The sequence below is a fragment of the Brevibacillus choshinensis genome, assembly GCF_016811915.1.
Lineage (GTDB): Bacteria > Bacillota > Bacilli > Brevibacillales > Brevibacillaceae > Brevibacillus > Brevibacillus choshinensis_A.
Genome location: NZ_CP069127.1, coordinates 3754744 through 3870086 on the forward strand (window position 1 = coordinate 3754744; position 115343 = coordinate 3870086).

A 115343-nucleotide genomic window follows, 5' to 3' on the forward strand; every position below is an offset into this window, starting at 1 on the left:
GCGAAAAACAGCATGCAGGTCGTTGGCGAGCAAATCGAACAGGCACAAGCAGAGATTCAGTATCTGGATGGCTTACTCGTCCAGCTGTCCCATGCCACGTTGAAGGATGCCGAAGAAATTCGCGAGGAATTGGTGGAGCAAGGCTACGTCCGCGATCGCAAAAAGCGCGGGCCCCGCAAGAAAAAGGATGTCCGCCCGGAGCTTGAGGCCTATCGATCTACGGACGGCACTGATATTTTGGTAGGGAAAAACAACAAGCAAAATGAGTACTTGACCAACAAGCTGGCAGCCCCATATGAAACGTGGCTGCATACCAAAGACATTCCAGGTTCTCACGTCGTCATCCGCTCACGTGAGGTTTCGGAGCAAACGCTGCTCGAAGCTGCAAATCTGGCTGCGTATTACAGCCGCGCACAGCAAGGCAGCCAAGTGCCTGTTGATTTTACACTGATCAAGCATGTGAAAAAACCGAGTGGAGCCAAACCGGGATACGTGATCTACGAACAGCAGAGGACCTTGTATGTAACCCCTGACCCAGCACTGATCCAGCAGCTGAAAATGAACGCCACCCGGGGTGCATAGCAAATGGTGGTACGTTCATACTAAGAGCAAGAAAGGAGGTGTTCGTTCTTTGAACATCTTGATCAAGCTCTTGGTTAATGGAATCATCGGAATCCCAGGACTGATGTGGTCGGGAACGTCACTGACATTCGCCGTTTTGACCAGCATCGTTGTCAGCTTGATCAGCTATGCGGTAGGGGATTCCATGATCCTGCCACGAACGAACAATATCTTTGCGACAACTGCTGACTTTCTCATGGCTTTCGCCTTATTTTGGATAAGCAGCTATGTTTTTGGACAACCCTATTCGTTATCAGGCATTTTGTTGACGTCGTTCGTCATTGCCGTAGCTGAGTACTTTTACCATTCGTACTTGCAGCATCGCGGCGTCCATCATTCTAAGCATCCGGGCTGATGCCTCATCATACTTTTGGAAGGGGGATCGGGATGAACGTCATTGGCATCATCCAGACCGACTTAAATGAATTTAGCGTCTTGTTCGACCAACCGCAAGGCGGCGGACAAGGTGGAGGGAACCAGCAACAGTCGCAAGGGCAAGGGCAAGGACAGCAGCAACAAGATAACCAAGACAGCGATTCCATGTTTCTGAGCTTCCTGGATGAGCAGCCGAGCAGTCAGGAAGGTAATCATGGAGGCGGCGGTGGCAATGGCGGCGGCGGAGGTGGAGGTCAGCAACAGCAGCAGAACGGCCCCCAAGAAATGACCGTCCGGATCAAAGGCATCCCTGAAGGGCAAAAAGCGAACTTCCTGCAAATGTATCAAATACTGCAGGATGCTCAGGACTCCCAATCCTTGTCTCAATCATTGACGATCGTAAATCAGGGCGATCAACAAGACGGTCAAGGTCAGGGACAAGGGCAGCGCCAGCGACAAGGGGGCAGTGGACAAGATCAAAGCCACGGCTCCGGCAAGCAAAACAAGGCGACTCACTAGCCTTTGCTCTTCCCTTCCCGCTGCAGCGGGCTGGCTGCTTTCCAAACAAAAAACCACCTAGAACATCATCATGTTCCAAGTGGTTTTTTGTTTGGTCTTCTATTTTTCACTCCAAGAGCTCATTGATTACAGTCCAAGCCCCCGCTCTGCCGTTGACCTCATGTTTCTATAACCTGCGCTCACACAGGTGGGTGACCCTTCCGCACTTCTGCCTTCCCATGCATCCTAAAAGGAGGTGGGCCTGACTTCCATGACGAGATTCCGTCTCCCGAAAAACACGTATAAGGTTAGAAACATTTACGGCCTTACGTACATCGCAGGATCTTGATACGTCTACTCTACCACAGATTGCTTTATCGCTCAACGGATATTCTTCCCTAAGAAAGGATTTCCGGATCTGATCCCTTAGGCCTTTCTTTTTTTCGCCTGGATCAGGGCGAGAAAATCCGGGTGAGCAATCAAAGCAGGCTGCTGCTCCTTTTCCCAAGCCAATGCTTGCTCCAGATTCATTCCTTGGGCACCCGAAAGCCCTGCTTTGGTCACTGCGAATGCCTGCCTCGGCACCAGGCGCACCGCTGCGATCAATTTCTCCACCTCTTCTGGGAGGGCTGCTGCATCCACCGCTTTGTAGATGAGCCCCATGCGCTCGGCCTCGGTGCCGGACACTTTTTCGCCGAGGAGCGCCAATCGTTTCGCCTGGGCCATCCCCACCAGCCGAGGCAGCAAGTACGTCCCGCCAAAATCAGTGGTGAGCCCGATCTGCACAAAAGGCTCCTGAATGACGGCATTGTGCGCAGCTACCACAAAATCGGCATGAAGAGCCAGATTGAGTCCTGCTCCGACCGCAGCTCCCTCTAGCATCGCAATCACCGGCTTCGGCAGGTGGTGCAGCCGCGTCAAAAATTCGTTGATTACGGTAAGCGCATCGTCCGCTTGTCCCATCTCGCTCATAGCTCCGAGCACACTCAGGTCTGCTCCCGAGCAGAAGTTGCCCCCCGCTCCCTTCAACAGCACGACGTCTGCTTGGTCTTCCCTCGCGCCCTGCTCGATCGCCTCTCTCAGCATATAAAACATTTCAATGGTCATCGCATTGAGAACGTGCGGCCGATTCAGCGTGATTGTCCAGACACCATCGACACATTCAGCCCATACAGGCGGTTTTTGCCCTTGCTCCATAGTCAATTGATTCTCCTCTCTACGACGAACTGGCCGGAATGACACCGAGCTTTTGCAACCGACTCAGCTCAGCATCGCTCACATGCAGCTTCTTTCTCAGCAGATCATGGGTGTGGTCCGCATGCCACGCAGGCGATGATGGCATGGATGCAGGGGCTTCCTTTCGCTCCAGGTACGGCAAGGTGTAGGCGATTTCCCGGCTCGTCACGTACAGGCTCTCGGACCAATTTTCCAACTCCTCCACGGCAGTGAGGCAACAATCCACTTCTATACCCAGCTCACTCCACTCGAATTGGGTTCGGGACAGGAACAGCGCTTTCAATTCCTCATGCACTTGTGGCTGTTGCAAGGCAGTGGCATGATGAAGATTTTCCCAGTCGTGACGCCCGACCGCCCGGCAGAAATTGTGCCAAAACCTTTCCTCCAGCGCTGCCAGTGCGACATAGTGACCATCTGCGGTCTCGTACACCTCGTAAGCCAGCAAGCCCTTGCGCATCATACCGTAGTCCTTCGGTGCAGCTCTCTTGCTCAAAATCGCGTGCAACCCCACCCACGAAGACAATAGATCCCCGGAAGCGACATCCAGATACGCGCCGCGCCCCGTGCGAGAACGTTGAACCAGTGCCGCACAAACCTGCTCGCAGGCGTATAGTCCAACGGCGTAATCCGCCAGCGGTATGTCCGAGATCACCGGCTTTCCCTCCGCGTCTCGAAAAGCCGACAAGAATCCGCTCACGGCCTGATAATTCAGATCGTTTCCTCCGAGCTGAAACATCTCACCGCTCTGTCCATAGCCGGTAACGGAGCAATAGATGACGGACGGATGCACCTCCCACAGGCTGTCGTAATCTAATCCTAGATGGCGCAGCACACCTGGTCGAAAGCTCTCCACCACAACGTCCGCCTGCCTAGCCAGAGCAAACGCGAGCGCCTTTCCCTCATCCGTACGCAAATTCAGCGAAATGCTTTTATGATTGCGATGTGAACGCAGGTAAAATGCTCCCGTCTCCCTGATTTCCCGGCTGGCGGCATGAAAGCCGGCACTCCGTGGTCAGTGACAGGAAACGAAGTGATCTCCATGACTTCAGCCCCGAGGTCAGCCAATCTCATGGTGCAGATTGGTCCGGGAAGATGGCGCGAAAAATCGACTACCGTTACTCCTGTCAGCATGCCTGGACACCCCTTCCACCCGTATACACCTATTTCATTTCGCGATGGCCGACTCTCCTTCCTTTTCCAACTGAATGAAAATTCAAAATGATTCCAACAAAAAGAGCTGCCGATGTACAGCAGCTCTCGTCACATCTCATTTGATGAAGCGGAAGGTAAGCGGGTAACGGAAATCACCACCTTCATTCGCTTTGACTGCAGCCATAATCAAAAACACGGCCCAGAACAGGAACAGGGCGATCAGCAGGAGCGCACCGATAAAAACGATGAGCAGCAAATACGATATCGCCGCGTAAATCGTTACGGTGATGCTGAAGTTCAGCGCTTCCTTGCCATGCGTGTCGACGAACGAGCTGGTTTCCTTTTTGACCAGCCAAATAATCAACGGCCCCAGCACGTTTCCGAGTGGAATGATAAATCCGATCAGGGCGGACAGGTGGACAATCATGGCCCACATCCGCTCTTCTTTCGTGTACAGATGATTCATCATGACTCCCCCTAGTAATGGATATTTCTAGTGTACGACAAAAAAGGCGCAAAGTTGCGAAAATAGATAATTTTCCATGGTGCAAAACGAAAAAGCGCCCGAGGGCGCTTTTTCGTTATCGATTAATATTTGCCACCGCCGCCGTGGCTATAACCGGAAGAGGAACCGTAACCGTCGTAACCGCCATAACCGCCATAACCGCCATGATGCCCACAGCTACCATAGCTACTTCTGCACTCCGTTTTGTAAACAGGCTTATAGTAGCAGTGTTTTTTGTAGTATTTCTTTTTGCAGCATTTCCGAACATGGCACTTACAGTGAGAAGATCTTCTGCATCCGCAACCCATTACTCTCACCCCCTCTTGATCGGTACATCAACAAGGTATGTAGGTGATGAGCCATTGGCATGGACATCTGTCTATGGCGTTTACAAAATCAGCTATTGCCCTGCCTCGGTCAATCGTGCAGAAGGACTACTCAGCTTTGACGGCAGCCTGCATTTCCGCGGATTTCCGCCGCTCTGCCCAGACGACGCCAGCCAGTACGAACGATCCGCCCAAAACCGTCCGCCAGCTCATCTGCTCATTTAGCAAAAGGATTGCAGTCAGCACATTAAACAGCGGAATGGCATTCAAATAAATGCCTGCCTTCGAAGCTGCAATCGTCTCCAGCGCTTTGTTCCACAGCAGGTAAGCCAGCATGGTGCAGCAAAAGACCAGAAACAAAAAGCTTGCTAAAGATTTGCCCGAAACCGTCGGCAATCCGAAGCGCCCAATCTCCCAAAGGGCAAATGGCAGGAGCATGAGACTGCCGAGGAAAAAGGACAGTGCCGTAAACATCTCGCTGGAAATCTTTTCTTCCCCCCGCGGACGTTTCAGCTGCACGATGTACACTGTCCAAATCAGCTGGGATGCCAGGACGAGAAAATCTCCCCAAAATGAATGCTGTCCAGTCGCTTGAGGTTGGATGGTAATCAACAGGACTCCACCAATCCCCAATGCAAGCCCGATCCATTGCGTCAGCAGGATCTGTTCCTTGAGATAAAAAGCGGCCAATAGCAAGGTGAACAAGGGCAAGGTGGCGGAGATGATACTGGCATTCACTCCACTTGTCAGAGAGATCCCGTATGTATTCAACCAAAAATAACCCGATACTCCTGTAAGAGAAAGCATCGCGATGCGCAACCAAGGGATAGGAGCCGGCTGTATCGGCGATCTACGCCTACGTATAAAGGCAAAAGGAAGTAGAAAAATGCTCGCAAGCAATAAACGTAAAAACATTAAAGTAAAAGGCTGAATGGTTTCCAAAGTCCATTTCATGGGCACGACTGTCAGTCCCCATAAAAATACAGACCCGATCAACATCGCGTAGGCTCGATTCACAGTGACCCTTCTCCTTAGGCAACCGGTTAACTACAAAAAGAATAAAAAGAATGAGGACATCATTTACTGCGTGACAATCTTGCGCAATTCATTGATACCGTGGTGATCGGGAATTTCCTGATATTCCTTTACTTTTGGAAGGGTCAGCAAATGCGGCCGGGTCATGTAGCCTGGCTTGGAAATATAGACGACATCGCAATTCGCAATCAATTCAAATACATCCGGGTGATTCGCTTCGATGGTGCGCAGATCCAGATGGGTAATGCCTGCATTGTACAAATCGTTGATCATCCCTGCCGCCCCGCGAATCGTGGCGCAAATCAGTCCGACCTTGGTATGGCGCGGGTACGCTTCCATCGCCGGAATGACCGTCGTAGGGTCAGGAATGAAGTCGAGGCTGACCAGCGGAGGGGCTTCTCTCGGCAAGGTCTGCTTCATCATCCGCAGATTGACCGAAGGGTGTGTCACGATCGCCTTATACTGCTGCAGGAAGCTTGCATCCCGCTCGAGCCGTTCAATAAAATCTTCGAAGGTGCGCCCTTCCACCATCGCACTGGGCAAATGGTATTGAACGAGACGCAAATACTCAGCCAGCTCCAGCTCCGTGAACCGGAGAAACAAGACGGGAAACTGGTTGATTTCTTGCATGACGGAAGAGAGTACACGGTTGAACTCATCCATGGAATACCCCATTGCTTTTACTTTGTGCAAGGTCTCTTTGGCGAGCAGAGCCAAGTGTGCAGGATTCCGGGTCAGAAGCGGATCATTCACCACGTTGCTGACAATCGTCCCTCTCCCCTGCCTGGAGTCGACCATTCCTTCCTGCGTAAGCCGCAGGTACACGCTGCGCACGGTGTTGTAGTTGATTTTCAATTGTGCAGCCAGTTCTCGGACAGTTGGGAGCTGTTCATTCGGAGGGAGCTCTCCACTCCGAATCAGGGCAGCGATTTGCTGGTACAATTGTTCGTGGTAGGAAACATTGGAATCCTTCTGGAGTATCAATTTGATCATGAATTCACCTCTCCCAAGCTTCTGAAATCATCGTATATGAATTCTGAATGTATCGTCAATAGATCCACTCGGATGAAGGTACCGCGTGCGGAAATACTAAGCCCGATATCACAACCCGCTCGAAAGAAGGTGACCACATGGGAGAACACAGTCGTTTCCGCGAAGGTGAAAAATCACCGAAAAACGCTGTCTACATGGAAATCGGTGAATCGGGGGCCAGCGTCCAGGATCCGATGATCATTGAGCTGAGCCGCGGCGAGAAGTTTCCTGCCACCCGCAACAAAAACCGGGTATGGACCCAAAAGTAGCTTGAACAAAAAGAACCAACCCTTCCGTCAGGAGAGGTTGGTTCCTTGTTTTATTTACTGATCGTCATCCTCGTCTTCGTCTTCGTCCTCGTCATCCCCGCTTACGTAAATGATCGCGACACCGAGGCTTTCCAAGTGCTTCAAGACTTCTCGATTCAGCTCTTCATCCATGAGCAAGCCGAGGCTCTCCACCAGTTCCAATTCTTCCAGATCACCAGTCTGGGCGTCTTCAATCAGCTCTATAATGTCAGTCATCTTCTTTTTTTCCAAGACTGCCATCAATTCTTCTGTGGTCATGAAAAGTTCGCACCTCGTTTTCTACTCTCTTTCCTATATAATAGTACATAACCGAGCAGTTGAAAACCAAGCAGCGAGGTGGTTTCTTCATGTACCCGCAACCCTATCTAGACTATCTGGTTCAATTTCATGCTGAACGTGACTATTTCGAATGCCATGAAATATTGGAAGAGTATTGGAAAAGCTTCCCTTCCGAGCGGCGCAACCCTGTTTGGGTCGGACTCATCCAGATCGCAGTCGCCCTGTACCACCAGCGCCGTGGCAATCAAGGCGGTGCCGACAAGATGCTCACGAGCGCCATCCGACTGCTGAAGCAGCGGGAGCTAGACATCCAACAGCTCGGGCTGGACAGTGCAGCCTTGATTGATTTGCTCGAAAAGCGGTTGGAGGAGATCAAGGCAAAGGTCGCCTACCACAGTCTGACCCTGCCCATTCAAGATGAAGCCTTGCGAAAAGCGTACGAGCATGCCTGCGCGCAGCGAAAAGCACCCACGCACCGCGAGAGCGATATGAATGATCACTACCTTCTGAACAAGCATACGCTGCGTGATCGCAGCGAGGTTTTCGCCGAAAGGCAGCGTCAAATCGACCTCAGGAAAGAACGCCGGGAGCAGCGGGATCACTAATCCTCACATCGGCTCCAGGTACGCAGGCGAGATTGCATCTGAGAAGTAATAGGGATCATCCCGCGAGTAAGGAGTGCATGTCTGGTAAAAGCGTACTCCAGACCGATAGGCTTCCTCTGCTCTGACAGCGACCAGAGACAGGGTATCATGCGGGAGCCCGATTGCTTCTACACGGTGTGAAAGCTGAACATACTCGCTGGCGATCGGAAGCAAGCCGCCTGCCATCACCTGCCGAAGCAGCTTCCGGTGAGTCCCGTAATACAAAGTATCAGGGGGCGCGACTTCAGCGAGCCTCCCTTTTGTCTTTACGGGCAGAAAGCCATGGGTGGCACGGATCAAGGCACCTTGGTCCCATTCAAAGTAATGTCCCTGATCGCTTTCCACGACTTCCCGCAAATCGGATCGAGTAGTCGTCTCGCAGCCTTTTAGCGTGCGTAAATAGGCAAGCAACGGCTCGACCGGCGTATAGCCGTATGTATCGTAGTACAGTTGGACATACTCGCTGTTTTGCCTCAAAATACTGAGCAAGCGCTTGCGCAGACGGACCTGTTCATGACTCGCCAGCATACTCTCTCCTCACTCTCCTATCATCCAGCTCCATAAATCCACAAAAGGATGGGAATGACCAGTCCCAGATCCGCCAGCAAATGGCTGAACCAGGTCGGATAAACGGAAGGAAACTTCCCCTTCATCCATCCCCACACCATCCCGACAAGAAACACCAAGAGCGTAATCCAGCATCCCCACTTCAATCCAAACAGCACCGACGACACGACGAGATGGTACAAGGAGTAAAAGAAGCTCGTCAAAATGACTGCGACGGTCCGAGAAAGGGTGTGTAAGAATCGCTGCAGGACAAAGCCACGCCAGAACAGCTCTTCCAATAACGAATTCACAACAACAAGATAAAGGGAAAACCACCAGACCCAGCGACTGTTCAGACCCCACAGCTCCAGAATCCTGCGTATCGTATCGGCTCTCCCCTCGGTTTGCAGGAGGATCCAAAACCCACCGGTTGCAGCCGCTAAAAGCAGGACCCCAAACGCTAATCCAAAGATCGTCCCTCTACGCTCAATCTTTCCCCAAGCCCGAAGCCAGCTTTGGCGAAGAGTCCCATCCCACCATCCGTGAAGCAAGGGAATGCAGAGGCACACGATGACGTGGAAGCCGACAAACGTGACAAATAGACTTTGCTTTTCCACCAAGCCGTAAAAAATGGACAAGGAAGCGCCAAATCCATATCCGACCAGCAAAAGCAACGAGCGTTTATACGTCATGAGGACAAGCTCCTTTTGCCCCGTGCCATCCATTCTTCCAGCCGGGTTGATCGTAACCTGTCATCCATAATTGGCTTAGGTTGCCCGTTATGACCAGTGAGCATACCCACAATCGCAATAAATATACAAATGATTCCGCAAATGCTATACTGTGGGATACCTATCAGCAAAAAAAATTTGATTTGGAGTGGCATTTATGTTGTGGCGCAACCGAACTTTTCTCTTGTTAATGACGGGTGAGGTAGTCGCTGGTGCGGGGATGTGGATATCCATCATTGCCAATCTTCAGTTCATGCAGAGACTGATCCCTTCGGATACGATCAAGGCTCTCATCCTGATGAGCGGACTCGTTGTCAGCATACTGCTCTCCCCCAAAGCTGGCGTGATCATCGACATGTACGACAAGCGGAAGATCATGATGCTTGCCAGCCTAATCCGTTGCCTCAGCCCCGTCTTCATGTTTCCGGCACTCGCGAACGATTCCATTCCGTGGATGATCGTCTCCCTCATCGTCATGCAGTGCTCCGCTGCCTTTTATTTTCCTACCGTGCAAGCATCTTTGCCTGCCATCTTGTCCAGAGACGAATTGCTTAAGGCCAACAGTGTGTACCTGAACATTTCTACCCTTTCCCGCATCGGCGGTACGGCCATCGGGGGTGTATTGGTCGTCTCCATGGATCTGTCCATGCTCTACGTCTGCTCCATCGTCGCTTATGCGATACTCGCGGTTGTGACCTTGTTCTTGCGCATCCCGCACATCACGACTCGGAGCATGAAGGAGAAAGTGGAGTTTCGAGAAGTGCTCACCATTGCCAAAAAAGACCCGATCCTGTTCGTCGGTTTGGTCAATAACGGCCTGATCACACTCTTTCTCGGCGGTGTCAACCTGATGATTCTGAACTTCAGCGAGATTCAGAATGAGCCACAGTTGATGGGCTGGATCTACATGGCAGAGGGATTGAGTATTTTAGTCGGAGGTCTTTTGGCCAAGCGCTGGATAGGAGGTCGAAATCTGGTTGCCTCCTCGACTTTCATGCTCGTGTTCTTCGGGATTTCGCAATACGGGATGTCCTTTGCGACCAACAAAATCATGGTTCTCGCTTCTTTCGCCGTATTCGGCTTTATCGTTGCTTTCTTTTTCCCGGTAACGGCCACTATCTTCCAAAAACGGCTTCCCGAGCATCAGCAAGGACGATTCTTCTCGTTTAAAAGCATGCTGGATCGCAGCTTTTTCCTGATCGCTCTCGGTGTCACCGGCGTCTGCCTCGACCTTCTGGGGGTAACCGGGTATCTGCTCTGCATCGGCACCGTCACCATGCTGTTCGGGATCGCGACATACCTGTACAGCAAAAAGCATAAGCTGGACGTCCGTGCGCAGGATGAAGCGGCAGCCTAAAACAGGGGAATCCTTGCCAGAACCTTTACCTACATTCCGACAATAGTGTATGATAAATATGATTGAGCGTAAAACTATTGGAGGGATTCTTCCATGCAAATACTTTCATCAACGGCACTCGGCATACTCGTACCTCTGGTTATGGCTACACTGGTGATCTTCGTACGGATGCGCAGGCAGAAAAAACCCGTGTCCGCCAGAAGCATCATTTTGCCTCCGTTTTTCATGGCGACCGGCTTTGCGATGTTCTTTTTCCCAGAAGCGGCTACACCGCCGATGTACGACTTTACGGCTTTTCTCGTCGGGATCGTCTTTTCGATTCCGTTGATCCTGACCTCCCGCTTTGAAATCGTCGGCCAGGATGTGTACCTGAAAAGGTCCAAAGCCTTTTTCATCATCCTGATGGGGCTTCTGGTCATTCGCCTGATTATTAAACTTATCATCAATGATTCGTTCACACCGATTCAGACAGGCGGCTTGTTCTTCCTCCTCGCATTCGGAATGCTGGTACCGTGGCGGATTGCCATGCTGTACATGTACCGCCAATTGACCAAGAAAGCAGCTAGAACCTAAGGCGAGGCTGGTCTAGAAGGAAAAACAAAAAGCGAGGGACTCCTCTATGAAGGAGTAACCTCGCTTTTTCTTGTAGTCTTTGACGATCCCGTTGTTTTTCTTACACCTTCTACAAAAGATAGGTCGCCCCAAAAACGCTGTCCTCGGCTTTCGCATTTCCTCCGCTCGCTTGCACGAAAAACGGCCGCTCCCCTCTTTTTTGCAGCGCTTCCTGTGTCTTGCCTTCCTTTCGCGGTTGGCAAAGTACGATGTCACCGCCAGGCACCTCAAACCTTAGGCAAATGGCCCCCAGTTGATCATCTGCATACGGTTCGCTTCTTTTCCAGTCAAACCAGCTCTCCCATTGCTTGGCAGCCGCTTCCAAGTCAGACACGGCATAGCCTACTGCCTGGATCGCCTCTGCGCCGTTTGGATGTGCTGCGATGACTCCGCGATTTTTCAGATCCACTCTCCGCTCGTCCTCTGACTCTTGCCATTCGATGAGAAACGGAGGCAGCATCCCTTTGCGCGGATCCTCCAGGAAGAGCATTCTCCAGCGAATGACCGTGCCGTCATCACGCGTTCGGCTTCCCGCGACTGGCCCCGTTACTTTCAGTCCGGCATGTTGAAGCTTTTCTGCCCACCAATCCATCTGTTGCGTCCGCAAGGCGATCTGTCCCAGCCCCTCGCCTCTGCTTTGTTCCCCGACAAGCTGGCGAATGAGGGGATTGTCTGATTGCTTGGCGAGCTCTTCTTGCTCCACTGCCAAAAACTCTACATAAGAGAGACCAAAGTAGCTCAGGCTATTCCAGGTGCCCCACATGGCATGCCTGCCCCCTGCTACGGCATGATATCCTTTTTGTCTAAAATGATCTGTTGCCTCTGCCGGAGTTCGGTGCAAAAAATGAACAACATGGTCTAATCGAAGCTCCATTGCCTTCCTCCCCTTTTCTTCACCCGACACTCGATCGTCGGGCAAATCAACTGCAAAAACATTTTGTCCATTGTACTTCTTCTGCCATGAAAAGGAAAGACTCTCCCGAACATGCTATAATGGACAAATATTTGGAGAAAGCCGACATTTTTCGTAAGGAGGAACCATGAGCCGAACGAATCAAACCAGAACAAGTCGCTACCGTGCGAAAAACAAATGGAATCGAGTGGGTAGGCGAACGATCCTCTTCAGTCTGATTGCCGTTCTCTTTGCGGGGATGTACGCTTTGGTCGACCGAATGTCCAGTACACAGGGGGAACCCTCACTGCCCGATACAGCTCCGGTACATGATCAGGTCGAGCAAGCGAAAGAGCCCACCCTCTCTTTAAGCTTTGCCGGGGATGTCATGATGTCGGGGAACGTGGAGAAAATCTTGCTCGAAAAGGGCTACGATTATCCTTTTCAGCATGTCAGCGAGCTGTTTTTGGCCGATGATTACACGATTGCCAATTTGGAGACGCCGATCACGGAGCGCGGTACTCCAGCTGACAACAAAGCCTTTGTCTACAAATCCTCTCCCTCAGCCGTACCTGCCATGAAGGGTGCAGGCATTGACGCCGTGAATTTGGCCAACAATCATTCCATGGATCAAGGAGCGGACGGCTTGCTCGACACGCTGCAATCCCTTGAGGACCACCAGGTGGAATACGTCGGAGCCGGCCGGAATCAGGCCCGCGCATACACTCCTGTCACGATCGAAAAAAATGGCATACGAATGGCCATCTTCGGCTTTAGTCGAGTCATTCCCGAATACAGCTGGTACGCAGGGGTGGACAAGCCCGGTCTTGCTGCTGTATACGACCCTACGCTTGCCGTGCAAGCCATCCAAAAAGCGCGGACGGATGCCGATCTTGTCGTCGTCATCGCGCATTGGGGCAAAGAAAAGGTAGACTACCCTGTGGATCATCAGACGACGCTCGCGCACGCCTTTATCGATGCTGGCGCAGATCTGGTCGTCGGCGGGCATCCGCACGTCCTGCAAGGCTTTGAAAAGTATAAGGACAAATGGATTGCCTACAGCCTCGGCAATTTCATCTTCACCCGCGCTGTCGAACCCAAAACATGGGAAAGCATGGTGCTCCAAGCCAGCTGTACGAAGAGTGGAGATTGCGAGCTCACGATGCTCCCTTATCATGCGGAGCTGGGACAAGCTGTTCCCATGAGCGGGGCTGACGGGGTAAGCCTGATTGACAGAATCGAGTCCATTTCCCAGCAGGTGCACATTTACCCGAATGGCCGAATCGAGTGAAACCTCGCATGCTCTCAAACGTATTCCTAAATAGAGAGACATACGGAAGGAGAGTGTGTCACATGACCGGAGTGATCATTGCTGTGGCAGCAGTCGGCGTATTTTTACTCTCAGGATACTTCCTGACGAAATGGGAAAAAGCCGTGTTCCCGAATAACCAGCAAAATGGAAAACCCGATAAGCAGGAAAAGAAATAGCAAGCAGACCCAACCAAAAAAGAACGTGAAGCCGCACGCACATGGGCCACGTTCTTTTTTTACTCAGGAATAGCTGTTGATGATTTTCCCCAGCTTGGCGGCGTCTACATTGCTGCCACTCACGATGTTCAGGACTTTCTTCCCTTTCAGCTGCGGGAGATGACCGTGCAGCAATGCCGCGATGCCCACAGCTCCCGAGCCTTCGACCATGTAATGATGCTCCTTGGCCATCCAGTACATCGCATGGGCCACCTGCTCTTCTTCCACAAGCACGAACTGATCGACAATCTGCAAGGCCATATCCAAATTCCCTTGGGAGATGCCCCCATGCAAGCCGTCCGCGAGGGAATCACTGTATGTCACATCCGCCAGCCTGCGCTCCTTGAATGAATAGTACCAAGGCGGCGAAGCATGTGTCTGGATGCCGATGACTTCTATCGAAGGATGAAGGGCTTTGGCAGCCACGGCAATCCCGCAAATCAGCCCGCCGCCTCCAGCCGGTACCACGATGGCATCGAAATCAGGCTGTTCCAGCAGCGCTTCGAGAGCAACGGTTCCCTGTCCAGCGATTATCTCGTTATCTTCAAAGGCATGCACAAACGTCCGCCCTGTCTCTTCCGCCAACCGATACGCGTGAGCCTCTGCTTCATCGTAATTTTCTCCGTAGACGACCAGCTCCGCACCGTATCGCTGAATGCCGGCACGCTTTGTTTCAGGAGCCGTCTTTGGCACGACGATGAGGGCCGAGACGCCAGTGAGCGACGCCGCATACGCGACACCCTGCGCGTGATTGCCCGCTGAAGCCGTGATGACTCCACGCGCAAGCTCGGACGCAGACAGAGAGGATAGCTTGTTCAGCGCTCCTCGCAGCTTGAAGGACCCTGTCTTCTGCAGGTTCTCCAGCTTCAGCCACACCTCTGACCCGACGTGCTGCGATAGGCTGTTCGACAGAATCAACGGGGTTTTCACAATTTCATGTGCAATCCTCTTATTGGCTTGCAATACGTTTTGCATGGTTACGTTCAACATCTTTTCTAACCTCCCATTTCCGCTTGTCAGTCATACCTTTGGACAAGCTCGATAAACAGTTCAATGGCCTGTGGAATAACCTCTTCGTCAATATCAAATCTCGGATGATGATGAGGGTACGCACTGGACTCCCCACCCATGCCGACAAAAATAAAGGCGCCCGGGCACCGCTGCAAATAGTAGGCGAAATCTTCCGCCGCCATCGTCGGTTCCAGATCATCCGCGTAGACAGATTGTCCAAATCTCTCACGGATGACCTTCTCCGCATAGCGACTCTTGGCCCGGTCATTTACCAACGCGGGCGGCCCCCAGCTGTACTCCATTCGGCCTGCAGCGCCATAGCTCGCCGAGATCCCCTCTACCATTCGCTGCAAGTGCGAGTAGATCCTTTGTCTCGTTTCCTCTGTCAGGCTGCGGGCAGTGCCGAGCATCACGGCTTCATTCGGGATGATATTGAAGGTGCTTCCACCCTCGATTCTCCCTACCGTCACGACAGCAGGTTGAAGCGGATTGATGGAGCGGCTGACCACCGACTGGATTCCCCCAATGATCTGACTGGCGATGTAGATCGGATCGATGGTCTCCTGCGGCATGGCACCGTGACCGCCTTTTCCCTCGATAGTGACGGTAAACTCGTCACATGCCGCCATCATCGAGCCATGGCAAACGCCGATCTTTCCTTTCTGCAAAGGCTGCCACAGGTGAATGCCGAAAATCGCATCCACCCGATCGAGCACTCCTTGATTGAGTAAAGCCACAGCGCCACTGGGATCTCGCTCCTCGGAGGATTGAAAGATCAACAGGACGTTCGGCTTCACCTCCAGCCGATGCTCCGCTAGCCATTTGGCCACCGCTAGCAAGACAGCTGTGTGTCCGTCATGCCCACAGGCGTGCGAGATGCCGGGTACTTTGGATCGATAGGGCTTGTTCCCCTCTTCCATCACAGGGAGCGCATCGATGTCGGCACGAAGCGCGATTGTCTTGCTCCCGTCCGTCCCTTGCACAAATCCTACGACACTCGGCTCCTCGTACGCTAGAAGGGGAATCCCCAGCTCCTCCAGCTGCCCTTTGATGTATCGGCACGTCTGAAGCTCCTGCCCCGACAGCTCGGGATACTGATGCAAATGACGGCGATGCCGCACTGCCCATTCACCGAGCTCTTTTTCTACCAATGCTTGCATGGCCAAAGCCCCCCGTCAAAAAGGTCCGTAACCGATGAGCTGTGCTACCACGACCGCCACCAAACCGATCGCGTACTGGGTCAAAATGAGCGGCAAGATCCATTTCGCCCAGCGCACCCATGGAATCCCGGCGATCGCAAGGCCAGCCATGAAATAGCCCGAGGTAGGGAAAATGATGTTTCCGATTCCGTCTGCCATCGAAAAACTGAGAACGGCCGTCTGGCGCGTAACCCCCACCAGATCAGCGAGCGGTGCCATAATCGGCATAGTCAGGGCAGCCTGTCCGCTTCCAGAAGGCACGATCAAGTGAATGATAGCCTGCAGCAGATACATTCCCACCACACTCAGGGCGGACGGCAAATGATGGATCGCCGAGGACGCATGGTACAAGATCGTATCGATGACATGTCCGTCTGTCAAAATCACCACGATGGCACGAGCCACTCCAATGATGAGCGCACCGGAAATCAGCCCGGCTGCCCCTTTCATAAAGGCATTGACCGCCTCGCCCGGTGAGAGTCTCCCAACAAAGGCAATGATGATGCCCAGTACCGTAAACAGTCCGGAAATCTCGGTGATGAACCATTCGAATTTCACGACCCCATAAGCCAGAAGCACGAAGTTAAACAGGAAACAGCCAAGGACAATCTTGTGCTTCGTCTCCAGCTTCTGATCCTGCGCTCCGATTGCATCGTATTTTCCGTCTGCAAAAAAGCCGTACCCACGATCCCGCTTCACTTTCATTGCGTAACGGTAGACAAAAAAAACGGAGACGGCGTACATGATCACGAATAAGAGGATCCGGTAGCCCATCCCCGAAAATGGCGGGAGTTCGGCAATGCTCTGCGCGATTCCCACGGTAAACGGATTCATGACCGCGGTCGTAAATCCGATCGATGCACCTACCAGAACAATGGCTGTCCCTGTGATGACGTCAAAGCCTAAGGCAATGGCGAGAGGAATCATGATCCCGATGTACGCCAATGTTTCTTCCGCCATTCCCATCAGGGCTCCACCCATCGCAAAAAACAGCATCATGATCGGTATCAGCCATTTTTCCTGATTGGCCAGCTTTCGAGAAAGAGTAGAGATAAGTGCTTCGATCGTACCTGTCGCTGTTAAAATGCCAAAAGTGCCGCCGATAATGAGGACGAAGAAAATGATGGATGACGCTTCTACCATCCCGGTGTGAATCGAACCAATGATGCCCATCAAGCTGACGGGAGTGGATTCGATTCCTTTGTAGGTATCGGGCACGACGACGCTTCGCCCATTGACCTCTGTCCGGGTAAACTCTCCAGCCGGCAGAATATACGTGGCTATCGAAGCGACGAGCAGTACCAGCAGGAGCAGCACAAACACGTTGATTTCCTTGGGCTTCTTATTCAGTGGCGTGTTCACGGAAACAGCAGGCTGTGACATGACAATATTCGACCCCCTTTTTCAAAATATTTCGTCTCCAAAATCGTAACACACTCGATTCAAGCCATCTAATTAAGAATGCCTATGGTAACTATTGACCCTTTCAATCATTTCGTTTTTTTCAAACAATAAAAAAGGCAGATTCCTCTGCAAAGGATCTGCCTCTACCCGACACTTCTATTTTTCTAACTGACCAAGTCCCGCCTCCGGCCACCCTTGAATAACCAGCTCCGCAAAGGAACGGATCGTCGTCTCATCCGAGCGGTCCTTCAGAAAGATGAGGTTGGTATCCAATCGCTGCTCCAGCTGATGCAGCGGGACGAGGGCTCCGGAATCCAGCTCATCCTTGATCAAATTGGCACTGATGAGGGCTACTCCCGTATGATTTAAAGCAGCAATCTTGATCGCTTCCTCACTGCTGCTCTCGATTGCTGCCGCAGGATGATAATTCAGTTCCGTGATGGACTGGCTGTGGAGACCATCGAGATTGTAGCTCTCTTTATAGATAAACGGGTAATGCTCCATGATGTAATCACGCTCATGCTTTTCGTAAATCTCCCGCGACGTAACCACCAGCAATTTTTCCTTTTCCAGCAGCCTGCTCTCGATTTCCTGTTTTCCGCTATCCCCAGCGATAATCCCGATGTCTGCTTCATTTGCCGTAATCATATTCACTGCATCGGCGCTGTTGCAAGAAACGAGCTTCAGCTTGACCTGCGGATGATGATGAACGTACATGCGGATCAGCTGGGACAAACAATGTGTCCAGTAGTACTCCGGTGCAGCGACCACCAGCGTACCATAAGGCCCGTCCAAGAGCTTGATCGCTTTGTCCATCTGAGAGACCACGGCAAACAGCTTGTCCACATGCTCCTTCATCATTTTGCCCGCAGGGGTGAGAAACGTCTTTTTCCCGACCCGATTAAACAAAGCATGGCCAATTTCTTTTTCCAGCGTCTGTATTTGCAGCGTGATCGTAGGCTGTGTATATCCGAGCAGTTCGGCAGCTTTGGTTAAATTGAGCTGGTCTGCCACTACCTGAAATGTTTTTAACGTACGAAGCTCCATCCCGCTCCCCCCAAGCACGTAAGTTCTCTAAGAATTCAATGGTTACTATTGAATACGCTAATTTCATTATTATTTTATTCTATGCTAAAGTCAAAGCCAGATCATGTAGACCAGATAGAGAGAGGGGAATTTAGCATGTTTCCATTCAGAGTGATCGACCAGGAAAGCGTAAAGAAGCTGCTCGATATGAAGCACGTGATCGAGCTGGTAGAACGCGCTTATACGTTGAAGGAACAAAAAGAGGCTTCATTGTTTCCCATGGTGTTTCATGAATTTGCTCCTGGGAAAGCGGATATGGACATCAAGTCCGGTCATTTGACGGGGGCTCATATTTTCGGTTTGAAGCTGGTTTCGTGGTTTGGGGACAATCCTGCGAAAGATCTTCCGGCTCTCGTCGGCTTTGTCTTGGTGCTGGACAGCCAAACAGGGGTACCCAAAGGCATGATGAGTGGCGAGCCTGTGACACTGATGCGCACAGGTGCTGCGGGGGGAATCGGGGCGAAATATTTCGCCAGACCGGAATCGGAGCATCTCCTTTTGGTAGGCTGCGGGCATTTGGCTGCCTACGAAATCATGGCGACTCTCATCACCATGAAGAACATCAAAAAAGTAACGGTCTACAATGCGAACTCCTATGAAAAAGCCGCAAACTTTTGTGCCACGGCAAAAGAAAGGCTCCATGAGATGTTTCTTACGCACTATCGGGATGACCGGGAGCTCTACCAGACCTTGCTGGATCGTATCGAGATTGAGTACGCGGCGACAGACGACATACGAGGGGCGACTGGGGAAGCAGACATCATCATCACTGCCACCCCATCGCACAAGCCGCTCATCATGAAAGAATGGGTCAAACCCGGCACTCATTTCTCCTGCATCGGCGCGGATATGGCAGGAAAACAGGAAATTGATGAGAATCTGTTTACAACCGCTCGCGTCTTCGTGGATGACGTAACGCAGGCCATCAACGTCGGTGAAACCAAAGTAGCCGTCCAAAAAGGTCTGATCTCCAAAGAGGATATTGTCGCTGAAATCGGAAGTGTCATTCTGGGCCGAACGCCAGGCCGCCTGTCCGATCAAGACATCACTATCTACGACAGTACGGGAATCGCCCTGCAGGATCTGATCACTGCAGACTACATTCTCAAAAAAGCGGAAGAAAAAGGCATAGGTACGGTCGCCCAGCTGTAAGCCCATTTCGGGTCATGAAAAAGGAGGAAGCATGATGGATATTAAGCTGTTTGCAGTAGAAGACTGGATGAACAAGTACGAAATGAGTGCAACCTACAACATTGCAGAGACGTGCGTGGATTCATTGACCATAGAAGAGCTCATCTCCATCGACGGTACCAATCCCGCTGACTTTTTCCGTTCCCTCTATGATAAAAAGCTGACGTACGGCCATATCGAAGGCTCTCCCGAGTTCCGTACTCTCGTCTCCGAGCTGTATGAAACCATCGATTCGAAGCAAGTGCTCGTCATGAACGGAGGCATCGCCGCCAACTTCCTCGTTTTCTATTCGCTCGTGAAGCCCGGCGACCATGTCATTTCCGTCCACCCTACCTATCAGCAAATATATGATGTACCGAAATCTTTCGGAGCTTCCGTTGATTTGCTCCATTTGAAGCCGGAAAACGGCTACTTGCCTGACCTGGACGAGCTGCGCTCCCTCGTTCGGGAAAACACGAAGCTGATCTGCATCAACAATCCGAACAATCCTTCCGGTGCAATCATCGAACGCGAGCTTCTGGAGGGAATCGTGGAAATCGCACGTTCCTGCGGGGCTTACCTGCTGTGCGACGAGGTGTATCGCAATCTTTTGCAGGAGGATGACCTCATCGTCCCATCCGTCGCCGATCTGTACGAAAAAGGGATCAGCACTTCTAGCATGTCAAAAGCCCTCTCGCTGGCTGGACTTCGCCTCGGGTGGATCGCGGCCCCACAGGATGTGATCGAGGAATGCATCAAGCACCGCGACTATACGACGATCAGTGTGGGGATGCTCGATGATATTTTGGCGGTACACGCCATGAAAAACTACGATCGGATTCTTGGACGCAATCGCAAAATCATCAAGGATAACCTAGCCATTCTGGATGCGTGGGTGGCCGGGGAGCCTTCCGTCACATACGTAAAACCGCGTGCAGGTACGACCGCGATGCTGAAAGTGGATCTTCCGGTTACATCCGTAGACTTTTGCAAGGGTCTGCTAAAGGAAACCGGCGCCTTCCTGACTCCTGGCAGCTGCTTTGATTTGGAAGGCTGGGTACGGATTGGCTATGCTTGCGAAACAGAAATGCTTCGCCAAGGACTGCAGAAAGTATCCGAGTACATCCGTTCCATTCGTTAACGAAACAAGGCTGTGGAGATATATTTCTCCGCAGCCTTTTGCATTCTGTAGGACGTGCTTCACTCAACGCTTCCTAGCAAGGGGAAGCATCGGACCTGCAAGCCAAAATCCGACTGTAACAATTCCTCGTGCTCTGCACGCATGCCGCTGGTGATCAATCCGGCACGCAGAACTCCTCCTAGGTCGAACTGTACCTTGAGCTTGTGTACGTCCACTCCCGCGTGACGCAAAAAGTGCAAAACGCGATCGGGCGTCGCCGCAGGTGCGGAGCCTTCCAGGTAACAGAGGGAATGGTCCCCGTTTTGCTGGGTTACCGAACCTGTCGCCGCCTCCGTTTCCTTCCACTCCGGATGCGGAGTGAACGGCTGTGTCAGCAGGTAAGCCAGGTCCTCCACGACTGCACTCGCAGTCGGCAATTCCCCTGCTCCTCTGCCTGTAAACAGAAGATCTCCCACAATATTCCCCGACAACTGCACAGCATTGAACGCGTCCTGGATTTGGGCCAGCGGATGGTTCGTCGGCAGCATGGTCGGCTCTACCGATAAGCGAATGCCTTCCGGAGCCTGCTGGGCCTGGGCGATCAGCTTGATCCGATACCCGAGCTCACTCGCGATGCGGATCTGCCCGGAGGTTAGGTCTGCAATGCCCCTCCTCTTCACCTCGGCGAGCGGCAGCGACTCTCCGTAGACGAGCTGAGCTAAAATGTACAATTTGTACATCGCATCAAAGCCTTCCACGTCCGAGCGAGGGTCCGCTTCGGCATAACCCAGCTCCTGCGCCTGTCTGAGAACCTCCTGGTACGGCAGCTGCTCGGTCTCCATTTTCGTCAAAATGAAGTTGGTCGTGCCGTTCAGGATACCGCGCACGCCGTTGATGTCATTGGTGCGGAGGAATTGGCGCAGAACGCTGAGGATGGGAATCCCGCCCGCTACACTCGCTTCATAAGCCAAATGGACCTGATGACGATTGGCCAGATCCACGAGCTCGGTTCCTCTTTTCGCTAGCAGCTCCTTGTTGGCTGTGACCACATGACATCCCTTTTCAATCAAAGCGCGGACATAATCATACGTCGGCTCGACTCCACCCATGACCTCCACCACAATGTCCACATCACTCTTGAGCACTTCTTCAAAGTCAGTGGTCAGCACAGATCTGTCAAGCTCCACGGCTCTTTCCTTTTCCGAATCGCGCACCAGCGCTTTGACGATCTCGATCCGTTTTCCCAAGCGTGAGGAAAGCTTCTCCTGTTGGGAGCGGATGGTTTTGATCACACCGCCACCTACCGTTCCCAATCCCAACAGCCCTACCTTAACAACTCCAGCACTCATCTCATTCACCCCATCAGCAGTCTGTCAAACAAAACAAACAAAAAACCTTCTTCGATAAGAAGAAGGTTGGTTGGCATCGCTGCATTCCCTCTCCTTATCTCCCAGGACGCAAGCATCCTGCAGGAATTGGCACCTTGTCACCTACTACGTGACGGTTGCCGGGCTTCATCGGGCCAGTCCCTCCACCTCTCTGGATAAGAAAGTATGTAGTTTTGAAGAAATCAAAAAAACCTTCTTCGATAAGAAGAAGGTTCTCATTCACGTATACGAGTGACCCGCTTCTTATCTTTCGAGACGTACAGTCTCGCAGGAATTGGCACCTTGTCACAAACTTCATGACGGTTGCCGGGCTTCATAGGGCCAGACCCTCCACCTCTCTGGATAAGAACTAGTATGCTGTTGAAGTTTATTCTAAGAAATTCCATCCGATCCGTCAACACAAAATTCACGCTATTTCGGAACGAATGCACCCAAGCCGCCCTGAATGATTGAAGCGAAACTGGCGGAGCTATTTCTAGAGATGATATCTTTCCGAAAGAAGCTTGCGGTGATGGAGCTCATGGCCCGCGATGATGTAGGCCAATGCCCTCGCCGAGAGTTCGCTGTTATTGGCAAGCCCCCTGCGCGTCCAGGCTTCCTCGGGCACCCCATTTATGAGGGCAAGCGTGGATCCGCGCACCGCCCGGAACTCCTCCAGCAGCGCTGACATCGGACGCGAGTCAAAGGAGCCCTGAAGCACATAAGCCTCATCTTCATATCCGGCCAAAGGAGTCTCGTCTCCTCTGGCAATCCTCAGCAAACGATAGCTCATGATTCTCTCCGTGTCGATGAGATGTCCGAGCACTTCTTTTACCGACCATTTTCCAGGAGCGTAACGGAAAATCTCCTGCTCATTTGTAAGACCAGAGAGCATCATTGCGGTTTCCTCCAGCTGACGGGATAACCATTCTGGCAAACTCCCATCTGGAACCAGAGCAATGTATTTCCCATAGTAAGCGGCGTATTCGTCACTTGTCGGCCGATTCATCATCTTATCTTCCTCCTTTTGATTGGTTGCGATCAACCCGTACTGGCAGCCGGCGCCTCCTCTTCAAAGTCATACAGCGGGAGTGATATGGTAAAACGAGTCCCCGCTCTCGGCTCGCTTTGAACAGCTACAGAGCCCCCGATAGCGCGAATCACCTGAAAAGAGTAGGTCAATCCGAGGCCAGTGCCGCTTGATTTCGTAGAATAATAAATAGACCCGAGTCGACTGATCTGGTCAGCACTCATTCCCACTCCGTTGTCCTTGATGATCAAAAGTACGCTTCGGTCAGCCAGATTCAGACTGATTGACACCTTGGCATGCGGAATTTCCACGCAAGCTTCGATCGCATTTTTTATAAAATTCATGAGTACCTGTTTGACCTCATCCCCATTTGCGATGATCCATACAGGGACCACCGGCTTATGCTCCAGCTCGATCTCAACATTGCTCATGATGGCATAAGACGACATGACGTCCATGATCACCTGCACATGCTGCGATAGATTGGTTTTTCCTGTTTGCTTGCCCGGAGGCTTGGAGATGGATAGATATTCGGATAGCACCGTTTCGGTTCGATCGATTTCCATGAGACTGATGTCGATGTATTGTTCCATCTTTCCGTGCTCCAACGAGCCGTACCGTATCAACTGCAGAAAGCCTTTGACAGCGGTGAGCGGATTCCGGACCTCATGAGCGAGAGAGGCAGCTACATGGCTGATCGCCTCGAACTTTTCATTTTGTGAATAGGTGATAAAAATGGCTTTATCGGCAATCGCCTTGTGAAACAACGTCGTCAAGAGCCAGATGCCAACCATATATTGAAGGGGAAAAACCACTAGATGTTCCAAGAGGTAATTCTGTACCAGGTCTGGATGGTTCACGTACAAAATAAAAGTAGGATGGATGGATAAGACGATCCCAGCCATACAGGTGACGAGCGATGTCCGTCGCGTGTTTTTATAAACCTGGTTAAACAGTAAGGACAAGAAAAACGTGCACAAAAAAATGCTGGAGCCCACCCAAATGCCTTCTCCTCCCATGTACAATCGATAGAGAAAAAATTCCACCAGGAGAATGCAACCCGTTTGCAAACCGCCAAATACCACTCCAAAGTACATGATGATGTGGCGGACATCAAAATAAAAACCAGAACCCATGCTGCACGAGAAGGTCATGGCCAATAACAGGGAAAGAGAGCTCGTCGCGATGATAAATTTTTTGCTGTAATTTTGAAGTTTGTCCCGGTAGTAAACGTTAAACAGGATAAAAGGTAAAAGAGCGAAGAAGAGCTGCAGCATTACGTGCTTCATAATCATGACCGGGATCGCCTCTTCGTCTTCATTTTACTAGCCACTATTACCTTCTAAAATGGCATGAGTTCGATATGTTCTTGATTCGATACTTTTTTTAGGATTCCTTCAAATGGAAAAGGTGGAACATATGCATATTTTTGCTTTATAGAAGGTAACGCTGCGCTAGAGGTGTCTACGTGGTCGTGACGCCTTCCAAAAGCAAGACTCTAGCAGGCGCAGCATCTGTCCCGACCAGCTTTAGAGGGGCGGCCACCATGAAGTAATCCCCTTGGGGTACTTCCTTCAAACGCAAGCCTTCGATAATAATGACGTTGGCTGCAAACAATGTTTTGTGCGTGGGGTGACCTTCCTGACTGCGCTCGATTCCGAGGGCATCTGTTCCCAACCCTCGCACTCCCAAGCTCGCCAAGTATTCGGCTCCATCCATGGCCAAATACACGAATTCAAATGAAAACGCCTCATCCCATGAGTTCTTCGTTTTGAACAGGAGGAAATCGTCCGTGCCAATGGAAAACGGCTCCAGGTCTGCACGGGTAATTTTGTCCTCTACATGGGTGAGATCCAACACTTTGCAGGATCCCACCAATTTCTCCAACGCAATCGTTTCAAAGGTTTCTCCATCCGTTACCATGTGAAGCGGCGCATCCACATGCGTGCCCGTATGGACGTCCAATTCAATTCGGGACTCCGTCACGTAGCCATTGGTGACAGGCTTGATTCTCGGTTGTTTCTCCGGTTTGTTTTTGTACACCGTCATTCCTTCATAAATCGCGCCTGTTACATCGTACATCTTCATCGCATTCGCCCCCCAATTCATTCTCACCATGACTGCATAACAGCTTTTTCACCATCTATTCCCTGAAGATTCGGAAAGCAGCGACTCCTAACCTTACGTCCGCTTCTCGTTGCCATTGTTCCAACAGATACTAGTCTGCATTCGATCGGTCCGCAGGGTATGCAAGTCCGACCTGTTTTCTCACCTCATCCATAATTTCCATGGCGATCAGTGTATTCTCATGGGAATTCGTAGGCGACTCCAGCAATCCCTTTTGGACCAGCTCCATAAACTCCCGGATCTCGTAATGCATCAGCTGGGATGTCTGAGGTCTCGTGACATCCTCCACCCTTCCATCTCGGTAACGGATTTCGATCTTCTTCAAATGATTGATTTTGTCGATGACCATCGTGGCGTCCTCCCCCTGAATTTCAGCAGGCAGAAACGAATCCGAGATTTTCGAGTAGATCACCACTGCTTCTTTGTCCTCATATTTCATCAGGATGCTTCCTTCACCGTCGACACCTGAATCGAGCATGATGGCCTCCCCTTTCACTGAGGAGGGCTTCCCGAACAGGACGACCATCGGGTACAGACAGTAGATCCCGATATCCATCATCGCCCCGTTTGAAAAGGCCGGATCAAACGCGTTGAGGACGGTTCCTTGTTTATAAGCATCGTAGCGAGACGAATATTGGCAGTTCCCTGCAAAATACCGGCGGTTTTTCCCCAGCTTGGGAAGGTTGTCCTGAATCGCCCGGAAATTCGGTGCGAGCGTCGATTTCACCGCTTCCATGAGCAGTACGCCGCTTTCCCTCGCAGCAGCAACCATCGCTCGTGCTTCGTTTGCATTGGACGCTAACGGCTTTTCGCACAGCACGTGCAGCCCCTGCTTCATGCACTGGATCGCTTGCCTGGCGTGAAAAGAATTGGGACTGGCGATGTACACGGCATCGATCTCCTTGCTAGCAGCCATCGACTCAACGTCCGTGAAAATCAAGGGGGCACCGTGCGTCTGCGCGAAAGATCTGGCTCGTTCTTCTGTACGAGAATAAACTGCCGCCAGGGAAAACCCCTCTATCTCTTTCCCTGAACGAATAAACTCTTCCGTGATCCAATTGGTTCCAATTACGCCAAATCTCATCACAGTCGCTCTCCTCTAGTTTTTTTCCGCCTTTTCCACCGCATGTCCGCCAAACTCGTTACGCAAAGCCGCTACGACTTTCCCTGTAAACGTATCCGTCTCCAAGGAGCGATACCGCATCAACAGGGACATCGCGATGACCGGTGTGGCGGCTTGCAGATCCAGCGCTGTTTCAACCGTCCATTTTCCTTCTCCGGACGAGTGCATGACCCCTTTCAGCTCATCCAGCTTGGCGTCTTTGGAAAAGGCGCGCTCTGTCAGCTCCATGAGCCATGAACGAATGACGGAGCCGTTGTTCCATACCCGCGCTACTTGCTCAAAGTCATAAGAGAAACCGCTTTTTTCCAGCACCTCAAACCCTTCGCCAATCGCAGCCATCATGCCGTATTCGATGCCATTATGCACCATTTTCAAGAAATGACCACTGCCGGCTTCCCCCGCGTACAAATAGCCGTTTGCTACCGCTGTGTCGCGAAAGACCGGCTCGACCACTGCCCATGCTTCCGGATCTCCGCCTACCATGTAGCAGGCTCCGTGGCGTGCCCCTTCCATTCCGCCAGACGTCCCTGCGTCCATATAATGTACGCCCGCCTCTTTCATTTGATGGTAGCGGCGTATGGTTTCTTTATAGTGTGAATTACCTGCTTCGATCACGATATCCCCTGGTTGCAGCAGCGGAGTCAATTCTTCCAATACAGAATCGACGATCGCATGGGGAACCATGATCCAGAGCACTCGGGGTGCCTCTAGTAGTGAGACGAGCTCTCCCAAGCTATTGGCACCGCTCGCCCCGTACCCTTTCATCGCTTCTACTGCTTCCGCATTTACGTCGAAGGCCACCACTTCATGCTGATGATCGAGCAAATTTTGTCCTAAGTTCAGGCCCATTTTTCCTAACCCGATAAGTCCGATCCTCATTTTCGTTCCCTCCTGTCGTTATGAATGGCTCGCGACGGGCTCTCGCCTCGGGGCTTGGTCCAGCCACCACTGGAAGCCGTCAGCCGTAAGCAATTTCTCCGCAGCGTCTGGACCGTACGAGCCCGCCGGGTAAAAGTGCAGCGGCACGAGATTTTCCCGAAAAGCCGCAAGAATAGGCTCCACCCACTTCCAGGACAGCTCCACTTCCTTCCAGTGGGCGAAGTACGTCGAATCTCCTCTCAAAGCATCAAACAGAAGCAATTCATAGGCTTCCGGCACACCCGCAGTCCCTGCGGAAAAGTCCACGGTCACAGGCTCAATCTTGCCGCTATTGGACGGATTCTTACTATTCACTTGCAGGGCGATACCCTCATTTGGATGCACGCTGATGATGAGCAAATTCGGCGCAGGCTTGTCCTGATGATGATGGTACAGACCTTCCAAAGGATTTTTGAATTCAATCACGATTCTCGTTGATTTTTCCTTCATCCGCTTGCCTGTCCGTATGTAGAACGGGACACCTTTCCAAAACGGATCATCAATCCAGACACGGGCAGCGATAAACGTATCCGTCATCGAGTCAGGGCGAACGCCTGGCTCTCCCCGGTAATCGACGGCAGGCTTGTCCGAAATTTCTCCAGCCGCGTATTGGCCACGCACCACATGCTGGGCCACTTCTTCCTTTTGCAGGGGGCGTACGGCTTCCATCACCTGGCGTTTCTGCGCCCTGATGTCATTGGCGGAGATCCGTTTGGGGACATGCATGGCCGTCATCATCAGCATTTGCAGCAGATGATTTTGCACCATGTCGCGAATCGCTCCAGCCTGATCGTAATAGCCAGCCCGTTCTTCTACCCCAACTGTTTCACCTGCCGTGATTTGCACATTGGCGATATATTGATTGTTCCAAAGCGCCTGAAAAACTGGATTGGCAAATTCCAAAGCCTCCAGATTTTGCACCATCGGCTTGCCAAGATAATGATCGATCCGGTAAATTTCCTCTTCCGCAAAGGCGGCACCGAGCTTTTCGTTCAATTGCTGCGCTGATTTCAGATCATGGCCAAATGGCTTTTCGATAATCAATCTCTTCCAGCCCTTCGTCGTTCCGAGGCCGCTTGTCTTGATGCTGGAGCTGATCACATCGAAAAATTCCGGGGCTACCGACAAGTAAAACATGCGATTTTCCGCTATCTGCAGCTCCGCTTCACGTTGTGCCACCAGCGATTGCAAAGGCTTGAATGCTTCCGGATCCGTCACGTCGACAGCACAGTACCGGAACGCTTGGACAAACTCGTCCATTTCCTCCATCTCGGCTCGGCGCGAAAAGGTTTGAACAGACTTTCTGACACTCGCTTGAAACTCCTCGTCTGACCAGTCCCGTCTGCCTACTCCGATGATGGAAAAAGGGGACGGCATTTTTTGGTCGAGATATAAATTGTACAAGGCAGGGTAAATTTTACGCTTTGCCAAGTCTCCTGTAGCACCAAACAACACAAAGCTCATCGATTCCAAGTGCGATCCCGCCCCTTTCCTCCATTTTTTTCCGCAGTGCTGCTACTAGTTCACATCGTTATTATTAGAGAAAACATGCAGGTAATCAAGTACTCACTTTGCTCAAGCTTTGGATGGGAGAGGTATTATTTCACGTTTGGCATCCCGTCCGCTTGTTTATTCTGGCCTGTATCCACGTAGTTTCTCCCCCACTGATCCATCAAATCCCCTTCATAAAGCCGATCTTTTCTTCAACCTGCCGCATGGGACTTACGGGGCTTCACATATACATGTACCAGTGGGGATCTCTCACAACAGAAATCCAAGTGAGAGCCCCGCACGAAAGGAGGAGGATTCCCATGCGAATGAGGCTTCGACCCAGAGAGCCCATCGACAGTGCAGCAGACGTGCAGGTACACCCTGCAACCATTGACTTGTATTTGCAAAAATGGCTGTTTCGAATGCGAAGATAGTGGATTCCAAATTAGGAGGAGGACTCAATGAGAGTCGCAATCTTAGGTGTCGGTGGTGTGGGACAAGTAAGTGCGTGCGAGCTGATTAAATCGTCACATGTGAGAAAGCTGGTCTTGGCGGATATCTCGATTGGTCCTGCGGAGGAGCTGGCTGTAGAGCTTCGCCGGGAGACCGATATTGAAATTGTCGTGAAACGTGTGGACGCCCGCGACGTTTCCAGTGTGCAAGCCATCTTGGATGACATTGACGTGCTTTTGCATATCGGTTTGCCTGAAAACAATTTTGATGTCATGAAGGCGTGCTTGAATACCCGAACGCATTATATCGATACGGCATCGGCCGGCCCGCAGTGGCTGCGCAAGCAACTCGCATGGAATGATCAGTTTCGGGCGGCAGGCATACTCGGCATCATGGGCCTTGGGTGCGATCCCGGCTTTTCCAACATCGCTGCCCGCTACGCCGTCGACCAGCTGGATGAGGTAGATGCGATTCTCATTCGTGACGGCGACAATTCGATTGTGGATTACGACGGTTTTTGCTCGTATTTCAGTCCGCAGACCGCCATTCAGGAATGTCTGGCCAAACCGAATTACTGGACGGCCGCGAAGGGGGAACAGTATTTGCCTACTCCCTTTGCCAACAAAGAAGAATTTGAATTTCCGGAGCCGATCGGCTGGCTCGATTGCTATCATGTGGAGCACGAAGAGGCGACCACACTCGGCGAGACCATCGGCCGGGCCAAGGGGTGCAAATACGTGGATTTCAAATACGCCCTGCATCCTGATTTTGTCAATACCTTGCAGGTACTGCGTTACTTGGGCTTGGATAGTGACGAGGAAATTGAAGTAAAAGGCGTGAAGGTGGCCCCGCGTGATGTCGTCGTGACTTCGATGCCCAAGCCAGCAGATTTGGCTGGGAAAATCCATGGCTATTCCAGTGTGGGAGCGCTCGTCAAAGGAAAAAAGGATAACAAGCGAAAAGAAGTTTACGTCTACACGATCGCCAATCATGACGAGGTGTTCTACAAAACCGAATTCCAGGCAACCATCTGGCAAACCGGCATTCCTCCCGTCGTTGCCGTGGACATGATTGCGGAGGGCCTGCTCACGACCACCGGCTGCATCCCCCCCGAATTGATAGACCCGATTCCGTTTCTCGAAAAATTGAGAGCACGCGGCATGGTCTGGGATGTCATCGAGAAGACCTCCCCCCTTTTGCAGATCACGTAGTACGTAAGTTGACATACAAAAAAACCGTTTGCGCAGCGATGGGGCGCCAACGGTTTTTTCATTCGCTTTATTTGATCGTCCGCAAAACGGCCCTTACCGGACTTCCATCCGCCTCCACCAATGGGAGTGGCAACGCTATGAGCTCGTAGTCGCCAGGCTCTACATGATCAAGCAAAAGACCCTCCAGTATATGTATATCGTGTTGATGAAGCCCATGATGCGCATGAAGCTCCTTGCTGTCCAATGGATCAACGGAAGGCACATCCACTCCGATCAGCCGAATTCCTTTTTCTGCGAGAAAGGAGGGCAGATCAGCACGAAGGTGGCAGATCTCCTCCGGAAAGCGGGTCGGATCAGTCCACGAGCCAGTGCGCAGCAATAGTCGAGTCACGCCAGTCAGATCAAGCTGAAGCAGATCCTCAGCACCAATGCTCGATTTTCCCGAGACATCGATCACTCTAGCTACCCCTATGTATAGCTCCACATCCAAATCCATCATCTTTCTGCCATCGTCATCAAAATGAAACGGTGCATCGACATGGGTACCCGTGTGGATGCTCATAGCCAATTTGCCCACATTTACGGAGCCACTCTCTGCTTTCGGCCAATTTACCACATACGTGAACGGAGTATCCCCCGGCCAAGTCGGAACTCCCGTGAGAAGCGGACGAGATATATCAAACACCTGCATGCGGACTCCCCCTAATGGACGCTGTTTATACAAAGCGTACCGAATAGTCGACATCGTGTCAATATTCGTTTCATCCGAGTCAAATTCGGTTGTTTGCTGCCAAAAAGCGTTCCACTCCGTCATACTGCCCTTTATCATTCGCGTATTTGACATAATGCTTCGCTGTGCGCAGCCATTCAATCGTGGTCGGCCTCGTTGCCGCGATCGACTCGCGCAGATCACTCATTTTGATTGGACGTTCGATGCCAGCAGATAACAAATCATGCAAGACTTGCTCATGGGCAAGCTCCACGACATACTCGATATCCGCCCCCGAATAAAGGTCCGTCCAGCCCGCCAACTCTGCATAGTCTATAGGCTCAGCCGCTCTGCCCTGCAGCTTGAGCCGAAAGATGACTTCGCGCGCCTGTACATCTGGCGGTCCCACAAATATCAGCTGGTCAAAGCAGCCGGGCCGATGAAAGCCGGGGTCCACGTCCCACGGCATGTTGGTCGCCCCCATGAACAAAAGCTTGTCTGTCCGGGTAAGCGCTCCCTCGATTTCCATCTGGAGATAATCGGCAACTCCCTTTATCCACACAGAAGAGAGCTTCTCCTGTGAATAGCCGAGGGCATCTATCTCATCGAAAAACAAGACGGCTGGCTTTTGAGTGCGTGCTGCCTGAAACAAGGAACGTATATGATGCTCGCTCGCCCCTGCTCGCGAGTCGAGGAGATCTGCTGTATGGACGTGAAGAAATGCCGCCCTGCATTCTCCCGCGGTTGCCTTTGCCAAAAATGTTTTCCCGCACCCTGGAGGCCCATACAGCAAAACTCCGGTCCCCCTCCTATGGCGCAATCGCTCATGAGTGGCCGTAGCAAGAAACGGCTGGACCATTTTCATCCATACGGCCTCTTTCACCTCCTGAAGTCCCCCGACCTGTGCAAAGCTGAAGGATTTATCAAGCGTGGCGATTCGCCTATCTATCTTTTGATTTCTCTGATTTTTCCCCCCCTCGATCAGATGCAGTTTGACGGGAAGGTTCGCATACTCAGGCGCTTTCCCGCCATCTCGCCGCTGATTCGGCCAGCTTAGCTTATTCAGCTCGTCCACAATGTTGTCCTTCAGCTTTTCATCACCATAGGCCAGCGCTTGCGTAAAAGCTGCGAGCGCTTCTCCCCGGTCCCCAATCTCTGCATATTCCAGACCCAGAAGAAACCATGCCGACGCATTTTTTTGATCGATGGTAACCATGGTTTTCAAGACTTCTATCTTCATCATGTGCTTCATCCTCTATGAACCATTTTGCATGATCGATTGTAGGAAGCTGCCCGGAACCCGATTCGCTGTCATTCCATCTGCGAATGATCGGGCCTTCGTCGTCACTATCTGTCTTTTTTCAACAACCCTTTCATTATAATTCATTCGCATGATAAGAAGAATATGGAAATGAAAAAGAAGCGGCCACAGCCGCTTCCACTCGCAATCAGGCCTAGATCCGAACTCGGCCAACATGGCCATCCAGCTCGATGATCGTCCCGTAAGGTTCACTTAATGTTTGGAGATGCTCCAAAATCTTTTGCCGCTTCGACAGTACCGGCCACCCTCTCCGATAGCGAGGGGTGCCAAAGCCCAGCTCAATCGGGTAGAGCAACAGGTCTGTCAGCTCCCCTTCTTCCATTCGCCAGTATGGAACGACGGATTCCCATACATACGGATTGACACCCAGCCCCTTCTGGTTGTGATGGGTCCTCGTATCAAATGCGTCTGCGACGGTCGATTCGTGACCGAGGTTGTATTTCTCGTAGAAGTCCGCGGGCAGACGGCTGACGGTCTCGTTTTGAAAGATGAAATTCCCCAAGCTGTAGAAGATGGGACGATTGCGGTAGATCTCGATCCCCCGCAAAATATGGGGTCCATGACCTAGCACGGCGTCAGCCCCCCCGTCGATGCACGCCCGGGCCATCTGCTCGAAAAAGGCTGCAGGGCTTGCCTTGTTTTCCCCTTCCATCTCGTGCGAATGGATGCTCACGACGACATAATCGGCCTGTCGCCTGGCTTCAGAAATGGATTTTAGAATCCTCTTCTTATCTGCCAATGCAGGTACCGTCTCGCATGCTGGCTCCGCTCCAACGGCAAATCGATTTCCGCCAAAACGGATCGAGGTGCCATCTCCTGCAACCGCAAACCCTTCTTTGACATCCAGGTTGAAGGCTGCATTGATGGGGATCGATCGACTGATTCGCTCCAGGTGCGCGAACTCTTCCTGCGGCAGGATATACGTGGTCTCATAGCGCAGCGGATTGACTCCCGGCCTTCCCGGCATGTCTGGTCTCTGCTCGCCCGCGATCCATGATTCGTGAAAGGTGGATGTAGCGGCAATCAGCGCGACTCGGCCGGATGGACAATCCAGATAAACGGGCTGACTGGCCTCCGCCAGATTCGCTCCCACCCCGGCATGAGCGATGCCGTACTGCTCCAAATATTTTTTCGTCGCTGTAAGCCCGCCGTAGGCATAATCCATGGTGTGATTATTGGCCCAAGCCATGATGTTAAAGCCGTACGCCTGCAGATCCAACAAAACCTCCGGCTGGGCCATCGCCCACGTCCCGCCGCTGAAAGCAAAGGGAAACCCTTCCTGACGATGGGTCGTCACTTCCAAATTCGTGAAGCGAAATTCTGCTTGTCCAATCAGGTTGGACAACGAACGAAACGATTCTGACGATGCGTTCGGCAAACGTCGGGTAATAAAGCTGTCACCTGTCGCGACGAAAGTCATCGTGTTCCCCATTCGCAGACCCTCCTGCCTCTCTTCTCCTCGACACCTCTGTCTATGTCAATCGGATTCCCTGTTCCTTGATAAACTGCGTAACGTGCGCCCTTCGCGGTTTGTTTACGTAATCGGCCATCTGCTTGGTCCAGCCTTCTGTGCGCTTGCCATTGCTTCGCTCGCTGTAGTATTCGGAGGAAATCCGTTCGTACTCTTCCAGCGCCTCTGGAATCAGCTCCGTTTGATAGCGTTCTTCATGAATCACGGCGCGCTCCGGCAAGCGAGGCTTCTGATGAACATCCTGTGCAGGATACCCGAGGCACATGCCCATGATGGGAATGGTAAGCGCAGGAAGGCCGAGCACATTGGCAACATCTCTGGGATTGTTCCGAATCCCCCCGATCATGACGCCTCCTAGGCCGTGCGAACGCGCTGCGAGCAAGACGTTTTCAGCGGCGAGCGCGGTGTCGACTGCTCCTACCAGCAAGCTCTCCACTTCATCGGCAGCCAGGATCTGTCCATGCATCTCGCATGCCTTCTGGAGCTTGTAGTAATCCGCACAAAAGACGAGAAACACCGGGCACTCCACGACCCATTTCTGATTGCCGCACAGGGCAGAGAGCTTTTCCTTCGTCTCCTGTGAGCGCACGACGATGACACTGTAAGCTTGCACATTGTGCGAGGAAGGTGCCCACTGTGCGCAGCTGACGATTTCATGGAGCAGCTCCTCTGTGATTGGCTGATCCGTATATTTGCGGATCGAGCGGTGAGATTGTATCAATTGCGTGACTTCTGTTGGCATGTCGCGCCTCCTTCATCGTGGTTGTTCCCTCTCAGCATGCCCTGTTCTTCACCTATTCTTGACTGGCGTGATCCACTCTCCGGCTGGTCCGCTCACGATCTTGCCGTCTTTCATGATGGTTTGGCCTCTCACGATCGTCGCGACTGGGCTACCCACGCCGTTCCATCCGTCATAAGCCGTTACCTTGCTCTTGCTGTGCAGCTGCTCACGCTTGATGACAAACGGCCTTGCCATGTCTACGATTGTCAAATCGGCGTCAGTGCCCACTTGCAGTGATCCCTTTTGCGGATAGATCCCGAATTGCTTGGCAGGGTTTTCGGATAAGACTGCCGCTACCTGCTGCAGCGTCAATTTGTTTTGGGAGACAGCATTCAGCATGAGAGGAGCCAACGTTTCCACCCCGCACATCCCGGCCGGAATCGACCAGAGATCGCCATCCTTTTCTTGCTCCGTATGCGGCGCATGATCAGAGCAGACGATCGAAACGACGCCCTCTGCAATCCCCTTCCACAGACGCTCCTGGTCCTTCTTGTATTTCACAGGCGGATAGACCTTCATCGCCGGGCCTACCGTTGCGAAATCTTCGTTGCTCAGGAACAGATAGTGCGGGCAGGTCTCGGCCGTAATCGGATAGCCCTCCGCCTGGGCCTGCTGAATCAGGTCCACCGCTTCCCCTGTGCTGACGTGCAGGATGTGCAGGCGAGCTCCTGTCTCCTTGGCAAACGCGATTCCTGTCTGAACGGTCACGATCTCGGCCAAATTCGGTCTGCCTTCGAGCAAAGCCTCATAGTCCCGGCGTCCGCTTTCCTCTACTTTTTTGGTCAGATGCTGAATCAGATCATTGCTCTCTGCGTGGATCGCAAACACTTGCCCCGTTTTTGCCACCTCGCGGAACATATCGAGCACTTCGCCGTCTTTGAACGGAGGGATGACATTCTCCTCTCCCTCTTTGTAGTTGTACATCAGCTGAAACGTTTGACTATGTACCGCATACCCCCAGAAGAACTTAAAGCCGATCACACCTGCCTCATGCAGGGAGGATACGTCCGCCACATTCAAATTTCCCAAGCAAATGGCCCAGATTCCAAAATCCACATGGGCTTTCTCCGAAAGATTTTGCACTTGCTTTTGCAGGTTTTCCACGTTGTTGATCGGTGGGTTCGTGTTTGGCATTTCAAAGATGGACGTGATACCGCCTGCAGCCGCTGCCATGCTGGAATGGGCAAAATCCTCTTTATACGTAGCTCCAGGGTCTCGTGAATGCACGTGCACATCAATCAGTCCCGGAAGAACGTGGCAGCCGGCTGCATCCGTTTCTTCCCGCGTCTCCCCTGGCAGTGGTTCCTTGGAGATGGCTGCGATTTTTCCATCCCGGATGTAGATATCCGCTTCATATGTTTCTTTTGGCGAAACGATTTGCCCATTTCGTATGACGTGATCCCAAATCATTTTAGCACCCCTCCAAGTTGTGTTTGCCCACAGCGACTTGCCCGACAAGCGACTGAATATCTGTAATGCCGTATTGAACCATATACTGCTTGATTTCTTCCAAAATATCGAGCATCGCCGTCGGTTGCACGAAGCTTGCAGTCCCTATCTGTACGGCACTCGCGCCAGCAAGGATCATCTCAATGGCATCTTCCCCGTTCATCACACCGCCGCAGCCGATGATTGGCAGGGAGCTCACCTGATGGACCTGATAAATCATCCGCACAATGATTGGCTTGACAGCGGGTCCCGACAAGCCACCGAGAATGTTGCCGATCCGCGGCTTGCGGGTATGAACGTCGATCGCCATCGCCAGAATGGTGTTGGCAACATTCAGACCATCCGCTCCTCCCTCTTCCGCTGCCAGCGCGATCTCCTGAATGCTGGTGACGTTAGGTGTCAGCTTGGCGATGAGCGGTTTGTCAGTCACTTGCCTCACCTCTCTGATCAGCTCTCGAGTGAGCTGGGCATCCATCCCAAATGCTGCCCCATTTCCTTTCAGATTCGGGCAGGAGATGTTCAACTCCAGAGCGGCGACTCCCTCAGTCCCTGCTATGATCGCCGTCATCTCCACGAACTCCTCGATGGAATCAGCAGAGATGCTGGAGATCAAAGGTGTCTGATAGCGCCGATAGTACGGGATGACGTGCTCCAGGTAGTAATGAATCCCTTTGCTCTGAATGCCGATCGAATTCATCATGCCTGCCGCCGTTTCGCAAACCCTGGGAGTCGCATTCCCTTTTCGCGGATGCTTGGTAATGCTTTTCGGAACGACTGCTCCCAGCAGATTGAAGTCGATGACCGCTTCCATATCCTCACCGAATGCTCCGGAGGCAGGCATGACGGGATTGGCTAAGGTGAGGCTGCCGATTTTCACTTGCAAATCCAGCTCCGTCATCAGAGCACCACCTTTTCCAATGGGAATACAGGTCCTTCTTTGCATACCCGTACTGTCTTCAGGTGATCTCCTTCTTTTACGTCACAGACACAGGCAAAGCAGACACCCATCGCGCAGCCCATGTGCTCTTCCAGTGCGATTTGGGCGGGAATCGCGTGCTTGCGGGTAACATCCTGCAATAACCGGGACAGACGCTTGGAGCCGCAGGTAAACGCAGCATCGATCCGATTTTGCTGCAGCAAGCTGTCCAGCAAGCCGCGCACCTGCTCTACTCCGCTTGTCTGCTCTTCATCCGTGACATGAAGCACCTGCGCACCGAATCCTTGCAGCGTTTCGGCTGCGAGCAGGTCATTGCGGGAACGAGCACTGAGGATCGCGACTGCCTGCACACCTTTTTCAGCTGCATCCTGTGCGAGTGCAGCGAGTGTGGCAATACCTACCCCACGGGCTAGCAGCAGGATCGTTTCCCAGTCGTCCTGCAAAACAAAAGGCGTACCCAATGGGCCGAATACATCCACGTACTCCCCAGCCTGCATGAGCGTCAGCCGCTGCGTCCCTGCTCCTTTGACAAGGTACAAAAACTCCAGCGTTCTTTCCATCCGGTTGATCCGGTAAATGCTGAACGGGCGTCTCAGGAGAGGATGGATATCATGGCCGCAGCGCAGCTGAAAAAACTGGCCAGGCTGGACGTCGGCATTCAGCTCGCTCGCATCGACCTTCATGTGCCAATACCGATCGCTCACTTGTTGATTGGAGCAAATTCTCATCTGAATGGCTTTCATGCACTCTCCCCCATTTGATCGGGCTCATTTCGCTCTTTTTCGTTTGTCGTCGGCTGTCCGTTGGCTTCCAAAACGACGGCCCATTTCTTGATTTCAGCCTCCAGCAAGGCGGCTCCCACTCCAATCTGCTCCCAGGACGTATACTCTTCCCGGTGGTGACTGACCCCATCTCTGGATGGGACGAAAATCAACCCAGTCGGCCAGCGTCTTGCCATGTTCATCGCGTCGTGACCGGCGCCACTCGCCATTTTCAAATAGGAGATCCCCAGCTCCCGACAGCTTTCCTCAAGTGAATCCGTTACCTCCTCGCTCAACAGGACGGGCTGCTCGTCACTGAGCATCGTCCATTCGACTTTCACGCCGCGTTTCGCTTCAACATGCCGGAAGCCCGCATACAATTTGTTCAGGACCGTAGTCTTGGATGTCACGTTTGTACCGCGAATATCGATTTTCAGTTCGGCGGTATCCGGCACGACGTTCATCGCTCCCGGTTTGACGACACAGACCCCCACCGTTCCTACCGTGCCATGTTCTTTTTCCGCCAGTGCCGCCGCCTCCAGGATCAAGCCGATCTCGGCAGCCGCCAGAAATGCATCTTGTCGCTGATCCATCGGGGTCGTCCCTGTGTGGGATGCCTTTCCCTGGAGGCGTACCTGCAAACGCGTCGGCGCAGCAATACCGTGGACAATCCCGACCTGTATGCCCGCTTTCTCCAGTACGGGGCCCTGTTCAATGTGCATTTCCAAAAACACCTTCAGATCCTCAGCTGCTCGAGCAGCTTCCGTCAGCGGCCAGCCATTCAACGAACATTCCGACAACGCATCCCGAAAGGTCTTTCCGTCGCGATCCTGAAGACCAGATACGCCGTCGATATCCAGCTCCCCGATCATGGCTTTGCTCCCCACGGTCGAAACGCCGAAGCGGGAGGACTCCTCGCAAGCAAAACAAATGATCTCGATCGGGTGCTTCGTCACAATTCCTTGATCATCCAGGGAGCAGATGGCTTCAAATGCGGCCACTACCCCGATGATGCCGTCGTAAGAACCGCCTTCGAAAACAGCATCCAGATGAGAGCCGCTTGCTACAGCCGGCAGGTGGGGCTGCTGCCCTTCCCTTCTCGCAATCAGGTTCCCGCTGGCATCCATTCGCACACTCATCCCTCGCGCCTCGCACATGCTTGCCAGCCTTCTTACCGCTTGCCGCTCTTGGGCTGTGTAGGCGAGCCTCATGACTCCTTTGTCCGAGTAGCCAATCTGATTCAATTCACGCCATGTCTGTTCCAATCGCTCGAGATTCATCGCAACCCCCACACTTCCTACATTCACTTAAGATGTAGTATGAGGATTCTTGGATCATGAGTGGAAAACCTTTGTTGGGTCAGACAAAAAAAGAGGCGGTATATTATCGATTCCGATAATCATCGCCCATGAGATCCGCCAGTTTCAGCCCGATATGCAGCATCAATTTCCCTTCGGATTGCTGCAAGCTGTATCCTGTCAGCTTTTCGATTCGCCGCAACCGATACTTCAGAGTATTCACATGCAAAAATAGGGCGGCAGATGTCTCCGTCAGCTTTTCATCGTGCTGAAAGTAGAGCCGCAGCGTTTTGACCAGCTGCAAATCACTTTGTTTGTCATAAGCAAACAGCTTTCCTACGGTCTCCTCGAAAAAGCTGTCTCGCTCCGCCGCATCCGTACATTGTGCCAGTAATCGATAGATGCCCAAATCGCCGTATAGGGTGACCGTTCTGCGCTTGTGCATGACACTGCCCAGCAAAATGGCTTGCTGCGCTTCCCGAAAGCTCTCGCGAAGCCCGCCGATCCCTTCACCGTGATTGCGGCCAATCCCGATCCGCAGACCGCCTTTCAAGGCCATTTGTTTTTTCAGCCTATCTGCCAGCTGCTCCGCCCTCTGCCTGATTTCGTCATCCGTGTCACCGCTCGTCGCGGGATACAGGCAAACCACGACTTGCCGGAAGAACCCTGTGATGACTCGTGGAGACGATCTGCGCAGCAGCTGCTCTGTTCGATCCGCCAGATCCAGCGGATTTACCCGTTTTTCCTCGCCCTCTGTCTGAACGACCATGCACCGGTACGGCTCGTCCAGGGATAATCCATAGGGAAGACCTCTCTCCCGCACGTCCTCGAGATTGAGCCCCTCATTCACAAACAGATCTCGTAAAAACTCATTTTTGTACTGCTGCTCGGTATCAAAGCGAACCTTCAATCGGAGAAATTCCAATGCCAGCAAGGTGGATGCTTTCTCCAAGATCGCCAAGTCCATTTCCAAATGATCGATCTCAAACGCCCAGCAGGTGATGTTGCCGAACACTTTCCCGTCGAGAAGAATGGGTGCCACGATACATTCGATCTCTCCTCGTTCACACGGCCGGGTCAAACGAATCGGGCGCTTGATGATCGCGAGCTCGTGGATCTGCTCGGTCGAAAGCGGTTCGCAGGCAAATGGCAACGGGGGAACCTCGACGTAGGAAAGCAGGCTTTCCACCGTGATGGTGTTCTTTGTCAGCAACCCCAGCGTCGTGATCAAGGACTCCATCCCTTGCTCATTCAGCGAAATCTCATTGAGCACTTTATTCGCTTGCTCCAGGTCCTCCTGCAGGACGACTTTCCGGTCAAATATGGCGTGGCTTACAGGCGGAAGAATCTCCAAATAACTGATTTCTTCCGGAATTTCGATGACGGGAAAATCATACGCATCCGCTTCGTCGAGCAATGACTGCGGGATCTCATCAATAAACCGATGAGGCTTGATCGCCAGAGCGGCAGTACCCCGTTCGTGCAGCTGGCGGATCAAATGCTTTTGCGCCTCGTGGTCGTCCTTGATCGGAAACAGGCTGGAGAGGATCAGCTCGTCCCCCTTCAACCACTTAACGATGTCGGGCACCTCCATGATGGTGACATATTTCACCAGCCGCGCAAGGCCGTTATGACCCGCCACGACCCGACAGTCTCGCAGTCCCCCTACCCGCATGAGCTGACGGACAGAAATTGGCAACGTTCTCCCCTTCTTTCTCTAGCTGTGTATTATCGTCATTGTACAGGTTTGGGAACTGGCTCACCACCTTGTTTTTGCATGCGAAGGCTTCGATCTCGCATCTGTACAAAAAAGGCCGCGGATAGATTCCGCAGCCTCAAGTTCTGTTGGATTACTCCAATTCTACGTCTTTCGTTTCGGGTACCATCGTCATCATGACCAGCAGACCGATCGGGTAGACGAGGAAGACCAGTGACATCGCACCCATGATATTTCCACCGACACTGAGCAGCCCGATGATCGCCGGACCAAAGCCGGCAAGTCCACGCCCCGTACCGAAAATGAAATTTTCAGCGGTAGAGCGCGCTTCGGATGGATAGTTTTCTGCCAGCACGGCACCAAAGCCACCCATCATGCCGTTTACAAAGAAGCCAAGCATCGCGCTTCCCCACAGAAGAACCGTCTGATCGGTGAAGACGAAGAAATACAGGATACACGCGATTGTACCGCCGATGTAGTAGATCGCAAACGTCTTTTTGCGTCCGATGCGGTCCGCTAAAATACCGAACAGCATGATGCCGATCAGCATACCGACTGTGGAGATCAGCATCCATCCGCTAGCTTTCGCCAGGCTGTAGCCGTACTTTTCCGAGAGGACGGTAGGCATCCAGGAGAAAATGCCGTAGTAGCCGAAGTTTTGAATAAAAGACATGATCGTCAGACCGATGGTGGCGATCGTCAGCTTTTTCGTTGCGAACAGCTTGCGCAATGGGAAGCCTGTCATTTGCCTCAACGCTCTATGCTCGTCCTCGGTCAGCGTTCCTTGTTTTTCTTTTTCTTGCAAATGCTTTTTATACGCGTTCTTGCTTTTCCAGATTTCCGGTTCTTTCAGGCCAAAGCGGACATAGGCAGCGAGCAGGGCAGGGAGTAATCCGAAGAGAAATACCGTGCGCCAGCCCATCGTCGGAACGACCACTGCTGCCAGCACAGAAGCGCTCAGTACACCCAGCTGCCAGCCGAGAGCTACGCCAGACGTCGCCTTCGCTCGTTTCTGCTTTGACCAAGTCTCAGTCACGACAGCCATCCCGATCCCGAACTCTCCCCCTACACCCAAACCTACGATGAAGCGCAGAATCGCCAAATGAGAATAATCCGATGCAAAATAAATGAGAGCAGTACCTACGGAGTAAAGCAAGATCGTGAGGGTAAAAATTTTGATGCGACCATACATGTCCGCCAGGAATCCGAACAGATAAGACCCGATCAAGGTCCCGATGGTAGTGACGAGCGTCAGATTTCCAGCTTCAGCGGGAGAAAGACCAAATTCTTTGATGATAAAGACGAGAACGAACGACAGGAGCAGCATGTCGAGCCCGTCTGCCGCGTACCCCAGAATCGAGCCGACAAGTGTTTTGACCTGCGTAGATTTGCTTTCTTCGACTTTTCCATGTGGCGTCACTGTTTGTTGCACGAAAGCATTCCCCCTTGTTTTATTCCAGAAAATTTGGATGATTTCATATAAAGAGATTTATGTGAATGTTGGGCGAATACCTTTGTCCTGCCAGACCATTATGATCGTCAAGATTTGTTTCTACCGACAAGAATCGCATCAAATCGCCTCTATTCAGGCTTCTTTTTGATCAAAAACCAATCATTTCATGTAAGAATTTCTTACATCGCATAAGAGGAGTGAACGCAATCTGCACGTTCACTCCATTGTTGTTTCACAAGCTGTTATTCAAAGAATGTCCGAGGAGCCTTGCGCCAGTCGCTTAGGAATTTTTCTTGGTCAGCGGTGATCACGCCTCTTTCCGTAGCCGCTTCCAGCAACGCGGTGTACTGGGATAGAGTCGTGCATGGAATACCTGCTTCCGCAAATAGAGCTTCCGCGTCCGGGAACTGGTAGCTGAAGATGGCTACAACGCCGAGCACTTCTCCGCCTTCCGCCGCAACGGCCTGAGCGGCTTTGAGGGAGCTGCCTCCTGTGGAAATCAGGTCCTCGATCACGACTACTTTTTGTCCGGCAGAGAGTGATCCCTCGATCTGATTTTGGCGGCCATGCCCTTTTGCCTTGTCACGCACGTAGATCATGGGCAAATCCAGCACTTCCGCTACCCATGCCGCATGCGGGATTCCGGCTGTCGCCGTCCCAGCTACGACCTGCGCATCCGGAAATTGCGCCCGAATGGTCTCGGCAAAGCTGCGTGCGATCTGCCGGCGGACGTTTGGATGAGACATGGTGATCCGGTTGTCGCAATAAATCGGGGACTTGATCCCGGAAGTCCACGTAAAAGGCTGTTCAGGTCGCAAGTGAACCGCACCAATTTCCAACAAGCTTGCAGCAATTTCTTTGGCAGTTGTCATCGTCATCATTTCCAATTCCTCCAGATTCGTATATTACAGGCGGTCGGCTTCCACAGCAGAAACGATGCTTTCCCAGGTTGCAGCCGGATCTTTTGCCGCTGTGATGGCACGCCCGATCACGAGGTAATCGCTTCCCAGTCTAATTGCCTGCTCTGGTGTGGTAATGCGTGTTTGGTCTCCTTTATCCGATCCTAGAGGACGAATCCCTGGCGTTACCGTCAGGAAGGATTCGCCCGCCGCCTTCTTGATCATAGGAACCTCGAGCGGAGAAGCGACCACTCCATCCAGTCCCGCTTGCTTCGTCATCATTGCGTAGTGTACGACCACGTCTTCAACGGTGCCTGGAAGCGCAATCTGTTCGTTCATCGTCTTCAAGCTCGTGGAGGTGAGCATGGTCACTCCGATCAGAATCGGGCGGGGAGAGCCTGCCGCTGTCCCCTGCTCCAATCCTTCTCTCGCGGCTTCCATCATTGCCACTCCGCCAGCCGCGTGGACATTCACCATATCGGCCCCCAGTCTCGCAAGGCTCTTCATGGCTCCTCTTGCCGTATTCGGGATATCGTGCACCTTCAGGTCGAGAAACACCTTCAGGCCTCTCTCCTTCAGATAATGGACGATCGCCGGCCCTTCTGCGTAGGACAGCTCCATGCCTACTTTCACATAGCGGATGCGCCCTTCCAAGGGCTCCAGGCACTGCTTGATTTCTTCCAGTGTGGAAAAGTCGAGCGCAACGATCATGCGCTCTCTTACATCAATGGATTGTGGTTGCACACTACTCTCCTCTTTCTATCCCGATCTGTTTTGTTTGAACGTTAGACGGTTACAGCCACTTTCGCACCGGCGCGCTGCGCTGGCATCGCTTCTGTCGAGAAGGTGATGGTTTCCAGCACGTGCAGCAGGGCAGATGCCGTATCCAGGGAAGTCAGGCATACAGCGCCGTTTTCCACTGCTTCACGGCGAATGCGGAAGCCGTCACGCTGTGGTGTTTTGCCTTTTGTCAGGGTATTGAGCACGATGTTGGCTTCGCCTTTGTGGATCATGTCCAGCAGATTTGGAGTGCCTTCGGACAGCTTGTTGACACGTGTCACCGGCAAGCCTGCCTGCTCCAGATAATCAGCGGTGCCAGCTGTCGCCAGTAGCTTGAAGCCTAGGTGACGGAAGCGTTTGACGATGCCGAGTGCCTCTTCCTTGTCTTTGTCTGCCACTGTTACGAGCAGGGCTCCCTTCGTCGGGATGTTCATGCCCGCAGCGACGAGACCTTTGTAAAGAGCTTTTGCCAGCGTGCTCTCGCGTCCCATCACTTCTCCGGTCGATTTCATTTCCGGTCCGAGTGTGATGTCTACGCGGCGCAGCTTCGCAAAGGAGAACACCGGCACTTTGACAGAGACCATTTCTTCCTCCGGATGATAGCCAGGCGTGAAGCCTTGATCGATGATCGAGTGTCCGAGAATCGCTTTGGTCGCGATGTTCGCCATAGGGATGCCCGTTACTTTGGAGAGGAACGGCACGGTTCGGGACGAACGCGGGTTGACTTCGATCACGTACGGACGGTCCTGGTAGATCACGAACTGGATGTTCAAAAGACCCTTGATTTGCAGCGCGCGAGCCAGCTTCGTCGTCATCTCGATCAGTTCATCCTTGATCGCCTGAGAGAGCGATTGCGGCGGGTACACCGCGATCGAGTCGCCGGAGTGGACCCCTGCGCGTTCGATATGCTCCATGATGCCTGGGATCAGGACGTTTTCTCCATCGCAGATGGCATCGACTTCCGCCTCGACACCCACCATATAGCGGTCGACGAGAACCGGGTGATCCGGGTTTACTTTTACTGCCTTTTCCATGTACTCCAAAAGCTCAGGCTGGTTGTAGACGATCTCCATCGCACGTCCGCCCAGGACATAAGACGGGCGTACCAGTACCGGGAAGCCCAGTCCTTCTGCCGCTACTACCGCTTGTTCAACGGAGGTTACTGTTTTTCCAGGTGGCTGCGCGATTTCCAGACCACGCAGCAGAGCTTCGAACTTCTCGCGGTTTTCTGCCGCATCGATGTTTTCCAGGCTCGTACCGAGGATCTTGATGCCGCGCGCCGCCAGTTTGTCAGCCAGATTGATCGCGGTCTGTCCGCCGAACTGCACGATGACGCCCTCCGGTTTTTCTGCATCCAGAATGTTCATCACGTCTTCGATGTACAGCGGCTCGAAGTACAGTCGGTCAGAGGTGTTGAAGTCGGTCGAAACGGTTTCCGGATTGTTGTTGATGATGACCGCTTCGTAGCCCGCTTCTTTCAGAGCCCATACTGCGTGAACGGTTGCGTAGTCGAATTCGATCCCTTGGCCGATCCGGATTGGACCGGAGCCCAGCACGACTACCCGCTTTTTGCCTGTCTCGATGCGCTCATTCTCGGTTTCGTAGCTGGAATAGTAGTATGGCGTCTGCGCTTCGAACTCCGCCGCGCATGTATCTACCATTTTGTATACAGGGATGAATCCGTTCTTTCTGCGCTCTTCGCGAACTGCTTCTTCTGTTTGGCCGGAGAGCTCCGCAATTTTGCGATCCGTAAAGCCCATGCGTTTTGCTTCGTACAGCTTTTCCGTCGTCAAGCCTTTTGCCAGCTCTGCTTCAAAGGCAACCATCTTGTGGAACTTGTGCAGGAAGAAAAGGTCGATCTTGGTCAGATCGTGCAGCTCATCGATCGTCCAGCCGCGACGCAGTGCCTCTGCCAGCAGGAACAGGCGCTCGTCGTCTGCTGCTACCAGGCGTGCTTTCAGCTCATCCGCACCGATCTCGGATGCGCCTTTGATCTCCATATGGTACGAACCGATTTCCAGAGAGCGGATTGCTTTCATGATCGACTCTTCAAAGGTACGTCCGATTGCCATGACTTCACCGGTTGCCTTCATTTGTGTGCCCAGCTTGCGGTTCGCCGACTGGAATTTGTCAAATGGCCAGCGCGGGATCTTGCTTACCACGTAGTCGAGGGTTGGCTCGAAGCACGCGTACGTCTGTCCGGTTACCGGGTTCTTCAGTTCATCCAATGTGTAGCCGATGGCGATTTTGGCTGCCATTTTCGCGATCGGGTAGCCCGTCGCTTTGGATGCCAGGGCCGAGGAACGGCTCACACGCGGGTTCACTTCAATCACGTAGTATTGGAAGCTGTGCGGGTCGAGTGCGTATTGCACGTTGCAGCCGCCCTCGATGCCCAGCGCGCGGATGATGTTCAGCGCGGAGGAGCGCAGCATTTGGTATTCGCGGTCCGAGAGTGTTTGGCTTGGCGCCACTACGATGGAGTCACCTGTATGCACGCCTACCGGATCGATGTTTTCCATGTTGCATACCACGATGCAGTTGTCGTTCGCATCGCGCATGACTTCGTATTCGATCTCTTTCATGCCCGCGATGCTTTTCTCGATCAGGCATTGGGTGATCGGAGAATATTTCAATCCGCTCGCTACGATCTCGCGGAGACTTTCTTCGTCGTCGCAAATTCCGCCGCCTGTACCGCCCAATGTGTAGGCAGGGCGCACGATGATTGGGTAGCCGATCTCATTTGCGAAATCAACCGCTTCTTCTACGGTGCTGACGATCACGGATTCCGGTACCGGCTCGCCCAATTCGTTCATCAGGGAGCGGAACAGCTCGCGGTCTTCCGCTTGCTTGATCGATTCCAGCTTGGTTCCGAGCAGTTTTACGTTTTCTTGCTCCAGCACGCCTTGCTCTGCCAGGGCAACCGCCATGTTCAAGCCTGTCTGACCACCGAGCGTCGGCAGCAGACCATCCGGTTTTTCCTGGCGGATGACGCGGGCTACGAATTCAGGTGTGATCGGCTCGATGTACACTTTGTCCGCCATGTTGGTGTCGGTCATGATCGTCGCCGGGTTGGAGTTGATCAGGACGACTTCCATGCCCTCTTCTTTCAATGCTTCGCAAGCTTGGGTTCCTGCGTAGTCAAACTCAGCAGCTTGCCCGATCACAATCGGACCGGAACCGATGACGAGGATTTTTTTGAGGTTATCGTGTTTTGGCATAGTTTTTCTCCTCCTTGGCGGTTTCGAGCATCGCTAGAAATTGGTCGAACAAGTATCCGGAGTCGTAAGGGCCTGGAGCCGCTTCCGGGTGATACTGCACGGAGAACGCTCTCTTTGCCGCGTTGCGCAGCCCTTCTACCGTGCCGTCATTCAAAGCGATGTGGGTGATTTCCAGCTCCGTGCCGTTCAGCGATTCTTCTTTTACGGCATAGCTGTGATTCTGTGAAGTAATGTATGTGCGTCCAGTCGGCAGCTCTTTCACTGGGTGATTTCCGCCGCGGTGGCCAAATTTCATCTTCATGGTGTCCGCACCAGATGCCAGTGCGAACAGCTGGTGACCCAGGCAGATTCCGAAGAGCGGATACTCTCCGAGGATGCCTTTGATCATTTCGATGGCTTGCGGGACGTCTTTCGGATCCCCAGGGCCGTTGGACAACAGGATGCCGTCCGGTTGAATCCGGCGAATCTCTTCTGCTGTCACATTGTACGGAACGACTACCACGTCACAATTTCGTTTGGTCAGCTCGCGCAAAATGCCGTGCTTGGAGCCGAAGTCGACCAGCGCCACGCGATGTCCGGTACCCGGGCAGGAAAATATGCTTTTGGTGGATACGCGCGGTACTTGATCGGTCATGAGGGTCGTAGATTGGAGTGCTGCCACCAGTTCTGCAAGCGGTGCAGCGCTCGTGGTGATCATGCCCTTCATCGTGCCGTGGTAACGGATCTTTCTCGTCAGCATCCGCGTGTCCACGCCGCTGATTCCCGGGATATCGTACGTTTTCAGCAGTTCATCGAGTGTATTGGTATTGCGCCAGTTGCTTGGCATATCGCAATGTTCGCGTACCACGAAGCCGTGGATGTACGGTCTGACCGCTTCAAAGTCATCACGGTTGATTCCGTAGTTCCCGATCAGCGGGTATGTCATGGTCACGATCTGACCGCAGTAGGATGGGTCAGACAGCACCTCTTGATAACCTGTCAGTCCGGTATTGAACACCACTTCTCCGTACGTCTCTTTCGCAGCGCCAAACGCTTCTCCGATAAACTCTGTTCCGTCTTCCAAGATCAGTCTTGCTCGCATCTATGTTCCTCCTTCATTATCCGCGCACGATACCTCTGAGCAGCCTTTTTTGCCCGGCTCTTACACGTCTTGATGTACGATTTTGCCTTCTACCATGGTCATGACCGGCCAACCTTTGCAATCCCATCCAGCAAACGGTGTATTCGTTCCCTTGCTTGCAAACGTGGCTGGGTCTATTTTCTTCTCCGTCTCCAGATCGATGACAGTCAGGTCTGCTACAGCGCCAACTTCCAATCGTCCGTAAGGCAGTCCGAATGCGGCTGCTGGCTTGATGGTCAAGAGGTCGACCAGTTCTTTCAGCGTGAGCTCGCCTGTTTGGACAAAGTGGGTGTAGAGCAGCGGGAACGCCGTTTCAGAGCCCACGATTCCGAATGGAGCGCGTGCCATTCCGTTCGCTTTCTCTTCCGCTGTGTGCGGCGCGTGGTCTGTCGCGATCATATCGATCGTGCCGTCTTTCAGACCTGCGATCAGTGCCGCACGGTCTTCGCGGGAGCGCAGCGGCGGGTTCATCTTCCAATTGGTGTCCAGGTTCTCTGGAATATCTTCATCGCACAAGAGTAGGTGGTGCGGGGTTACCTCGCAGGTCACGTTGACTCCTGCGCGTTTGCCGTCGCGAACCAATCTGACGGATTCCTTTGCGCTGATGTGGCAGACGTGGTAGTGAACCCCTGTCTGCTCAGCCAGCAGAATGTCGCGTCCTACATGGATGGACTCGGACTCAGATGGAATGCCCGGAAGTCCGTGGCGTTTGGCCACTTCTCCGTCGTGCAGGGCAGCGCCCGGGATCAAGAGGTCGTCATCCTCGCAGTGAGCGACAATGGAGATGCCCAGCTCTTTTGCTGCTTGCATCGCCTTTTTCATCATCGCCGTGGATTGGACTCCCACCCCATCGTCCGTCAGTGCGAAGATGCCTGCTTCCTTCAATCCCGTGAAGTCGGTCAGCTCTTTGCCCAGCTGTCTTACCGTGATCGCACCGTACGGAATGACGCGTGCCATGCCTGCTTCACGTGCTTTGTCGAGGATGTAGGTGACTGTCTCGACGCTATCAATGGAAGGACGAGTGTTTGGCATGCAGCAGATCGTTGTGAAGCCGCCGCGTGCCGCTGCCTTCGCACCTGTTTCGATCGTTTCTTTATGTTCAAAGCCCGGCTCCCGCAAATGCACGTGCACATCGATGAGACCGGCACTGATTAAACCGCCTTTGCAATCTACCCACTCATGGGCGCCCTGTGGAATGGATTCTCCCATCGCCACGATTCGCCCGTCTTCCACCAATATTTCTACCGGGATCAATTCCCCCGCATGATTTAGTAGTTTGCCGTTACCAAGGATGGTTCCCATTTCAATTCGCTCCCTTTCAGTAGAGTTTCTAGCACAGCCATTCTCGCTGCGACTCCGTTGGTTACTTGTTTTTGGATCAGTGAAGTGCTGGATTCAACCAGATCCGTATGAATTTCTACTCCTCGGTTGACTGGAGCAGGGTGCATGATGACCGCATTCGGCTTCATCGCTTTTGCTCTCTCCAGGGTCAAGCCGTGCGCCTGATGATATTCTTCCTTGGAGATGTACAGGGATTCGCTATGGCGCTCCAGCTGCACCCGCAGCATCATGACGACATCCGCGGTCTGGATCGCTTCATCGATACCCACGACCTTGACGCCATTCGGGATTTGCGCCGGCTGCGGCATCATGCTCGCAGGTCCGGAGAGAAGCAGATTCATACCCAGCTTCGGCATCGCATGCAGATGTGAGCCGAGCACTCGGCTGTGGCGCAGGTCGCCGATGATCGCGACTGTCAGCCCTTCCAGGCGTCCAAACTGCTGCTTCATGGTCAAGAGGTCGAGCAAGCATTGGGTGGGATGCTCATTGGTTCCATCACCCGCATTGATCAGCCTGAGGTCCACGCTTCCAGCCAGCTCTTGCAGCAATCCTTCTTTTTTCGTGCGGATCACCGCTGCTTCCACGCCCATCGCTTCCAGCGTTCGGATCGTGTCGTAGACGGTCTCACCCTTCACTGCTGAGGAGGTTTCAGGAATGAAGTTTAACACGTGTGCCCCCAGACGCTTTTGAGCGACCTCAAAGGAAAAGCGCGTCCGAGTGCTGGCCTCGAAGAACAGATTGGCGACAAACCGTCCCCTCAGGACCTCAGCCTGCTCAGCAGGGCGATTCGCCCAGTAGGCGGAGCGGTCCAGCAGCCGTACAATCTGTTCTTTTGTCATGTCTTTCAAGCCAATCAGGTGACCCGTGTTGTTCATCGTGAATCCCTCCGTTTTATCTGATGTGATGAAAGAAAAAGCTTCTTGCCTTCGCGTAGCCGTCGTGGCTGGCGAGACAAGAAGCTGCTGGATGTCCTCCCCCGTTTTTTGCGCAGGGGAAACAGCGTTCTTTGCCTTGCCAGCCTCTCAGGACTGGATTTAAAGGAATGGGAACGTCACTTTCTTTTACGATTGTTCATTGTGCACTTCGCCCATCGCGGATTCCTTGCCTGGCAATATCACGTGCAGGATGATTCCGAGGAAGGTAGCGAATGCGATATTGTCGATGGTCAAGTCATTCAGGAAAGGAATGCCTGTACCTGCAAAGCTGATTTTGTAGCCGCCGATACCGGTTACCAGGATCGCTGCTGCCAGCACCATGTTGCGCTTGTTGGCGAAGTCCACTTTGTTCTCCACGTACATCCGCAGGCCTTGTGCCGCGATGATCCCGAACAGGATGATGGATACGCCGCCCAAAACCGGGGTCGGGATGCTCATCAAGAGCGTGCTGATTTTGCCGATGAAGGCGAACAGGATGGCCAGGACTGCTGCGAGGCCGATTACCATTTTACTGAATACGCGAGTAATTGCGAGGACCCCGATGTTTTCGCCGTACGTCGTCGCTGGAGGCCCACCGATGAAAGCTGCGAGCGAGGTAGCGATACCGTCACCCAGCAAGCTGCGGTGCAAGCCAGGATCTTTCATCAGATCGCGGTCCATTACTTTGCTCGTTACCAGAAGGTGTCCCAAATGCTCGGCCAGCGTCACGAACGCGACCGGTGCGATCACCAGCGCCGCAATCCATGCGGTTGGATTCCCCATCGCTGCTGTTACCTCGCCGAACTTGAAGTGTGTCGTAAACATTTCTCCAATACCGACAATCCATGGTGCGTCCGCTACTTTTTTCAAGTCGATCAAATCCGGGTGACGCAAAAGCGTGTAAACATAGCCTACGATGATACCGATCAGAATCGGGATCAGACCCAGGAAACCGCGGAGCATGACTGCAGCCAGGATGGTGACGATCATGGTGACCAAGGAAATCTCGATGGAAGTCAGGGACAGTTGCGATTGTCCATCTACCGTTACCTTTGTTGCCATGTCTACGGCTACACCCGCAAGGCTCAAACCGATGACTACGATGACAGAAGCGATCACGACTGGCGGCAGTACTTTATCAATCCATTTCACACCGGCCTTTTTCACGATGGCTGCCACGATGATGTAGACCAGACCGGAGAGGAAACATCCGAGCAAGGCGGTCCCGACTCCATGTGATGCTGTGACTGCGATGATCGGTCCGATGAAAGCAAAGGAGGAGCCCAGGTAGTTGGGGAGCTTCCCTTTCGTGATCCACAGGAACAGGAGCGTGCCGAGCCCGCTCGTAAACAGCGCTGTAGCTGGATCCAGCCCGGTCAGGATCGGTACGAGAACCGTCGAGCCGAACATGGCGAATAAGTGTTGGATGGATAATGGCAATAATTTTTTCAGTTCGGGCGTTTCGTTTACATCGATGAAATTTTTCTGGCTCATCTATAGGTTCCCCCTGTGTTTCTTTGATTCTGCCACATTCAAACAAAAAGCCTCTTTGCGCAGGCACAAAGAGGCTACCTTCTCCATGGACATGGGAAGTGTACTGCCTCTTGCCGACCTCACGGGATCGTTTTTAAAGAGGTGTCATTCAGTTATCTTTAGAGGAGCTGCCTGATGGAGACGATGTCCATCATATCTACCTCAGCGAGCTGCACATCGACAATCTCCGTTCGTGCAGTCGGTACGTTTTTACCCACAAAGTCTGGTCGGATCGGCAGTTCACGATGTCCGCGATCAACCAGTACGGCCAGCTGAATCATGCGTGGTCGTCCGTTATCGATCAGTGCGTCCAGTGCCGCTCGTACCGTGCGTCCTGTGTAGAGCACATCGTCTACCAGAATGACCGTTTTGCCTGTAATCTGATCGGGAAGCTGAGAGCCCTGCAGGACTGCATCTTCTGACTTGTGCTGCAGGTCATCCCGATAGAACGTAATGTCCAGCTCACCGACCGGCACCTTTACATTCTCGATCAGTTCGATCCGCTCCACCAGACGCTGCGCGAGGTAAATCCCTCTCGTCTTGATTCCTACGATGATGCAATCTTCCACACCCTTGTTCCGCTCGATGATTTCGTGAGCGATTCGTGTGAGTGCGCGGCGGATAGCCGCTTCGTCCATGATGACACTTTTGCTAATCATCTGATTACCCCCCTCGACGGGAACTGTGGACTCAAGAAAAAAGGCTTCTTGTCAGGAGACAAGAAGCCACTGGACATGACAGCATCAGCGCAGGAAAGCTTGCCCGCTTTTTAGCTGTCGTGTCGATTCCGTGCCCTTGCCAGCCTCACTGGACTGGATTTAAAGGTTCCATTCGTCATGTAGGATTATGTCACGAATCGGGGCGGCTGTCAACGGAAAACGGGACAATTTTTATAAAGAATTTTATTCAAACCCATCTCCGCGTTTACTTACACTAAAAATAAAGCGTCTTTGGCAGCTCCATTTCCCTATTTGTTCAGAGAGCGTATGGACAAGCAAAAGGAAAAGTTGGTGGTCTCGCCTTTCCCTCATTCGAATCCATTAAATTGGTCATGATTTATCTGTAGACTGCAAGCATTTGCTTTCCGTACCAATAAGTATAGTCCATTTTCGAGCAATCAATGACTTGCAAAGTGTCTAGATGAAAATGATTGATTGCATAAGGAAAGTCCTCGTAATCGAAACGATAAACATGTTCTTTTGATAACGGGTGCTCTTGAAATGGCACTAACACGATCAATACTTGACGTGTATGTTTCGCCATTTCCTCCATGACCTTATGCGGATCAGAAAAATGCTCAAGAATGTTGGAAGTATACACAACGTCAAACATTACTTCTTCATCAAGCTGAAAAATGTCACGTTCTAAAAATTGAATGCGAGGATATTGCGTGGATGCCTTTTCTATGGCGATTGGCGAGAGATCAATCCCTGTCAATCGATTGTTTTGAAAAGCGTAGGAGAGTAATTCCAGACCATCACCTTCCGCACATCCGATATCTGCTATCGTGTAACGATGAAGACGGATATCTTGCAGCAAGGCGGGAGGGAGGTTCTGTATGGTTATTTGAGCAAAGAATCTGGTTTGTTTCTTTCCATGCAGGAGTTCCCAGTCTGTCTGAAATCGGTTATTCCAATACGCTTTACTGTTCATTGCATTTGCTTCTTCACGAGAATCGCTGCCTTTCTCCTCAACGATTAGTCGAGAAATGGTCTGCACGGCCGTTTTCGCCCGATTCTCCCATGAATGCTGCCTAAGAAAAAGGGCTATCTCCTCTTCCATATAGGGAGCCTCCAATAGTTGTTCGATCTTCTTAATCCATTCAGAAGCGGACAAAGCCGTTTCGACAAATGGGCATTGGACTGCTTCGCGAATCGCTGTTGAAATAACAGGAATTCCAGCAGCCAAATATTCATACATCTTTATCGGCGAACTGCTATGCGTCATATCCTTAACAGTGAACGGTATCATTCCAATGGAAAAATGGCCAACATAGCGAGGAAGTTCTTGATATGATTTTCGGCCTAGAAAATAAATGTTTTGAATGGTCCGCAGCTCCGATTCTAACCCAATATAATCAGGCCCTACCATGACGAATGACCATTCGGGACGAAGTTTTGCCATCTCCTGCAGCAAGTTTACGTCCAGCCACTGAGCAATCGACCCCATGAAACCGATAATGGGTGGATTGATCGCCTGCATGTCATCCGGGATTGATAACAACTTCGATTTACCGAAATGATCTAATTCTGCTGCATTCGGCAGCAAGAGAACAGGTTTCTCCGGGTATAGCTTTGAGACAATCTGCAATAATCGCCTGCTCACAACTGTAATTAAATCAGCTTTTTGCATCGCGTCATACAAATCACTATTATTCCATACAGCAAACTCATCCGTTGCTTCGTCGATGTAATCAAATACCAAGAAATCAGCGCGATACGTTTCTTTTAATCGATAATGAGGAGCATGTGTCACCCATAGCACCGTAAAATCATCAGTCGGATCTAGGTTTGCTTCAGCTTCCGTAATGTGAACTTGATCTTGGTAATACGTTCCCCCTGAATTTCGACCATACTCTTGAAAAATGGCTCTGTGGCCAAGAGAGGCGAATGCCCTCATTAATTGCTGGGGCCTCTGAAATACAAGCCATCCTTCCCAGTGAATCGTCGGTGGGTATATGATCCTCACGCAGGAGATCCCTCCCTTTCTTCTTCAACCCATGGAACGAGGTTTGGACAATCGTCGAGTATAGACAAGTATTGTTCGCGCCACCCGAATTTTGCCTCTGGATCCAGGCTTAAAAAGCGCTCATATTTCTCCAATCGATCTTCCCATTTTGCCCAACCGTAATGTTTCAATCGTATTGGGGAAATCGTATTGGGAAGTTGAAAGATATTCTCCGGAAACCGTCCACAATGTTGGGGGGCTACTTTCCAGCGGTATTCAAAGTGCGGACGATAGCGAAGAAGGAAGGGGCGGTATGTAAAGTGAGCGCACCAATACGAGTCTTCACGGTAATGGGTCTCATTCCAGAAATCAAAAAGGCGAAAATTATACAGATCAATGTCCTTTCGAGAAATCAAGTCGTTTACTTCTGTTTTGAATCTCTCCTCAAAAAGTTCGTCTGCATCCAAATTTAATATCCACTCTGGATTGGTTTTGATCGTTTCTTCCCATTGTTGTCTTCTCAATTCGATTTCATTGGTGAACTTCGATACTTCATTTCTGATTATGCGAAGGGGAATGCCTTTGAGGAGTTCCCGGCAGACCTCGACTGTGTCATCCCTACTCCCGTCGTCTATGATTACGGCGTTATCGATGTAAGCTCGGTGCTGAATCAGTGCTTTTTTCAGATATCGATTCGCTTCATTTTTTACAACCATCGATAACGTTATTTGGGGTCGCTTCGGAATGTAAGCGCCCCACGGGAAACCCAGAACTTCTCGTGCCTGAATTGGGCGATTATGCTGGTTTTTACGAAAATCTTGCATGAACTGTTCAGCTTTAGCCAAATCTGATTTTCGATATATGTGAAATGCAGGATATTCCGTATCCACAAATAGAGAAAATCCAAAGGCAGCTGCGCGTATGCAAAAATGACGGTCTTCACCCCAAAAGGATAAATTCTTTATTTGAGAAAAATGGACGCCAGCTAATAGTACCTTTCGGCTGATGAGTGTACAGGCCCCTAAACCACCAACTTCATAGATCCCAGGTTTTTTCAATTGCGAGAGAAATGCTGTATACCTTGCTTCTTTTTCTGCTTCGGTAACATTCTCACCACGTTCTTGCTCGTATTGCGTGTAAACATCCTTTAACCAAACTTGCGGCTGAGGAGTGGCTTCAGGCTGCCACCGTGTCCAAAAAATCTCTGCAACGATATCCTTCTGTTTTTTTACCAAATGCTCGATTGTTTGTGGGTGTACGAGCACATCTGAGTCGATTAGAAACAAATAATCATAGCTGCCGTTCAATGCACGTCGAATGATTTCGTTTTTAAATTCAGCCACTTTCCAAATCAATGATTCACTCCAGTAGTGCGTCGCTTCGTCCCGTATATAGAGATCACCGGAATTCGCTTCGATAATCTCGACGTGCAGGTTGTTCTCCCTAAAGGATCGCAGCATCTCGCTTGAGTTGCTTTTTTCATTATCATCAATAAATAGGAAATGCAGCTCTACGCTCTCCTTATTCAAAGCAAGCAAGCTCTCCAAAAAAAGACGCAAGATCTCCGGTTCTTGGTGCACTGGGCTTCCGATGAGTATGCGCCTTCTGTTCATCCTCTTTTTTCCTCCGTCGAAATTTCTCCATCGTTCGTGATGGATAACTTAGACTCCAGGTACTTTTTATTATGTAAGATTTTTTCATCATCGGGCCTGTATTCCCGCGCCTTCTCATTGTGTTCATACGCACGCTCGTATTCTCCCAACCGGTCGTAACAAACACATAATTGCAAGTGAGGAAGCCATGTCGAACAAGCATGATTCGCTATTCCCCAGGAATAATCGTTACGACTCGCAATGGCTGTCTCATACCAATAACTCGCAGCCTTGTATTGGCCCTTCTCGAGAAAATAATAGCCCAGTCTGCAGCACTGTTGAGCACGTGGCCGATCAAATAAGAAGGAACGAAGGATCCACGCAATCTCCTGTTCATAATCCCGAATTTCATGGTAGCAATCAGCAAGGCGGTCACATGCCGAAACGTTATCTTCCAACCATCCCTTCCCTGATTGCAGAAATTTTTCATAGTAATAAATCGCCCGATCGTATATTTTGTGGTCTTTCAGTTCATTTGCATAATAGAAAATGTCACGAGGTGTAAAGATCTCCCCTGCAGCCAATCGTTTTTCGTAAATCCGTAAATTGCGATCACAGAAATGGGGACGGGGGTTGTGGATAATAGCTATATCACTTTCAAAAATGTTCCCCCGACTTCCAGATACTCGTGAATGGGGCCCACCCATCTGAAGCCATTTTGACGTTTTACCAACCGGTTTCGTCGGAGGCTCGAAACTACATTACCGTATTCATCAAACGCGAGTTGATACTCCATGGATATCGAATCATAGGAGTGATCGAGCGTGTTTTTTAACATACGGAGCTTCAGCTGGTCTTCAGGCTTTAGGATGTCATCAGCATCAAGCCAAAAAATGTAATCCATGCTTGCCAAACTGAAGGAATAATTACGAGCTGCCGCGAAGTCGTCCATCCATTCAAAATCATATAATTTCGTCGTGTATTGCGTGCATATTTGCTTCGTACGATCTGTTGAACCCGTGTCGACGATGATAATTTCTTCCATCATATCTTGAACGGAGGACAAACATCGTGCGATGCAGTCCTCCTCGTTTTTCACAATCATGCATAGGCTTATGCTCATCAAAATAGGCCCCTCCATCTTGTGAAATCCATGTTGCTTTACATCCATATGCTCTGGACAAACGTTGATATGAAAGGGTAAATCATGGGACATTGTCGAGTTGCTTATGGATGTTAAGGGCTCACTTTAACAAGCCTGATCGAAGCATTAACGATGGTTTGGCCATCCAGCGTAGTAACCAGGATATCAGGAGTTGCACCCACATTTCGTAAAGTAAGCGTAGCTGCCGCTGGGAGAGTGAGAATAGCCGAACCAACAAGGGTTAGGGCTATTTCGTTTCCAACGCTTTGCTGTCCGAAAATGGTAGAGGCCTGCACGACTCCATTTACAACCACTCCATAAGCGATAGAATCCGTGCTGGGCTGCATACCGGTTGTAACTTCAAATAAAACCAAATAATCGCCTGCAACTGCCACAGTAACTGGAGCCGTTCCAGCAACATGTGTGACCCCTCCCGAACTTGGGCCATTCGTACTGAAACTAACATCTGTGCCTGCGTTGACAGTCTGTGCTCCTCTATTAAAGAAATACCCATATGCAGTAGTGACAGTCGGACCAGTCGGACCAGTGCTACCTGTGGTGCCAGTGGTTCCAGTCGTGCCAGTCGTGCCAGTGGTTCCCGTTGCTCCCGTTGCTCCCGTGGTTCCCGTCGCTCCTGTTGCTCCTGTTGCTCCTGTTGATCCTGTTGCTCCCGTGGTTCCTGTTGATCCGGTGGTTCCTGTCGCGCCTGTGGAGCCCGTTGCTCCCGTTGCTCCCGTGGTTCCTGTTGGTCCCGTCGCTCCGGTGGCTCCGGTGGCTCCTGTCGCGCCTGTTGCTCCTGTTGCTCCGGTAGTTCCTGTCGCGCCTGTCGCGCCTGTGGAGCCCGTTGCTCCCGTTGCTCCCGTCGCTCCCGTGGTTCCTGTTGGTCCCGTCGCTCCCGTGGTTCCTGATGGTCCGGTGGCTCCGGTGGCTCCCGTCGATCCGGTGGCTCCTGTCGCGCCTGTTGCTCCTGTTGCTCCGGTGGTTCCTGTCGCGCCTGTCGCGCCTGTTGCTCCCGTCGCTCCAGTGGTTCCTGTTGGTCCGGTGGCTCCCGTGGTCCCCGTCGATCCGGTGGCTCCTGTCGCGCCTGTCGCGCCTGTTGCGCTTGTTGCTCCCGTTGTTCCTGTTGGTCCTGTCGCGCCTGTCGGTCCTGTTGCGCCTGTTGGTCCGGTCGCTCCGGTGGCTCCTGAGGTTCCCGTCGATCCGGTGGTTCCTGTCGCGCCTGTGGCGCCTGTGGCGCCTGTTGCTCCCGTTGCTCCCGTTGCTCCCGTGGTTCCTGTTGATCCGGTGGCTCCTGTCGATCCAGTGGTTCCTGTTGATCCGGTGGCTCCGGTTGTTCCCGTCGGTCCCGTCTCTCCCGTTGCTCCAGTTGATCCGGTAGCTCCGGTTGGTCCGGTGGCTCCTGTCGATCCGGTGGCTCCCGTTGATCCGGTGGCTCCCGTTGACCCAGTTGTTCCGGTGGCTCCTGTTGACCCAGTTGTTCCGGTGGCTCCTGTCGATCCGGTGGCTCCCGTTGATCCGGTGGCTCCCGTTGACCCAGTTGTTCCGGTGGCTCCTGTTGACCCAGTTGTTCCGGTGGCTCCTGTCGATCCGGTGGCTCCCGTTGATCCAGTTGGTCCGGTTGGTCCGGTTGGTCCGGTTGGTCCGGTTGGTCCGGTTGGTCCGGTTGGTCCGGTTGGTCCGGTGGTTCCCGTTGATCCCGTCGTTCCCGTTGCCCCAGTGGCTCCGGTTGGTCCGGTGGCTCCCGTCTCTCCCGTCTCTCCAGTGACTCCGGTTATTCCGGTGGTTCCGGTGGTTCCGGTGGTTCCGGTGGCTCCCGTTGCCCCAGTAGTTCCTGTCGCTCCGGTGGCTCCCGTCTCTCCCGTTGTTCCCGTTGCCCCAGTGGCTCCGGTTGGTCCGGTGGCTCCCGTCTCTCCCGTGGCTCCAGTGGCTCCGGTTGGTCCGGTGGCTCCCGTGGCTCCAGTGACTCCGGTTGGTCCGGTGGCTCCCGTCGCTCCAGTGACTCCGGTTATTCCGGTGGTTCCGGTGGTTCCGGTGGTTCCCGTCTCTCCGGTGGCTCCAGTGGCTCCGGTTGTTCCGGTGGCTCCCGTCTCTCCAGTTGTTCCAGTTGCCCCAGTGGCTCCCGTTGTTCCGGTGGCTCCCGTCTCTCCCGTTACTCCCGTTGCCCCAGTGGCTCCCGTCTCTCCCGTTACTCCCGTTGCCCCGGTGGCTCCCGTCTCTCCCGTTGTTCCCGTTGCCCCAGTGGCTCCGGTTGGTCCGGTGGCTCCCGTCTCTCCCGTTGTTCCCGTTGCCCCAGTGGCTCCTGTGGCTCCTGTGGTTCCCGTCTCTCCGGTGGCTCCCGTGGTTCCTGATGCTCCTGCTGCTCCCGTGGTTCCTGTGGTACCTGTGGCTCCAGTTACTCCGGTGGCCCCTGTGGCTCCCGCTGCTCCCGTTGCTCCAGTTGCTCCGGTGGCCCCTGTGGCTCCCGTCGGGCAAGGATGGCAAGGAGATACAGTTGGTATCGGTCCGGGGAAAATCATGGGACACCCCGGAGGAGGGAAATTGAGCAGCAAACCATTTTTATGAAAGACGTGGGCCCAACTTCTTAGCACACTTCCTCCTCCTTCCCTTGCCTCAATCTATCTTTATCTTGAATGACTCATCAACGATCGTTTCGAAGATGATGTCCTTTAATTGAGATTCGTTTACTGCGAATTTATTTATATTCAATTCGTAGTCATAAGTTGATTCCAATACGGTAAAAGTCAAACCACGTTGACTGTTGTTTTACTCCGTTTTCATTGAGGTATCTGCCCAAGGGATGATAAAGCAATTGATTCACTCCAGTAAGAACAAAAAAAGCGACAGCCTTGGAGGGGATAATCCCCACTTGGCTGTCGCAATAGCAAAACGTCCTCTCCGTTAACTTAGCGTCTACTGCCTGTCTATCACTTTATGAACCTGCCTCGTCCTTTTTTATCTTTGCTCATTACTTCGACAAGCTCGCAGCTGTTGGTTCACTGACCCAATACACGCTGATCCAAGGCGGAAGATAGCTGCCATAATACCCGATATCGCCGATCACATCGCTGAGTATTTCGGTTTCTTTCCCCTGCGCCGCCAAGATTAGGGAACCCTTCTGCGCCCGATCGGCCCGCACAAAGAGGAGCTGCTTCCCGTCAGGCGATGGTGATGGGAAATAGTCGGCTGTCTGCACCGTGCCTTGTGTCACCTGCTTGGCTGGCGCTCCTGCTTCCTGCCGCCAGATCCGTTGACCGGGTACCATCACTTTTTGTGGATCATAGTGATATTCCGTTCCTTTCCCTCGAGTGAAGAACAGAGAATACGGGGCTGCAGTCGTCCACGTGGGCATCGTGTCCACGCTGTCCTGCGGGCTAGCCGATACGACCTTGCCGCTCGGATCAGCCAGCTTCAAGTGCTTGTTATAGGTCGCCATGCGATCAGTCCCATCGATAAATGCAAGCTGTTTGCCATCCGGCGACCAGCGGAGCCATTGGGGATGGATCAGTCCCGTCCCCAGCTCTACCGGTTTCTTGTCAGGATGACTCATGTCAAACAGCCCAATGGGAACCCCATCCGCTGACAAGGAAGCAGAGTTGTACTGCAAATAGTACCCGACGTGAGCGCCGTCCGGGGAGATGGCCATCGCTCGCGCTGCCCACGCGTAGATGCCTTCCTCTACATTTGGCGGCGCGGCAATGGGATACGTCGAGACCGTTTTCCCTGTCAAATCACGCACAACCAAAGTCATGGCGCGATCTTTCGCCGCTGCTGTCGATACGAGAAGCTGCTTTCCATCCGGCATCCAGGAAAAATCAACGAAATCGACTTCCTTTGCCGTATGTACCACATCCGCCTGATTGTGCTTGATTTCCTTGATCACAAAGGAGGACTTGGGATCTTCTGTACTCCCGGTCTGCACGAAATAAGCGATCTTCAGGTCCGCAGGTGACCATTTGGGCTGATCCATGATAGGACGGTCATCTACCTGAAAGGCCCCGCTTCCATCTGCCTTGACTGCCCATAAGAAGCCCGGTGCCGAATACGTATCGCTCCCTTTGTACTTCATGAACAGCAGCCATTCCCCATTTGCTGACCACCCTACGATTTGCGCCAGGCCATCCTTCTCGACTTGCTGCGGCTTCGCACCCGGGAGCCGAGCATCCAGCAGCCACAGATTATTCTCACGGGTAAAGGCTATCTTGGCAGGAATGCCGCTTCTACTTACTCGTGCAGGCTGATCGGACTGTTCCTTCGCACACACCTGCCCTCCCCCTGCAGCAAGCATGACTACGATGCTCATGACATTCGTCCATGCTCTCCATCTTTTACGCATAAGCTTCTCCTCCTCATCATGGAAATGGATATGAGAAAACCTCCATGACGCCTTTTTCCCGATGTTCGTGTGCAGCAGGTTTCTATCGTCATGAGGCAAAGAAAAAACGCCAAGGATGATGTGAATCGATCTTCCCTAGCGTTTTCCATTCCTTCGTCGTTTATGTAGCTACGAGAAGGATACAGTCTGCAGCAGCAAATATTGATTTCCGTAAAGATCCGTAAAAACCGCCTCGGTCCCGTACATGACGTCCCGAGGCTCCCCCAAGAATGTCACGCCATTTTGACGAAATTGCTCATAAGTCGAATAAAAGTCGTCCGTCTGCCACACCCACATCGGGTTTTTCCCCACGAGTGCGAGCATCTGCTGAGCTACATCTTCGCTGTGCCAGTCAGTAGGATCGTGCAGCACGATTTCGAGCTCCTGCTCTGGCAGCCCAATGGTGAGCCAGCGAGAGCCGTCATCCATTCGAGAGTCCATGCGTTTTTCGAAACCGAGCTTATCTGTATAAAACTGCAGTGCCTCTTCGCAGTCACGCACATACAGCGTCACATGCGCCAGCTTCTTCAACATTCGGATCCCCGCCCCTACGCTTGTTTGAGGAAGTTGATGATGTCTGCCAGATCCCCTGGCATCGGAGCTTCGAATTCCAGCTGCTCCCCTGTCCGAGGATGCGTGAAGCCAAGCGTCTTGGCGTGCAGCGCCTGTCCGTCAAGCTCCAGCGTGTTCTTCGGACCATATTTCGGATCGCCTGCGAGCGGGTAACCGATATACTTCATATGGACGCGGATCTGATGCGTCCGGTCAGTTTCTAGCTTCAGCTCCACCAGCGTATACTCCTTGTAGCGCTCGAGCACGATAAAATGCGTCACTGCTGGTTTACTGTTCTCGAAAACAACCGCCATCTGCTGGCGATTCTTTGGATCGCGTCCGATAGGAGCATCGATCGTCCCCATCTCGTGCGGGATCACGCCGTGAACGATTGCTACGTACTTGCGATTGACCGTATGCTCCTTCAGCTGTTCGGCGAGCCCCATATGCGCTTTGTCATTTTTGGCGACCATCAAAAGCCCTGAGGTGTCCTTGTCAATCCGGTGGACAATGCCTGGGCGCAGTACGCCATTGATTCCCGACAAATCCTTGCAGTGCGCGAGAAGTCCGTTTACCAGCGTACCGCTGTAATGTCCGGGCGCAGGATGCACCACGAGACCCCGCGGCTTGTTGACGACAACCACGTCCGAGTCCTCGTACACAATGTCCAGTGACATCGATTCCGGCTGAATGGCCATCTCTTTCGGCGGTGGAACTCGCAGCGTGATTTCATCGTCTTCCTGCAGCTTGTAGTTGTTTTTTACGGGTTCTCCGTTTACTGTGACACGCCCTTCCTTGATCCAGGCTTGCACCTGCGAGCGTGACCAATCCTCGTTTTGCGTGGTGATATATTTGTCGATCCGCTCGTTGTGGTCAGTCGAATCTACCGTCCAATCATATCGTTCAAACAATTGCGTGTCGTTCATGTAAGTCTCCTCATCAAATTACTGTCCAAACTATCGCTAGTATCATCGAAAATGCGTCAATCCATTACCGCGCTTTCTTCTTTCCTTCGAGCAGGACATCGAGCAAGAGCAGCGCCACACCAATGGTAATGGCCATGTCAGCTACGTTGAAAATCGGGAAGTTGATCAGCGTAAAGTCCAGAAAATCTACGACCTGCCCTGTTGTCGCGCGGTCGATGAAATTGCCGACTGCGCCGCCCAGGACCAGCGACAGAGCGAGCGATACACGCGGCTGCTTTTTGCCGATCCGGATGAGGGAGTAAATGATCCCGATCACGACCGCAAGTGTGATTACGATAAACAACCAGCGTTGGTTTTGCAAAATCCCGAAAGCGGCGCCCATATTGCGATGGGACGTCAGATGAAATACGTCTGCAAGGAGAGGAATGGATTCTCCTCTTTCCATATGTTTGACAACCAGCGACTTGGTCCACTGATCAAGCGCGATAATGACTGCAGCAATGAGATAATACAATGGGATGTCCTCCTTCGTCTGTCTCGACCAGCCTATCAATGTCAAATGTACATTTTACCACAGCAGTGTTACTTGAACAAGCGCTTCCCTTTTTTATACCAGCGGTAGCCTTTTCGAATGGCGTCCAGCACCCAAAGCGGGAACTTCCACCCGCGATCTTTCAAAAACGGAAGGTAAATCCGGTAATACGCCTTGCGCAAATCTTTCCATTTACTGTCCGGAATATTTTTATAATAATCCGAGACGTCGATCAAATATCCCCGCCCTTGATCCATCAGCACGTTTTTTCCGTGAACATCATGGGGGAACAGCCCCTTTTTCCTCGCCTCTTTCAAAGCTTCCTCTACATCCTCGATCACTTGCGGCAAGATGGGGATGCCATAGCGAATGCAATCGAACAAGGAAATGCCATTGATCCGTTTGAGTATCAGGTAACCTTCTTCCGCATGATAGCAGATCGGAAAGGACTGGGTCTCTCCCAGCTTGCGATACACCTCTACTTCTTGTTCCCAGCCTGGTCGGCCAGGTGCATACAGCTTGATCACGAGGCTCGGATAATCCGGATGGGCAAACACCGCGGCATAGTTTCCTGTGCCTACCAGCTCCCAGGGGTAGGGTGTATGCAAGACAACGACAGGATCATCAGGCGATTGGCTCTCGACCTTGACCTCCTGCAAAAAGCTTTGCAAAACGTGTTGATCAATACGCATAGGACCTCATCTCTTCATCAGCGACTTCTACTCTTCGATTCTAGCAAAACACCATTTTAAATAAAAGAAAGAACCTCGCAGTTTCGGCGGGTTCTCTTTGACAATCTTATACATTCACTTCCAAAAACCAGTCACGGATAGATTCTTTCAGCTTTTCGAGAGCTGTCGCGCTCGTCGCCTCGCAATAAATGCGCACGAGCGGCTCTGTGCCGGATGGCCGAATCAGCACCCAGTGTCCTTCGTCGAGCATCAGCTTGATCCCGTCTACGCGGTTGACTTCCCGCACTCGAAACGGTCCGACCTGCTTCGGCGGGAAAGACACCATCTCGTGAATCCAGCGGTCTTTTTCCGGCAGCTGGATATCCAGACGCGTGTGGAACAGCTCCCCAAACAAATCGTACACGTCCCGTAAAATCTGATCGATCCCTTTTTCCTCTACCGCGCACATCTCGGCCAGGAGCAGGTTGATCAAGACGCCGTCCTTTTCCGGAATATGCCCGAGAATGCTCGCACCCCCGCTCTCTTCGCCCCCGATCAGGACGTCACCCTGGAGCATTTGCTCGCCGATGTACTTGAAACCGACAGGCGTCTCAACCAGTTCAAGCCCATACGCCGCTGCCATTCGATCCAGCAGATGGGTCGTTGCAACGGTGCGCACGATCCTGCCCGACAGCTTGCGGTTTTTGACCAGATGGTAGGTAAGCAGTGCGAGTACATCGTTTGGCGGTACGTACTGCCCGAAGCGGTCCACGACCCCGAAGCGATCGGCATCGCCATCATTGGCGAGACCAAGCGATGCTCCTCGGCTCACGACTTCTTTTTTCAGCAGGGCGAGATGCTTGTCATTCGGCTCAGGCAGATCCCCACCGAAAGCGGCATCCACTGTTTCGCGAATGCCCACGTTTTTGACTCCTGCCTCCGAGAGCAGCCCGCTGACATACCCCATGCCTGCTCCATGCATGGCGTCTACGACGACTTCCAGAGAAGAGTTTCGCAGAACATCCGTGTTGACCAGTCTGCGCAAATGGGCCTCGTAATGCGGGCGCAGCACGATGATCTGCAGCATTTTGCGGGACTTGGCTTCCTCCAGCGTCATGGTCCGAACATCGCCCGTTTCCTGGATTCTGGCAATCCATTCTTCCAACCGTTTGGTAATGACTGGCGTGGCGGGACCCGCGTAATGCGGAATGTATTTCATTCCATTGTATTCCGGCGGGTTATGACTGGCAGTGATCATCACGGCACCGCTAGCTGCAAAATGCTTGACACCAAAGGCAACAGCCGGGGTTGGCGCCGCTTCATTCACCAGGTAGGTACGGATTTGATTGGCGGTCAAAACACGAACGACTTCCTCTGCGAACCTCCGCCCCAGGAATCGGGTATCGTGGCCGACGAGGATCGCTTGCTCCTGCAGCCCCATTTCTTTCGTGTACGAGGCAATCGCCTGTGCGACGACTCGAACGTTCTCCATCGTAAATTCGTCAGCCACGATTGCGCGCCAACCATCCGTGCCGAAACGGATCGCTCCCATTATCCTCTCTCCCCTCTCGTTACTGCAGCTCTTTCACCTTCTCCAAATAACGCAATACGGTAGCGACATACGTTGCATGTGACCAAGTCAGCGGAGCGACGGAAACAGGCGCTCCCGTGAAAGGATCGAGCTGCTCGGATAAGACACCGCTCTGCAGCGCGTGGCGGACGACCCAGGACAGCCTGCTCTTTGGCTCCTGCAGTTCGTCCAGCGACTTGGCTTTGGCTATCTCCCAATCTGCCACCCAGAGCGTGCAAATGATCCACGGGTTGCCTGGCACCCTGGCCGTATCATGCGATTTCTTGAAATAATAGTCTCCCTGGTAGCGTGCAAATCCACCGATCTCCGTGTCCACTCGCAAGCTTCTCTTCACAGCCTCCATCGTGCTGGTCACGCGAGGATCGTCCACGGGCAGAACGCCAAATGCAAAAATCGAGAACAAGCTGCTTTCCACCGTAAAATCTTTTTCCACATGACCGTCCTGGCGGATGTAGATTCCGCGCAAAAACCGGCCGATCTCGGGATCGTACAAATGGGAGAGCATCGCTTCCCGGATCCGCTCCGCCCCTTCGTCATAGCGCTTATAACGGCGGTCGTCCCCGAACAGCTGAGCAAACCTGGCAGCAGCCTTCAAACCGGCAAACACCGTCGCGCTCGTAAAGGTGAAGATGCCCCTGCGCTCCTCCCACAAGTCGTAGCTCGGTCGGGGAAGCTGATAGGCGGGCTCGATATACTGGAGTAAGAAGCGTGCAGCGGGACGCACGAGTGTCGGATACAGCGCCTGACAATCCTCGAGCTGCTTTCCGCTTTTGTATTGCTCCCACAGAGCGTGCAGGACCAGCGCCGTTTCATCCTCCTGAATCGGCAGCTGCATTTCTCCATCAACGATATACGGATGCCAGCTCGAACCGACCGAGCCATCCGGGTTGTACTTGTGCAGCAAATAGCCATCATCGTTTAAGGCATCCGCGCAAAAGTGGAAGAAGGGCGCAACGGTAGCGGTGTAGCCCGCCTTTGCCATGGCGCAAGCAATCAGCGCTCCATCGCGCGGCCACATATAGCTGTAATGATCCCGATTGAATTGGAGAATGTCAGAATCATTGGCCGCCAAGATCGCGCCGTTCTGGTCAATCTGGGTGCGCACCAGCAGCAGGCTGGTTTTGTAAAGTTCGACGACCTCGGGAGACAAATCGGCAAAATCCCGCTCTTCCTTGTTCACCCACCGCTGCCAATACACGCCCACTCGATTCAGCAGCCGCTGCGGGTCGCTTTCCAGAACATATTGATTCAACGACTTTACCGCATCGTAGGAATCGCCGATGCACAACCAGTACTCGAGGGATTTCTCCTCTTGCGGCCCCAGCATTAACCGAAAGGAAATGGTGCTGTCTACGGAGCCTTGGGCGATCGGATTGCCGGAGAGAATCCCGTCCTCCGCATCCCGCCACGTCCCTTCCGCATAATTGAATCGCTTGATTCCCACGCTGTACTGATCGATTCCACCTTCTGGCGTTCGGCCGTTGACCATGATGTAGACATTTCGCTTGTAATGATAGACCGCGTTCAGCATGGGATCGAAGACGGCCGTATCGCCTACCTCTGTCTCATTGATGCTGAGATCGTGATTGAAAAACACCCGCACTTCCCGATGTTCACTCGTGAGGTTGCGCACCCTGATTTGCTTCAGGTATATCGGGTCCCGCTGGTGAACACCATCTGCTATCCGCAGGGAGAGACCGAGCCCCTCATGCTGGGCATAGACGTCCGTCACCAGCGATTCTTTGCTGTAACCAAGGGTTCGTTTCCATCCTTCTTCATCCAGCCAGGAAAAGCGACCGGATGCCCATATCCCCAGCTTGCTGAAGTGCCCCCCCACATGATTGAGCTGCCCCACATAAGGATAGTAGAGATCGCGCATGTGAAGCCTGTCGTCAAAGTTGATCAGCAGTCTTCCATTTCCGACCACGAGCGGTCTCGGCATGCCTTCACGTCCTTTATTGGTATTCAGCGATGCGCTTCGCATAGGAGGAAGCGAGCGTCGCCGCAGTCTCAGCTGTCGCTCCTTGGGAAATGACCTTCACGTGAGAATCTTCCGTATCTGGCAGAATCAACACCCAGCCATTGGCATCGTACACCTTGATTCCGTCGACCAGCTCCAGCAGCTTTCCTTTGTTCTCCTCGAGCATTTTCCGCATCACTTTCCCCTTGGATCCCCACGGGCAAAAAACAATCTTCTTCTCCATATGGCAGGCAGGCAGAAGCGCCAGCAGAACACTGAGCGGCTTTTCTTCCTTGGCCAGGTAGGAAAGGAGGCGCAAGAGGCTGTACACTGCATCAAACATCGGGTGGAATCGCTCTTCGGACGCTACCTCCATCATCGCGCGCGGCGCTACCTTGGTCCGGACTACTTCCAGCTGCAGCAGCTGGGCGAGGTGCTCCAGCTCCATCGGTGCGCTGACGGGAAGACCGATTTTGTTGTGGATCCCACTGCAAGCCAGCAATTGAAGAGCCAGCACTTGTTCAGGTGAGAGTTTTTCTCCATGCTCGGAGAACAAAGCGAATTGCTCGCCATTTTTGTCCAGGCGAATGCCGAGATCTGCCCCATGCTTGCAGACCCCTTCCTGGATGGCTCCGTATTGAACGCTTACCCCCAACGAATGGAACAGGGGAGCCAAAAAAGCCGGCATGAAGCGAGGCTCGCATTCGATCAGCAGGCGGAAGCGCTGACGCTGGATGCTGGCCACATCGACCCGCTCCGTGAGGGCGCGCAAATACGCCTCCTGCACCTGATGCTCCACATGCAGCTCGCCCAGGTGATGCAAGGAGCGCACATACGTCTCCTGCCAATACGCATTTTCAATCTTTCTCTCCATATCCCGCGAAACGGGCAGCCCCTCGTGATCGACGAACTGGATGACGATCTCTTTTTCTTCTGCCGGCTCTGCCATGTAGACATGGATGCCTCCTACGCATTGCAGACTGCGCACCCCGTATCGCATCAATGGCGAATTCCCGATGCCAAAGTCGACCGTATCGATACCGGATGAGCACAGACTCGTCATGATGCTGTGCTTGAGCAGCTGGGCAAACGGGTGCGAGCACGCAGAGAGAGCAATCCGGCTGCCTGCCCGCAGCAGATAGGCATACGATGCTGCCAGCCGCGTGACAAATTCAGGTGTGACTTCCACATTTCCGATACCTTTGATCCCATTGGTACCAAACAGACTTTTCGACTGCTTGGTCCCGTAGATCAACGAAGTCGTAACGGTTGCACTCTCGCCGATTTCCTTGTCCGGCCAGATCTTCACGCCCGCTTTTACCACTGACTTCGAGGAGAGCCTGCAATTGTCACCGATGACGGCTCCCTCCCCCAGCAAGACGGATTCGCCGACCTGGACATTTCGGCAGAGAGTCGTCCCAGCGATTTCGGTCTTTTTGCCCACCATCGTATTTTCCCAGACGATGGCTTGGGAGAGCTTGGTGCCTGAGGATACGACTGTGTTGGAGCCGAGAATCGAGTAGGCACCGACGGCGACTCCAGCCTGAAGATGCACGTTTTCCCCGATGTATACCGGCCCTTCCAGCCGCACGGAAGAGTCAATGCGCACATGGCTTTCCAGGAAGATGCGCGGCGCGATCTCCTGTGCTTTGATCTGTAATTGAACTTTGCCGTCCAGCAAATCGAATTGTGCCTGGCGATAGATTTCCAGCGATCCGATGTCAGACCAATATCCCTCGGCTGCATAACCGTACATCGGTTTGCCTTCACCGAGGAAGTACGGGAACACTTCTTTACTGAAATCTACCTCGCGATCATTATCTATATAAGAGAGCACTTCCGGCTCGAACACGTACATCCCCGTGTTGACCATGTCGCTGAATACCTCAGCCCAAGTCGGCTTTTCCAAAAAACGATTGATGAGTCCGTTTTCGTCCGTCATCACGACGCCGAATTCAAGCGGTGTCTCTACTTGAGTCAAAATCAGCGTCGCAAGAGCCTCTTTTTCTTCGTGAAAGCGTACGGCTGCGGACAGGTCGATGTCCGTCAACGTGTCCCCACTGATGACGATAAACCGTTCATCGAGGAAGTCTGCGCAATTCTTCACACTTCCTGCCGTTCCCAGAGGAGTCGTTTCCTCAAAATAGACGAGAGACACGCCATACCGCGAGCCATCCCCGAATTCATTGCGAATGGCTTCCGGCAAATACTGCAAGGTCACGGCAATTTCCGTGATGCCATGCTTTTTCAGAAGATCGATGGTGTACTCCATGCAAGGCCGGTTCAGCAAAGGCACCATTGGTTTTGGAGTGTGGGAAGTCAAAGGTCGCAGACGGGTTCCCTTACCGCCAGCCATGATCACTGCCTTCATCAATACTTCCTCCCTCTGGGGTGTTTTTTCATGTGGCAGCCCACATCGTAGCGGTATTCAGCAAACGATAGTCTTCAGCCGTCTGCCGGGCAAGATGAGCCCAGTCATAACGTTGACGTACATCCTCCAGTGCCTGCTGTGCCAGCTGCTGTCGGATCATCGGATTTTGAAGCAGCCAACGCAATTGATTGACCAATGATTCCACATCACCGGTATACATCATCGCTCCGTTCTCCCCATGTCTGACGATTTCGCGAAGCCCGCCCGTGTCCGCGACCAAAAGCGGCGTTCCGTGCGCCATCGCTTCCAGAGCAACGATCCCGAACGGCTCATACAGACTCGGAAAAACGGCTACATCGGCAAGGCGAAACAGCTCATTGCGTTTTTCATCCTCGACAAATCCGAGGAAGCGTACCTGATCAGCTATCCACAGGCGCCCTGCCAAGTCTTTCAGCTCATCCGCCTCTGGCCCCTTTCCTGCCACAACCAACCGCAGATCAGGAAACTCCCTGCCAAGACGGGACACCGCCTCCAGCAACAAATGCACCCCTTTTTCCCGCACGAGTCTTCCGACAAAAAAAAGAATTGGGCCATCTCCCAAGGAGAGTTCCTGACGAAGGTCCGCACGCGGCCCGCTCGAACCCTCTGGCACTTCGACTCCATTGAAAATCACGCTGACTTTTTCACGCGGAATCCCGAACAATCGAACGACTTCCTCCCCCATGTAATGACTGCACACAATTACCCGGTCGGAGGCGGCTGTCAGCATGCGCTCGCTATCGTGAATCCTTTGCTGCAGCGGCGTATGAATGCCTTGATTTCGACCGTGCTCGAGCGCATGGATCGTCGTAATCAACGGGATGGACATTCGCTCCTTGATCTCCATAGCGGCCCATCCAACGAGCCAGTCATGGGCGTGAATGATGTCTACCTGCATGCCGTTTCGCCGCAAGTCTTCCACTGCATCCACCATCGCGAGGTTCAGTTGAAATACCCATTGGAAAAAGTCTCCTTGCCCCATCCGGGCATAGCTGCTCAACCGATGCACATGAATCCCGTCGATGAGCTCTTGTCTCGCTGGTGAGTCACCTGCTCCTGTGAGGACATGCACTTCCTTCCCTTGCGAGGCGAGCTGTCGCGCCAATTCATACACGGCTCGACCCAGTCCGCCGACGACATGAGGAGGGAATTCCCAGCTGAGCATCAGGACTCTGGGCTGTGAATGCTCGGATTTGCTTGCCGCAACGAGTTGATGCGCTACGTTCACTCTATGCGAACGAAATGGCAAATAGTACGACTCATCCATGGCAGGGAATAGCGGGTAAGCAGTCTCCATTTCTTGCACGCGCGACAGGTCGATCTGACCCGTCTCGATCATGGCCAGGAGTTCACGGAAGCGCACCAAGTGATCATGAAATCTGCGCACTGCATATTCCACGACCGTCTGACCATCCAGGATGAAGGCCCAATCACTGCTCTGCGCCAGCATCAGCTCACGTGCTGCCTGCTTCAGGCACCGGCTGACCGACTCGTCCTTGCCGGGCTCTTGCCCTTTTGCCAGCTCGCTATGCTGGACGGCCTCGATCAGCTCTCGTTCGGCCTGATGCAGATGCCGGTACATCCAGCCGTTATTCTCGTTTAGCCAAACTTCCCCGTAGCCATTTCTTCCCCACGTGGACATCGGCAGACGAGCCCGATCCTGAATCGGATACTGCGCCAAATATTCCGAGGGGGTGATCAATTCGACGCTCTTGGAATCGCACACGGTTTTCCGCATCAAATAATCCAGGAACTGCGGCCCCTCGTACCACCAGTGTCCGAAGAGCTCGGCATCATAGGTAGCGACTACAAGCGGCTTGCGATCCAGCCAGCCTGAGGCTTCCTCGATCTGCTTTTCCCTGTGGGAGAGAAAGTGACCCGCATGGGAAGCTGCTTTTTCCTTTGCCCACTCCGGTACATACCAGTCTTTCTGTCCCTCTTTTCCCGTGATTCGGTAATACTTCAATCCCGTATTGACGCGAATGCCCTCCGGATGAATATAAGGCGCAATGTAGTCCATTTCACGGTCAAAGCCAATGTCTCGATAGTATTCACGATAATCGTAATCGCCTGGATATCCGTCGAATGAGCTCCACACCTGCCTGGAAGCTTGATCATCCCGCGCAAAAGCAGCTACATCATGCGGCGTATGCAGCGGGGCATACATGCCGCGCATGGACGTGGGTGTCGCGTGCTGGATCGTATGGCTGTCGACGAAGAAGTAATCAATCCCCGCCTCTTTCAGCAAACGATCCAGTCCTGGCGTATACCCGCACTCGGGAAGCCAGATCCCTTTTGGGCGAGACCCGAGGATGCGCTCATGTGTATCGATACCGACCTGCAGCTGGGCGCGAATGGCCTCTTCTGTCTCCACGAATGGGAGAAACGAATGCGTGGCTGCGCACGTAATCAGCTCGACGCATCCACTCTCCTGCACCCGTTTCAAGCCGGAGATGAGCTGAAAGTCGTGCTTGCGGCAGTATGTAGCGATGGCCCGGAAGCGCTCGAGATACATCTTCGCGACACGATGCTCCCGCGGTTCCAGCACCGTCCGCTTCACCTCTTTTCCAGCCAGCTCGACTGTCTTTGCGAGATGTTTCTGAAAACGGGACAAAATGAGTTCATCTTCCAGCATGGATAACAACGTTGGGGAAACAGCAAGGGTCATGCGAAATGCAATGCCATCTGAAAGAAGCTTGTCGAAGACCATAAGCAGGGGAAGATAGGATTCCAGCATAGCCTCGTAAACCCAACGCTCTTCAAGACAATCGTCCCGATCCCCGTGCCGCACGTAAGGCAGATGGGCGTGGAGCACGAGAGAGAGGTAACCGTTCTGCACCAAATGACACCTCACTTATTGATTCGTTTTCGAGTAGAGGGAATACGAGGAAAAATTCTCAAACCACGCGGGGGTCGCCGGATCTTTGGCAGGCTCGATCAGTGGCTCTCCCCATGCGGCCTTTGTATTTCGCGGTGTTTCCACCGGTTCTGAACGAAGAATCGGACAAAATCTTCCTTGCTCAAACAGACCAAAATCAACCAAATACGTGCGTCCAGGTTGAATGTCCCGTACATACCAGCTGCTCGCATCTTCGTTCACGAACACATCCTGTACGCGATGCGCATTGTGACCGTCAAAGATCCGATCCGTCACATCGTAAATCCGTAGTCCCTTCTGAATATGCCGGTAATCCGATTGCAGATAGGAGGCTACCATCCTCATGCGCGGCCACGTGATTTCCCAGTACACAAACAGGACAGTCGGCCCCTGTGCCATGACCTTCAGCAGATCGCGTCCATAAAACGCTGGCAGCCGCCAATCGCTCTCCTGTCGCCTTTTTGGCTGTTGCAGGGCGGAGGTGTGGTCATGGTCATTTGCCACCCGGGCTCTGTCCTTTTGCAGCTGGTACTTGACCTGACCGATGGTTAACCCGCACTCTTTTGCGATTTGTGCGATGGACTTCGATTGCGACCGTAGTTCGAGTATTTTTTCCAGCATTGTTGAACGCTCCTTCCCGACATGTTCCCGCTTTCTTTTGACAGCGGGTAATTCATTTTTGAATCAACACAATGACATCATAGCCAATGCCTAGAACAAAGACTGTCGAATGCTGGATGCACTTCCCTTCTTCTTTTGTCGATAAAGTATCATGTTTTCGTCATTGAAAAACAATTCTCGAGGCCATACGAATGGAAATCGCTTTCACAAGTCGAACAACCGTCTATTTTTCATCTTACAAACGTGGCCTGAATGAAATTCATTCCTTTATGAAATACACGTCGCCCATTTTCAAAAGCTGGATGAATGCAAGCGCTATCCTGATTCGAGCGACAAAAAGCCGATGCCCGTTTGTCCGGCATCGGCTCGTTCACCCTACTTCCTGTTTCCAGCATTTTTCTCAATTCACCATTCTGCCCTTTTCCTCCCAAAATGGCTGTCGCAGCTCTACCTTGCGTATCTTGCCGGACGCCGTTTTGGGCAGCTCGCTCACAAAGGTAAAGCCTTTCGGGCACTTGAATGCAGCCATTTTTCCCCGGCAAAAGCTCTCCAGCACAGCTTCCGTCAGTTCAGCTCCGGGACGGGGGACTACAATGGCGTGCGGTACCTCGCCCCACTTTTCATGTGGAACCGAAATGACGGCGGCCTCCAGGACTTCAGGGTGCTCATACAAAAGTCCCTCTACTTCAATCGAGGAAATATTTTCTCCACCGCTGATGATGATATCCTTCTTGCGGTCGACGATGTCGATGTACCCTTCGGCATCGATTGTCGCCATATCTCCTGTATGGTACCAGCCATTCACGATTGCGGCTGCGGTCGCTTCAGGCTGCTTCCAGTACCCTTCCATGACCATGTTGCCGCGCGCGATGACTTCCCCGATGCTATGGCCGTCCTTCGGCACATCGTTGTCTTCATCATCGACGACGCGTATTTCCACATTGTGCATGGGAATGCCCGCCTTCGCCTTCAAGCGGAATCTGCCCTCCTCGCTCTCCTGTGCCAAATGATGCTTGATCGGGGATACCGTAATCAGCGGGGCACATTCCGTCATCCCGTACACCTGCAAAAACTCCCAGCCTAATTGCTGTTCCACCGTCCGGACAAACGCTGTCGGCGGCGCAGATCCGGCGATGACCACACGCATCGGCCCTGTCGTTTTCTCCTCCCGAAACCGCGGCTCATTGATCAGCATATTCAGCACCGTCGGGGCCATGCAGGCTACCGTGACTCCTTCCCTCTGCATCAAGGAATGAATCAGCGCAGGATCAATCTTGCGCAGCATGATGTGCTTGGCTCCCACTCCCGTAAAGGAAAACGGTGTTCCCCAACCATTCACATGAAAAATCGGAAGCGTATGCAGCAGGACGTCACTGTCGGCAGCCCGCAGATGGAACATCGTATTTTGCATGTTGAAATACAGTGTCCGGTGCGAGTGCATGACTCCTTTCGGCTTGCCTGTCGTACCGCTCGTGTAGAGGATGGTGGCCAGATCCGTCTCTTCAATCTCATGAATGCACGGCTCCGTGCTCTCTTTGGCCAGTAAGTCCGGATAGGCAACCCAGCCTTCGCGCTCGCTCACCAGACCATCCACTGGCATAGAAACAAGCTGTGTCACCGTCGTGAAAGACGGAATGACCGACTCTACCAAAGGAATAAGTTCGTCGTCTGCAAAAAACAGCTTGGCTTCCGCGTGCTCGATGATATACAAATAGTCATGCGCCAGAAGTCTCGTATTTAACGGAACCACTACCGCCCCTAGCTGAAAGCAGGCGTAGAACAATTGCAGCATTGCGGCGGTATTCGGGGATAGGACGGCTACCCGATCGCCTTTCTCCACGCCCAATCTCTTCATGGCATGCGCCAATTGATGCACTTCATCCTGAAACTTTCGATACGTCCAGCGACGTTCACCTTCCACGATAGATTCTACGTCCGGATAAAGCAAAACGGCTCGACGCAAGGTATCATCCATCCGCAAAGCTACATGCATAGGTATCGTTCCCTTCAATTGGTACTTTACCCATAGACTAGCAAGTTGCCTGCATGCAGTCAATTTACTTTTCTGAATTCACAGATTATTCATCTGTCTGACGTCTCAAAAAATGGAGGCTGTGTGCTTGGCTTATTAGAGCCATTCCACGAGGATCGCATAGCCGATTCACCGCTCATTTTGACAAACCGGGTGCGGTAAAAAATGAGTAAAGCTGCCTGAATCAACGCCAGCACGAAAAAGATATTGCTGTACATGGCTCCGTCCACGTATCCATTCGCCAGATTTAGTTTGGCCACTCCCCCAAGATCCAATAGGCTGCTGTACACTGCGGATGCGACTGCGAACATGATGAAATTGGTCATCTGCAGGATCCCGATGCCGATCCCGACCTGCTCCTTTGGCAGCGTGGACGATATGGCATTCGACATGGCGATGACCATGCACATTTGACCGACATTCCCAAAGATCAAAAAGGCGGCAATGAACATCGGAGAAGCACCGATGAAGGTAGACAGCAAGGCGAAACTGAACAAGAGCAGCCCAGATGCAATCGTAAAGACGTACGCATTCCCTCGTCGGTCCGCCAGTTTTCCAGCCCTCCTCCCGAAAATAGCCTGGGCAGCAGCTGCCGGAACCATCGCCAGACCAACCCAGCCGGGTGAGAGGTGCTGAACTTGAGTGAGCAGCAAAGGGCAAAGAAAGCTGAGGGACGTCACGCTTCCGCTAATGAACAGCATCATGATGATCCCGAACGTATAGCTCTTGCTGCGAAACAGCCGAGGCTGGATGAAAGGGTTCTCCACCGTACGGATACATTTGATAAACACCCCTAGCGCGACCATTCCTGCCGCCAGCATCCAACCGCTACGATTCGTCAGACTGAGAACGAGCAGCACCACAGTCGCGCTGAGCATGCCTCCTCCCGTCCAGTCCACTTTTGCCGGACTGCTCGCTTCCTCTCCCAGATAGCGTCGATAGAGGGGCAGCAGTATCAAGACAAACAGCGGAATGCTGAACAAGTAGCGCCAGTGGGTGAAATGGAGAACAAGCGCTGAAATCACAGGCCCAAGCACTCCCCCCAGCGCAAGACCGACCATGGCGGTACCGATCGCTGCGCCTCTTCGTTCAGGTGACATGTAACGTACGGGAATCAGTCCAGCAGTGGCGGGGATGGCTGCAGCTCCCATAGCCTGCAAACATCTTCCCGCGAGCACCATCCAGAACGTTTGTGAAAAAATCCCCACCAGCGAACCTCCCGCAAACAGCAGCAGACCGAATGTCACCAGCGATTTGAGTTTGATGCTGTCTGCCAGCTTTCCGTAAATGACGGTCCCGATTGCGTAAATGACCATGTACAGGGAAGACACCCAGCTGGTTTGAGCCAGCGTGAGTCCAAATTGCTCCCGTATTGCCGGCAGAGCCAAATTGAACATCATGGCGCTCATCGAAGAAATCGTCATCGTAAACATCAGGACCAAGATCAGTTGTTGGCCATTCGCGTGGCTTCGTTCATTTGTCGTTGCCATCTTCAAACGCCCTCCTCAGACTAAATTATCAACTGCTATGGGAATTCTACCTTTCCTTGCTCATAAATAAAAATATATCTATTTGAATCTATCCATACATTCAAGTGTATGAGCGATACAGTTTTGACAGTCAGTACTGACTGTCTTCTGACAGATAAAAAAACTAGGGGGTTAGTGCCCTAGCAAAAATGCGCACGCTTTCTTCCAAAACCTCCTCCAGCGCAATGCCCGGAAAGTTTCCATCCGCTTCCAGATTGTTCATGAAGATCCCGAAATTCAGCATCAGAAATGAAAAAGCCTGAATCTGTGGGTTGGTCTTAAGCAGCTTTCCCTTGTCAGACATGACGGTGAAATAACTGGTCAGGATCTCCATCAGCTGCTGTGGATGCTTCTGTGTTCGGATGCGCAAGCCCGGCAGGTTCCCCTCTTCCTTGATGCTGATCATGATCATCTTCCGGTTTTTGTTCATGATGGCATGATACATCCGGCTGAGGAGGGTAAGGTCCGTTTCGAGATCCCAGACCAGCTTCTCATTGAACAGCTTTTGCATTTCTTCTGTGTAATGAAACCGGTCGAACGCTGATTCGAGTAGGTTTTGCTTGCTGCCAAAATGTCGAAACAGCGTCTTTTCGCTTAGTCCGGCAGCCGCAGCAATTTCCTGGGTAGTCACTCCGTTATATCCTCGATCCGAGATGAGATCGATTGCTGCCAGCAGGAGCCTGTCGCTGCTGCTTACCTTGTCGCTGCTGCTCATGATCTCCCTCCTTCTCTTGTACTTGACTGTCAGTACTTACTGACATTGATCGTACGCCAATCCCTTCCTTTTGTCAATTCCCATTTGAAAGAGCTTGTTTACTTTATGCATCCATTGATTCTGAATCGTTTTTTCCCTTTCCGCTCAGACCGGAACTTTTTATGATAGAGGTAATGAAGGAGGAGGATGATGTGCATGTGCATGTCAACGCAATCCCCACAAGTCCGGGTGCAGCAATGGCTGGATGAATGGTCGGCCAGCCATGATTACTGCGGCATTCAAGTGGCTGCCTACTTCCACGGAAAGCAAATCATCAACGCCTGCTCCGGGATGGCCGATCCCTTGACCCAAACCCCTGTCACAACCGACACCCTGTTTCTCGCGCAATCCTGTTCCAAAGGGGTGGCATCTACGGTCGTTCATCTGCTCGTGCAACAAGGCAAGCTCTCCTACGATGACAAAGTGGCAAAGTACTGGCCGGAATTTGCAGCAAATGGCAAAGAAAAGATTACGATACGGCAAGTGCTCTGCCATACTGCCGGGATTCCACTCATGCCTGATCATACCGACATGGATCTGATCTGCGACTGGGATGCAATGATTCGGGAAATGGAAGAGCTGTCACCAATCTGGGAGCCGGGAAGCAAGCCGGGCTATCACGGTCTCACGTATGGCTGGATACTGGGAGAGACGGCAGCCAGGGCAGATGGACGCCCTTTTCCCCGGATCGTCCAGGAAGAGCTCTGCAGGCCGTTGGGGATCGAAAACGAGCTTCATTTTGGTGCTCCGCCGGAAGCAGAATCGAGGATAGCAAAGATCAGCGGAGAAGAACTGCCGATCGCCCTTTTGCCGGATGATCATCTGATGAAAAAAGTGCTGCCTGTGCGCGTCGTACCGATTCGCAACCCGGAATGGAATGAGCCGCTCTTTCATCAAGCAGCTGTCCCCGCTGTCAATGGCCTGATGACTGCAAATGCCCTTGCCCGGATGTACGCATCGTTATTCGAGAATGGTGCAGACGGTGTAAGATTGCTGAGCCCCGTTCACCTGGAGGAGGCAACCCGCCTGCAAGTGGATCGAATCGATGAGATCATGCAGGTCAAGACGCGCCTCGCTCTCGGGTACGCCCTCGGCAGCGCTGAACTAGCCGATGCGTTTGGCGGACCGCATTCTTTCGGTTATGCCGGCATCGGGGGCATGATCGGTTTTGCTGATCCTGTCCATTCATTCTCTTTCGCCATCCTGACCAACCGCATGACTAGTGCACGCGACGCGGTGGCTGCCGATACATGGTTTGCCAGCCGGGTCAGACAGCTGCTCGAGCTTCGGTAATCCCAGGTGAAACAAAAAATAGACACCGCCTTGAGTGCGGTGTCTATTTTCTTTGCCTTATCTTCGTTTCGTAATTCGGCCAAATCCACCCGTCTTCGTGCGCGGGGGTGAATTGCTCTTTGGCGAGGAAAAGATCGAGGAGCGCTTCGGTGTCACTGAGCCGCTTGAGCTGGATGAACTGCTGCTGGAATTGCGAATGATCTTTCCTGAGCTGCTCCCTGCCGGCTCTACCTGCTTTTTAAAGATGCTGCCGTCAGAGCCCACTGAGCTGTCCGCATTTTTCGAGTTGCTGCCTCGTTTGACGATGCTGCCTTTGCCCGATGTCGTAATCGGCGGTGCCGCCTTCTTTTCTTCAGCGGTCGGCACATGATACGTTCCTGTCGGCTTGTAGATATCCTTGCTCGAGTAGCCGCGGTAGCTGCCCTTTTTATGACCATCGAACAAATCGTCCAGAACACTGGCCAGGATGTACCCTTGCAAAAACGAGGAATCGTAGTTATTGCGCACATATTCCTTGGAGTCTACTTCGATGAGTGAATCCGTCGGCTTTGCCGCATCCTGCTGGATATGGTAGATCTCATCCGGATAGATGAGAAACATGTGCTGATCGTCTTCCTTGGACATCTCATCCGGCTGGTTCTGATCCGCGAGCTCTTTCGCTACTACCGGCACTGTTTTGTTTTCTGCCCGATAGATCCGGGAGGTCTGGCCCCTATCCTTCGAAGAGACCGATTCCAGTGGGTAAGTCTCCCCTAGAGACGGACTTCCGCATCCTGCAAGCGTCAGCAGGAACAAGGCGGGAACCAGCAAGAGCTTAATCGATTGGAACCACTTGTATGGCATTCCCCATCCTCCTTACGTCCCGCGTAAGACCTGCACGTCCGCTGGAAGAACGGTCTCTCCCTCGTACAGCATGAACCGTCCATCCTGCCATTCAATCCGCAATAGCTGCCGCTGGTCGGATTGGAAATGCCAGATGTATTGCTCACCGGAAGCTTGGAAAGGTGTTTTTCCCAGAACGTTCACAACTCCTGAATACTGTTCTTCCAAATGGTACGCGATGTCTTCCATTTCGATGGTACTCGGCACTTCATCCACCGATTCCAAGCGACCGTCGATGGCACTGTACAGATGATAGACCGTCCGCTCCCGCTCTTCGATATAGAAGTAACGAATGGTGTTTCCGTCCTGAAGCGTGAGCATCGTTGCGTTGCGGCTGCGGTTCACAGCTTTTCCCATCACCTGATACGTTACGAGGGATACTTCGACAAAGTCGCCAGGTCCTACTGTCAGGATGCTTTTTTCCTTTGCGGGTGGTTCAGGTTTGGCAAATATATTTTGAATCCTTTTGAACAAACTCATGGGTGAACTCCTCCTGCCTTCCTCTACAGGCATGCAGCCAGAATCAGGGCGCCAACGATGTGGAAGGACCCTGCCAGTAATGCATGTGCGACTTTTCCTTGCTTGACCCCTTCCTCCAGATCGAATCCAGCCATGGAACGAAACACGATCTCCACGATTCTCTCCAGAATGAACAAAATGATAAATGATACCACGGATGCCAGCAAAGCCGTCCACAAATCATTGGAATTCAGAATCGATTGGGATAAGATGTACCCTTGAGCGAAGAGCTTCATCACAAAACGGGTGGTGACCGCCATATTCCCGTTCTTCATTTCGGTCATATCCTTGTACTTGGTAAACAAGGAATCGATCCACATCAGTACAAACAGCAAGATCGCTCCTGCTCCTGTCCATACCAGCATGGCTGCTACCTCTACCCATGTCACTTTTTCATTCCCCCTACCTGTCCGTACATTTCAACATTTTCATGCTTTTCACCCACATACTTGTGGGAGTAAAAAAGGGGAACCGCTTGATAGCGGTTTACCCCTCGTATTTTTTCATCAATGCAGCCAGTTCGTCCTCGACCTGCTGATCTTTCCCCAGCTTGGCGATTTCTTCGTCCAGCGATTTTTCCTTTTTGTAGACTTCGCCGCTCGCTTCCGCCTCTGCCTCGAGCTGGAGCGCTTTGTCTTCCATTCGTTTCAAGCCTGCCATAGCGGAGTTGGAGTCGAAACCGGCCATCGCTTGATTGATCGTTTTTTGAGCTTTCGCTGCGTTCACGCGGGCAACCAATGTCTCGCGTTTGTTTTTCAGCTCGGTCACCTGTTTTTTCATCTCGGCCAGCTTGTCGCGCAGTCCGTCTGCAGCCGCTTTGTTTTTCTCGAAAGCGTCCTTGTACTCGTTCATTTTTTGCTCAGCCGCTTTTTTCTCTTCCAAAGCGCGGCGTGCCAGGTCGATATTTTTCGCCTGTGCGGCTACGTGCGCTTGCTCTTCCCGCTTCTTCACCAATGCTTCCTGCTCTTCATACAGGACTTTGAATTTCTTTTCCAGAGCGATTTGGGCAGCGACTGCCTTTTCCGCTTCCTCCAGATCCTCTTGCATATCGCGCAGGTATTGGTCGGTCATTTTAATAGGATCCTCTGCCTTTTCGATGAGGGCATACAGATTGGACATCGTCAAATCACGCAGTCTTTTAAAAATGGACATGGATTTTCCTCCTTGAACACTTTGGCTGGAGGAGCGGCTAATTTCTGCAGCCGAACCTCTCTATACATGTATCTACGTTCATTAATCAAGTAAGTTTCAAAGTTATCATCCTGATTTTGAAAAAAACCTTGGAAGCGTACCCACAGCTTGTCAGTCCCGGTGCACCTTTGCCTTTTTCTCCTGCTCATCCCAAAGAAGATAGGCGTCAAATTTTTCTTTGCCCTTCTGGAAGCCCTTGATCAGATTGCTCTTTCCGGTTTCCATCACTTTCTTGACCATCGCGGCTGAGATTTTCTTGCCCAAAATCGTTTTCGAGACAGTCACACTGCACTGGCTCTTTTTGTAGTTGGCACAGCCGTAAAAGTCGCCCTTGTCGACCACATCCCCGCCACAGGCCCTGCAGGACGCTACTTTGGAGCCAAGCGTGAACTTGGAGGCCTGCTTCGGCATCGAGGTAACATCATAGCTCTCCAGCTTCCACTCGCGAGACTGCTCCACCGCGTCCTCGACGATTTTGTGGGACAGCTTGCGCACCTGCTCCATGAACGCTTGGGCAGATGCCTCCCCTTGACCGATCTGGCCCAATCGCTGCTCCCAGCGTGCCGTCATCTCTGGCGACGCCAAGATCTTTTCACCGATCACATCGATCAGGAGCGTTCCTTTTTGCGTGGCAAACACCTGATTCTTGCGGACCTCGATGTATTTGCGCTCTTTGAGCATGTTGATAATTCCCGCACGGGTCGCTTCCGTGCCGAGACCCTCTGTCTTCATCAGCACTTTTTCCAGCTCCTGATTGTCCAGGTGCTTGCCGGCGGTCTTCATCAAAGTGATCAACTGACCCTCCGTATAGCGCTTGGGTGGCTGAGTCTTGCTCTCCTTTGCCTCTACCTTGCGCACTTTTCCCGTATCACCCTTTGCCAGTGGCGGAAGGATGGACTCCTTGTCTTCCTTTTCCTCATCAAACAGCACGTCCCGCCAGCCGGATCGAATCTGCACCTTGCCTTTGCTGATAAAAACAGCTCGACCATCGACCAGAGTGGTCAGGGTCGTGTAGTCAAACAACGCACTCTCACAGTGAGCTGCAATCAGCCGCCGCGCCACCAGATCGTAGATTTTCCGCTCGTCATCAGGGAGTCTCGAGATGTTTGGCACCTGTTCCGTCGGAATAATCGCGTAGTGGTCCGTTACTTTTTTCTGATTGACGTATCGGCGATCCTGTGCAATTGAAGTTTTCGGTGTTGGAAAGCACGCCTGAAAATCCGGCTGCCTGGACAGCTTGGACAAAATCTCAGGAAAAGTCTTGGCTTCTTCTGCCGTCACAAAGGAGGAATCAGAGCGCGGGTACGACAGGATTCCTTTCACATACAGCTTTTGCGCGATTTCCAGCGTCTTCTGCGGCGAGTACTTGAAGAGCTTGTTGGCCGTCGCCTGAAGGGAAGAGAGATTGAAAAGATACGGCGGCAAAAACTCTTTGCGCTCCGTCTCTACCTCGTGCACCTGTGCCGGCTTGTCTTTGCAAAACGCTGCGATCCGCTCCGCGAGAGCCTGGTCCTTGATTCGCGACTCTCCTTCATTGTGCCAAACGCCTTCGTAGCGCTTTTTGTCCACCTCGAAGGTCGCTTTCACTTCCCAAAAAGGCTCCGGTTTGAAGGAGGCGATTTCCTTTTCCCGCTTGACCACGAGCGCCAAGGTAGGCGTCTGGACACGACCCGCCGAAAAGACGTCGCTGATCCCCTTTTGCTTCAGCAAAATCGTGTAGACGCGGGAGGCATTCATCCCTACCAGCCAGTCGGCACAGGAGCGGCTGTAGGCTTCGTAGTACAGATTCCGTGTCTCGTTCTCGTCAAGCAGCGATTCAAAGCCTGCTGTGACCGCCTTCTCCGTCAAGGATGAGATCCACAGTCGCTTCATCGGCTTGTGGACACCGCACTGCTCCACGATGGTCCGGATGATCAGCTCTCCCTCGCGCCCCGCATCGCCAGCATGGATGATGCCGTTTACGTCCGATCGCTTCAGCAATTGCTTGATGATCGAAAACTGTTTGGCTTTGGAGCGCATGACCTGATGACGAAAGGTATCCGGAATGAGCGGCAATGTCTGGATCGACCACTTTTTCCAAGCGGGATTGTACGCCTCAGGTGGAACCAGCTCACATACGTGCCCGACCGCCCAGGTAAAAAAGGCCCCCTTGGGGAAATGCCGGTTGGGATGCACCTCGAGATAGCCCTGCTGCTTTCTATGTGGAAACGGACTGGCAAGCTTCATCGCCTGGTCCGGTTTTTCTGCAATGACGACCTTCATAGACTTCCTACTCCCTATCTGTTGCGAGTATTTCTGCGATTCCTCGGGAACAAAACATTCGTTCCCTTCCCTATTTTACTATAACCGCAGCTGAATGAAGAGGAAATCATTTCCTCATGGTTCTTTGGCACCAAAGATTTTCCCGCGTGCCAGGACCGCAAGCTCAATCTTTTCCAACGTTCGGCAATAGGCTTCTCCCCTATTCACTGGAGCCGGCGCCTTCTCCTTGGGAATCCGCAGGTAGGACAGGACACTTCGGTCGCGATACCACTCCCGTTCTGCAGGCATCTCGTGCTTCACCTGCTTCCAAGCCTGCCGCAGGGTGGGAGAATACAGCCGCTTGGCACCGGGGACGAGCAGACAGTCCCCTACTCTTCTTTGATAAGGCTTGCCAGGCACGCTTTCCTTGACATCGTGAAAGAGGTGCGGCCAAAAGTCTTTGCGTGAGCCCGTATGAGCCTGCCCGCGCGCCCAGCCGAAAACTGCCTGAAGCAAGAAATCGTCCCGAAACAAGAGAGCGTACAGACGTTTTCCCAGCGAGATCCGCTCGGTTACTGAGGCAAAATGGGAGACCGTCTCCCCGACGAGTCGCAGGGGCTGCCCATCGCCAGCACAGGGAAACAGGATCTGATTGAGAGCCAGCAATTCCTGAATGGCAAAAGGCAAAGTGCCGAGAACGGTCTTTTGGTAGGACTCCTCCTTCATGACCTGCTCCTCCAGATGCTGCTGCTCGTTGATAATCAGCCCCACCGCCAGGAGGTCGCGATCCCCCTCTCTCCAGAACTGATTCCAGAGGGCTTGGGTAAACACGGATACGTGAAAATGGGGCAGAAGGTGAAAAAGGTTGGTCTTCTGACGCACACATTCTTCATACAGTAGCAATTGAGGGTAGGCGTCCTGGAAGATCAGCCAATTTCCCCGCTCGAGAAACAGGAAGTAATCGTTTTGTTCTTTTGGGGAAAGCAGCTTGGGCAGAAGCTCACCTCGAAGATCCGTCATGCTCCAGCCCGCGTTTCTGGAAACCAGATGAGCAAGCAGCGCCCAGTGAATCTCGGTATGCTTCTGGTAATATTCCACATACGCTCGGGTTCTTTCGACGTTGTCTTGATTGCGCAAAAATGTCTGCTCCTTGATGTGCTCCACGATTTTTTGCTCTTTCGCAGGGAGGGAAACTCCTTCGGGCATTTCTTTCTCCCTGGCTATGGCCTGTTTGATTTCTTTGGCAAGGGACAATAGAGGCGGATCGAACATCCATGAGAATCCCACAAAAGCCCCTCCTCTCTCATCACGTCCCCTAGCATCAGGAGGTGAATGGGTTGCGTGAAGTAAGAAGTGAGATTCACCGCATGCAAACGGCCCTTACGCAAAGGCAGGCTCAGGACGGTTCGTGGCGTTTTTGTCTGGAGAGCGGAACGGTGACGGACGCTCACATGATCATCCTATTGCGTACCTTGGGGATTCATGATGAGGAATTGGTGCTTGGACTTGTGAATCGAATTGCAAATCTACAGCAGGCAAATGGAGCTTGGAAGCTGTACCATGACGAGCCAGTCGGCAACCTGTCAGCGACCATCGATTCCTACTATGCCCTGCTGTACTCCGGCTATCTGAAGAAAACGGATCCACGCATGGATGCGGCCCGAAGATTTATAAAGGAAAAGGGGGGAATGACGGACGCAAACATGATGACGAAAATGACGGCCGCCTTGACAGGACAATACCCGTGGCCCAAGCATTTCGTCGTTCCTGTCGAGCTTTCCCTGCTTCCCGCTTCCTTTCCACTCAGCTTCTATGATTTTGTCGGCTATGCGCGAGTGCATCTCGCACCGATGATGATTTTTGCCGATCGCAAGTACGTCCATCCCCGTTCTGCGTCCCCTGACTTGTCCGATTTGTTCGTCGGCACAGCGATCTCTCCCGGTGTCTATCCGCATCGACAGATCGAGCGATTCTCCAAAGATGCACAGAGCTTTCTCGCATCCATCCACGACTATGTCCGATCGCTTCCCTTTCTTTCTTCCCAGCTGCGTGAAGTAGCCTTGCGTCGATTAGAGACGTACATGCTGAAGAGGATTGAGCCAGACGGCACCTTGTACACCTATTCGACCTCCACCTTTTTCATGATCTTCGCCTTGCTGGCACAGGGCTATTCCCAGCAGGATCCTCGCATCCTCCATGCCATGCAGGGGCTGAAGTCCGCCGTGTATCCGACAAGGAATGGTCCTCACCTGCAGCTTGCTACTTCTGCCGTCTGGGATACCGCATTGATCACCTACGCCCTGCAGAGCTCGGGCATGGATACGTCACATCCCAGTCTTCAAAGCGCCCTGAACTACCTGCTCGGAAAGCAGCAAACCACCTATGGCGACTGGAAGCTACGTAATCCTCGAGCGACACCAGGAGGCTGGGGATTTTCGGATCAAAACACCATGAACCCAGACATCGATGACACGACGGCTGCTTTGCGAGCCATTCACCCTGCAGCACAAAAAGAACCAGCCGCCCAAGCTGCATGGAAACGAGGGCTGAACTGGCTGCTGTCCATGCAAAATGACGACGGCGGTTGGCCTGCCTTTGAAAAAAATACGAATTCTCCTGTCATCCGCCAGCTGCCGATCGAGGGCTCTGATACGGTCAGTACAGACCCATCGTCGGCCGACTTGACGGGGCGCACGCTGGAATTTCTCGGCAATTATGCGGGGATGAACCAGTCAGATCCTCAAGTGCAAAGAGCGATCAGCTGGCTGAAAAGAAACCAGCATGCAGATGGTTCCTGGTATGGAAGATGGGGCATCGCATACCTCTATGGCACTTGGGCTGCGCTCACCGGTATGATGGCGACCGGGGTGTCCGCTAGCGATCCAAGCGTCCAAAAAGCCGTAAACTGGCTATTGAAACAGCAAAATCCCGATGGCGGCTGGGGTGAATCTTGCAAAAGCGATGAGCGGCTAGCGTACATTCCTCTCGGTGCAAGCACCCCCTCCCAAACCGCGTGGGCTGTCGATGCACTTGTCGCTGTCTTTTCAGAGCCGAATCCTGCAATCGAGAGAGGCATCGATTACCTTCTCCACACCGGAACCACGCAGGATTGGACGACCGCCTATTCGACAGGTGGCGGGCGTCCGGGTGGCATTTATTTTGCGTACCATAGCTACCGTTGGATCTGGCCGCTCCTTGCGCTCAGCCATTATGAGAGAAAATACGGGCGCCCTCTTCCTTAACGCAGCGTGGAGCGGATCGGCACCTGTTTGCTGATGATGAGCGAATCGACAGGGGTATCAAAAACCGAGGAGCATACGATTTCTTCGGTGTCACCAATCAATACGATCGAGGATTGCGATACACCATCACTTGAGAATTTCCCGATCTCCAGCTTTTGATTATTTACGGTCATCTTCAGTTCCATTGCTGTCTCCCCCTATTTGTGAAATCAGCCATTTATCTGTCAGCCAAGGCTGATCGTTCATCTTATGCCAGCGCCCATCAATAGGTGGCAAAAACAGGTATGAACACCCAATGGTCAATCACATACAATACAAAAAGGATTTCTCCAGAAAGGTGTAGATACCATGCCTGCCATCGTCGGAGTAATCAATATCAACAGCATCAGCGGTGTCTTCAACGTCGGGGATGTCCGAAAGATCTCGCCAACGAGCTACACCAAAACCTTTGCTGGCGGGGGGTCCTTTAATTCAGGCACCACTCTCAATGTGAAAATTCCGCGTAGCGTGATCTACGTCAATGAAATCAAGCCGGACGAATGGCCAGCCTTCGTCGAAGACATACGTGATCCGCGCACCGAGGGACGGGATTCAACTTGAACTTCTTCGTACATCAAAATATCGTCATTCACAACCTCAAGATTGATGGCCTCACCAACTCATCGGTCTTTCAAATTGGGAGTGCCGGCATGATCAAGCCATTATCCCAGTTATACAATACGGGCTGTTTTACAGAGCCGGCACCACCGGCAGGACCGCTGCCCCAAAGGGAGCGATCCGATATGTTCGTTCCTCTCGTCCCCTTGGTAGAGCCCCGCTAAACGAGTGTGATTTTGTCAGATGAAAAGTAAGGATGATTGGTATGTACATGGGTCCCGAAATGATGCAGTACTTTCAGCAGCTCCATGAGTATTTGCATATGCAAAACAAGAATATGGAAGCGATGAGACAGCTGATTGAAAAGCTCAACAAAGACATAGATGAATTGAAAGATAAGCATGTCCCCCGCCCGTGATCAAAAATGAATATAAATTTGATTTGTTAAAAGTCGAGCGACTGGAAGGGACGCTGAATATCGGCCTAAATCCCAATGGGGCCGATGCTGGTATGGGCGAGTATTCCATCAATCAATCGAGGGATGAAAGGCCACAGCCCGATCGCTATGATTCCCCGGCCTTCAAGCGTGTGCAAAAAGAAATCTACGATTATCTCAACCACGATGCGTACCATGCTCTGGAACGAATCGAGGAGGAGGCCGGCTACCCTCTGGACGACAACTACCGTGCCTTCATCATGGATGATATCAAAAAGCAGATCGATCCGCGGATCCACTATTATCTCAAGCAAGCTGAAAGCGAAGGCTGGGAGCCGGAGCATATCGATGCCATTTGTGAGCGCACCATCCAGAAAGTAAAGCGCGACATCAACCGAACCTGCGAAACATTCGTCAAAAATATACCACGCGGGGTGAATGAGAACGGCCATGATTTATAAAGTCATTAATGGTGATGTACATGTAGGCTCTGTGAACATTGTCAATCTTGCTTCGGCTGCATCCTTGTTTATTGGGGATTGCCAATCCGTCATTCTTACTTCCATCAGCGAGACTCCTCCCGAGTCCTATATCGTCGGTGTCGAGCAGCCAGCAGAGACACCTGAGCCTACTCCGTAAACGAAAGGAGCCGTTCGATCGTGTGCAGCAGAACCAGTCACGTTCAATGCTTCACTAACCTTTCCACCGATGCTTCCTCTGTCATCGAGATCGGGGATTCGGAGCATTTGGACGCGAACGCCAACATTCTTGCCGTGCAGCGCGATAAAGCTATTTTTTATGAAACGGAATTTGAATTCAACGATTACACGGCTTTTTCTGAACCGCTTCCCCTTCCCGAAGATTGCGAACCCATCACCATTCAAACGTTTCATGAAAACCCTACGATCCGCGTAGACAAAGTGAACGTCTCCTTTGTTGCCGCTTCTTCCGTCATTCACATCGGATCGAGTGAATGCGTGGAATTGGAAACCCGCGTCAAAAATATTCGGCACCTAGTCCGAGAACGGCGCTAGCCGATGGTGGCGATTGTGAAGGGAGGAGATATCGTTGCCTTCAATCATTGGTGCAGTCAATATCAACAGCAACTCGGGAACCGTCAATTTTGGAGACACGCTCAACATATCTCCAAAAAGCGCAAGCAAGACCTTTTCCGGCTCAGGTGGCGGCAATACGGGGAATCTCGTGAATACCGTCAACGGGGCTAGCTCTACGAATACGCTCGACCCGAGTGTTGTGGATCAACCCATTTTGGGGAATGTTTGATGCAGTGTTAATGGGCTCATTAACACTGTTTTGTTTGAAAAATGGACGTGCTCGGATTTAGAAAACTTGGCAAGCCAAGAAATTCTTATCTGTATAATAAAAAGAGGAGGGCAGCTCCCTCCTCTACAATTTGGCCCGAAAGGTGGTCTTCCTCTCTTTCGGTGTCCCATCCCTCGGCAGATACAGCTCCAGTATTCCGTCTTCGTATTGCGCCTTCATCCCTTTTGCACTTACGGATACCGGCAGCTCGATTAGTCTGTAAAAAGCCCCATAGGCTCGCTCTTGCAAAATACAGGAGCGGTTATGATCAGGCTTTTTGATCATCCCTTTCAACTCCAGCGTCCGCTGCTCCGTCAACGTGACTTCCAGACTATCCCTGGCGAATCCTGGCAATTCACAGCAAAGAATCACCAAATGCTCCGTCTGGAAAATATCCATCGCCGGAAATCCATTGCTATTGCTTCGGCTCACGATCATCGGCTGCTGTTCTTTCGCTTTTTTCTTCTGCTTGGAAACAGCGGGGATGATTTCACCAGCCTGCTGCGTTGCATGCGAAGCCGTAGTGGTCGTCAGATTCGTCAGGTGATCCCAAAAATTGGCATCGAGGATTTGATTCATTTGGGACAGCGCCTTCCAAGGGTGCTCATGATCCAGGCTTAATTTTGAAAGGCTTTCGGAAGCCTTTTGCAGTTGTTTCATTGTCTCCTGCAGGTTTTTCACGCTCACGCCCCCTTTCCTGCGCCGAGGTCAGGAATCCAATGAAGCTCTCCTGCAGTATATGTACGATAGCCCATGGATGGTGCTACATGCCGTTCTGTCCAGAGTCAACACTCTCCACCGGAGTTGGTGGAGCGAGGATATCAGGAGGAGGCATGTCTGGAGAAACAGGTGGCTCGTCCTGACCAGGCTGTCCATTGGTGGGATCGTCAGCGGGCTGGGAAGGCGTCTCATCCGGCTGCTTTGGCCGGTTGGGAACGGATGTCCCTTTTGAAGGGGACGTAGGCGTACGCTCCTGGGCCGGTGGCTTGGATACTTGCTTGGGCTGCGCCTTGATTTCTGCCTGTGCGACTTCCACGACAGGCGCATCGCTGAGTTCTCCCTGAACGATCCCATTAGCCTCTCCCAGCTCTGCCTGTAAACTCGTGCGGACCGCTTCCATCTTCTCTCTCGGCCACAGAGAGTAAGGCGAGCTCCAGACCGCTCCATTATCGAGCGATACCATCTTTTCAGAGGAAATCGTACCGAAGTCCACCGCCAAGCCCTTGATTTGGTCTTTGGATAAATCGGTCCGGATATGCTTGCCTACGGTTTCCAAAATGCCGGTCAAACTGCCTATGCCGTCGACAGAGGCGACTTTTTCTGCGACAGCCTTGATCACCTGCTGTTGTCGTCTATTCCGGTCAAAGTCACTGGAATTGTATGCCGATCCCCGTCTGTCCAGGCGGTGACGCACGAATCCCAGCGCTTGCTCCCCGTTCAGCACCTGTGTCCCTTTTCTTAACTGGCGGTAGACACCTCCCTGCGGCAGCTCGTAGACCAAATCCTTATCGACGTCTACCTGTACTCCTCCCAGCTTATCGATGACCGCGGTAAAGCCCTCGAAGTCGAGCTGGACGTAATGCCCGACCGATACGCCCAACGTATGCTCCAGCGTTTTTTTCAACAAGGTCATTCCGTTTTCCGTTACTGTCTGCCCCTTGCTCTCTGCTGCTTTCTTCATTTCCTCACCCAAGGCAAAGACCTCATTGATTTTGTGATAGCCCGGGTATCCTGGAATTTGCACCCGGGTATCACGAGGCAAGGATACCATCGTCAGCTTTTGCGTCACCGGATTCGCAACGGCAACAACCAGTACATCTGTATTCAACATTCCTATATTTTTTCGCGTATCCAATCCCACGATGACAAAGGAAAGGGACTTCTTTTGCTCATAAGGCTGTTCGACTTTCGGCTGATCGGGGAGCTTGTACGGATCTTCCGTTACGACCTCCAACGTCTTTTCCACTTCACTCAGGGCAAAGCCTGCTCCCACCGCCAGCAGACAAAGAAACAAGCAACTGGCAAGCAGCACAAGCATTTTTTTGCTTCGACGTCCACGCCGCTTTTTTTTGCTCGCCTGGTTTGAAGGAGCTTGTGGTTTTTCCATTTTTGCGGGCATGCTGGTCAACTCCTTTTCTGCGTCGAATTTCTCATATCCATTTTTATTCTCTCAACATTCTGGAAAATCATGTCCCATTTTACCACATTCTCCCGTTCATTTGTAGAATGCTGACGGAAGCTGGCACTCGGAATCCGCTGAACGTTCTTGCACTCCGCAAATGAAACAGGTAGTCTAAACGTAAGGAAACCTCTAGGCGTGGCTTCTTTTGAAGGGAGAACGCATACGTATAGACATGATAAGAACGCAAATGGGAATCGGGGGACATAGAGTGGAACACGTACAGGTGCTGATTGCGGGTGGCGGCATCGGGGGGTTGTCCGCGGCAATTTGGTGCCATCGATTGGGATTATCCTGCCTGCTCGTGGAAAAAGCAGATCAGCTTGGGGGACAATTGCTGCAAATCGGCAATGAAATAGTGGACCTTCCTCCCCGTGTTTATCCCCACGGGAGTGAACTTTTGGAGGAGCTGAAGCGGCATCCAGCCCTCCAAACGCTTGATCCGCGATTAGAAGAAGCCGTCATTTCCATTGATCCTCTCTCGCATATCGTCACCACAACCACGAACCGCTATCATGCCGATTTTGTAATCCTGGCGACGGGAGTGAGCCCGAATCTCATCCCCGCTCTTGCAGGGTGCTCGCGCGTTTTGACCACGGCGTTTTCCACGACGGCCAACGCAGCTTCCGTAGCTGGCCAGGATATCGCTGTCATCGGCGGAGGCGACCGCGCCCTGGAAAGTGCCGCCAATCTGAGCAAATATGCCAACCACGTCGACATCCTCGTTCGCCGTGATCATCTGCGTGCTCGCTCACAATGGTCGGAAAAGCTGGAAAAGCTGTCCAACCTTCGCATCCTCTGGGAAACGGAAATTGCTTCCTACGAACCGCGAGAGGAGCGAGTCCTCCTCACCCTGCACACCAAACGCGCCGGACAGCCGTCGGAGATCACCGTGGATTGGATTTTGCCGCGAATCGGCGTCCATGGGAACAGTGATTCCTTCCCTGCACTCCGAACTTTTGGAGACGGCTATTTACATACGGATGAATACCAAAGAACCAGTCCTAGCTGGATCTACGCACTCGGGGACGTCAGCAATGGCGCTTCCTATGCCAGCTTGTCGCTCGCAGTCGGTCAAGCAATGAAAGCCGTCAAGCATATCTCACAGCAGATTCACCAACCATAAGCGATCGATCGCATTTTAAAAGGAGATCAGGTCATGCACGCGTTTCAAGATGACTTTGGCTTGCCTGTCGAGCTGACTTTCGACCCACTCGAATATGAACAGCATGAGGCTCGCCACGTTCTCATCTTTCCCTTTTGGCAAGGCAAGCTTTTGTTTACCCGACATCGAACGCGGGGGATTGAGCTTCCCGGCGGAAAAATAGAAGCCGGAGAAACCAGCCTGGCTGCTGCCGTCCGCGAAGTGTACGAAGAGACAGGATCGGTTCTGGAAGGGATCGAGCGAATTGGTCAGTACAGGATCGATCACTCCATGGTAAAAGACATTTATGTCGCCCGTGTCCAGCACTATGCCGACATTCCATCTGGCAGCGATGTGGCAGAGACCATCCTCTACGACAAGCCCCCAACGGATGTGAAAGGCAATCCAGCGTTTAGCCGCCTGCTCTATGATGATGTCTACCCGCTGGCGCTTGTCCGCGCATCTGCCCATCGATTCTCAAAAGAATAAAGAGAAACCTAAAAAGCAGGCCCTCCCTGACCAGCCGCTGCCCTCATTGAGAGTTACGCGACGGATCGGGGGGTGCCTGCTAATTTTTTTCCTTCTCCTTCTTGCCCGACAGGATCCGTTTAATCAGATCATCAGGGTCGAAGCCGTATCTCTCCACGGCGCCCTCTTTTCTTTTTTCCTCAGGGGTTTGCGGCTCGATCCCAAGCACCTCGGAGATTTGCCTCCAAGCCTTTGTCTCTTGATCCTTTTGATTTTGCACACCAGCTCCCTCCGTTTGCTGCTGTGCTTGCTTCGGCTTCAGGAAAAAGATAGCCACGATGGCAAACACGAGGGACAATCCCGCAATGGTGCTGAACATGACCGTACGGGAAATACTGAGAAGCCAGGTGAAAATGGGCGGACCGATCGCAACGCCGATGAAACGCACGCCACTATACAGCGACGTGATCATTCCCCGCTCTTGCTTTTGCACAGCTCCCACGATCATGCTGTTCAAGCAGGGCAGGATCAGCCCCGTACCCAAGCTTCCGATGACCAGGATACCGATCAGAGCGTACGCTCCTTTTACAAAGCTGGCCAAAATGTAGGAAGCCCCCAGCATGAACATGCCGATGATCACGAACCAGCGCATGAGCCCCAGCTTTTTCTTGATGATCAATCCCGTTACGTACGCTGTGATGCTCATGACGAGGAGTGGAATGGCGAGAAAGCCCCCTTTGATCACCCCGTCGATCTTATACTTTTCTTCCAGTAAATCGGACAGATAGAACAGGACCCCAAACAGGGTAAACAAGCAAATGCTTCCGATAAAAAAAGCGGGAATGAGCCACTTGCCGTGCTGCTTGAATACCTGTCCGATGGAATGCAAATACTGTCCCACCGGCATCGGCTTTTTCTCCTGCTTCTTTTCTTTGGTCAAAAACAAAAACAGAAGCAAAACGACTGCGCATATGATCGGAAATGCCAGAAACACCATGTACCAGGAAATCAGTGCAAGCAGGGAGCCAAAAATGGGGCTGAGCACTTTTCCCAATCCATTCGACGTTTCCATCAGCCCGAGCGCTTTGCTCTCCGAGGCTCCATTGAACAAATCTCCCGCCAGTGCCATGGCAATCGGTGCCGTACCTGCCGCTCCTATCCCCTGCAGCACACGTCCAATCATGATGATGGAGTATGGGTTATCCCACCACAAGGCGGCGAGACCTGCCACCAGCCCTCCAAGCCCATAGATGACGAGTGAAAAGATAATGACAATCTTGCGGCCAAACCGGTCTGACAAATACCCGGCCAACGGAATGACGATGCCTGCTGCGATGGAAAAGGCCGTAATGAGAAAGCTGGTTTGCAGAGAAGTGAGATCCATTTTGGCTTTCATTGTCGGCAAAACAGGGATTAGCATGGAATTGCCTAACACCATGACGAGCGGTATCCCAGTCAGTCCAATGAGGTTTTTCGCATTTTGCGCCATACGAGACTCCTTCTTTTACACGTATGCGCTGCCATCCCAGCGCATCGCGTTGATCATGTCCCAGTCCGGTTCAATGCCGATTCCCACTCCGGATGGGATCGTTATCTTTCCGTTCACGGGTTGCAGAGGAAACAGTTGAGTAAAGGGATTCTCCATCGCATCCCATTCGACTGGCTCGATGGGATCTGAGTCCATCTTGGACCAAGCCGGCAAACAAGCTTGGGCAAAGAGAGTGTACAGTCGGGCCAGCCCTCCATCAAACGAGTGGGGAGATACACGGAAGCCGAACTGCCGGGCGACCTGCAAATGGGTCCTGTAAGCATCGATCCCGTCCGTGTGCAGCAAATCCGGCTGAGCAATATCGAGCGCCCCTGTTTGGTAGAGCGGCAAAAATTGATCGCAATGAACCAGATTTTCTCCTCCTGCTATAGGGATATGGATGGCAGCCCGCAGTTTGACGTACTCTTGCGTCCGATCGAGCGGCATTGGCTCCTCCAGCCACAGCCAGTTGGGATAGCGGGTAAACACGCGGTCCCAAAAGCGAGCATGGGAGTGATCGTAGCTCTGGTTTGCGTCCAGTGCGACCAGGACCTCTTTCGGAATCGTGCTCATCAGCCGATCGATATGCTTCTGATCCTCCATGATGGATCTTCCGCCAATTTTCACTTTGATTTGAACGTGCCCTGCCCGGATCTGCTCACTCACCAGATGAATCGAACGGTCCATCCAGTCATCGCGTTCCCAATAGGATTGAAAAGAGGCGTAAACGGGGATCTCCTGATGAAATTTGCCCCCCCACAGATCACATACCGATAAACCTGCATGCTTGGCAAGAATTTCGGTCAATGCCATGCTCACTCCAGCAGCAGCACGTTGATGCCATTTCCCAATGACATCGACAATGCTCAATCGGTCAGTTGCTTTTTTCCCGAGCAAATATGGGATGATACGCTCCCGAAAGCCTTTATCGAGTGTGGGGAGCCAATCCACGATCTCTCCCCACCCATCCATACCTGATCGGGTGATCAATCGGATTAAATAGGAGGTTCGGTAACGTTTATATCCATTCGCATCCCCATAGGCTTCTGAAAGCTTATGAAGCAATGGATATGTTTCCACGCGTTCGATTTCCATCCTGCGCTCCCCCGCTACATGAGATCATCGCGCCCTTCCCGTGCGGCACGCTCTTCCTCGTAATCGTCGTAATTGAGATAATTGCCTTTTCCTTCACCTTTTCTCATGTACTCTTCATACGTCCCGCTGCGCATGAAATTCACACTTTCCGGTCCGTGATACCCGTCAATGCCTGTGTACCCGATTTCTTCTACGGCTTGCACGAAGCCATCAGGCTCATCGCTTTCGATGTACATTTCCTTGTAGTCGGTCTTGTCGTTGTCTACGAAGGAAAACGGCGTACTGGACGTTCCCCATGCCTCGACAATTTGCCAAGCGTCTTCACCGTCAAAGCCATTCTGTCCTTCCTTTTCATCGAGGGAGGTCCGGCCAAACGGTGGCATCAAAAATTCTTCCTCAATCGGACGAGATTCATTAATGATTGGTGCAGGTGCATGTTCTTTGCAGGTCTGAGTCTGGGGCAGAGCCTCCAGTCTCTCCTCTGGAATGTCTTCACCGCAAACCGTGCATTTTCCATAATTCCCTTCGTCCATTCGCGTCAGGGCCTGATCGATTTCCTTCAGTGTCTCTCTGTCCAGACTGTCCAGAGCCAAATCTTTTTCCCGCTCGAACAATTCGCTCCCAATGTCGGCGGGATGGTTATCGTACATGGCGAATTCCTGCAGGGAAGTCGTCATCGGTTCTCTCATGCCGTAATGGTCCTGCACGCGATCTTCCAATTCTTTTTTATGCTCCAGCAGCTTCACTCGAAAAAGTGCCAGCTTGTCTTGGTCCACGCCAGACACCACCTTTTGTTTGGTTTCCTCACAGGGTAGTATGTCTTGGCGTGTGCCGAAATAACCGATTTCGCGGGCGTCCCCAAGTCTTTCCTGACTGCGGGCAAAGAAAAAACCTGCCATCCCTATTCGGGTTGACAGGTCTTCCATCACTGATTTTCTATCTTTTTATTCCCCTACGTGCGCGTAATGTTTTTCCACGATATCCGCGCAGCGGCCGCAAATGGTCGGCAAGGAAGGGCGGGAACCTACATCGAGCTTGACGACACGGCAGCGTTCGCATTTGACACCATCGGCAGCGGATACCACTGCAGCGATGCCCTCCAGCTGAGTTGCGTCTGCCGGTGCTGCTGTTCCTTGCGGGTGAAGCTCGACATCCGCCACGATGAACAGGTCAGCCAGATCGTCCATGGCAGCCAATGTTTTCGCCACTTCTTCTGTTTGCGGATACAGAGCCAGCTTCGCATCCACAGAGTTACCGAAGACTTTGTTGCGGCGAGCTTCCTCCATTGCTTTCAATACTTCATCGCGAACGGAGAGGAACGCATCCCATTTGCTTTCTTCTTCTACAGAAATGCTCAAGTGCTCTTCGTTTGCTTCCGGCATATCAGTCAGCTGAACACTCTTCTCTTCCACGCCTGGGATGAAGCCCCATACTTCGTCTGCTGTATGTGGCAAGAGCGGCGCTACCAGCTTCACCAGGTTCAGGAGGCAATCGTACATGACCGTTTGGGCCCCGCGACGCTTCAGGCTATCCGGTGCCTCCACGTACAGGCGATCTTTACAAATGTCCAGGTAGAATGCGGACAAATCGATCACGCAGAAATTGCGCACAGAATGGAAAACGGTATGGAATTGGTAGTCATCATACGCTTTGCGTACGCGTTTCACCATTTTCGCTGCTTTTGCAAGCACATAGCGGTCCAGCTCACCGAGTTCACTGTAAGCCACGCGATCTTTTGCAGGATCAAATCCATCCAGGTTACCCAGCAAGAAGCGGAAGGTGTTGCGGATTTTGCGGTAAACCTCAGCGATTTGGCTGAGGATCGCATCCGAGATCCGCTGATCTGCTTGGTAATCAACAGAAGCAACCCACAGGCGCAAAATGTCAGCACCCAGATTGTTGATGACTTCTTGCGGCACGATGGTATTTCCGAGCGACTTGGACATTTTGCGACCTTCGCCATCGAGCGTAAAACCGTGGCTCAAGACGCCTTTGTATGGTGCGGTGCCATAGACTGCAACGCTGGTGGACAACGAAGAGTTGAACCAACCGCGGTATTGGTCAGAGCCTTCCAGATACAGATCTGCTGGCCAGCTGATGCCGCGTTCTTTCAGCACAGCTACATGGCTGGAACCGGAGTCAAACCAAACGTCCATGATGTCTGTTTCTTTGCGGAAGTCTTTGCAATCGCATTTGCTGCAAGACAGACCCTCTGGCACCAGTTCATTCGCTTCGCGTGCGAACCAGACGGAGGAGCCTTCTTTACGGAACAAGTCTGCGATATGGTTGATCGTCGTGTCGTTGATGATCGGCTCATTGCAGGATTTGCAATAGAAGATCGGGATCGGAACGCCCCATACACGCTGACGGGAAATGCACCAGTCTCCGCGATCCGCGATCATGTTGGCCAGACGGGTTTCTCCCCAATGTGGAATCCATTTGACTTGTTTGATGGCTTCCAGCATTTGCTCGCGGAATCCGTCGATGGATGCGAACCATTGCTCTGTCGCACGGTATATCACTGGCTTTTTCGTCCGCCAGTCATGCGGATAGGAGTGCGTGAAAAAGCTGAGCTTGAGCAATGCGTCTTTTTCCTTCAGCTTTTCGGTGACGACTTTGTTTGCATCTTCATAGAACAGACCTTCGAAGCCTGGGGCTTCGCTTGTCATTTTGCCTTCATGGTCAACCGGGCAAAGCACGCCCAGATTGTATTTTTGCCCTACATTAAAGTCATCTTCCCCGTGTCCAGGTGCAGTATGAACGCATCCCGTACCGGCGTCGAGCGTCACATGCTCACCCAAAATCAGCGGAGAAGTGCGGTCGTAGATCGGGTGCTGCGTCACAACGCCCTCAAGTTCTTGACCTTTATGAGTGGAGAGAACCTCCACGCTCTCCCAACCGATTTCTTTGCTCGCTGCTTCGATGAGGCCACTCGCTACCAGGAATTTACGACCATCTGCTTTTACGACGCTATATTCCAGCTCAGGGTGCAGGGTAATCGCCAGGTTGGCCGGAATGGTCCAAGGCGTGGTCGTCCAGATCACTACCCCTGTTTCGTTATCCAGTTGTCCTTTTCCATCCACGACTTGGAAGCTCACATAAATGGAAGGGGAACGCTTGTCTTTGTACTCGATTTCCGCGTCAGCGAGAGCGGTCTCAGATGATGGCGACCAGTACACGCAGCGAAGGCCTTTGTAAATGTAGCCTTTCTTCGCCATTTCTCCAAACACGCGGATTTGGTTTGCTTCGTATTCAGGCAACAGCGTCACATAAGGGTTTTCCCAATCACCGCGAATTCCCAGACGCTTGAATTGTTCACGCTGCTTGTCGATGTAGGACCATGCATACTCCTCACAGCGCTTGCGGAAGTCGTTCACCTCGATGCTGCGTCGATCCAGTCCTTGTGCGTTGACAATCGCTTGTTCAATCGGCAGGCCATGGGTATCCCAGCCTGGAATGTACGGGGCGTAGAAGCCAGCCATCGATTTATAGCGAACGATAAAGTCCTTGAGGATTTTATTCAAGGCATGACCGATATGGATATCTCCGTTTGCATAAGGAGGGCCATCATGCAAGACAAAAGAAGGACGCCCTTGTGTCCGTTCCTGAACCTGTTTGTAAACATCCATCTCTTCCCAAGCTGACTGCATTTGTGGCTCCCGGTTCGGCAGGTTGCCGCGCATTGGGAAATCGGTTTTTGGCAGCGATAAGGTTTTGCTGTAATCCATGGCTTCATTCACTCCTATAAGTAATAAACTGGGTTGCCCCAAGCTTTTGGTGAAAATAAAAGAAAAGCCTTCGCTCATCCCGAAAAGGGACGAGAGAAGGCTCCCGTGGTACCACCCAGATTGAACGATTGTCTAGAATCGTTCCACTTGTCTCATTCGTAACGGGAATGACGCGCTCACTTACTCCCTTGCATTCTTTTACCTGGCAAGATTTCAGCTATTGAACTCCCGGGTGATTTTCTGTGTGGGCAACTCGACGGGCTCTCACCTAATCCCGACTCGCTTGGCAGTGCTTCCTCACATACTCGTCCCGATCATCGTCTATGAATTATTCGTTTTTGTGACAAAGTTGTTTTTCATTATAGTACCATCATCAACAGAACGTCAATGTTTTATTCAACGGCAACAGCAGAATCTGCTTGTTCGATATCGTCCCATGCCCCATTCTCAAGCATTTCCAGCTGCGCTTCCAGCAATGTACGGAAACGCATGCGGTAGACGGAAGCACGTTTTTTCAATTCTTCGATTTCGATCGCGATCTTGCGGGATTTGGCCAATGCTTCATTTACGATACGATCGGCGTTCTTTTCTGCTTCTTTCAAAATCAGCTGCGCTTCTTTACGGGCATTGGATTTGACATCTTCTGCCGTCTCTTGCGCAACCAGAATGGATTTGCTCAAGTTTTCTTCCAGACTCTTATAATGATCCACACGCTCATTGAGGAGAGCGATGCGTTCTTCCATTTCCTTCTTTTCTTTAATAAGGAGTTCAAAATCCTTAATGACCTGATCCAAAAATTCATTTACTTCGTCAATGTTGTATCCGCGAAAGCCCGTACTGAATTCTTTATTGTGTATATCCAATGGCGTTAAAGGCACATGAACCCCCCACTTTTCCCGATAATCATTACTTGTATTTTCGACAGGATCAGCTGTAGTTCCTGCCGTATTTTGCAAATTTTTGTGCTCTGCTACATCTTATGTGACCAGGCCCACGATCATGCGGAGACGTCCACTGCGAGTTTGACCGGGAACTTCCAGGACTTTAAAGCGTCCAAATCCGGCCATCGAAACCATATCGCCTGCCTGCAGCTGATGGGAAGGATCATCGATGACTTTCCAGTTCACTTTTACTTTTCCCCCACGAATGGGGACCAATGCTTTTGCCCGCGACAGATTGTGCACCTCACCGATGATGGCATCCAGTCTGGGCGACGGCACCGTGATCGTTTTTTCGGCAAATCGCGGAGCTGGCGGGGAAAATGCCTCCCAAGGAACTCGGTCGAATTGAACAGACGTCCGATGGATTTGCGTGACCTGCGCGCATACGAAATCGGCTACTTCCTCTTCCACGATTGCATAGCAGCCCTCCGTGTCGGTAAGCATGTCCCCGAATTTTTCCCGCTTCATCCCTGCGCCAAGCATCGCTCCCATCACATCGCGGTGCTCTAGCACGTGGAAGCGCTGGTCTGCCTGGATATGCAGCAAGGCTAATCGAAAATCATCAGGTTCGACACTCATGTAGTCCGGATGGAGGATGACCCTGACACGTTCGGCACCATCGTAGCCGCCGTATGCTGTGACGGAGACATCCTGCACTTGGGAGGCAAGGCTTTGAAAGATATTGACCTGTCGCGGATCCAGAAAATCAGTAAGGCGCATGGCCTGCTTGCGCTCTACCAGCGTCAGCATTTCCAGCGCCCGTTCAACAAAGGGACGTTCTTCTTTTCCAAAATGATCGTAGATACTCATATACTCACTCGCCTAGAGAAGTTTGGACAAGATGGAAAGCAGCCCGCTATAAGCCAGTTGCAACACGATCAAGGCGACAATCGGCGAAATGTCGATGAAGCCAAGAGTCGGGATGAATCGCCGAAACGGAGCCAAATACGGCTCAACCAAACGTTCCAGCAATTGACCAATTCCGGTCTCCCGCATTTGGGGAACCCAGGACATCAGTATGTAAGCAATAATCATGTACCGATAAACCGTAATCAAAAAATCTAGAATCGTCAGCAGGTAACCCATTCCCTCACCCTTTTTTCCGTTGTTGGCTCGCTATTCTTCCATGACACTGGAAATCGTACCTTGGATGTCCACGTGGTCAGGCGTGCAAACGAAAATCGTATCTCCGACTTTCTGAATATCACCATTCAAGGCGTAAACAGTCCCGCTTAAAAAGTCGATGATCCGCTTTGCCTGATCCTTTTCCACCCGGTGCAGGTTCACAACCACTGGCCTGCGGTGACGAAGGTTATCGGCAATGTCCTGTGCATCACTGTAATGACGGGGTTCACAGAGGATCAAACGAATCCCCTCCTTTTCCCGTGCTTGGAAGGGAACCACGTTGCTCGCTCTGCTAGGAACCGGCCTCTTATTCGCCGAATCGTGCTCTTCGTGTTCCTCTTCCACCGTCTCTTCGATGTACTCTTCGTTCTCAAGCCCCAAGAACCCCATCAATTTGTTCATAACTCCCATACTTTCTCCTCCTCTCTTGCGTCGCTGCTTGTGTCAGCTAGACAGGTCACCGATCAAGGCTTAACCAACACCGATCCCAGTCTGATATATGTAGCCCCTTCTTCTATCGCCACTTCAAAATCACTCGACATGCCCATGGACAACTCCTCCACATGTGCATGCGGGAAAGCCCATTCATTGATACGGTCTTTCCACTCATAGAGACCACGGAAAACGGGGCGCGCTTCTTCCTGATTTTCGACAACAGGCGCCATCGTCATTAATCCCACGATCTTTATATGTTTCATATTACTGGTTTCGCGTAAAAAAGCCAATACATCATTGGGACTAAGCCCAAATTTTGTCTCTTCTCCCGATATATTGAGCTGGAGAAAACAAGAAACGACTTGATTCAACGCTTCTCCTCTTTTGTTCAGCTCTTCCGCCAAGGACAATCGGTCCAGAGAATGAATGTACGGAAAACGTCCTACAACTTCTTTCGCCTTGTTGGTCTGCAAATGACCGATAAAATGCCAAATCCCTCGTTCTCCGCATTGCTCGTACTTGGGAATGCCGTCCTGCACGCGATTCTCCCCGATGTGTTCAATCCCAGCATCCAGCAAATCACGGATAGCATCTGCATCCACGTATTTCGTCACCGCAATGATTTTCACATCTTCGCGTTTTCGATTTACCCGGTCACATGCGGCCTGAATTCTTTTTTCTATGGTCTGCATCCGTTCTTTTAACAGTTCCATGTCCATACTCACGACGTTCTCCCTTTCTGGTGGCTGTTTTTCCATCCTATAAACGAAGCCATACGACCGGTAGTACCTGCAGCTCCCGCTTCTTTTCTATGGGAAAAGAACAAATCGGTTCGGCAGCTTGTACACCAGTCCGTGGTGGCAATATTCGCTTTTGAAATGCCTGCCTCGAGCAAAATTTCCGTGTTCAATTTGCGCAGGTCGAGCATGTATCGACCGTTCTCGGATGGGGATACGGAGCCTTCCCAATGCTTCGCACTCTCTCGCACTCGCTCCATGATTCGCTCATCTACCTCGTAGCAGCAGCCGCCAATGGAAGGTCCGATTGCGACGAGCAGCTTATCCCTGTTTGCGTGGTACTCCGTTTCAAACGCCTTGACCATTTCCTCGGCAATACGCCCGACCGTCCCTTTCCATCCTGCATGAGCGAGTCCGATCGCCCCGGAAGCAGGATCCAAAAAGAATAACGGAACGCAATCAGCGTAGAAGGACGCAAGCAGGACCTCCGCTTTTTCGGTGTACATTCCGTCTGTCCCCTGGATGACATTCTCCAGACTCTCCCTGCCGGCACCACTCGCCACCACGCGGCACACCTGATTCCCGTGCACCTGATCGGCGCATGTCCATGCTTCAAAAGGGAGCTGCAAATGCTCTGCCAGCGCCTTGCGATTGGTCACGACGTGCGCTGCATCGTCACCGACGTGCAACCCCATATTGAAAGACCCGTACGGTATTTCACTTACCCCGCCCGTGCGAATCGTAAACCCTGCGACTAAACCGGGAAATCTTTCTTCCCACTCCTGTAGATGCAAAAATGGCTTCTCCTCGGCCATGACAAACGGCTCTTTCATGTTGTCACCTTCCTCTTATGGCTTATCATACCATAGCGGAAATGATTAGAAAACTTGGCTACGCCAAGCATTGGTGGAGCCTTAGGGAAAACTTGACTCCGCCAAGGCGTGGCGGAGTCAATGAATTCCTATCGTTGAACCGCCTGCCTCTCCCTACTCTCTGTAATTCTCCGTGCCGGAGCCCCTTGCATCTACCCGGAGCGCTTCTTCCACCCGCACCAGCACGACATCTTTCCCGATTTTTACAATGTTGCGCCATGGAATCACAAAATCGTTCCCAGATGAGAAAAAGCCCAGAAACTTTCCCGGTCCCGGTACGACAATGGCCTCTACACGTCCGTGGCGCAGATCAATTTCCAGGTCGGAAATTTGACCGAGCCGCTTCCCATCCAAAATGTTCACCACTTCTTTGGTCTGGAAGTCAGAGATTTTTACCATTCTCCCTCACCTACTTTTCTCCGTTACTTGTAGTATATGAGTGGAGAATGGAATATTTCCCCTCTCCGCCAAAAACCTCTTGGGACTCCATCGTAACTGAGCCGATCCTTCAACTATGCCTGCAAAGAGGCAAATACATAAAAAAACCCGAACGGACGGGGCCGTCGGGACGAGTATGTCATCAATATGGCATTACGATTGCACGTGTTTTTGCATATGGGCGATTGCCGCTTTTTCTAGGCGTGAGACCTGAGCTTGTGAAATGCCGATCTCTTCAGCGACCTCCATCTGGGTCTTCCCTTCGTAGAAGCGCATCGACAAGATCATTTTTTCCCTGTCGCCCAGACGCTGCATGCCTTCACGCAAAGCGATCTCTTCTACCCATGTCACGTCCTTGTTCTTTTCGTCGCTGATTTGATCCATGACGTAGATCGGGTCTCCGCCGTCCTGATAGATCGGCTCGAACAAGGAAACAGGATCCTGAATCGCATCGAGAGCGAACACGACATCTTCCTTTGCCACGTTTAGTTCTTGAGAGATTTCTGTAATGGTGGGTTCGCGTGAATGCTTGTTAGTCAGATTGTCACGCACCTGCAAGGCCTTGTAAGCAATATCCCGCAAGGATCTGGATACGCGAATGGGATTGTTGTCACGCAGATAGCGTCGAATCTCACCAATGATCATCGGCACCGCATAGGTGGAAAACTTCACATTTTGACCGAGATCAAAGTTGTCGATCGCTTTCATCAATCCGATGCAGCCCACTTGAAACAGATCGTCTACGAACTCTCCACGATTGTTGAAGCGCTGAATGACGCTCAGGACCAATCGCAGGTTTCCGTTGACCAGTTTTTCGCGGGCTGCCAGTTCGCCGCTCTGCAAACGCTCAAACAGCTCTCTCATTTCTTTGTTGGTCAGCACAGGAAGCTTGGAGGTATCTACCCCGCATATCTCTACCTTATTGCGCGTCACGTCTTTCCCTCCTCGAAGCAAGAAAAAAGTCCCTAACCCGGTTGTCTTGAAAGGCCGCGTACTGACGCGTAGCCGATTCAAAAGTGGCAAAACCCACCATCTGTTTCGGTTTAGGAACAGTATCCCCCTCGGATGGGAAAATATGCGTTAGACCATTTTGTTGAATTCTTTTCGCAACCGTTTTATAATTCGCTTTTCCAATCGGGAAATGTACGACTGGGAGATGCCCAAAAGGTCAGCGACATCCTTTTGCGTCTTCTCTTCTTCTCCTGCGAGGCCAAAGCGCAGCTCCATGATGATCCGCTCCCGTTCGGACAATTTATCCAGCGCTTTTTTCAGCAGCTTGCGGTCCACCTGGTCCTCGATATTTTTATAGATCGTGTCGTTCTCTGTTCCCAATACATCGGACAGCAGAAGCTCATTGCCATCCCAATCGATATTCAACGGTTCATCAAACGACACTTCTGAACGAATTTTATTATTGCGGCGCAAGTACATCAGAATCTCGTTTTCAATACAACGGGAAGCGTACGTAGCCAGCTTGATGTTTTTGTCCGGATCAAAAGTGTTGACAGCCTTGATCAAACCGATCGTGCCGATACTGACCAGATCCTCGATATTAATCCCCGTGTTCTCGAACTTGCGAGCGATGTAGACGACCAATCGCAAATTGCGTTCGATCAGCATCCCGCGTACCGCCGGGTCACCAGAAGGAAGCCGCCCTAACAGGACCTCCTCTTCTTCCCTGGTGAGAGGCGGAGGCAAGGCTTCACTCCCGCCAATGTAATAGACTTCTTCAGCGCGTGCACCAATCCATAGCAGGAAACGATACCAGGTCAATTGGAGTTGTAGGCGAAGTTTTACGTACATGATTAGCCCTCCTGTTCGAGAATTAAGGTCGATTCTTGAGAATAGGTCTCCATCATTGCTGGATGCACGATGGCCTGATATTGCCCGTCTGCGGCCAACGGAATAGGGTTGAGGCCGATCAGCACCTTTTGGGTCTCATATCGGGTACTGCCTTGCTGGACGATGACGTGGTCGGGTTTGATGGCAAGTAAAAAATCCATGCCCCGCGAAACACTTCGATACGGAATCAGCCTGACTCGGGACTGCCACTCGATGGGGAGGTCTCCCCAGGATCCGTCCAGCTTCTCCCACACTCCACCGTTGTCATCGGTTTGTCGGAGAAGCGGCGGCGGCAGCAGATGTGCCAGCATGCGACTTTCCATGATCATGACTGGGATGCGCGTGATCGGTTCATGCAGCTGATTCCCTGTGTCCACAAGCCCTCGACAGATGACCTTCTCTCCTTGCAACGACACGACGACATCGACGAGAAAGGCTTCCATCTTACGGGGCTCCTGAATAGCTCGGTAGCTTTTTTTCCCCAGAAAGTAGATCATGGCGAAACCTGCGATGAGAATGAGCAGTGTCGGCTTGAATCCGACTCCGAATCCGTCGTTGTGCGTCACGACCAGTCCATGGACAATTTCATTTCGAGGAGCAAGGAAGTACTGGAGGCCAAAGACACCTCCGCCAAAGACAAATGCGACAAAGTAAAAAATGATCAGGTTCTGGGTGAAGCCGAGCAGTCTTCTGTTGCCAAAAGCGATCCAGAGCATGAGAATGGAAAAAAGCAGTTTGATCGACCACTGATACATCGAAGAAAACGCCGGGAAAAAGAAGAAAGCCAAATACGTACAACCAAACAAAGAAGCGACCAGCATTCTCCACCAAACCACGCGTTCTTTTCGAAAATAAGCGGTAAACCAGAGCAACATGGTATCAATAGCCATGTTCAGGAGTAGAATGATATCAAGATACACAACCATCTGCTTTTCACCTCCCCGCTCCCTCCCTCATCGCCAGCCAAATGAAAACTAGCTAACTGAAGATGCGCGGGGGACGCCGTGCTCATAATCGCCTTTTCCAAAAGACGTGCACTTCCTAGTAAATGCAGTATATATCAATGTGTATGTAAAATCTGTCAATTCTTGACGGTGTATTTTTGGATTTTTTGTAGAAGATTTATTTCACTATCATTCTCTCTTTTTTCAATCTGAACAAACAAATGAAGGCCCCTCCTTCCTTGGAAGCCATTCCTAGTGCATAACGAAAAAAAGACCTCATTCCCTAATAGGGACAAGGTCTTTTGTCTGTCGTGGCAGCCTATTTTTTGTTGCGGCGACGATTACGCAGGAACGCTGGAATATCCAGATTGTCCAGATTGCTCATAGAGAAGAAAGACTTGTCATCTTCCTCTTCTTTGGCACGGCTAGTCTGCGTATTGGAGACAGGCGTCGGTCTGTTGCTGGACGGATTGACTTGCTGCTGCGGACGGCGCGGTGCTTCCGTTCTATGCACTTGATCAAAACCAGTAGCAATCACAGTCACGACCAATTCGTTTTTCAAATCCTCGTTGATGACGGCACCGAAAATCATGTTTACATCTGGGTCTGCTGCAGAAGAGACAATGTCTGCGGCTTCGTTCACTTCATACAGACTCAGGTTTGTACCGCCGGTAATGTTCATAATAACTCCGCGCGCCCCATCAATCGAGGTTTCCAAAAGTGGGCTGGAGATGGCACGACGAGCAGCTTCTGCTGCACGGTTTTCTCCACTGCCTATGCCGATCCCCATCAAAGCGGAGCCGCGTTCGGTCATAATGGTTTTTACGTCAGCAAAATCGAGGTTGATCAGACCAGGTGTAGCAATTAGGTCTGAGATCCCTTGAACACCTTGACGCAAGATATTATCCGCCTCACGGAACGCTTCGAGCATTGGCGTGTTTTTATCGACGATTTCCAGCAAACGATCATTTGGAATCACGATCAGCGTGTCGACTTTTTCTTTCAGCGCAGCAATCCCGGCTTCACCGTGCTGGGACCGCTTGCGACCTTCAAACGAGAAGGGACGGGTAACGACGCCTACTGTCAGTGCGCCCAATTCTTTAGCGATTTCCGCCACTACCGGTGCAGCACCGGTACCCGTACCTCCGCCCATACCAGCTGTAACGAATACCATGTCTGCTCCGCGCAGCGCATTTTCAATCAGATCGCGGCTCTCTTCCGCAGCCTTTTTCCCTATTTCAGGGTTGGCGCCCGCTCCGAGGCCACGAGTCAATTTTTCACCGATTTGCAGCTTGATGTCCGCACTGGACAATTGGAGTGCTTGCGCATCTGTGTTCAAGGTGATAAATTCTACCCCTTGCACACCGCCAGCGATCATTCGGTTCACAGCGTTGCTTCCGCCGCCCCCGCATCCAATTACCTTAATTCGCGCAAAGGATTCCAAATCCATATCAAATTCCAGCATAGTGCTAGTCCTCCCCAATTCAACATAAGAAAGCTCCGTGTCTGCTTGCAGCCTTTGGCAAAAACAAAGCAACATTTCGTTGATTCTTTCCACCTTTTGCAGAAAACGAAACATTCCATTTTTCGCCATCGTCATAATTACAGCAGCAGCCGACATGTAGAAAACCTCGTACGAGGCATGCTCACAGATGAGCGACCGTGTTTAACGGAAAGTTTTACCGATAAACCCAGTCCAAGATGCAAAGGCACTTTGACCAGCACTTTGGAGTTTTTAAACGATCGCTTAAAAATACCTACACGTTTTAAATAAACTCACTGAACCAGTTTTTCACCTTTTCCATCAAACCATTGCCGTCTTTCGGCTTGGCCACGGTTTGTTTCTGGGTGCCTTTGAATGAGGGGGTCACGCGAACGCTACGGCGCTCCATCAACTGCAAGGCATATTGAATCAAACCTACCCCGGTGGTGTAGGCAGGATCCCTGACTCCAATATAATCCGGAATGGCGATACGGACAGGTGCATCCAGTTCTTCTTTTGCCAGCTCTAACATGCCAGGCATCGCAACCGTACCGCCTGTCAAAACATAGCCTCCCGCGATTTCGTCACGGAAACCCATTTTGTAGACAGCATCTTCTACGAGTTGGAATATTTCCGCAGCACGCGGCTCAATGATACTGGCCAAATCCACTTGCGTAAACTGCTTTTCGACATCGCTGCCGATACGGTTGACTTTGAATTTCACGTCTTCAGACGCTTCGTCGATCAAAGCACAACCATTTTTCGTCTTTACTCGATCTGCTACATCCGTATGGGTGCGCAAGCCCAGCGAAATGTCGCTGGTAATGTGGTCGCCACCGATGCCGATTACGGTGGTAGCTGCCAGTTTTCCCTGTTCAAAAACACCGATCGTGGTAGAACCCGCACCGATGTCGACTAAAACGACACCCATGTTTTTGTCATCCTTGGAAAGAGCTACGGTACTGGCCGCAAGCGGTTGAAGGAAAATTCCAGCAACGCGCAGATTCGTCCTCTGGGCGCAACGAACAATGTTATGTACAACCGTTTTCAAACCGGTCACAATGGTTCCTTCCATTTCCAGTCGGACACCGATCATTCCGCGTGGGTCTTTTATACTACCTTGCCCATCAACAATATACTCCTTTGGAACGACCTCGATAATTTCTCTGTCCGGCGGGATGGCAACAACCTTTGCTGCTTGAATAACGCGTTGGATGTCTTCTTCTCGTATCTCACGGTCTTCGCTGGATACAGCGACAACCCCTTGTGTTTCATGCAGCTCAATATGATTCCCAGTGATACCGACATACACTTCTTCGATCGAAACGCCAACCATGCGCTCTGCATGGTCAACTGCTTCCCGGATGGCATGCACGGTTTGGTCGATGTCGACAATCACGCCCTTTTTAATGCCCTCTGAGTGCGATTGGCCGACGCCGATGATGTTGATGGAACCGTTGTTGATTTCGCCGATCATTACGCGTACCTTGGATGTTCCAATATCTAGGCTGACGATGAGTTCGTTGCTTACCAAACCTGTGACACCTCCCCTGCTACGACTTTTATTTTGCTAAAGTGAGAACACCTGCATAATTTATTCCACACAGGACAACCATTCCCTTTTTTTCATCTTTATTTTTTGTAAAAATATGACCATCTTCCCATTTTTTATTCTAATCCTGCTGGTTAATCCAACGGGATAGAACAATCCTCCTAATTACTGCCAGATTATTGAACAAGCGCACACCGAACGCGACGATCGCTGCCAAGTAGAGATCGATCCCCAAAAATCCGCCAATAAAAGCAAGACCGGCCGCAAAGAGCGTATTGAAAAAGAATCCGGAAAGGAAAATCCGAACATTGAACGTACGCTCCAGGAACGAACGAATCCCACCAAAGATTGTATCCAAACCGGCCAACAAGGCAATGGAAAGGTAGCTGCTATATTCCTGAGGCACACGCCAATCCAGCAAAAAGCCGACAGCGAGACCGACAATCAGTCCGAAAAGCGGGAGCCACATGTTACGAATCTCCTTTTTCTTTTACAGGTTTCATATATTGGATGGTACGTGGTTCGTTATTGGCAGAGATCATAAGCTTGTCCCTTTTTTCCGCGACCACCTTTTTATTTGCGAGCTGGAAGTTCTCTTCGACGCCTTCGAGCTTCAGTGCTGACAGCAAAACTTCCGGGTCTCCCAGGGCTTTCAGCTCGTAAGGAGGCTGAATGGTTCGGGTATCGATCTGAATGACTTCCCCCACATTGCGGATGGCGGTTGTGGAAATCAGCCTATGACCATTGATCGATACAGCCTGGGCACCATTCGCAAACAAGATGTTGACGAGCCACCGCAAATCTTCATCGTCGATCGTATATTCACTGACGACAGGCGCGGTCATATTTTCGTCCAGAATGTGCGCGTCGGGAATTTGCGCATCGACCACTTCGAGTACGACGCCCTGACCCTCCATCGCGACCATTCCTGCCATCCTGCGATTGCGTGCCAGCTCCTCTTTCATGACGGAGATGCTCTCATCTTCGCTCAGCGAGGTTTCGTACTGGTAGTACAGCTGATTGTACTTGGAAATATCCGCGAGCAGGTTTTTATGCTTCTCCAGCTCCTTCTGCAAGGTCGTACGGAGCTCTGCGATACTTCGAGACTCCTTGTGCACGGGGTGCAGGCTGCTTCTGAGCTGTACGGTCAACATCACACCTATGATAGCACTAATAATGGCAAGAATAAATGTGATTTTACGGCTTTTTTGTAACATGGGTAAACGCATCCTTCAACTAGGAGTGTTTGGTTTTGGAGTCGCCGACAAATGCAGGCAACTGAACGTGGTCCTTTTTGGCTACATCAATCTGAACAAAGTCTTGTAAGGAGTGCAAAACGCCTCCCGGGAGATTCAACGCGCTCTCCATCGTGCCGGGATCCCCGATGGCTGTCACGACAAACGGCGCCGCAGATTTGATTCCATTTACAATAATCGTCGGTCCCACGCAGCGAATGGAAGAGTTGCTGACCAGTCTCTGCCCATTGATGCTGATGGCTTCTGCACCGGCCGCCCGCAGCTCGTTTACCACCAGACGGACATCTTGCTCGTGGACGATGTAATTGGCGATGTCCGCGTTGCTCGCAGCATTCTGGCTGTCCTGCATCGTAATCACGATCCCTGGACCTTCTACCGCCACTACTCCGGCCAGCATACGCGCCGCTTCAAGCTGACCGAGTGTATCCGCGGCTTCCGATTTACGCTCAGCCATCGCCTCTTCTACTTTACCCACCTGACGCTGCAGATCAATCAGTTGATTTTCCAGATGTCTGTTTTGCTCTTTTTCTGACAGAATCCGGTCGTTGAGTTGGGTTTCCTGCTGAAACAACTGGTCGTTGTACCGCTCCTTGCGCGTCAATTTTGTGGTCTCAATCGATGTCGCGACCAGAAATCCGGTGCAGAACGTCACGACAGTTAAATACAGATGAAATTTGCGACGTCGACTCATGGTCTGCTTTCCCCTTTATTGATTACTGCGGCTTTTGGGATTGATCCTCTGTCTGCTGGAGTGGAACAGCTTCACCCCCAGCCCCGTATGGTACAAACCAAGGCTGCTCAAACAGAGACAGGACCCCTTTTGACCCTTTTGGCAGTTCCTTCACGATCTCCGGATACCAGTTCAGCATCTTGTCCAGCTTGTAGACAACGCTGCGAACTTCATTGCCGTCACGCATGAACAAGGTGACTCGCTGCTTATCGTAGACAGTCGGTGTCAGTGTGATATCCGATATTTCTCCCAATACGGATGGTGAGAGCTTGGACAGCGACTTGGCCAGGTTTGGCAGCAGCTCTGGCGATGCCCACGAGCTGATCAAGGGCCTGTCCACCACACGATTAGCAAAATTGATCTCCTTGAGCACAAAGCCATTCTCCAGAAGCGGGTAGCGGCTCCCGTCCTGACCGTTCCAGAATGCCACCCTTTTTTGTTCCTTGACGTGCAATTGGATGACACCCGGGAAGGATCGGCTGACCGTTACCTCCTTGATGCCCTCCAGTGGAAGCAGGCTTTTTTGAACACTGCCCTCCCAAACATTCAGAAACTGCATATCCTTCTTCAAGCCAGATTGCGCAATAATCTGTTCCGCCGGATAGATGTCGTTGCCAAACACCTGTATTTCCTGCACTTTGCTGTAAGGAGAGCGTATAAAGACAATGATGAGTACGATTAAAAAAAACAGCACGAGCAGAAAGACCAATTTGCGGTTCCCCCTGCGGCGGGGGCGCTGCTGCTTGACTTGCGGAATGCGTTCCTCGTATGCCGCCATGACCCTATCCTTCCTCATCCATGCTAGGCTGTCGCCCGCGGATAATTTCTGATCACTTGAAATAATTGGATTGGATTGGAATATATGTAATGATACAAAACAGGGAAAGCGGCATAGCACTATGCCGCTTAGCTTTCCCAACGATTACACCGACACCCGCGATATGCCGGCGCCCAGCTGACTCAGTTGCTGCTCGAGACGCTCATATCCCCTGTCGATATGATGGATCTGACCCACAGTCGTCGTCCCTTCTGCAGCAAGACCTGCAAGAACCAGTGCTGCTCCAGCCCGAAGATCTGTCGCCTCCACATTCGTCGCTGTCAGCTTGTTGACGCCGCGAATGATCGCCGATCCCAAATCCACATATATGGAGGCGCCCATTCGCGCCAATTCATTCACATGTTTGAATCTTCCTTCAAAAATCGTTTCCTTGATCACGCTTGTTCCCCTGGCCTGTGACAAAAACACCATAAGCTGCGCCTGTAAATCAGTCGGAAATCCCGGAAACGGCGAAGTGATGATCCGGTCGTAGGCGCGTGGACGCGCTGTGCTTTTGATCTCCATTATATCATGGCGGGTCTTGATTTCAACACCGCAGCTACGAGCCACTTCAATCAATGCAGTGAGATGCTCCGGCAAGGTATTGGTCAATTCCACATGCCCTTGCGCAACCCCCACTGCCAATAGAAAGGTTCCAGTGACAATTCGATCCGGAATGATTCGATAACTGACTGAACGCAATTTGGGAACACCCGTGATTTCGATCGTATCGGTACCCGCTCCACGGATCCGTGCGCCCATCGCATTCAGGAAGTTTTGCAAATCAATGATTTCCGGTTCTCTCGCTGCATTGCAGATACGGGTCGTTCCTTTTGCCAAAACCGCTGCCATCATAATGTTTTCCGTCGCACCCACACTGGGGAAGGATAGAAAGATATTGGTTCCGCGCAATTGCTTCGCTCGAAAAGTAATGTACCCCTCAGATTCTTCCATTTTCGCTCCGAGCGCTGTCAATCCGGATAAATGCAAATCAATTCTGCGCTCCCCGATGTCACAGCCGCCCGGTCTGGATATCGTGACTTCCCCCAACCTCGCCAGGAGAGGGCCAGCCAGAAAAATGGAAGATCGCATCTGACTCATCAAATGATCCGGTACCAGCGGAACGGAGACAGACGCTGTGTCCAGATCGACGCAACCGTCCTCGTATTTCGTTTTCGCCCCAAGAGAGTCCAAGATTTCTAACATCACCTTGATATCTTTCAGATGGGGGACATCATAGATATAGAATTGCCCTTCCGCGAGAACAGCAGCAGCAAGGATGGGAAGAGCAGCGTTCTTAGCTCCTTGGATCCGAAGCGAACCGGACAGAGGTCTTCCGCCTTCGATCGCAAAAGTCTCCAAACTTTCACCTCCGTGTTACCCCTCGCCCACCACCAGGACTTCCGGATGCATGTCAATCCCGAACTGACTTTGGATCGTGCTCCGTACGTAATTGATCAAGGTGAGGACGTCGGTAGCCGTGGCTCCTCCGCAATTGACAATGAAATTCGAGTGTTTTTCCGAAACTTGAGCTCCACCGATTTTGTAGCCCTTCAGCCCAGCCGCTTCGATCAGGCGGCCCGCATGATCTCCCGGAGGATTGCGAAACACGCTACCGGCGCACGGCATTTGCAAAGGCTGCGTCAAACGTCGGCGTTCCTTGTTCGAAGCGAGCGTAGCAGCAATCTCCTTGCGATCGCCCCTGCGCAATTGGAAGCGCGCCTCGAGCACGATCCCCTTCCTCTTTTGCAAGAGAGAAGTCCGATAACTGAAGCTCAATTCCTCGTTGGTCAACACTCTCCTTTCTCCGTCTTCAAAGAGGATCTCGGCATCAATGAGAATACGTGAAAGATCAGATCCGTGCGCACCTGCATTCATGTAGACGGCACCGCCTACCGTACCAGGAATTCCTCCCGCGAACTCCATTCCTGTCAATCCCATCTTTCCCGTTTCCATCGCCAGGCGGATCATGGAATATCCGGCACC

109 protein-coding genes, 1 other RNA gene, 1 pseudogene, 2 riboswitches and 1 other annotated feature (2 of these 114 only partly in view) are annotated in these 115343 nt (G+C 52.1%); of the genes and pseudogenes, 24 read left to right on the forward strand and 87 right to left on the reverse strand.

Going from position 1 to position 115343, the window contains the following annotated elements; translation table 11 throughout:
* The 3 genes in view from JNE38_RS18925 to JNE38_RS18935 are tightly spaced (at most 49 nt apart) and all read left to right on the forward strand, a layout consistent with a single transcriptional unit that may run on beyond the window.
* A protein-coding gene (locus tag JNE38_RS18925; RefSeq protein WP_203255175.1) for an Rqc2 family fibronectin-binding protein crosses the window boundary here: on the forward strand, window positions 1–582 show its end. It extends 1149 nt beyond the left edge of the window; 582 of the gene's 1731 nt are visible here — the last part of the coding sequence; its start codon lies off the left edge, out of view; its stop codon occupies window positions 580–582.
* Between the two features lie 49 nt (window positions 583–631).
* Window positions 632–976, forward strand: coding sequence for a DUF2512 family protein (locus JNE38_RS18930; RefSeq protein WP_203255176.1), 345 nt, complete (start codon window positions 632–634; stop codon window positions 974–976).
* A gap of 32 nt (window positions 977–1008) precedes the next feature.
* Entirely contained in the window at window positions 1009–1515 is a 507-nt protein-coding gene (locus tag JNE38_RS18935) for a hypothetical protein (RefSeq protein WP_203255177.1), read from the forward strand.
* A 134-nt stretch (window positions 1516–1649) separates the two neighbouring features.
* Here JNE38_RS18935 and ssrS read toward each other — a convergent pair.
* The 7 genes from ssrS to JNE38_RS18965 all read right to left on the reverse strand — a co-directional run bounded on the left by ssrS (window position 1650) and on the right by JNE38_RS18965 (window position 6741).
* Window positions 1650–1841, reverse strand: a non-coding RNA gene (gene ssrS / locus JNE38_RS18940) — 6S RNA.
* 79 nt (window positions 1842–1920) lie between these two features.
* Window positions 1921–2691 (reverse strand): enoyl-CoA hydratase/isomerase family protein, encoded by a 771-nt coding sequence (locus tag JNE38_RS18945; protein ID WP_203255178.1) that lies wholly within the window; start codon window positions 2689–2691, stop codon window positions 1921–1923.
* A gap of 19 nt (window positions 2692–2710) precedes the next feature.
* Window positions 2711–3643: a CaiB/BaiF CoA transferase family protein gene (locus tag JNE38_RS18950; protein ID WP_275296587.1), complete on the reverse strand. Its 933-nt coding sequence runs from the start codon at window positions 3641–3643 to the stop codon at window positions 2711–2713.
* Between the two features lie 2 nt (window positions 3644–3645).
* The gene (locus tag JNE38_RS30980; protein ID WP_275296588.1) at window positions 3646–3861 is read right to left on the reverse strand and encodes a CoA transferase; all 216 of its coding nucleotides are present in this window, start codon (window positions 3859–3861) and stop codon (window positions 3646–3648) included.
* Window positions 3862–3997: 136 nt separating this feature from the next.
* Complete coding sequence (locus JNE38_RS18955) at window positions 3998–4351, reverse strand: DUF4870 domain-containing protein (protein ID WP_238933374.1); 354 nt, start codon at window positions 4349–4351, stop codon at window positions 3998–4000.
* A gap of 470 nt (window positions 4352–4821) precedes the next feature.
* Window positions 4822–5730, reverse strand: a complete 909-nt coding sequence (locus JNE38_RS18960) for a DMT family transporter (RefSeq protein WP_203255179.1) — start codon at window positions 5728–5730, stop codon at window positions 4822–4824.
* Window positions 5731–5793: 63 nt separating this feature from the next.
* On the reverse strand, window positions 5794–6741 hold the full coding sequence (locus tag JNE38_RS18965) for a GntR family transcriptional regulator (RefSeq protein WP_203255180.1): 948 nt from the start codon (window positions 6739–6741) through the stop codon (window positions 5794–5796).
* Window positions 6742–6878: 137 nt separating this feature from the next.
* On the opposite strand from JNE38_RS18965, the gene JNE38_RS18970 reads away from it, so the two are divergent.
* Complete coding sequence (locus JNE38_RS18970; RefSeq protein WP_007728413.1) at window positions 6879–7049, forward strand: YjzC family protein; 171 nt, start codon at window positions 6879–6881, stop codon at window positions 7047–7049.
* Between the two features lie 54 nt (window positions 7050–7103).
* Here the strand turns inward: JNE38_RS18970 and JNE38_RS18975 are convergent, their stop codons facing one another.
* A complete protein-coding gene (locus JNE38_RS18975) occupies window positions 7104–7346 on the reverse strand; it encodes a hypothetical protein (protein WP_203255181.1) in 243 nt (80 codons plus the stop codon).
* Window positions 7347–7435: 89 nt separating this feature from the next.
* Between JNE38_RS18975 and JNE38_RS18980 the strand changes: the two genes are divergently transcribed.
* On the forward strand, window positions 7436–7972 hold the full coding sequence (locus JNE38_RS18980) for a DUF309 domain-containing protein (RefSeq protein ID WP_203255182.1): 537 nt from the start codon (window positions 7436–7438) through the stop codon (window positions 7970–7972).
* A 3-nt stretch (window positions 7973–7975) separates the two neighbouring features.
* Here JNE38_RS18980 and JNE38_RS18985 read toward each other — a convergent pair whose 3' ends face one another.
* Window positions 7976–8539, reverse strand: coding sequence for an RNA 2'-phosphotransferase (locus JNE38_RS18985; RefSeq protein WP_203255183.1), 564 nt, complete (start codon window positions 8537–8539; stop codon window positions 7976–7978).
* Between the two features lie 20 nt (window positions 8540–8559).
* Entirely contained in the window at window positions 8560–9249 is a 690-nt protein-coding gene (locus JNE38_RS18990) for a CPBP family intramembrane glutamic endopeptidase (protein ID WP_203255184.1), read from the reverse strand.
* Window positions 9250–9445: 196 nt separating this feature from the next.
* Here JNE38_RS18990 and JNE38_RS18995 point away from each other — a divergent pair, with 196 nt between their 5' ends.
* On the forward strand, window positions 9446–10645 hold the full coding sequence (locus JNE38_RS18995; protein WP_203255185.1) for an MFS transporter: 1200 nt from the start codon (window positions 9446–9448) through the stop codon (window positions 10643–10645).
* A gap of 93 nt (window positions 10646–10738) precedes the next feature.
* The gene (locus JNE38_RS19000) at window positions 10739–11218 is read left to right on the forward strand and encodes a CcdC family protein (protein ID WP_203255186.1); all 480 of its coding nucleotides are present in this window, start codon (window positions 10739–10741) and stop codon (window positions 11216–11218) included.
* 109 nt (window positions 11219–11327) lie between these two features.
* Here JNE38_RS19000 and JNE38_RS19005 read toward each other — a convergent pair whose 3' ends face one another.
* Window positions 11328–12131: a VOC family protein gene (locus JNE38_RS19005; RefSeq protein WP_203255187.1), complete on the reverse strand. Its 804-nt coding sequence runs from the start codon at window positions 12129–12131 to the stop codon at window positions 11328–11330.
* A 166-nt stretch (window positions 12132–12297) separates the two neighbouring features.
* Here JNE38_RS19005 and JNE38_RS19010 point away from each other — a divergent pair, with 166 nt between their 5' ends.
* Both JNE38_RS19010 and JNE38_RS30985 read left to right on the forward strand, forming a co-directional pair.
* Entirely contained in the window at window positions 12298–13440 is a 1143-nt protein-coding gene (locus JNE38_RS19010; RefSeq protein WP_203255188.1) for a CapA family protein, read from the forward strand.
* A gap of 62 nt (window positions 13441–13502) precedes the next feature.
* The gene (locus JNE38_RS30985) at window positions 13503–13637 is read left to right on the forward strand and encodes a hypothetical protein (protein ID WP_275296589.1); all 135 of its coding nucleotides are present in this window, start codon (window positions 13503–13505) and stop codon (window positions 13635–13637) included.
* Window positions 13638–13700: 63 nt separating this feature from the next.
* Here the strand turns inward: JNE38_RS30985 and JNE38_RS19015 are convergent, their stop codons facing one another.
* The 4 genes from JNE38_RS19015 to JNE38_RS19030 form a co-directional block, all read right to left on the reverse strand.
* Window positions 13701–14666 (reverse strand): threonine ammonia-lyase, encoded by a 966-nt coding sequence (locus JNE38_RS19015; protein WP_203255189.1) that lies wholly within the window; start codon window positions 14664–14666, stop codon window positions 13701–13703.
* A gap of 26 nt (window positions 14667–14692) precedes the next feature.
* Window positions 14693–15847 carry a M20 metallopeptidase family protein gene (locus JNE38_RS19020; RefSeq protein ID WP_203255190.1) on the reverse strand — a complete coding sequence of 385 codons (1155 nt, stop codon included), beginning with the start codon at window positions 15845–15847 and terminating at the stop codon, window positions 14693–14695.
* A 15-nt stretch (window positions 15848–15862) separates the two neighbouring features.
* Window positions 15863–17269 carry a YfcC family protein gene (locus tag JNE38_RS19025; protein WP_203255191.1) on the reverse strand — a complete coding sequence of 469 codons (1407 nt, stop codon included), beginning with the start codon at window positions 17267–17269 and terminating at the stop codon, window positions 15863–15865.
* A gap of 177 nt (window positions 17270–17446) precedes the next feature.
* Window positions 17447–18337: a LysR family transcriptional regulator gene (locus JNE38_RS19030; RefSeq protein WP_203255192.1), complete on the reverse strand. Its 891-nt coding sequence runs from the start codon at window positions 18335–18337 to the stop codon at window positions 17447–17449.
* 135 nt (window positions 18338–18472) lie between these two features.
* Here JNE38_RS19030 and JNE38_RS19035 point away from each other — a divergent pair, with 135 nt between their 5' ends.
* Both JNE38_RS19035 and JNE38_RS19040 read left to right on the forward strand, forming a co-directional pair.
* Window positions 18473–19528 carry an ornithine cyclodeaminase family protein gene (locus JNE38_RS19035; RefSeq protein WP_203255193.1) on the forward strand — a complete coding sequence of 352 codons (1056 nt, stop codon included), beginning with the start codon at window positions 18473–18475 and terminating at the stop codon, window positions 19526–19528.
* A 31-nt stretch (window positions 19529–19559) separates the two neighbouring features.
* Window positions 19560–20687: an aminotransferase gene (locus JNE38_RS19040; RefSeq protein ID WP_343071263.1), complete on the forward strand. Its 1128-nt coding sequence runs from the start codon at window positions 19560–19562 to the stop codon at window positions 20685–20687.
* 59 nt (window positions 20688–20746) lie between these two features.
* On the opposite strand, the gene JNE38_RS19045 is transcribed toward JNE38_RS19040, so the two are convergent.
* From JNE38_RS19045 to zwf, 7 genes are all read right to left on the reverse strand, one after another.
* Window positions 20747–22015 (reverse strand): homoserine dehydrogenase, encoded by a 1269-nt coding sequence (locus JNE38_RS19045; protein WP_203255194.1) that lies wholly within the window; start codon window positions 22013–22015, stop codon window positions 20747–20749.
* Between the two features lie 91 nt (window positions 22016–22106).
* A riboswitch (SAM riboswitch) is annotated at window positions 22107–22216 on the reverse strand.
* A gap of 78 nt (window positions 22217–22294) precedes the next feature.
* Window positions 22295–22403: riboswitch (SAM riboswitch) on the reverse strand.
* A 126-nt stretch (window positions 22404–22529) separates the two neighbouring features.
* Window positions 22530–23045 (reverse strand): DinB family protein, encoded by a 516-nt coding sequence (locus JNE38_RS19050; RefSeq protein ID WP_203255195.1) that lies wholly within the window; start codon window positions 23043–23045, stop codon window positions 22530–22532.
* A 29-nt stretch (window positions 23046–23074) separates the two neighbouring features.
* Window positions 23075–24358, reverse strand: a complete 1284-nt coding sequence (locus JNE38_RS19055; protein ID WP_203255196.1) for a sensor histidine kinase — start codon at window positions 24356–24358, stop codon at window positions 23075–23077.
* 169 nt (window positions 24359–24527) lie between these two features.
* Window positions 24528–25151, reverse strand: coding sequence for a cyclase family protein (locus JNE38_RS19060; RefSeq protein ID WP_203255197.1), 624 nt, complete (start codon window positions 25149–25151; stop codon window positions 24528–24530).
* 130 nt (window positions 25152–25281) lie between these two features.
* On the reverse strand, window positions 25282–26274 hold the full coding sequence (locus JNE38_RS19065) for a Gfo/Idh/MocA family protein (RefSeq protein ID WP_275296590.1): 993 nt from the start codon (window positions 26272–26274) through the stop codon (window positions 25282–25284).
* Window positions 26275–26289: 15 nt separating this feature from the next.
* The gene (gene gnd / locus JNE38_RS19070; protein ID WP_203255199.1) at window positions 26290–27192 is read right to left on the reverse strand and encodes a phosphogluconate dehydrogenase (NAD(+)-dependent, decarboxylating); all 903 of its coding nucleotides are present in this window, start codon (window positions 27190–27192) and stop codon (window positions 26290–26292) included.
* An 18-nt stretch (window positions 27193–27210) separates the two neighbouring features.
* Entirely contained in the window at window positions 27211–28704 is a 1494-nt protein-coding gene (zwf, locus tag JNE38_RS19075; protein ID WP_203255200.1) for a glucose-6-phosphate dehydrogenase, read from the reverse strand.
* A 479-nt stretch (window positions 28705–29183) separates the two neighbouring features.
* Between zwf and JNE38_RS19080 the strand changes: the two genes are divergently transcribed.
* Window positions 29184–30386: a saccharopine dehydrogenase family protein gene (locus JNE38_RS19080; protein ID WP_203255201.1), complete on the forward strand. Its 1203-nt coding sequence runs from the start codon at window positions 29184–29186 to the stop codon at window positions 30384–30386.
* Window positions 30387–30453: 67 nt separating this feature from the next.
* Here the strand turns inward: JNE38_RS19080 and kynB are convergent, their stop codons facing one another.
* From kynB to JNE38_RS19185, 21 genes and pseudogenes are all read right to left on the reverse strand, one after another.
* Window positions 30454–31077, reverse strand: coding sequence for an arylformamidase (gene kynB / locus JNE38_RS19085; RefSeq protein WP_203255202.1), 624 nt, complete (start codon window positions 31075–31077; stop codon window positions 30454–30456).
* A gap of 79 nt (window positions 31078–31156) precedes the next feature.
* Window positions 31157–32338, reverse strand: a complete 1182-nt coding sequence (locus tag JNE38_RS19090) for an AAA family ATPase (RefSeq protein ID WP_203255203.1) — start codon at window positions 32336–32338, stop codon at window positions 31157–31159.
* Between the two features lie 211 nt (window positions 32339–32549).
* Window positions 32550–33848 carry a CapA family protein gene (locus tag JNE38_RS19095; RefSeq protein WP_203255204.1) on the reverse strand — a complete coding sequence of 433 codons (1299 nt, stop codon included), beginning with the start codon at window positions 33846–33848 and terminating at the stop codon, window positions 32550–32552.
* A 40-nt stretch (window positions 33849–33888) separates the two neighbouring features.
* The gene (nfsA, locus tag JNE38_RS19100) at window positions 33889–34629 is read right to left on the reverse strand and encodes an oxygen-insensitive NADPH nitroreductase (RefSeq protein WP_203255205.1); all 741 of its coding nucleotides are present in this window, start codon (window positions 34627–34629) and stop codon (window positions 33889–33891) included.
* 48 nt (window positions 34630–34677) lie between these two features.
* Window positions 34678–36078 (reverse strand): allantoinase AllB, encoded by a 1401-nt coding sequence (allB, locus tag JNE38_RS19105; protein ID WP_203255206.1) that lies wholly within the window; start codon window positions 36076–36078, stop codon window positions 34678–34680.
* Between the two features lies 1 nt (window position 36079).
* Window positions 36080–37015 carry a dihydroorotate dehydrogenase gene (locus JNE38_RS19110; RefSeq protein ID WP_203255207.1) on the reverse strand — a complete coding sequence of 312 codons (936 nt, stop codon included), beginning with the start codon at window positions 37013–37015 and terminating at the stop codon, window positions 36080–36082.
* Window positions 37015–37797, reverse strand: coding sequence for a dihydroorotate dehydrogenase electron transfer subunit (locus JNE38_RS19115; protein ID WP_203255208.1), 783 nt, complete (start codon window positions 37795–37797; stop codon window positions 37015–37017). Before JNE38_RS19115 ends, JNE38_RS19110 begins: the two co-directional genes overlap by 1 nt.
* Complete coding sequence (locus JNE38_RS19120) at window positions 37794–39095, reverse strand: Zn-dependent hydrolase (RefSeq protein ID WP_203255209.1); 1302 nt, start codon at window positions 39093–39095, stop codon at window positions 37794–37796. Before JNE38_RS19120 ends, JNE38_RS19115 begins: the two co-directional genes overlap by 4 nt.
* 103 nt (window positions 39096–39198) lie before the next feature.
* Complete coding sequence (locus JNE38_RS19125; RefSeq protein WP_203255210.1) at window positions 39199–40812, reverse strand: PucR family transcriptional regulator; 1614 nt, start codon at window positions 40810–40812, stop codon at window positions 39199–39201.
* Between the two features lie 151 nt (window positions 40813–40963).
* Window positions 40964–42262, reverse strand: a complete 1299-nt coding sequence (locus JNE38_RS19130) for an MFS transporter (RefSeq protein WP_238933375.1) — start codon at window positions 42260–42262, stop codon at window positions 40964–40966.
* Between the two features lie 263 nt (window positions 42263–42525).
* Window positions 42526–43164: an orotate phosphoribosyltransferase gene (gene pyrE, locus JNE38_RS19135; RefSeq protein ID WP_203255211.1), complete on the reverse strand. Its 639-nt coding sequence runs from the start codon at window positions 43162–43164 to the stop codon at window positions 42526–42528.
* Window positions 43165–43188: 24 nt separating this feature from the next.
* Window positions 43189–43926, reverse strand: coding sequence for an orotidine-5'-phosphate decarboxylase (gene pyrF, locus JNE38_RS19140; protein ID WP_275296591.1), 738 nt, complete (start codon window positions 43924–43926; stop codon window positions 43189–43191).
* Window positions 43927–43967: 41 nt separating this feature from the next.
* Window positions 43968–47180, reverse strand: coding sequence for a carbamoyl-phosphate synthase large subunit (gene carB, locus JNE38_RS19145; protein WP_203255212.1), 3213 nt, complete (start codon window positions 47178–47180; stop codon window positions 43968–43970).
* Complete coding sequence (locus JNE38_RS19150; protein WP_203255213.1) at window positions 47164–48261, reverse strand: carbamoyl phosphate synthase small subunit; 1098 nt, start codon at window positions 48259–48261, stop codon at window positions 47164–47166. Before JNE38_RS19150 ends, carB begins: the two co-directional genes overlap by 17 nt.
* Window positions 48262–48321: 60 nt before the next feature.
* Window positions 48322–49602, reverse strand: coding sequence for a dihydroorotase (locus JNE38_RS19155; protein ID WP_203255214.1), 1281 nt, complete (start codon window positions 49600–49602; stop codon window positions 48322–48324).
* The gene (locus tag JNE38_RS19160) at window positions 49569–50516 is read right to left on the reverse strand and encodes an aspartate carbamoyltransferase catalytic subunit (protein WP_203255215.1); all 948 of its coding nucleotides are present in this window, start codon (window positions 50514–50516) and stop codon (window positions 49569–49571) included. Before JNE38_RS19160 ends, JNE38_RS19155 begins: the two co-directional genes overlap by 34 nt.
* 186 nt (window positions 50517–50702) lie before the next feature.
* Entirely contained in the window at window positions 50703–52049 is a 1347-nt protein-coding gene (locus tag JNE38_RS19165; protein ID WP_203255216.1) for a solute carrier family 23 protein, read from the reverse strand.
* Window positions 52050–52207: 158 nt separating this feature from the next.
* Window positions 52208–52747, reverse strand: a complete 540-nt coding sequence (gene pyrR / locus JNE38_RS19170) for a bifunctional pyr operon transcriptional regulator/uracil phosphoribosyltransferase PyrR (protein ID WP_203255217.1) — start codon at window positions 52745–52747, stop codon at window positions 52208–52210.
* A gap of 397 nt (window positions 52748–53144) precedes the next feature.
* A complete protein-coding gene (locus JNE38_RS19175; protein ID WP_203255218.1) occupies window positions 53145–54776 on the reverse strand; it encodes a methyltransferase domain-containing protein in 1632 nt (543 codons plus the stop codon).
* Window positions 54773–56368 (reverse strand): glycosyltransferase family 2 protein, encoded by a 1596-nt coding sequence (locus JNE38_RS19180; RefSeq protein ID WP_203255219.1) that lies wholly within the window; start codon window positions 56366–56368, stop codon window positions 54773–54775. The genes JNE38_RS19175 and JNE38_RS19180 overlap by 4 nt, the downstream gene beginning before the upstream one ends.
* Window positions 56365–57473 (reverse strand): annotated as a pseudogene (locus tag JNE38_RS19185) (tetratricopeptide repeat-containing glycosyltransferase family 2 protein). Before JNE38_RS19185 ends, JNE38_RS19180 begins: the two are co-directional and overlap by 4 nt.
* 576 nt (window positions 57474–58049) lie before the next feature.
* Here JNE38_RS19185 and JNE38_RS30725 point away from each other — a divergent pair.
* Window positions 58050–60053, forward strand: a complete 2004-nt coding sequence (locus tag JNE38_RS30725) for a hypothetical protein (RefSeq protein WP_238933376.1) — start codon at window positions 58050–58052, stop codon at window positions 60051–60053.
* Between the two features lie 403 nt (window positions 60054–60456).
* Here the strand turns inward: JNE38_RS30725 and JNE38_RS19195 are convergent, their stop codons facing one another.
* The 13 genes from JNE38_RS19195 to JNE38_RS19255 form a co-directional block, all read right to left on the reverse strand.
* On the reverse strand, window positions 60457–61824 hold the full coding sequence (locus JNE38_RS19195) for a TolB family protein (RefSeq protein ID WP_203255220.1): 1368 nt from the start codon (window positions 61822–61824) through the stop codon (window positions 60457–60459).
* Window positions 61825–61992: 168 nt separating this feature from the next.
* Window positions 61993–62397 carry a VOC family protein gene (locus JNE38_RS19200; protein WP_203255221.1) on the reverse strand — a complete coding sequence of 135 codons (405 nt, stop codon included), beginning with the start codon at window positions 62395–62397 and terminating at the stop codon, window positions 61993–61995.
* Window positions 62398–62411: 14 nt separating this feature from the next.
* On the reverse strand, window positions 62412–63341 hold the full coding sequence (locus JNE38_RS19205) for an RluA family pseudouridine synthase (protein ID WP_203255222.1): 930 nt from the start codon (window positions 63339–63341) through the stop codon (window positions 62412–62414).
* A gap of 64 nt (window positions 63342–63405) precedes the next feature.
* Window positions 63406–63891, reverse strand: coding sequence for a signal peptidase II (gene lspA, locus JNE38_RS19210; protein ID WP_203357646.1), 486 nt, complete (start codon window positions 63889–63891; stop codon window positions 63406–63408).
* Window positions 63892–63923: 32 nt separating this feature from the next.
* Complete coding sequence (locus JNE38_RS19215) at window positions 63924–64565, reverse strand: serine/threonine protein kinase (protein WP_203255223.1); 642 nt, start codon at window positions 64563–64565, stop codon at window positions 63924–63926.
* A gap of 106 nt (window positions 64566–64671) precedes the next feature.
* Window positions 64672–66096, reverse strand: coding sequence for a phosphoglucomutase/phosphomannomutase family protein (locus JNE38_RS19220; protein ID WP_203255224.1), 1425 nt, complete (start codon window positions 66094–66096; stop codon window positions 64672–64674).
* A gap of 19 nt (window positions 66097–66115) precedes the next feature.
* Window positions 66116–68077 (reverse strand): glycoside hydrolase family 15 protein, encoded by a 1962-nt coding sequence (locus JNE38_RS19225; protein WP_203255225.1) that lies wholly within the window; start codon window positions 68075–68077, stop codon window positions 66116–66118.
* A gap of 13 nt (window positions 68078–68090) precedes the next feature.
* The gene (locus JNE38_RS19230; RefSeq protein ID WP_203255226.1) at window positions 68091–70466 is read right to left on the reverse strand and encodes a sugar phosphate nucleotidyltransferase; all 2376 of its coding nucleotides are present in this window, start codon (window positions 70464–70466) and stop codon (window positions 68091–68093) included.
* A 28-nt stretch (window positions 70467–70494) separates the two neighbouring features.
* Window positions 70495–73344, reverse strand: a complete 2850-nt coding sequence (locus JNE38_RS19235) for a 1,4-alpha-glucan branching protein domain-containing protein (protein ID WP_203255227.1) — start codon at window positions 73342–73344, stop codon at window positions 70495–70497.
* Between the two features lie 15 nt (window positions 73345–73359).
* Window positions 73360–74004 carry a DUF4912 domain-containing protein gene (locus tag JNE38_RS19240; RefSeq protein WP_203255228.1) on the reverse strand — a complete coding sequence of 215 codons (645 nt, stop codon included), beginning with the start codon at window positions 74002–74004 and terminating at the stop codon, window positions 73360–73362.
* 400 nt (window positions 74005–74404) lie between these two features.
* Window positions 74405–75997, reverse strand: a complete 1593-nt coding sequence (locus JNE38_RS19245) for a long-chain-fatty-acid--CoA ligase (RefSeq protein ID WP_203255229.1) — start codon at window positions 75995–75997, stop codon at window positions 74405–74407.
* An 89-nt stretch (window positions 75998–76086) separates the two neighbouring features.
* On the reverse strand, window positions 76087–77526 hold the full coding sequence (locus JNE38_RS19250; protein WP_203255230.1) for an MFS transporter: 1440 nt from the start codon (window positions 77524–77526) through the stop codon (window positions 76087–76089).
* Window positions 77527–77689: 163 nt separating this feature from the next.
* Window positions 77690–78280: a TetR/AcrR family transcriptional regulator gene (locus JNE38_RS19255; protein ID WP_203255231.1), complete on the reverse strand. Its 591-nt coding sequence runs from the start codon at window positions 78278–78280 to the stop codon at window positions 77690–77692.
* Between the two features lie 195 nt (window positions 78281–78475).
* Here JNE38_RS19255 and JNE38_RS19260 point away from each other — a divergent pair, with 195 nt between their 5' ends.
* Window positions 78476–79612 carry a serine hydrolase domain-containing protein gene (locus tag JNE38_RS19260; RefSeq protein ID WP_238933377.1) on the forward strand — a complete coding sequence of 379 codons (1137 nt, stop codon included), beginning with the start codon at window positions 78476–78478 and terminating at the stop codon, window positions 79610–79612.
* Between the two features lie 57 nt (window positions 79613–79669).
* Here JNE38_RS19260 and JNE38_RS19265 read toward each other — a convergent pair whose 3' ends face one another.
* The 6 genes from JNE38_RS19265 to JNE38_RS19290 all read right to left on the reverse strand — a co-directional run bounded on the left by JNE38_RS19265 (window position 79670) and on the right by JNE38_RS19290 (window position 85732).
* The gene (locus JNE38_RS19265; protein ID WP_203255232.1) at window positions 79670–80455 is read right to left on the reverse strand and encodes a DUF4247 domain-containing protein; all 786 of its coding nucleotides are present in this window, start codon (window positions 80453–80455) and stop codon (window positions 79670–79672) included.
* 12 nt (window positions 80456–80467) lie between these two features.
* The gene (locus JNE38_RS19270) at window positions 80468–80974 is read right to left on the reverse strand and encodes a DUF4178 domain-containing protein (RefSeq protein WP_203255233.1); all 507 of its coding nucleotides are present in this window, start codon (window positions 80972–80974) and stop codon (window positions 80468–80470) included.
* Between the two features lie 23 nt (window positions 80975–80997).
* Window positions 80998–81402, reverse strand: coding sequence for a DUF350 domain-containing protein (locus JNE38_RS19275; protein ID WP_203255234.1), 405 nt, complete (start codon window positions 81400–81402; stop codon window positions 80998–81000).
* Window positions 81403–81499: 97 nt separating this feature from the next.
* The gene (locus tag JNE38_RS19280; RefSeq protein WP_203255235.1) at window positions 81500–82165 is read right to left on the reverse strand and encodes a PspA/IM30 family protein; all 666 of its coding nucleotides are present in this window, start codon (window positions 82163–82165) and stop codon (window positions 81500–81502) included.
* Between the two features lie 150 nt (window positions 82166–82315).
* Complete coding sequence (locus JNE38_RS19285) at window positions 82316–84466, reverse strand: DNA topoisomerase III (protein WP_203255236.1); 2151 nt, start codon at window positions 84464–84466, stop codon at window positions 82316–82318.
* Between the two features lie 114 nt (window positions 84467–84580).
* Entirely contained in the window at window positions 84581–85732 is a 1152-nt protein-coding gene (locus JNE38_RS19290; protein ID WP_238933378.1) for a DUF2515 family protein, read from the reverse strand.
* A gap of 50 nt (window positions 85733–85782) precedes the next feature.
* Between JNE38_RS19290 and shc the strand changes: the two genes are divergently transcribed.
* On the forward strand, window positions 85783–87687 hold the full coding sequence (gene shc, locus JNE38_RS19295; protein WP_203255237.1) for a squalene--hopene cyclase: 1905 nt from the start codon (window positions 85783–85785) through the stop codon (window positions 87685–87687).
* On the opposite strand, the gene JNE38_RS19300 is transcribed toward shc, so the two are convergent.
* Window positions 87684–87866, reverse strand: a complete 183-nt coding sequence (locus JNE38_RS19300; protein WP_203357649.1) for a hypothetical protein — start codon at window positions 87864–87866, stop codon at window positions 87684–87686. The genes shc and JNE38_RS19300 overlap by 4 nt on opposite strands.
* A gap of 169 nt (window positions 87867–88035) precedes the next feature.
* Between JNE38_RS19300 and JNE38_RS19305 the strand changes: the two genes are divergently transcribed.
* Genes JNE38_RS19305 through JNE38_RS19330 form a run of 7 tightly spaced genes read left to right on the forward strand, consistent with a single transcriptional unit; the run spans window position 88036 to window position 90004 of the window.
* Window positions 88036–88287 carry a spore germination protein gene (locus tag JNE38_RS19305; protein WP_203255238.1) on the forward strand — a complete coding sequence of 84 codons (252 nt, stop codon included), beginning with the start codon at window positions 88036–88038 and terminating at the stop codon, window positions 88285–88287.
* Entirely contained in the window at window positions 88284–88508 is a 225-nt protein-coding gene (locus JNE38_RS19310) for a spore germination protein GerPB (protein ID WP_203255239.1), read from the forward strand. The genes JNE38_RS19305 and JNE38_RS19310 overlap by 4 nt, the downstream gene beginning before the upstream one ends.
* 41 nt (window positions 88509–88549) lie before the next feature.
* The gene (locus tag JNE38_RS30730) at window positions 88550–88702 is read left to right on the forward strand and encodes a hypothetical protein (RefSeq protein WP_238933379.1); all 153 of its coding nucleotides are present in this window, start codon (window positions 88550–88552) and stop codon (window positions 88700–88702) included.
* A complete protein-coding gene (gene gerPC / locus JNE38_RS19315; protein ID WP_238933380.1) occupies window positions 88699–89181 on the forward strand; it encodes a spore germination protein GerPC in 483 nt (160 codons plus the stop codon). The genes JNE38_RS30730 and gerPC overlap by 4 nt, the downstream gene beginning before the upstream one ends.
* Window positions 89171–89359, forward strand: a complete 189-nt coding sequence (locus tag JNE38_RS19320; RefSeq protein ID WP_203255240.1) for a spore gernimation protein — start codon at window positions 89171–89173, stop codon at window positions 89357–89359. The genes gerPC and JNE38_RS19320 overlap by 11 nt, the downstream gene beginning before the upstream one ends.
* A gap of 20 nt (window positions 89360–89379) precedes the next feature.
* Window positions 89380–89754, forward strand: a complete 375-nt coding sequence (locus JNE38_RS19325; protein WP_203255241.1) for a spore germination protein GerPE — start codon at window positions 89380–89382, stop codon at window positions 89752–89754.
* Window positions 89755–89788: 34 nt separating this feature from the next.
* Window positions 89789–90004: a spore germination protein gene (locus JNE38_RS19330; protein WP_203255242.1), complete on the forward strand. Its 216-nt coding sequence runs from the start codon at window positions 89789–89791 to the stop codon at window positions 90002–90004.
* Window positions 90005–90127: 123 nt separating this feature from the next.
* Here JNE38_RS19330 and JNE38_RS19335 read toward each other — a convergent pair whose 3' ends face one another.
* Together JNE38_RS19335 and JNE38_RS19340 are read right to left on the reverse strand one after the other, a co-directional pair.
* Window positions 90128–90724, reverse strand: coding sequence for an Hsp20/alpha crystallin family protein (locus JNE38_RS19335; protein ID WP_203255243.1), 597 nt, complete (start codon window positions 90722–90724; stop codon window positions 90128–90130).
* An 82-nt stretch (window positions 90725–90806) separates the two neighbouring features.
* Window positions 90807–92162, reverse strand: a complete 1356-nt coding sequence (locus JNE38_RS19340) for an LCP family protein (protein WP_203255244.1) — start codon at window positions 92160–92162, stop codon at window positions 90807–90809.
* A 271-nt stretch (window positions 92163–92433) separates the two neighbouring features.
* Between JNE38_RS19340 and JNE38_RS19345 the strand changes: the two genes are divergently transcribed.
* Together JNE38_RS19345 and JNE38_RS19350 are read left to right on the forward strand one after the other, a co-directional pair.
* The gene (locus JNE38_RS19345; RefSeq protein ID WP_203255245.1) at window positions 92434–93348 is read left to right on the forward strand and encodes an NAD(P)/FAD-dependent oxidoreductase; all 915 of its coding nucleotides are present in this window, start codon (window positions 92434–92436) and stop codon (window positions 93346–93348) included.
* 33 nt (window positions 93349–93381) lie between these two features.
* Window positions 93382–93855 (forward strand): NUDIX domain-containing protein, encoded by a 474-nt coding sequence (locus tag JNE38_RS19350; RefSeq protein WP_203255246.1) that lies wholly within the window; start codon window positions 93382–93384, stop codon window positions 93853–93855.
* Window positions 93856–93934: 79 nt separating this feature from the next.
* Here the strand turns inward: JNE38_RS19350 and JNE38_RS19355 are convergent, their stop codons facing one another.
* From JNE38_RS19355 to murB, 22 genes are all read right to left on the reverse strand, one after another.
* Complete coding sequence (locus JNE38_RS19355) at window positions 93935–95323, reverse strand: MFS transporter (protein ID WP_203255247.1); 1389 nt, start codon at window positions 95321–95323, stop codon at window positions 93935–93937.
* A 15-nt stretch (window positions 95324–95338) separates the two neighbouring features.
* Complete coding sequence (locus JNE38_RS19360) at window positions 95339–96457, reverse strand: mandelate racemase/muconate lactonizing enzyme family protein (RefSeq protein ID WP_203255248.1); 1119 nt, start codon at window positions 96455–96457, stop codon at window positions 95339–95341.
* A 14-nt stretch (window positions 96458–96471) separates the two neighbouring features.
* A complete protein-coding gene (locus JNE38_RS19365) occupies window positions 96472–97233 on the reverse strand; it encodes a TraR/DksA C4-type zinc finger protein (RefSeq protein WP_203255249.1) in 762 nt (253 codons plus the stop codon).
* 168 nt (window positions 97234–97401) lie between these two features.
* On the reverse strand, window positions 97402–100185 hold the full coding sequence (gene ileS, locus JNE38_RS19370; RefSeq protein ID WP_203255250.1) for an isoleucine--tRNA ligase: 2784 nt from the start codon (window positions 100183–100185) through the stop codon (window positions 97402–97404).
* A gap of 82 nt (window positions 100186–100267) precedes the next feature.
* Window positions 100268–100512 (reverse strand) — a binding site (T-box leader).
* A gap of 65 nt (window positions 100513–100577) precedes the next feature.
* On the reverse strand, window positions 100578–101063 hold the full coding sequence (locus JNE38_RS19375; RefSeq protein WP_203255251.1) for a DivIVA domain-containing protein: 486 nt from the start codon (window positions 101061–101063) through the stop codon (window positions 100578–100580).
* A gap of 99 nt (window positions 101064–101162) precedes the next feature.
* On the reverse strand, window positions 101163–101936 hold the full coding sequence (locus tag JNE38_RS19380) for a YlmH family RNA-binding protein (RefSeq protein WP_203255252.1): 774 nt from the start codon (window positions 101934–101936) through the stop codon (window positions 101163–101165).
* Between the two features lie 12 nt (window positions 101937–101948).
* Window positions 101949–102212, reverse strand: a complete 264-nt coding sequence (locus tag JNE38_RS19385; protein WP_203255253.1) for a YggT family protein — start codon at window positions 102210–102212, stop codon at window positions 101949–101951.
* A gap of 30 nt (window positions 102213–102242) precedes the next feature.
* On the reverse strand, window positions 102243–102662 hold the full coding sequence (locus tag JNE38_RS19390; RefSeq protein WP_203255254.1) for a cell division protein SepF: 420 nt from the start codon (window positions 102660–102662) through the stop codon (window positions 102243–102245).
* Window positions 102663–102715: 53 nt separating this feature from the next.
* Window positions 102716–103405, reverse strand: coding sequence for a YggS family pyridoxal phosphate-dependent enzyme (locus JNE38_RS19395; RefSeq protein ID WP_428993733.1), 690 nt, complete (start codon window positions 103403–103405; stop codon window positions 102716–102718).
* Window positions 103406–103407: 2 nt separating this feature from the next.
* The gene (gene pgeF, locus JNE38_RS19400) at window positions 103408–104256 is read right to left on the reverse strand and encodes a peptidoglycan editing factor PgeF (RefSeq protein ID WP_203255256.1); all 849 of its coding nucleotides are present in this window, start codon (window positions 104254–104256) and stop codon (window positions 103408–103410) included.
* Between the two features lie 153 nt (window positions 104257–104409).
* Complete coding sequence (locus tag JNE38_RS19405) at window positions 104410–104694, reverse strand: YlmC/YmxH family sporulation protein (protein ID WP_203255257.1); 285 nt, start codon at window positions 104692–104694, stop codon at window positions 104410–104412.
* A gap of 192 nt (window positions 104695–104886) precedes the next feature.
* Window positions 104887–105666, reverse strand: coding sequence for an RNA polymerase sporulation sigma factor SigG (gene sigG, locus JNE38_RS19410; RefSeq protein ID WP_055746724.1), 780 nt, complete (start codon window positions 105664–105666; stop codon window positions 104887–104889).
* A 147-nt stretch (window positions 105667–105813) separates the two neighbouring features.
* On the reverse strand, window positions 105814–106536 hold the full coding sequence (sigE, locus tag JNE38_RS19415; protein WP_055746723.1) for an RNA polymerase sporulation sigma factor SigE: 723 nt from the start codon (window positions 106534–106536) through the stop codon (window positions 105814–105816).
* A gap of 2 nt (window positions 106537–106538) precedes the next feature.
* The gene (gene spoIIGA, locus JNE38_RS19420) at window positions 106539–107501 is read right to left on the reverse strand and encodes a sigma-E processing peptidase SpoIIGA (RefSeq protein WP_203255258.1); all 963 of its coding nucleotides are present in this window, start codon (window positions 107499–107501) and stop codon (window positions 106539–106541) included.
* Between the two features lie 337 nt (window positions 107502–107838).
* Complete coding sequence (gene ftsZ / locus JNE38_RS19425; protein ID WP_203255259.1) at window positions 107839–108984, reverse strand: cell division protein FtsZ; 1146 nt, start codon at window positions 108982–108984, stop codon at window positions 107839–107841.
* Between the two features lie 301 nt (window positions 108985–109285).
* Entirely contained in the window at window positions 109286–110536 is a 1251-nt protein-coding gene (gene ftsA / locus JNE38_RS19430; protein WP_203255260.1) for a cell division protein FtsA, read from the reverse strand.
* 139 nt (window positions 110537–110675) lie between these two features.
* Window positions 110676–111023, reverse strand: coding sequence for a small basic family protein (locus JNE38_RS19435; RefSeq protein WP_055746719.1), 348 nt, complete (start codon window positions 111021–111023; stop codon window positions 110676–110678).
* Between the two features lies 1 nt (window position 111024).
* Window positions 111025–111771 (reverse strand): DUF881 domain-containing protein, encoded by a 747-nt coding sequence (locus JNE38_RS19440; protein ID WP_203255261.1) that lies wholly within the window; start codon window positions 111769–111771, stop codon window positions 111025–111027.
* Window positions 111772–111790: 19 nt separating this feature from the next.
* Window positions 111791–112501: a DUF881 domain-containing protein gene (locus JNE38_RS19445; RefSeq protein ID WP_203255262.1), complete on the reverse strand. Its 711-nt coding sequence runs from the start codon at window positions 112499–112501 to the stop codon at window positions 111791–111793.
* A gap of 22 nt (window positions 112502–112523) precedes the next feature.
* Window positions 112524–113318, reverse strand: coding sequence for a cell division protein FtsQ/DivIB (locus JNE38_RS19450; RefSeq protein WP_203255263.1), 795 nt, complete (start codon window positions 113316–113318; stop codon window positions 112524–112526).
* 144 nt (window positions 113319–113462) lie between these two features.
* A complete protein-coding gene (gene murA / locus JNE38_RS19455; RefSeq protein ID WP_203255264.1) occupies window positions 113463–114719 on the reverse strand; it encodes a UDP-N-acetylglucosamine 1-carboxyvinyltransferase in 1257 nt (418 codons plus the stop codon).
* 15 nt (window positions 114720–114734) lie between these two features.
* A protein-coding gene (gene murB / locus JNE38_RS19460; protein ID WP_203255265.1) for a UDP-N-acetylmuramate dehydrogenase crosses the window boundary here: on the reverse strand, window positions 114735–115343 show its 3' portion. 297 nt of this gene lie beyond the right edge of the window; 609 of the gene's 906 nt are visible here — the last part of the coding sequence; the start codon falls outside the window, past its right edge; it ends in the stop codon at window positions 114735–114737.

Coding starts and splice junctions, on each gene's coding strand:
- JNE38_RS19205 (WP_203255222.1), bottom strand. CDS start 63,341: ATGAACGACACGCAATTGTTTGAACGATATGATTGGACGGTAGATTCG.
- JNE38_RS19255 (WP_203255231.1), bottom strand. CDS start 78,280: ATGAGCAGCAGCGACAAGGTAAGCAGCAGCGACAGGCTCCTGCTGGCA.
- JNE38_RS19110 (WP_203255207.1), bottom strand. CDS start 37,015: ATGACGGAGCTGGATTTGCAAGTGAAAATCGGCAGCCTCACCTTAGCC.
- JNE38_RS19035 (WP_203255193.1), top strand. CDS start 18,473: ATGTTTCCATTCAGAGTGATCGACCAGGAAAGCGTAAAGAAGCTGCTC.
- JNE38_RS19230 (WP_203255226.1), bottom strand. CDS start 70,466: ATGAAGGCAGTGATCATGGCTGGCGGTAAGGGAACCCGTCTGCGACCT.
- pyrR (WP_203255217.1), bottom strand. CDS start 52,747: ATGATTAGCAAAAGTGTCATCATGGACGAAGCGGCTATCCGCCGCGCA.
- JNE38_RS19180 (WP_203255219.1), bottom strand. CDS start 56,368: ATGAACAGAAGGCGCATACTCATCGGAAGCCCAGTGCACCAAGAACCG.
- JNE38_RS19095 (WP_203255204.1), bottom strand. CDS start 33,848: ATGGGGAACACGATGACTTTCGTCGCGACAGGTGACAGCTTTATTACC.
- ileS (WP_203255250.1), bottom strand. CDS start 100,185: ATGGATTACAGCAAAACCTTATCGCTGCCAAAAACCGATTTCCCAATG.
- JNE38_RS19220 (WP_203255224.1), bottom strand. CDS start 66,096: ATGGGAGCGATCCGTTTCGGCACGGATGGTTGGCGCGCAATCGTGGCT.
- JNE38_RS19165 (WP_203255216.1), bottom strand. CDS start 52,049: ATGAGCCAGAAAAATTTCATCGATGTAAACGAAACGCCCGAACTGAAA.
- JNE38_RS19115 (WP_203255208.1), bottom strand. CDS start 37,797: ATGAAAGCCATTCAGATGAGAATTTGCTCCAATCAACAAGTGAGCGAT.
- JNE38_RS19080 (WP_203255201.1), top strand. CDS start 29,184: ATGAGAGTCGCAATCTTAGGTGTCGGTGGTGTGGGACAAGTAAGTGCG.
- JNE38_RS19090 (WP_203255203.1), bottom strand. CDS start 32,338: ATGATGAAGATAGAAGTCTTGAAAACCATGGTTACCATCGATCAAAAA.
- JNE38_RS19245 (WP_203255229.1), bottom strand. CDS start 75,997: ATGCATGTAGCTTTGCGGATGGATGATACCTTGCGTCGAGCCGTTTTG.
- ftsZ (WP_203255259.1), bottom strand. CDS start 108,984: ATGCTGGAATTTGATATGGATTTGGAATCCTTTGCGCGAATTAAGGTA.
- JNE38_RS19390 (WP_203255254.1), bottom strand. CDS start 102,662: ATGGGAGTTATGAACAAATTGATGGGGTTCTTGGGGCTTGAGAACGAA.
- JNE38_RS19385 (WP_203255253.1), bottom strand. CDS start 102,212: ATGGGTTACCTGCTGACGATTCTAGATTTTTTGATTACGGTTTATCGG.
- carB (WP_203255212.1), bottom strand. CDS start 47,180: ATGCCAAAACACGATAACCTCAAAAAAATCCTCGTCATCGGTTCCGGT.
- JNE38_RS30980 (WP_275296588.1), bottom strand. CDS start 3,861: ATGCTGACAGGAGTAACGGTAGTCGATTTTTCGCGCCATCTTCCCGGA.
- JNE38_RS18985 (WP_203255183.1), bottom strand. CDS start 8,539: ATGCTGGCGAGTCATGAACAGGTCCGTCTGCGCAAGCGCTTGCTCAGT.
- JNE38_RS19030 (WP_203255192.1), bottom strand. CDS start 18,337: ATGGAGCTTCGTACGTTAAAAACATTTCAGGTAGTGGCAGACCAGCTC.
- gnd (WP_203255199.1), bottom strand. CDS start 27,192: ATGAGGATCGGACTTATCGGGTTAGGAAAAATGGGCCTGAACTTAGGA.
- JNE38_RS18935 (WP_203255177.1), top strand. CDS start 1,009: ATGAACGTCATTGGCATCATCCAGACCGACTTAAATGAATTTAGCGTC.
- JNE38_RS19445 (WP_203255262.1), bottom strand. CDS start 112,501: ATGAGTCGACGTCGCAAATTTCATCTGTATTTAACTGTCGTGACGTTC.
- JNE38_RS19195 (WP_203255220.1), bottom strand. CDS start 61,824: ATGCGTAAAAGATGGAGAGCATGGACGAATGTCATGAGCATCGTAGTC.
- JNE38_RS19355 (WP_203255247.1), bottom strand. CDS start 95,323: ATGGCGCAAAATGCGAAAAACCTCATTGGACTGACTGGGATACCGCTC.
- JNE38_RS19160 (WP_203255215.1), bottom strand. CDS start 50,516: ATGAACAACACGGGTCACCTGATTGGCTTGAAAGACATGACAAAAGAA.
- JNE38_RS19015 (WP_203255189.1), bottom strand. CDS start 14,666: ATGTTGAACGTAACCATGCAAAACGTATTGCAAGCCAATAAGAGGATT.
- JNE38_RS19200 (WP_203255221.1), bottom strand. CDS start 62,397: ATGTTGAAGAAGCTGGCGCATGTGACGCTGTATGTGCGTGACTGCGAA.
- JNE38_RS19380 (WP_203255252.1), bottom strand. CDS start 101,936: ATGAGTATCTACGATCATTTTGGAAAAGAAGAACGTCCCTTTGTTGAA.
- JNE38_RS19435 (WP_055746719.1), bottom strand. CDS start 111,023: ATGTGGCTCCCGCTTTTCGGACTGATTGTCGGTCTCGCTGTCGGCTTT.
- JNE38_RS19155 (WP_203255214.1), bottom strand. CDS start 49,602: ATGGGAACCATCCTTGGTAACGGCAAACTACTAAATCATGCGGGGGAA.
- JNE38_RS18995 (WP_203255185.1), top strand. CDS start 9,446: ATGTTGTGGCGCAACCGAACTTTTCTCTTGTTAATGACGGGTGAGGTA.
- sigE (WP_055746723.1), bottom strand. CDS start 106,536: ATGTACGTAAAACTTCGCCTACAACTCCAATTGACCTGGTATCGTTTC.
- JNE38_RS19305 (WP_203255238.1), top strand. CDS start 88,036: ATGCCTGCCATCGTCGGAGTAATCAATATCAACAGCATCAGCGGTGTC.
- JNE38_RS19320 (WP_203255240.1), top strand. CDS start 89,171: ATGATTTATAAAGTCATTAATGGTGATGTACATGTAGGCTCTGTGAAC.
- JNE38_RS19265 (WP_203255232.1), bottom strand. CDS start 80,455: ATGCCATACAAGTGGTTCCAATCGATTAAGCTCTTGCTGGTTCCCGCC.
- JNE38_RS18945 (WP_203255178.1), bottom strand. CDS start 2,691: ATGGAGCAAGGGCAAAAACCGCCTGTATGGGCTGAATGTGTCGATGGT.
- allB (WP_203255206.1), bottom strand. CDS start 36,078: ATGATTTGGGATCACGTCATACGAAATGGGCAAATCGTTTCGCCAAAA.
- JNE38_RS18980 (WP_203255182.1), top strand. CDS start 7,436: ATGTACCCGCAACCCTATCTAGACTATCTGGTTCAATTTCATGCTGAA.
- spoIIGA (WP_203255258.1), bottom strand. CDS start 107,501: ATGGTTGTGTATCTTGATATCATTCTACTCCTGAACATGGCTATTGAT.
- JNE38_RS19360 (WP_203255248.1), bottom strand. CDS start 96,457: ATGGAAATCGAACGCGTGGAAACATATCCATTGCTTCATAAGCTTTCA.
- JNE38_RS19215 (WP_203255223.1), bottom strand. CDS start 64,565: ATGCGTATTGATCAACACGTTTTGCAAAGCTTTTTGCAGGAGGTCAAG.
- JNE38_RS19065 (WP_275296590.1), bottom strand. CDS start 26,274: ATGAGATTTGGCGTAATTGGAACCAATTGGATCACGGAAGAGTTTATT.
- JNE38_RS19340 (WP_203255244.1), bottom strand. CDS start 92,162: ATGCCCGCAAAAATGGAAAAACCACAAGCTCCTTCAAACCAGGCGAGC.
- JNE38_RS19240 (WP_203255228.1), bottom strand. CDS start 74,004: ATGCTGGAAAAAATACTCGAACTACGGTCGCAATCGAAGTCCATCGCA.
- JNE38_RS19225 (WP_203255225.1), bottom strand. CDS start 68,077: ATGCCGAGACCGCTCGTGGTCGGAAATGGAAGACTGCTGATCAACTTT.
- JNE38_RS19060 (WP_203255197.1), bottom strand. CDS start 25,151: ATGAAGATGTACGATGTAACAGGCGCGATTTATGAAGGAATGACGGTG.
- JNE38_RS19150 (WP_203255213.1), bottom strand. CDS start 48,261: ATGCGAGCAAGACTGATCTTGGAAGACGGAACAGAGTTTATCGGAGAA.
- JNE38_RS19450 (WP_203255263.1), bottom strand. CDS start 113,318: ATGGCGGCATACGAGGAACGCATTCCGCAAGTCAAGCAGCAGCGCCCC.
- JNE38_RS19395 (WP_428993733.1), bottom strand. CDS start 103,405: ATGGACATGGAACTGTTAAAAGAACGGATGCAGACCATAGAAAAAAGA.
- JNE38_RS19120 (WP_203255209.1), bottom strand. CDS start 39,095: ATGAATCTCGAGCGATTGGAACAGACATGGCGTGAATTGAATCAGATT.
- JNE38_RS18975 (WP_203255181.1), bottom strand. CDS start 7,346: ATGACCACAGAAGAATTGATGGCAGTCTTGGAAAAAAAGAAGATGACT.
- JNE38_RS19045 (WP_203255194.1), bottom strand. CDS start 22,015: ATGAGTGCTGGAGTTGTTAAGGTAGGGCTGTTGGGATTGGGAACGGTA.
- JNE38_RS19020 (WP_203255190.1), bottom strand. CDS start 15,847: ATGCAAGCATTGGTAGAAAAAGAGCTCGGTGAATGGGCAGTGCGGCAT.
- JNE38_RS18965 (WP_203255180.1), bottom strand. CDS start 6,741: ATGATCAAATTGATACTCCAGAAGGATTCCAATGTTTCCTACCACGAA.
- pgeF (WP_203255256.1), bottom strand. CDS start 104,256: ATGAAAGAGCCGTTTGTCATGGCCGAGGAGAAGCCATTTTTGCATCTA.
- JNE38_RS30985 (WP_275296589.1), top strand. CDS start 13,503: ATGACCGGAGTGATCATTGCTGTGGCAGCAGTCGGCGTATTTTTACTC.
- nfsA (WP_203255205.1), bottom strand. CDS start 34,629: ATGCCAACAGAAGTCACGCAATTGATACAATCTCACCGCTCGATCCGC.
- JNE38_RS18955 (WP_238933374.1), bottom strand. CDS start 4,351: ATGATGAATCATCTGTACACGAAAGAAGAGCGGATGTGGGCCATGATT.
- JNE38_RS19280 (WP_203255235.1), bottom strand. CDS start 82,165: ATGTCCATTTTTAAAAGACTGCGTGATTTGACGATGTCCAATCTGTAT.
- JNE38_RS18990 (WP_203255184.1), bottom strand. CDS start 9,249: ATGACGTATAAACGCTCGTTGCTTTTGCTGGTCGGATATGGATTTGGC.
- JNE38_RS19025 (WP_203255191.1), bottom strand. CDS start 17,269: ATGTCACAGCCTGCTGTTTCCGTGAACACGCCACTGAATAAGAAGCCC.
- JNE38_RS30730 (WP_238933379.1), top strand. CDS start 88,550: ATGTACATGGGTCCCGAAATGATGCAGTACTTTCAGCAGCTCCATGAG.
- JNE38_RS19260 (WP_238933377.1), top strand. CDS start 78,476: ATGTGCATGTCAACGCAATCCCCACAAGTCCGGGTGCAGCAATGGCTG.
- JNE38_RS19010 (WP_203255188.1), top strand. CDS start 12,298: ATGAGCCGAACGAATCAAACCAGAACAAGTCGCTACCGTGCGAAAAAC.
- JNE38_RS19405 (WP_203255257.1), bottom strand. CDS start 104,694: ATGGTAAAAATCTCTGACTTCCAGACCAAAGAAGTGGTGAACATTTTG.
- JNE38_RS19005 (WP_203255187.1), bottom strand. CDS start 12,131: ATGGAGCTTCGATTAGACCATGTTGTTCATTTTTTGCACCGAACTCCG.
- JNE38_RS19000 (WP_203255186.1), top strand. CDS start 10,739: ATGCAAATACTTTCATCAACGGCACTCGGCATACTCGTACCTCTGGTT.
- JNE38_RS19050 (WP_203255195.1), bottom strand. CDS start 23,045: ATGATGAATCGGCCGACAAGTGACGAATACGCCGCTTACTATGGGAAA.
- JNE38_RS19250 (WP_203255230.1), bottom strand. CDS start 77,526: ATGGCAACGACAAATGAACGAAGCCACGCGAATGGCCAACAACTGATC.
- JNE38_RS19285 (WP_203255236.1), bottom strand. CDS start 84,466: ATGAAGGTCGTCATTGCAGAAAAACCGGACCAGGCGATGAAGCTTGCC.
- JNE38_RS19055 (WP_203255196.1), bottom strand. CDS start 24,358: ATGATTATGAAGCACGTAATGCTGCAGCTCTTCTTCGCTCTTTTACCT.
- JNE38_RS19040 (WP_343071263.1), top strand. CDS start 19,560: ATGATGGATATTAAGCTGTTTGCAGTAGAAGACTGGATGAACAAGTAC.
- kynB (WP_203255202.1), bottom strand. CDS start 31,077: ATGCAGGTGTTTGATATATCTCGTCCGCTTCTCACGGGAGTTCCGACT.
- JNE38_RS18970 (WP_007728413.1), top strand. CDS start 6,879: ATGGGAGAACACAGTCGTTTCCGCGAAGGTGAAAAATCACCGAAAAAC.
- JNE38_RS19270 (WP_203255233.1), bottom strand. CDS start 80,974: ATGAGTTTGTTCAAAAGGATTCAAAATATATTTGCCAAACCTGAACCA.
- JNE38_RS19440 (WP_203255261.1), bottom strand. CDS start 111,771: ATGTTACAAAAAAGCCGTAAAATCACATTTATTCTTGCCATTATTAGT.
- pyrE (WP_203255211.1), bottom strand. CDS start 43,164: ATGATGACGATGACAACTGCCAAAGAAATTGCTGCAAGCTTGTTGGAA.
- JNE38_RS19350 (WP_203255246.1), top strand. CDS start 93,382: ATGCACGCGTTTCAAGATGACTTTGGCTTGCCTGTCGAGCTGACTTTC.